Raw genomic sequence first — 115,343 nt, 5'->3', positions numbered from 1 at the left:
CGACTTCACCTACGAGGTCTCGCGGTCGCTCGCCGCCTGCGAGGGGACCATCCTCCTCGTCGACGCCGCCCAGGGCATCGAGGCCCAGACCCTCGCCAACCTCTACCTGGCGATGGAGAACGACCTCACGATCATCCCCGTACTGAACAAGATCGACCTTCCGGCCGCGCAGCCCGAGAAGTTCGCCGAGGAGCTCGCGAACCTCGTCGGGTGCGACCCCGACGACGTGCTGCGGGTCTCCGCGAAGACCGGGGTCGGCGTCGACGCGCTGCTCGACAAGGTCGTCCGGGAGATCCCGGCGCCGGTCGGTGTCAAGGACGCGCCCGCCCGCGCGATGATCTTCGACTCCGTCTATGACTCCTACCGCGGCGTCGTGACGTACGTCCGTGTCGTGGACGGGCAGCTCAGCAAGCGTGAGCGGATCCGGATGATGTCCACCGGGGCGACGCACGAGCTGCTGGAGATCGGGACCAACTCGCCCGAGATGCTCGGTGCCGACGGGCTCGGCGTCGGCGAGGTGGGCTACCTCATCACCGGCGTGAAGGACGTCCGTCAGTCCAAGGTCGGCGACACCATCACCCAGCAGACCAAGGGGGCCACCGAGGCGCTCGGCGGCTACAAGGACCCCAAGCCCATGGTCTTCTCCGGGCTCTACCCGCTGGACGGATCCGACTACCCCGAGCTGCGCGACGCCCTCGACAAGCTCCAGCTCAACGACGCCGCGCTGGTCTACGAGCCGGAGACCTCCGCCGCCCTCGGCTTCGGTTTCCGCGTCGGCTTCCTCGGCCTGCTCCACCTCGATGTGATCCGTGAGCGGCTGGAGCGCGAGTTCGGGCTCGACCTCATCGCCACCGCGCCGAACGTGGTCTACCGCGTGGTCATGGAGGACGGCGGCGAGCACACCGTCACCAACCCGAGCGAGTTCCCCGAGGGGAAGATCGGCGAGGTGTACGAGCCGGTCGTGCGCGCCACCATCCTGGCGCCCAGCGAGTTCATCGGCTCGATCATGGAGCTGTGCCAGACCCGGCGCGGTGTCCTGCTCGGCATGGACTACCTGTCCGAGGACCGGGTGGAGATCCGCTACACCCTGCCGCTCGCCGAGATCGTCTTCGACTTCTTCGACCAGCTGAAGTCCAAGACCCGTGGCTACGCCTCCCTCGACTACGAGCCCACCGGCGAGCAGACCTCCAGCCTCGTCAAGGTGGACATCCTGCTGCACGGCGACAAGGTGGACGCGTTCTCGGCGATCACGCACAAGGACGCGGCGTACGCGTACGGTGTGCGGCTCGTCGCCAAGCTGCGCGAGCTCATCCCGCGGCAGGCCTTCGAGGTGCCCATCCAGGCCGCCATCGGCTCCCGGGTCATCGCCCGCGAGACCATCCGCGCCATCCGCAAGGACGTCCTCGCCAAGTGCTACGGCGGTGACATCTCCCGTAAGCGGAAGCTGCTGGAGAAGCAGAAGGAGGGCAAGAAGCGGATGAAGATGGTGGGCTCTGTGGAGGTTCCGCAGGAGGCCTTCATCGCCGTGCTGAGCAGTGATGACAGCGGGGGATCGGCCAAGGGGAAGAAATAACCCGCGCCATCCCGGTTTCTGGGGCCCGTTGCGCTTGCGTGCGACGGGCCCCGCGCATTTCCTCTGTAGAAAGTGACAGTCCACCGCCTCTTACGCAGTGGCCGGTCGCGCTCTAATCTGATCCCTGCTCGATAGTTACTCGCGAGTTAAACAACAGCCGCACTTGAGCCAGCCGCACCGTCGCGGGCCCCGGAGGATGTCGTGAGCGACACACAGACCTTGATCGAGAACCGTCCGCCGTCCGTGGCGGCCCTCTTCCTGGAGCGCGTCGCCGCCACACCGGACGCCGAGGCATACCGGCATCCCGTGCCTCCCGCCTCGGGTCAGGGAGCGGACGACTGGAAGTCGCTGAGCTGGGCCCAGGCCGCCGACCGGGTCTTCGCGATCGCGGCCGGGCTCATCGAGCTGGGTGTGCAGCCCGAGCAGCGGGTGGCCCTCGCCTCCTCGACCCGGATCGAGTGGATCCTCGCCGACCTCGGCATCATGTGTGCCGGAGCGGCGACGACCACGGTCTATCCGCAGACCAACGCCGAGGAATCCGCCTACATCCTCGCCGACTCCGACAGCCGGGTGCTGATCGCCGAGGACGCGGCCCAGCTCGCCAAGGCCCGGGAGAGGCGCGCCGAGCTGCCCGGTCTCACCCATGTGGTGGTCATCGATCCGGCCGGTGCCGAGACCGGCGACTGGGTGCTCACGCTCACCGAGCTGGAGCAGCGGGGTGCCGCGTACCTGGAGAAGAACCCGGACCTGATCAAGGAGCGGGTCGGTGCGATCACCAAGGACCAGCTCGCCACCCTCATCTACACCTCCGGCACCACCGGCCGCCCCAAGGGTGTGCGCCTGCCGCACGACAACTGGTCGTACATGGCGAAGGCGATCGCCTCGACCGGCCTGGTCGGCAGCGAGGACGTGCAGTACCTGTGGCTGCCGCTCGCGCACGTCTTCGGCAAGGTGCTCACCTCGGGGCAGATCGAGGTGGGGCATGTCACAGCCGTCGACGGTCGCGTCGACAAGATCATCGAGAATCTGCCGATCGTGCAGCCGACGTACATGGCGGCCGTCCCGCGCATCTTCGAGAAGGTCTACAACGGGGTCGCCGCGAAGGCCCGGGCCGGCGGCGGGGCCAAGTACAAGATCTTCCAGTGGGCCGCCGGAGTCGCCCGCGAGTACGCCAAGACCGCGCAGGACAACTTCCGGCGCACGGGCACGGCGTCCGTTCCCTTCGGCCTCGGAGCCAAGCACAAGGTCGCCGACGCGCTCGTCTACGCCAAGATCCGCGAGGCCTTCGGCGGCAATCTGCGCGCGTGTGTGTCGGGCAGTGCGGCGCTCGCGCCGGAGATCGGGTACTTCTTCTCGGGCGCGGGGATCCACATCCTGGAGGGGTACGGACTCACCGAGTCGTCCGCCGCTTCGTTCGTGAACCCCGGCGAGGCGTACCGGACCGGCACGGTCGGCAAGCCGCTGCCCGGCACGGAGGTGCGCATCGCGGACGACGGCGAGATCCTGCTGCGCGGCCCCGGCATCATGGAGGGCTACCACGGGCTGCCCGAGAAGACCGCCGAGGTCCTGGAGGCGGACGGCTGGCTCCACACCGGTGACATCGGCGAGCTCTCGCCCGACGGCTACCTGCGGATCACCGACCGCAAGAAGGACCTCATCAAGACGTCCGGAGGCAAGTACATCGCGCCCGCCGAGGTCGAGGGACAGTTCAAGGCGGTGTGCCCGTACGTCTCCAACATCCTGGTGCACGGGGCCGACCGGAACTTCTGCACGGCCCTCATCGCGCTCGACGAGCTGGCGCTCCTCGAGTGGGCGAAGGAGAACGGGCTGGGCGGCAAGCCGTACGCGGAGGTCGTGGCCGCGCCGGCGACCGTCACGATGGTCGAGGGGTATGTCTCGCAGCTCAACGAGGGGTTGCAGAAGTGGCAGACGATCAAGAAGTTCCGGCTGCTCCCGCGTGATCTCGACGTGGAGCACGGGGAGATCACGCCGAGTCTGAAGCTGAAGCGGCCGGTGGTCGAGCGGGAGTACAAGCACCTGATCGACGAGATGTACGCCGGGACGCGCGAGGCGTAGGGGGTGGCGGGGGGCTGTTCGGCGGCTGCGGCTCTGTGGTCGCTGGTCGCGCCCACGCGGCGGAGCCGCACATCGATGCAGCCCCCTCAGGTCAGTTGTCGCGTCGCCCGCTGACCAGTTGGCGTAGTTCCCGGACCTGGGCGCGCAGTGTCGGCAGGTCCGGGGGGTTCTCTCCGGTCAGTTGTTCCTCCAGCTTGGCCAGCCGCATGCTCACCTCGCCCTCGTCCGCCTGTTGCTGGGCCAGCAGGCGTTCCAGTTGCTGGTTCTTGCGGTGCAGGTCCAGGAACACGCTGACCTTGGCCCGCAGGACCCAGGGGTCGAAGGGCTTGGTCAGGTAGTCGGCTGCGCCGGTGGCGTAGCCGCGGAAGGCGTAGCCGGAGTCGTCCTCCGCGCCGGTCAGGAAGATGATCGGGACGTCCTTGGTCTGGTCGAGCCGCTTGATGTTGGCGGCGGTCTCGAAGCCGTCCATGCCCGGCATACGGACGTCGAGCAGCACGAGGGCGAACTGCTGCCGCAGCAGTGCCTTCATCGCCTCCTCGCCCGAACGTGCGCGTACGAGCGGCTCGTTGAGGGACCCCAGGACGGCCTCCAGCGCGATCAGGTTGTCCTCCATGTCGTCGACCAGGAGGATGCTGGCGCGCTCGTCGGTCGTTGCCTCAGCGCTCATGGTGGCTGTGCCTCATTCAGTCGTCGGCGGGACCGCCGCCTCCTTGGAGGTGCCCGGTCCCGTTTCCCCGTTGGGGTTCGCCTCCGTACCCTCCGTGCCCTCCTTCGCCTCCGGGTCGAGGAGGGCACAGACGACGGTGAGCAGCTGGTCCACGTCCACCGGCTTGGGCACGTAGTCGTTGGCGCCCCGCGCGATGGATTTCTCGCGGTCCCCGGGCATCGCCTTGGCCGTCAGCGCGACGATGGGCAGGCCCGTCCAGCGCGGCGTGCGGCGGATCGCGGAGATGGTCTCGTAGCCGTCCATCTCCGGCATCATGATGTCCATCAGGACGAGTTCGACGTCCGGGTTGCGCTCCAGGGTCTCGATGCCCTCGCGGCCGTTCTCCGCGTAGAGGACGGGCATGCCGACGCGGCCCAGGACATGGGTGAGTGCGAAGACGTTGCGGATGTCGTCGTCGACGATCAGCACCCGCCGGCCGGGCAGGACCTGCCCCGCGCGTCCCGACTTCCACGCCTCCAGCTTGGTGGGCGCGGGCCAGGAGTCGTCCGTGTCGTGCGGGGTCGGGAAGGGGCCGGCGGACAGTTCGTCCGGCACCGGCAGCGGGCGGTCCTCGGGGACCGGGCCGGTCGCCGCGTGGCCGGGGCTGACGACAGGGACGTACAGCGTGAAGGTGGACCCCCTGCCGGGCTCGCTCTCGGCGATGATGCGGCCGCCCAGCAGCCCGGCGATCTCCCGGCTGATGGACAGACCGAGGCCCGTCCCGCCGTACTTGCGGTTCGTGGTGCCGTCGGCCTGCTGGAACGCCTCGAAGATCACCGGGAGTTTTTCCGCGGCGATGCCGATGCCGGTGTCGGAGACCGCGAACGCGATCACCTCGTCGCTGTCGCGGACATAGCGGTGCTCGGGGTCCTTGGCCCGGGTGACCCGCAACTCGACCCGGCCCGTCGCGGTGAACTTGATTGCGTTGGAGAGCAGATTGCGCAGGATCTGCTGGAGGCGCTGCTCGTCCGAGTACATCTCGCGCGGTACGTCCTCGCCGACCGACACCTCGAAGGCGAGCCCCCGGTCGAGGGTGAGCGGGCGGAACGTGGCGTGGACATAGTCGAGCAGCTTGATGAGGGGGAGCCGCTTGGGGCGTACGTCCATCCGGCCGGCCTCGATCTTCGACAGGTCCAGGATGTCGTTGATCAGCTGGAGCAGGTCCGAGCCCGAGCGGTGGATCGTCGTCGCGAACTGCACCTCCTGGTCGGAGAGATGGCCGTCCGGATTGTCCGAGAGCAGCCGCGCCAGGATGAGCAGGGAGTTCAGCGGAGTGCGCAGCTCGTGCGACATGTTCGCCAGGAACTCCGACTTGTACTGGGAGCTGGTGGCCAGCAGGGCCGCCTTCTCCTCCAGTTCGGCGTTCGAGTGCTGCAACTCCGCCTGCTGCTTCTGGAGTTCGTCGGAACGCTCCTGGAGCTGCATCGCCAGGCGCTGGGACTCTCCCAGCAGGGACTCCGTACGGGAGTTGGCGATGATGGTGTTGATCGCGACGCCGATCGTGTTCACGAACTGGTCGAAGAACGCCAGGTGGACGTCCGAGAAGCGGGAGAAGGAGGCCAGCTCGATCACACCGAGGAGCTTGTCCTCGAAGAGGATCGGGATGATGACGACGCTGCTCGGGGCGGCCTCACCGAGCCCGCTGTTGATCTTGATGTAGTCCGGCGGTGCCTCCTCCACCAGGATCCGCTTCTTCTCCCGCGCGGCCTGGCGCACCAGCCCGTGGACCGGCATGCCCCCGGTGTCCACCGTCGCGCCCTGCGCCGAGCCGTACCCGGCGATGAACGCGAGCCCCTTCGCGGGGACAGTGGTGCGCAGGGCGGCGCCGTCCTCGTCCGGGTCGGCCAGGAAGAACGCGCCGTACTGGGCGTTCACCAGCGGGGTCAGCTCGCGCAGGATCAGGTCGGCGACCTCCATCAGATCGCGGTGACCCTGCATCAGGGCCGCGAGACGGGCCAGGTTGGACTCCAGCCAGTCCTTCGCGCGGGTGGTCTCGCGGAGGTTGGCCACCATCAGGTTGATGTTGTCCTTCAGCTCGGCGACCTCGCCCTGCGTCTCCACGGTGATCGAGCGGGACATGTCGCCCTGGGCCACCGCGGAGGCCACCTCGGCGATCGCGCGGACCTGGGTGGTCAGGTTCAGGGCGAGCTCGTTCACGTTCGTCGTCAGGCGCTTCCAGGTGCCGTACACGCCCTCCACCCGTGCCTGGCCGCCCAGTTGGCCTTCGCTGCCCACCTCGCGGGCCACGCGGGTGACCTCGGAGGAGAAGGAGGACAGCGTGTCGACCATCGTGTTGATGGTGGTCTTCAGCTCCAGGATCTCGCCGCGCGCGTCCACGTCGATCTTCTTCGACAGGTCGCCCTGCGCCACGGCCGTCGCCACCTGGGCGATGTTGCGGACCTGTGAAGTGAGGTTGTCCGCCATGTAGTTGACGTTGTCCGTCAGGTCCCGCCAGACGCCGGAGACGCCCAGCACCTGGGCACGGCCGCCGAGCCGGCCGTCGGTGCCGACCTCGCGGGCCACGCGCGTCACCTCGTCGGCGAAGGCGCGCAGCTGCTCCACCATCGTGTTGACGGTGTCCTTCAGTTCGAGGATCTCGCCGCGGGCGTCGACGGTGATCTTCTTCGACAGGTCGCCGTTGGCCACGGCGGTGGTGACCTGGGCGATGTTCCGCACCTGGGAGGTCAGGTTGAGCGCCATGAAGTTGACGTTGTCGGTGAGGTCCTTCCAGACGCCCGAGACGCCCCGCACCTGCGCCTGACCGCCGAGGTTGCCCTCGGTGCCGACCTCGCGGGCCACGCGGGTGACCTCGTCGGCGAAGGCGGAGAGCTGGTCCACCATCGTGTTGATCGTGGACTTCAGCTCCAGGATCTCGCCCTTGGCCTCCACCGTGATCTTCTTGCCGAGGTCGCCCTGGGCGACGGCGGTGGACACCAGGGCGATGTTCCGCACCTGGGAAGTCAGGTTGTCGGCCATGAAGTTGACGTTGTCCGTGAGGTCCTTCCAGACCCCGCTGACCCCGCGCACCTGGGCGCGCCCGCCGAGGTTGCCCTCGGTGCCGACCTCGCGGGCGACGCGGGTGACCTCGTCGGCGAAGGCGGAGAGCTGGTCCACCATCGTGTTGATGGTCGACTTCAGCTCCAGGATCTCGCCCTGCGCGTCGACGGTGATCTTCTGGCTCAGGTCGCCGTTGGCCACGGCCGTGGTGACCTGGGCGATATTGCGGACCTGCGAGGTCAGGTTCGAGGCCATGAAATTGACGTTGTCGGTCAGGTCCTTCCAGACCCCGCTGACGCCCCGCACCTGCGCACGGCCGCCCAACTGGCCCTCGGTGCCGACCTCGCGGGCCACGCGGGTGACCTCGTCGGCGAAGGCCGAGAGCTGGTCGACCATCGTGTTCACGGTCAGCTTCAGTTCGAGCAGCTCACCGGTCGCCTCGACGGTGACCGTGCGGGTCAGGTCGCCGCGGGCCACCGCCGTGGTCACCAGGGCGATGTCCCGCACCTGGGCCGTGAGCCGGGACGCCATCGTGTTGACCGCCTCGGTCACGTCCCGCCAACTGCCCGACAGACCCTGCACCTTGGCGCGTCCGCCGAGCCGCCCCTCCGTGCCGACCTCGCGCGCGACCCGGGTCACCTCGCCCGTGAACAGCGACAGCTGGTCCACCATCTTGTTCACGGCCCGGCCCAGGCGCCGCAGATCGCCGCGTAACTGCCGGCTGCCGTCATGCAGATCGACCCGCTGGGTCAGATCGCCGCCGGCCACCGCGTCGAGCACCCGCGTCGCGTTCGCCGCCGGCGCCACCAGCGCGTCGAGCAACTGGTTCACGTCGTTGACCCGGGAGGTCCAGCCGCCCTGCCCCGGGCTCGCCGAGAGCCGTTCGTCGAGCCGGCCGTGCCGCACCAGCTCCCGTTTGACGCGCTGCACCTCCGAGTTGAAGTGCACGCTCCGGTCCATGATCTGGTTGAAGATCGCGGCGAGCTCGGCCACGAGCCCGTGGCTCGTTTCCGGCACCTTCGTGAAGTCGCCGTCGCGGGCGGCGGTCATGGCGGCGAGCAGGGGGCGCAGATCGGATGCTCGAATCTGACCGTCTTTCTGTTCGTCTTCGACCACATGCGTAGCACTGTTCTCACTCATGGCGGCCCACTTCGGTAACTCGGCGCTTATGGGCGTGCCCAGTCTGTCACTCTGTGGGCATCGACTGAGGCGTATTCGTCCGAACCGCTCGGGGAGCTGTCCATGGGGGCCATTCCGGTGCAACGGGAGATCGTTTCCCGTGCCTCTGATGTGCCTGAGCGCGACGACGCGCGTGCCTGTGACGTGCCCGCTTATGGCGATGCGTCGGGTTATGGCGAGGCGTTGGGGCGCGACGAGGTGTCCGCGTACGACGAGGCTCCCCCGTACGACGCGCCTGCATGCGAGGGAGCGCCCGCCCACGACGGTCCGTCCCCGTACGACGACCCGTCCCCGTACGACGCCCCGCCCGCGCCCGCCGATGTGCCCGCGCCCACCACCACGCCCCCACCGGCCGAAATCCATTCCACCCTCCCCGGCAGCCCGCTCGCGCCCGGGTCCGCCCGCGCCCTCGTGCGCGCCGCGCTCGCCCAGTGGGCCGAACGCCATCTGCCCGGCACCGAACACCTCACCGACCGCCTCACCGACGACGCCGTGGTGGCCGTCAGCGAGCTCGTCACCAACGCCGTCGTGCACGCGGGCACCGAGGTCGACCTCTTCTGCCGGCTGGAGGCGCGGACCGGCGCCCTCGTCATCGAGGTCGGCGACCACCACCCCTCCCGCGCACCGCGCGGCGCCGAGGCCGAAGCGCCCTACGAGACACCGGAGTACGGGCGCGGACTGCGGCTCGTCGCCGCGCTCGCCGAGTCCTGGGGCATCACCTACCGCACGGGCTCCAAGACCGTGTGGGCGCGGCTGCCCGCCCGGGGCACGGCGGCGGGCGACGCTATCGCGGCGTACACCGGGGAGCGCGCGCTGGAGCGCGGGCTGCACGTCGCCGGAGTCCTCGCCCCCGAGCCGCGCCGGGCCGAACGGGACCGGGAGTGGCTCGACCGCGGCGCCCTGTCCTTCCTCGCCGAAGCCTCCGACCTGCTCGCCGGGCAGCTCGACGAGAACCTGGTCGCAGCGCTCGCCGGACAGCTGATCGTGCCGCGCCTCGCCGACTGGTGCGCGGTGTGGCTGGAGGACGAGGTCATGGGGCGTTGGGGCTCGCCCCGCTCCGGCGAGGCCGACAACGGCGGAGGCTGGGGCGACGGCGGCGGGTTCGCCCCCGGGCCCCGGCTCGCCCGGGTCTGGCACTGCAGCGAGAACCGCATCGAGGAGCTGCGCCGGGTCCTGGAGAAGGACCCGCCGTGCCCGCCCGACGGACTGCGCTCCGGGCCGGTCCCCTTCCCCTGGCCCCGCGAGGCCCTCGGCCCGCTCGGCACGGAGGGCTCCGCCCTCGCCTACCGGCTCGTCGCCGGCGGCCGCCCGCTGGGCACCCTCGTCATCGGACGGGCCGGGCAACTGCGGTTTCCCGACGAGATCACCGGGCTCGTCGAGGACCTCGGACGCCGGGTGGCGCTGGCCATCGGCGCGGCCCGCCAGTACGCCCGGCAGGCCACCATCAGCGCCGTACTCCAGCGCGGGCTGCTGCCCGGGGCGGTCGCCGAGATACCGGGCGTGCGCAGCGCTCTGGTCTACGAGCCCTGCGACAAGGGCGGGCCCAGCGGCGATTTCTACGACCTGTTCCCGGGCGGCGACGGCCGCTGGTGCTTCGCGCTCGGCGACGTCCAGGGCAAGGGCCCCGAGGCCGCGGTCGTCATCGGCCTCGCCCGGCCCTGGCTGCGGCTGCTCGCCCGGGAGGACTATCGCGTCGCCGACGTCCTCGACCGCCTCAACCAGCTGCTCCTCGACGACGCGACGGAAGCCGCGGACGCCGCAGCCCGCGCGCTGGTGGCCGCGGGCGGGCGGCCGGTCGGGCCCGGCGACGGTCCGCAGAACCGCTTCCTCTCCCTCCTCTACGGCGAGCTGGCCCCGTTCGACGGCGGCGTGCGCTGCACCATCGCCTCCGCCGGACACCCGCTGCCGCTGGTGCTCGGCGCGGGCGGCGAGGTCTGTACGGTCGCGCGTCCGCAGACCCTGCTCGGAGTCGTCGAGGACGAGACGTACACCAGCGAGACCTTCGAGCTGCGGCCGGGCGACAGTCTTCTGTGCGTGACCGACGGGGTGACGGAGCGGCGCTCCGGCTCACGCCAGTTCGACGACGAGGACGGCCTCGCGCAGGCGCTCGCCGGATGCGCGGGGCTGAGCGCCCAGCTGATAGCGGAACGTATCCGGAGACTGGTGCACGAGTTCGGCGGGCGGCCGCCGGAGGACGATCTGGCGCTGATCGTGCTCCAGGCCGAGTAGGCGCAGTTCAGGAGCCGGGGCCGGCGCCGGGTTTTCGGGGGCTTCCCGCGGGTGCTGGACAATGGATGGCATGCCTTCCGCACTCCCCGACGGCGAGCCCGTCCCCGACGACGGCGCGCTCCCCGCGCACGCGCTCGCCGGGGCGGCCGAGCGCCCCCTCGGGTTCTATCTCCACGTCCCCTACTGCGCGACCCGCTGCGGCTACTGCGACTTCAACACGTACACGGCGACCGAGCTGCGCGGCACGGGCGGCGTCCTCGCCTCCCGCGACAACTACGCGGACACGCTGATCGACGAGATCCGGCTGGCCCGCAAGGTGCTCGGCGACGACCCCCGCGAGGTCCGCACGGTCTTCGTGGGCGGCGGTACGCCGACGCTGCTGGGCGCCGGTGATCTCGTACGGATGCTGGGGGCGATCCGGGACGAGTTCGGGCTGGCGGCGGACGCGGAGGTGACGACGGAGGCGAACCCGGAGTCGGTGGACCCGGCCTACCTGGCCACGCTCCGGCAGGGCGGCTTCAACCGCATCTCCTTCGGTATGCAGAGCGCGAAGCAGCATGTGCTGCGCGTGCTCGACCGCACCCACACACCGGGCCGCCCCGAGGCCTGCGTGGCGGAGGCCCGGGCGGCGGGCTTCGAGCATGTGAACCTGGATCTGATCTATGGCACCCCGGGGGAATCGGACGACGATTGGCGGGCGTCGCTGGAGGCGGCGATCGGAGCCGGACCCGACCATGTCTCGGCGTACGCGCTGATCGTCGAGGAGGGCACCCGGCTCGCCCGCCGGATCCGCCGCGGCGAGGTCCCGATGACGGACGACGACGTCCACGCGGACCGCTACCTGATCGCCGACGAGACGCTGTCGGCGGCGGGCTACGACTGGTACGAGGTCTCGAACTGGGCGACCTCCGAGGCCGGCCGCTGCCTGCACAACGAGCTGTACTGGCGGGGCGCGGACTGGTGGGGCGCGGGGCCGGGGGCGCACTCGCACGTGGGCGGGGTGCGGTGGTGGAACGTGAAGCACCCGGGGGCCTATGCGGCGGCACTGGCGGCGGGGCGGACGCCGGGCGCGGGCCGGGAGCTCCTGACGGAGGAGGACCGGAGGGTGGAGCGGATCCTGCTGGAGCTGCGGCTGCGGGAGGGGGCGCCGCTGTCGCTGCTGCGGGAGGAGGGGCTGGCGGCTTCGCGCCGGGCGCTCGGGGATGGGCTGCTTCAGGAAGGGCCGTACGAGGCGGGGCGTGCGGTGCTGACGCTGCGGGGGCGGTTGCTGGCGGATGCGGTGGTCAGGGATCTTGTGGACTGATCACTCCGGCGGGTGAATCGGTGCGGAACGCCGGTTCGCTCCCTAACCTGGTTCGTAGGCTGCCGCCGTAATTGCACGGTGGCGGAAACCGGAGGGCTGCGGAGATGACCGCTGTGGACGACCGACCGATGACCACCGGCATCGTGAAGATCTTCGAGGACCTTGAGGTCCCCGAGGGCGTCAAGGCCGAGCTGCTCCGTGGGGTAATCGTGATGACGGCCAGCCCTGACATCGTGCACAACATGATCGTCGCCGATGTACAGGACCAGATCCCGCGATCGCGCTGGTCTCGCCTTCAAACTCAGGACGTCGACATCCTGAATGAGGCGAGTGAACCGGTGCCGGACCTGGTGGTCGTAGCGCGAGACCTGCTGCCTGACTCGGGCCGTCTGCTGCCGTCCCAGCTGGTCACCATGGTTGTCGAAGGTGTCTCCAAGTCCAGCGCTTACCAGGACTACGTGGTCAAGAGGTCGATCTACGCGGCGGGCAGGATTCCCGTGTATCTCATTCTCGACCCGATCATGGCGCAGTGCGTCCTGTTGACCAGGCCCGAAGGCGAGGGCGAGGACGCCGACTACCTGACGCAGCAGATCACCAAGTTCGGTGACCCGGTGTCGCTTGAGATGCTGGGGGTCGAGCTGGACACGAGCGACTTCGGCACGCTTCCCGACGTCAGGCCTCACCGCTACCCGTAACGAAGTCGATCAGCTCCTCCACCCTCCCCAGCAACTCCGGCTGCAAGTCCTTGTAGGACCGCACCCGCCCCAGAATCCCCTGCCATGCCGCCCCCGTGTTCCCCGGCCAGCCCAGCGCCCGGCACACCCCCGTCTTCCAATCCTGACCGTGCGGGACCCTGGGCCACGCCTCGATGCCCAGCGAGACCGGCTTCACCGCCTCCCAGATGTCGATGTACGGGTGCCCGACGACCAGGGCGTGTTCGCTCGTCACCGACTCCGCGATCCGCCACTCCTTCGTGCCCGGGACGAGGTGGTCCACCAGGACACCCAGCCGCGCGTCCGGCCCCGGTGCGAAGTCCGCCACGATCGACGGGAGGTCGTCCACGCCCTCCAGGTACTCCACGACCACGCCCTCGATGCGCAGGTCGTCGCCCCACACCTTCTCGACCAGTTCGGCGTCGTGCCGGCCCTCGACGTAGATGCGCCCGGCGCGGGCCACGCGTGCGCGTGCGCCGGGGACGGCGACCGAACCGGATGCCGTACGGGTGGGACGTACCGGAGCCGCGGACGGCCGGACCAACGTCACCACACGGCCCTCCAGGAGGAACCCGCGTGGCTCCAGCGGGAACACCCTGTGCTTGCCGAAGCGGTCCTCCAGAGTCACCGTGCCCGCCTCGCAGCGGATCACCGCACCGCAGAACCCCGTCCCCGGCTCCTCCACCACCAGACCCGGCTGCGCCGGTACCTCCGGCACGGGCTCGGGCTTCTTCCACGGCGGGGTCAGGTCCGGCGAGTACGGGCGCATTCGGATGACGATAGGAGAACCCCCGCCGTCACGTCGTACGGATCACCGCGACACGCCGAAGCGCGCCGCCAGCTCGTCGCGCTGCGCCCGTACGAACGCCGCGTCCACCACCGCTCCGTGACCGGGCACGTACAGCGCGTCCTCGCCGCCCAGGTCCAGCAGACGGTCGAGAGCGGCCGGCCAGTGGGACGGCACGGCGTCGGGGCCCGCCTGCGGTTCGCCCGACTCCTCGACCAGGTCGCCGCAGAAGACGACCTCCGGGGAGCCGGGGACCAGGACCACCAGATCGTGGGCCGTGTGGCCGGGGCCCACGTTGGCCAGCAGGACCTGCCGCCCCCCGCCCAGGTCGAGGGTCCACTCGCCGCTGACGTGATGCCGGGGCGGAGTCAGCGCGTCGATCGCCTCGGCCGCCACCGCGGCGTCCAGCCCGTTGCGCACCGCGTCCGTGCGCAGCTCCTCGCGGCCACCGTGGGCGAACACCATGTCGATGCCCACCGCGCCGAACACTTCCGTGCCCGCGAACGCCGTCGCGCCGAGGACGTGGTCGAAGTGGGGGTGCGTGAGCGCGAGATGGGTCACACGGTGGTCGGCGAGCTCCTCGGCCTGCGCCCGCAGCCGCGCGCCCTCCGCGAGGCTCGACCCGGCGTCGATCATCAGTGCCGAGCCCCCGCCGACGACCAGTCCCGCCGTGCAGTCCCAGCCCGGCAGCCGGCACCGTCCGACCCCGGCCGCGATCCGCTCCCACCCCAGCTCTTCCCAAGTCACCGTCATACGGCGACGCTAGCGTTGACCGCCGGTCCGGGCACGACCTCGCAGGACGGGCCTTGCCCGGTGCGTACCCCCCGGCCGTACACTGGGCCGGGGAACTCTGGCACTCGGACGGACAGAGTGCCAGGCAAGGCGCCAAGGGGACGACTTCTGGAGGTGTGCGCGATGCTGAGTGAACGCAGGCTTCAGGTGCTGCGCGCCATCGTCCAGGACTACGTCGGCACCGAGGAGCCGGTGGGCTCCAAGGCGCTCACCGAGCGGCACAGCCTCGGCGTCTCCCCGGCCACCGTCCGCAACGACATGGCCGCCCTGGAGGACGAGGGGTACATCGCCCAGCCGCACACCAGCGCCGGGCGCATCCCCACCGACAAGGGCTACCGGCTGTTCGTCGACAAGCTCGCGGGCGTCAAGCCGATGACCGCGCCCGAGCGGCGCGCCATCCAGAACTTCCTCGACGGCGCCGTCGACCTCGACGACGTCGTGGCCCGGACCGTACGGCTGCTCGCCCAGCTCACCCGGCAGGTAGCCGTCGTGCAGTACCCGTCGCTGACCCGCTCGACCGTGCGGCACGTGGAGCTCCTCTCGCTCGCCCCCGCGCGCGTGATGCTCGTGCTGATCACGGACACGGGCCGGGTCGAGCAGCGGATGGTCGACTGCCCGGCGCCCTTCGGCGAGGCCTCGCTCGCGGATCTGCGGGCGCGGCTGAACAGCAGAGTCGCCGGCCGCCGGTTCACGGACGTCCCCAGGCTGGTGGAGGACCTCCCGGAGGGCTTCGACGTCGAGGACCGAGGTACCGTCGCGACGGTGCTCTCCACCCTCCTGGAGACACTCGTCGAGGAGAACGAGGAGCGGCTGATGATCGGCGGCACCGCCAATCTGACGCGCTTCGGACATGACTTTCCCCTCACGATCCGGCCCGTCCTCGAGGCGCTGGAGGAGCAGGTCGTGCTTCTCAAGTTGCTTGGCGAGGCGGGAGATTCGGGCGTGACCGTGCGGATCGGGCACGAGAACGCCTATGAGGGACTCAACTCCACGTCCGTGGTCTCGGTCGGCTACGGTTCGGGCGGCGAAACTGTCGCCAAGCTCGGCGTGGTCGGACCGACCCGCATGGATTACCCGGGAACGATGGGAGCGGTACGCGCAGTGGCACGGTACGTCGGACAGATCCTGGCGGAGTCGTAGGTGGCCACGGACTACTACGCCGTTCTCGGCGTGCGCCGCGACGCGTCGCAGGAAGAGATCAAGAAGGCCTTCCGGCGGCTCGCCCGCGAGCTGCACCCGGACGTCAACCCTGATCCGAAGACCCAGGAGCGGTTCAAGGAGATCAACGCCGCCTACGAGGTGCTGTCGGACCCGCAGAAGAAGCAGGTCTACGACCTCGGCGGCGACCCGCTCTCCCAGGCGGGCGGCGCGGGCGCGGGCGGCTTCGGCGCCGGCGGCTTCGGGAACTTCTCGGACATCATGGACGCGTTCTTCGGTACGGCGTCCCAGCGGGGCCCGCGCTCACGCACGCGGCGCGGCCAGGACGCGATGATCCGGCTGGAGATCGAACTCGACGAGGCGGCCTTCGGCACGACGAAGGACATCCAGGTCGACACGGCGATCGTCTGCACCACCTGCAACGGCGAGGGGGCCGCGCCGGGCACCTCCGCCCAGACATGTGACATGTGCCGTGGGCGCGGTGAGGTGTCGCAGGTCACGCGGTCCTTCCTGGGCCAGGTCATGACCTCGCGCCCCTGCCCGCAGTGCCAGGGCTTCGGCACCGTGGTCCCGTCCCCCTGCCCGGAGTGCGCGGGCGACGGCCGGGTGCGGTCGCGCCGCACCCTCACGGTCAAGATCCCGGCCGGTGTCGACAACGGCACCCGCATCCAGCTTGCGGGCGAGGGCGAGGTCGGGCCCGGCGGTGGTCCCGCCGGTGACCTCTACGTCGAGATCCACGAGCTGCCGCACCAGGTCTTCCAGCGGCGCGGCGACGATCTGCACTGCACGGTCACCATCCCGATGACCGCGGCGGCCCTCGGCACCAAGGTGCCGCTGGAGACCCTCGACGGCCTGGAGGAGGTCGACATCCGTCCGGGCACGCAGTCCGGCCAGTCGATCCCGCTGCACGGCCGTGGTGTCACGCATCTGCGGGGCGGCGGACGCGGTGATCTGATCGTCCATGTCGAGGTCACGACCCCGACGAAGCTGGATCCGGAGCAGGAGCACCTGCTCCGGGAGCTGGCCAAGCTGCGGGGTGAGGAGCGGCCGCAGGGGCAGTTCCAGCCGGGGCAGCAAGGACTGTTCTCCCGTCTGAAGGACGCTTTCAACGGTCGGTGACGCACAGGGCGCCCGGTGCTGCAGCGGGCCTTGCCGGGGGCTGCCGCCCCCGGACCCCCTGGCCGATTCGGACTTGTTCGGTGGACGTGACAACATGCCGTCATGTCCTCCGCTCTGACCGATCTCTGTCGCCTTCCGATCGTGCAGGCCCCCATGGCGGGCGGCGTTTCCGTGCCGCAGCTCGCCGCTGCCGTGTCCGAGGCCGGCGGGCTCGGGTTCCTCGCCGCCGGGTACAAGACCGCCGACGGCATGTACCAGGAGATCAAGCAGCTGCGCGGGCTGACCGGCCGGCCCTTCGGCGTGAACCTGTTCATGCCGCAGCCCGAGCATGCGGACCCGGCCGCCGTCGACGTCTACGCCCATCAGCTGTCCGGCGAGGCCGCCTGGTACGAGACCGAACTCGGCGACCCCGACAGCGGCCGCGACGACGGCTACGACGCCAAGCTCGCGGTGCTGCTCGACAACCCCGTGCCGGCGGTGTCCTTCCACTTCGGCGTCCCCGGCCGCGACGCCCTGGACAGCCTCCGCCGTGCCGGGACCTTCACCCTGGTCACCGCGACCACCGCCGAGGAGGCCGCCGCCGTGCAGCGGGCGGGCGCCGACGCGGTGATCGCGCAGGGCGTGGAGGCGGGCGGCCATCAGGGCACCCACCGCGACATCCCGGAGACGGACGGCTGCGGCATCGGACTGCTGTCGCTGATCGCCCAGGTCCGCGAGACCGTGGACCTCCCGGTCGTCGCCGCCGGCGGCATCATGCGCGGCAGTCAGATCGCCGCCGCGCTCGCCGCGGGCGCGAACGCCGCCCAGCTCGGTACGGCGTTCCTCGCCACGCCCGAGTCCGGCGCGAACGCCGTGCACAAGCAGGCCCTGACCAACCCGCTGTTCGGCCGTACGGAGCTGACCCGCGCCTTCTCCGGACGCCCAGCCCGCGGCCTGGTCAACCGCTTCATGCGTGAGCACGGCCCCTACGCGCCCGCCGCCTATCCGGAGGTCCACCACCTCACCTCGCCGCTGCGCAAGGCTGCCGCCAAGGCGGGCGACGCCCAGGGCATGGCGCTGTGGGCGGGACAGGGCCACCGTATGGCCCGCGCGCTGCCCGCGGGGCAGCTGGTGGCGACGCTGGCCGCCGAACTCGACGCCGCGCGGACAGCGTTGTCGGCGTTCCCGGAGGGGGGCGAGAGGGGATGACCGCTCCGGTGTTCGTGGTCGAGCACGTCCGCGCGGATTCCGGCGGACAGTACGTCCTCGACGGCCCCGAGGGCCGGCACGCCGTCTCGGTGAAGCGGCTGCGGCCCGGGGAGGCCGTCGTCCTCACGGACGGCGCCGGACGGTGGGCCGAGTGCGAGGTGGTCGCCGCCGAGGGCAAGGACCGGCTGGTCGTCCGGATGAGCGAGGTGTCCGAGGAACCCGAGGCGCAGCCCCGTATCACGGTCGTCCAGGCCCTGCCCAAGGGTGACCGCGGTGAGCTGGCCGTCGAGACCATGACGGAGACCGGCGTCGACGCGATCGTGCCGTGGGCGGCCGCCCGCTGCATCACCCAGTGGCGGGGCGAGCGCGGGCTGAAGGCGCTCGCCAAGTGGCGCGCCACCGCCCGCGAGGCCGGCAAGCAGTCCCGCCGGGTGCGCTTTCCCGAGGTCGCGGACGCGGCGACGAGCAGGCAGGTTGCCGCACTTCTCGCCAAAGCCGACTTCGCCGCCGTACTGCACGAGGACCGGGAGTACGGGAGCGAGCCGCTCGCGACGGCCGAACTGCCGTCCTCGGGTGAGATCGTGCTGGTGGTGGGGCCCGAAGGCGGTGTCTCCCCCGAGGAGTTGGAGCTCTTCGGGCAGGCCGGCGCCGGGGCGTACCGGCTCGGTCCCACCGTGCTGCGCACGTCGACGGCCGGCACGGCGGCGACGGCCCTGCTGCTCGGCCGTACCGGCCGCTGGTCCTGAACGCCGGTCCCGGACGCGGGTCCTGAACACTGGGGGTGCACCGTGGAGCTCGCACAGGTACGTCTGCTCGTCACCGACTTCTCCGCCAGCTACCGCTTCTACTCCGAAGTCCTCGGTCTCAAGCCCCAGTCGGGGGCGAAGGACGGCCCGTACGAGAAGTTCAGTCCCGCCACCGGATCGGCGGGCATCGCCCTGCAGGACCGCGCGATGATGGCGGGGGTGCTGGGCGAACTGGGGGCCGAGGCCAGAGGGCACCGCTCCCTGGTGGTGCTGCGCGTCGACGACCTGGACGCCTACTGCGCGGGCATCACCTCCCGAGGCGCCACCCTGCTGCACGGCCCGGCCCCCATGACGGACCGTCTGCGTGTCGCCCACCTCAAGGACCCGGAGGGCAATCTGGTGGAGCTTCAGGAGTGGCTGCTGCTGCGCGGCTGACGGCGGGCGCACGCGGGCGCGGGTGGCCGTATGCGCCCTTCCGCCGCGGGCGGGTCAGTGGCAGGCTGCCTTCCATGGGGGCGATGAGGCGGATCGGGCGCCGGCCGCGCGGACGGCGGGTGGCGGGCGTGGCCGTGCTCGCGGCGATCGCCGTGGGCGGAGCGGTCGCCTGTGATCCGAACGGGCTGAGTTCCGCGAGCGTGGCGTTCACCACCGACCAGACGGCGACGAAGAAGCTGGAGCGGGAGGGGCTGAGCGTCCGCTGGCTGACCTGCACGGCCTCGTTCGACTCGAACGGGTCGTCGGCGCCCTCGGCGACCGAGAACACCGTCGCCAAGGTCGACTGCCAGGGCAAGACCGACGACGGCAAGGACATCTCCGTCACCGGCAAGGTCACCCGCGCGGTCAACGGCGCGTGCGTGCGCGGTGATCTGACCGCCAAGGTCGGCGGCGACGTCGTGTTCCATGTGAACGGGCTCGGCAACTGCGACGCCAGGAACACCCCGCCCGTCAACAACCCCGGGCAGCCCGGGCCCACCGTCACGGTCACCGTCACCAAGACCATCTGGTGCCAGGGCGATCCGCAGTGCTGGCCGGTCGAGGGCAAGTGATCGGTTTCCCTGTGCGCGGACGCGGCGGCTGCATAGGGTGATCACGTGACACAGTCGCCAACGCCTTCCTACCTCCGGTTTCCGCATCTGCACGGTGAGTTGGTCGCCTTCACCGCCGAGGACGATGTGTGGCTCGCGCCCCTCGACGGCGGCCGCGCCTGGCGGGCGAGCGCCGACAACATGCCGGTCACCCATCCCCGTATCTCGCCCGACGGGACGACCGTCGCCTGGACCTCCACCCGGGACGGCGCCCCCGAGGTGCACATCGCCCCGGTCGACGGCGGGCCCGCCAAGCGCCTGACGTACTGGGGCAGCTGGAAGACCCAGGTGCGCGGCTGGACCCCGGACGGACAGGTCCTCGCGGTCAGCACACAGGGCCAGGCGAGTCTGCGCCGCACCTGGGCACGGGCCGTCCCGCTCGACGGAGGACCCGCCACCACCCTGCCGTACGGGCCGGTCGGCGATGTCGCCCACGGGCCGTGCCCGGTGCTGCTGTCGGCGCCCATGGGCCGCGAGGCCGCCTGGTGGAAGCGGTACCGGGGCGGTACGGCGGGCAAGCTGTGGATCGACCCGGACGGCCGGGGCGAGTTCGTACGGCTGCACGCCGACCTCGACGGCAACATCGAGTACCCCGTCTGGGCCGGGGACCGGATCGCCTTCCTGTCCGACCACGAGGGCGTAGGGGCGCTGTACTCCTCCCTCGCCGACGGCTCCGACCTGCGGCGGCACACTCCGATCGAAGGCTTTTACGCCCGGCACGCGGCCGGCGACGGCACCCGGGTCGTCTACGCCTCCGCCGGTGAACTGTGGCTCCTCGACGGCCTCGACGGCGCCGAGCCGCGCCGGCTCGACATCCGGCTCGGCGGGCAGCGCACCGACCGGCAGCCGTTCCCGGTGAACGCCTCCCGCTGGTTCGGGTCCGCCGCCCCCGACCACACCGCCCGCGGTAGCGCGGTCGCCGTCCGCGGTGCCGTCCACTGGGTCACCCACCGCTCCGGCCCGGCCCGCGCGCTCGCCGCGGAACCCGGCGTACGGGCCCGGCTGCCGCGCACGTTCCGCGCCGAGGGCGAGGAATGGGTGGTGTGGGTGACGGACGCGGAGGGCGAGGACGCCCTGGAGTTCGCGCCCGCTACCGGCCTCGCACCCGGCGCCACCCCGCGCCGGCTCGCCGCCGGACAGCTCGGCCGCGTCCTCGGCCTCGCCATGGCACCCGACGGCAGCCGGGCCGCCGTCGCCGCGCACGACGGACGCGTCCTGCTCGTCGAACGCGAGACCGGCGAGGTCCGCGAGGTCGACCGCAGCGAGGACGGCGACGTCACCGGGCTGGTCTTCTCGCCCGACTCGGCCTGGCTGGCCTGGTCGCACCCCGGCACCCAGCCGCTGCGCCAGCTCCGCCTAGCCAACACCACCGACCTCTCGGTCACCGAGGCGACCCCGCTGCGCTTCAAGGACTACGCCCCGGCGTTCACCCTCGACGGCAAGCACCTCGCCTTCCTGTCGACCCGCTCCTTCGACCCGGTCTACGACGAGCACGTCTTCGACCTGGCCTTCGTGGAGGGCGTCCGCCCGCATCTCATCACCCTGGCCGCGACCACCCCGTCCCCCTTCGGACCGCAGCGGCACGGCCGTCCCTTCGAGGCGCCGGACAAGGACGAGACCCCCGACAGCGAGGGCACCCCGACCACCCGCATCGACCTCGACGGACTCGCCGACCGCATCGTGCCCTTCCCGGTCGAGGCCGCCCGCTACTCCAACCTGCGCGCCGCCAAGGACGGCGTGCTGTGGCTGCGCCACCCCGTGCGCGGTGTGCTCGGCGCCTCCCGGGCCACCCCGGACGACCCGGACCCCCACACCGAGCTGGAGCGCTACGACCTGGCCCAGCAGCGCATCGAGCATCTCGCCGCCGACGCCGACCACTTCGCCGTCAGCGGCGACGGCAAACGCGTCCTGCTGTGGACCGACGGCCGGCTCAAGGTCGTCCCCAGCGACCGGCGCGCCTCGAACGACGAGGACAGCGACACCAACATCACCGTCGACCTCGGCCGGGTACGCCAGACCGTCGACCCGGCCGCCGAGTGGCGGCAGATGTACGACGAGACCGGCCGCATCATGCGGGACCACTTCTGGCGGCCCGACCTCGGCGGGATCGACTGGGACGGCGTCCTCGACCGCTACCGGCCCCTGCTGGAGCGGGTCGCCACCCACGACGACCTGGTCGACCTGCTCTGGGAGGTCCAGGGCGAACTCGGCACCTCGCACGCCTATGTCGTCCCGCGTGGCACAGGTGGCGACGGGGCCCGGCAGGGGCTGCTCGGCGCGGACATCTCCCGGCACGCGGACGGCAGTTGGCGCATCGACCGCATCCTGCCCACCGAGACCTCCGACCCGGACGCCCGCTCCCCGCTGGCCGCACCCGGAGTCGCGGTGCGCGCGGGCGACGCGATCGTCGCGGTCGCCGGGACGCCGGTCGACCCGGTGACCGGGCCCGGCCCGCTGCTGGTCGGCACGGCGGGCAAGCCGGTCGAGCTGACCGTCTCCCCGTCCGGCGGCGGCGACCTGCGGCACGCGGTGGTCGTCCCCATCGCCGACGAGGAACCCCTGCGCTACCACGCCTGGGTCACCGACCGGCGCGCCTACGTCCACGAGCTGTCCGGCGGCCGGCTCGGCTACCTCCATGTGCCGGACATGCAGGCGCCCGGCTGGGCGCAGATCCACCGTGACCTCAGGATCGAGGTGGCCCGGGAGGGACTGGTCGTCGACGTCCGCGAGAACCGCGGCGGGCACACCTCCCAGCTGGTCGTGGAGAAGCTGGCCCGGCGGATCGTCGGCTGGGACCTGCCGCGCGGTATGCGGCCCGTCAGCTACCCGCTGGACGCGCCCCGCGGGCCCGTCGTCGCCGTCGCGAACGAGTTCTCCGGGTCCGACGGCGACATCGTCAACGCGGCGATCAAGGCGCTGGGGATCGGGCCCGTGGTCGGCACGCGCACCTGGGGCGGAGTGATCGGGATCGACAGCCGCTACCGGCTGGTCGACGGCACGCTGATCACCCAGCCCAAGTACGCGTTCTGGCTGGAGGGTTACGGGTTCGACGTGGAGAACCACGGGGTGGACCCGGACGTGGAGGTGGTGCAGGCTCCGCAGGACCACGCGGCGGGGCGGGACGTTCAGCTGGACGAGGCGGTGCGGCTGGCGCTGGCCGCGCTGGAGGAGACGCCTGCCAAGGTGCCCCCGACGCTGCCGTGACCCGGGGTCGGTGCCCGAGCCGGGGGGAGGGGGACGCCCATCGCCCCGGCGGCACGACTGCCCGCAGTGGGGCGACTACGATGCCCCCGTACGCGATCAACCACCCGGAGGGAACCTCATGGCAGGGGAGCCGCAGGACGACTGCCTGTTCTGCAAGATCGCCGAGGGGCACGTCCCGGCGACGATCATCCGCGAGACGGACACCACGGTCGCGTTCCGGGACATCAACCCCCAGGCGCCCACCCACGTCCTGGTGATCCCCAAGGCGCACTACAGGGACGCGGCAGCGCTCGCCGCCGCCGACCCCGCCCTCGCCGCGGACATCCTGCGCGAGACGAAGGCGGTCGCCGACGAGGACAAGCTGGAGAGCTACCGCATCGTCTTCAACACCGGCACCGGCGCCGGCCAGACCGTCTTCCACGCCCACGCCCATGTCCTGGGCGGCCGTGGCATGCAGTGGCCGCCCGGGTAACCAGCCGTGTCCGTACGTGAAGTGGTGGTCCTCGGCACCGCCAGCCAGGTCCCGACCCGGCACCGCAACCACAACGGCTACCTGCTGCGCTGGGACGGCGAGGGCATCCTCTTCGATCCCGGCGAGGGCACCCAGCGCCAGATGCTGCGCGCCGGGGTCGCCGCCCACGATCTGAACCGGATCTGTGTCACGCACTTCCACGGGGACCACTCGCTCGGCCTTGCCGGAGTCATTCAGCGCATCAATCTGGACCGGGTGCCGCACGAGATCACCGCGCACTACCCGAAGTCCGGCCGGCGCTTCTTCGAACGGCTCCGGTACGCCACCGCCTACCGCGAGACGGTCGAGCTCACCGAGGTCCCGGTGGACACGGACGGCGTCCTCGCGACCACGCCCGCCTACACCCTTCACGCACGCAAGCTCTCCCACCCGGTGGAGTCCTACGGCTACCGGCTCGTCGAGCCCGACGGCCGCCGTATGCTGCCCGACCGGCTCGCCGCGCACGGCATCAAGGGCCCGGACGTGGGACGGATACAACGGGACGGCGCCCTGGGCGGCGTCACCCTCGACGACGTCAGCGAGGTGCGGCGCGGCCAGCGGTTCGCGTTCGTGATGGACACCCGGCTGTGCGACGGGGTGTACGCGCTCGCCGAGGGCTGCGACCTGCTCGTCATCGAGTCCACCTTCCTCCACGACGAGGAGGAACTCGCCGTCGAGCACGGCCATCTGACGGCCACCCAGGCGGCGCGGGTCGCCCGGGACGCGGGTGTACGGCACCTCGTGCTCACCCACTTCAGCCAGCGCTACGCCGAGCCGGACGAGTTCGAGCGGCAGGCGCGGGCGGCCGGTTTCGAGGGGGAGCTGACCGTGGCGCACGACCTGCTGAGAGTGCCGCTCCCGAAACGCCGGTGAAACCGCCGTACGATGCTGCGATGCCCCTCCCGAAAGCAGAACTGCACCTCCACATCGAAGGCACCCTGGAGCCCGAACTCGCCTTCGCACTGGCGGCCCGCAACGGCGTCGAGCTTTCCTACGCGGACACCGAGGAGCTTCGCGAGGCGTATCGGTTCGAGGATCTCCAGTCCTTCCTGAACCTGTACTACGAGCTGATGGCGGTCCTGCGCACCGAGCGGGACTTCGAGGACCTCGCGAACGCCTATCTCGCGCGCGCCGCCGCGCAGGGTGTGCGGCACGCGGAGATCTTCTTCGACCCGCAGGCCCATGTCGCGCGCGGTGTCGGCATCGGGACCGTCGTCGACGGGCTGTGGCGGGCGCTGGGCCGGAGCGAGGAGAACCACGGCGTCTCCACCCGGCTGATCATGTGCTTCCTGCGTGACCGGTCCGCCGAGTCCGCCATGGAGACGCTCGACGCGGCCCGTCCCCACCTCGACCGCATCGCCGGGGTCGGCCTGGACTCGGCCGAGGTCGGCCATCCGCCGGTGAAGTTCCGCGAGGTGTACGGGGCCGCGGCCGCGCTCGGGCTGCGCCGGGTGGCGCACGCCGGTGAGGAGGGCCCGCCGGAGTACATCACCGAGGCACTGGACGTGCTCGGTGCCGAGCGGATCGACCACGGCCTGCGCTGCATGGAGGACCCGGCACTGGTGGACCGGCTGGTCCGCGACCGCGTCCCGCTCACCCTGTGCCCGCTGTCCAACGTGCGGCTCAGGACGGTCGACGTCCTCGCCGACCACCCCCTGCCCGCCATGCTGGACGCGGGCCTGCTCTGCACGGTCAACTCCGACGACCCGGCGTACTTCGGCGGCTACGTCGGTGACAACTTCGACGCGGTGCGCTCTGCGCTCGGCCTGGACGAGGACCGTCTGCGCGAACTGGCCCGCAACTCCTTCCTGGCGTCCTTCCTGGAGGACGACGAGGAGCGCAGGGCGCGGTATCTCGCGGAGGTGGAGGCGTACGAGTTTCCGTAGCCGACAGGGAGGAGCCGCCCATGACCGCCGACCTGACCATCACCGACGTACGGCTGACGCCGATCCTGGTCGCCGATCCGCCCCTGCTGAACACGCAGGGTGTGCACCAGCCGTACACACCACGGCTGATCGTGGAGGTGGTGACCGCCGGCGGGATCACCGGCGTCGGTGAGACCTACGGCGACACCAGGTACCTGGAACTGGCCCGCCCCTTCGCCGACCGGCTGATCGGCCGCCGGGCGAGCGAGCTCAACGGCCTGGCCCTCCTCGCCCACGAGATGGCCGTCGACGGCTCCCAGGTCCCCGGCCGGGTCGACGCCGGCGGACTGCGCGGCGTCCGGACCGCCGACAAGCTGCGGCTGTCCGTCGTGTCCGCCTTCGAGGTCGCCTGCCTCGACGCCCTCGGCAGAGCACTCGGCCTGCCCGTGCACGCGCTGCTCGGCGGGAAGGTGCGGGACGCGGTCGAGTACAGCGCGTACCTCTTCTACAAGTGGGCCGGCCACCCCGAGGGTGTGCCGGGCGAGAAGGACGACTCGGGTGCCGCCCTCGATCCGGCCGGAGTCGTCGAGCAGGCCCGGAGGTTCACGGAGCGGTACGGCTTCACCTCCTTCAAGCTCAAGGGCGGAGTCTTCCCGCCGGACGAGGAGATCGCCGCCGTACGGGCCCTCGCCGAAGCCTTCCCCGGACATCCCCTGCGCCTCGACCCCAACGGAGCCTGGTCCGTGGAGACCTCGCTGAGGGTGGCGCGGGAGCTGGGCGACGTCCTCGAATACCTGGAGGACCCGGTGCTCGGCACGCCCGCCATGGCCGAGGTCGCCGCACGGACCGAGGTACCGCTCGCCACCAATATGTGCGTGACGACCTTCGCCGAGATCAAGGAGGCGTTCACCAAGGACGCCGTCCAGGTCGTCCTCGGCGACCACCACTACTGGGGCGGCCTGCGCATCACCCAGCAACTCGCCGCGATCTGCAGGGCGTTCGGCGTCGGGGTGTCGATGCACTCCAACACCCACCTGGGGATCTCCCTCGCCGCGATGACCCATGTCGCCGCCACCGTCCCCGGTCTGCACCACGCCTGCGACTCCCACTACCCCTGGCAGTCGGAGGACGTCCTGACCGAACGCCTCGCCTTCGAAGGCGGCAGGATCACCGTCCCGGACGGGCCCGGCCTCGGCGTGGAACTCGACCGGGACAGGCTGCGCCTGCTGCACCGGCGATGGCTGGACGACGACGGCGCGCTGCGCGAACGGGACGACGCGGCGGCGATGCGCGCCGCCGACCCGGAATGGATCACTCCGAGGATGCCTCGCTGGTAAGCGGTGTGCCGTGGTGATGTCAGTGATCTGGTGCACACTGGCCAGATCCGCACCATCCGCAGGGAGCTCACCGTGACCGCGTCCACCGGAGAGGACCGAGGCAGCCGGCCCCGGGTCGACCCCCTCGCCGCCCTGCGCGCGCCGGACGACCCTCCGTGGGACGTGTACCTCACGGGCACCGTCTTCCTGGACATCATCTTCACCGGGCTCGACTCCGCCCCGGTGCGCGGGACCGAGTCCTGGGCGCGCGGAATGGGGTCGAGCCCCGGCGGCGTCGCCAACATGGCGACCGCGCTGGCCCGCCTCGGCCTGAAGACCTCGCTGGCGGCGGCCTTCGGCGACGACCACTACGGCGAGTACTGCTGGGACGCCCTCGAACAGGGCGAGGGCATCGACCTCTCCACCTCGCGCACCGTGCCCGGCTGGCACTCCCCGGTCACCGTCTCCATGGCGTACGAGGGGGAGCGCACGATGGTCTCCCATGGTCACGAGCCTCCCCCGGAGGAGCCCGCGCCCGACTGCCCGCCCCCCGCGCGCGCCGCCGTCGCCTCGCTCACACCCGGCAAACGGGCCCCGTGGATCGCCCAGGCCGCGGGCCGCGGCACCCGCATCTTCGCCGACGTCGGCTGGGACGAGACCGGCGCCTGGGACCTCGCCGGCCTCCCCGATCTCGGACACTGCGAGGCGTTCCTCCCGAACGCGGAGGAGGCGATGCGCTACACCGGCGCCGCCTGCCCCCGGGACGCGGCACGAGCCCTCACCGCACATGTGCCGCTCGCGGTCGTCACGCTCGGCGCGGAGGGCGCCTGCGCGGTGGACGGGCGGACCGGGGAGACCGCCGAGGTCCCGGCCATCGCCGTGGAGGCCCTGGACCCGACGGGCGCCGGGGACGTCTTCGTGGCCGGCTTCGTCACCGGCACGCTGGCGGGCTGGCCACTGGCCGACCGTCTCGCCCTCGCGGGCCTGACCGCCGCGCTGTCCGTCCAGGAGTTCGGCGGATCCCTCTCGGCGCCCGGCTGGTCCGAGATCGCGGCCTGGTGGCGGACGGTGCAGTCGGTCGAGGGCCAGGACCCGGAGGCCCTCAGCCGGTACGCGTTCCTGGAGGGCATGCTGCCGGACAAGCAGGCCAGACCGTGGCCGCTGCGCAGGGCGGTACCGACGATCGGGTTCGGCAGACTGGCCTGACCGGGGCCGCCCGCAAAGGACCGACGCCAAGGACCGACGCAAAGGGCCGCCGAACGGGCCGCCGAAAAGCCCTACGGCGTTGTCAGTCCCCCGGCGTACCCTTGAAACCGCCAGGCCGCCCCTGTGGCGGGCGAGTCGTATCGAGGAGGACGAGCAAGGCCTACAGAGCCGGCCCATGACTCAGACACCCACAGCTCACACCCCCGCGCAGGGGCAGGCACGCGCACAGTTCACCGTCCCCGCCCAGCACCCCATGGTGACCGTCCTGGGTTCTGGCGACTCCCTTCTGCGTGTGATCGAGAAGGCCTTCCCGGCGGCCGACATCCACGTCCGGGGCAATGAGATCAGCGCGGTCGGCGATGCCGGGGAAGTCGCCCTCATCCAGCGCCTGTTCGACGAGATGATGCTGGTGCTCCGCACCGGGCAGCCGATGACGGAGGACGCAGTGGAACGCTCGATCGCCATGCTCAGGGCGAGCGAGAACGGGGAGAGCGACGGCCAGGAGACCCCGGCCGAGGTCCTCACACAGAACATCCTGTCCTCGCGCGGCCGGACCATCCGCCCCAAGACCCTCAACCAGAAGCGGTATGTCGACGCGATCGACAAGCACACGGTCGTCTTCGGCATCGGCCCCGCCGGCACCGGCAAGACCTACCTCGCCATGGCCAAGGCGGTACAGGCACTGCAGTCCAAGCAGGTCAACCGCATCATCCTGACCCGCCCGGCCGTGGAGGCGGGGGAGCGGCTCGGATTCCTCCCGGGCACCCTCTACGAGAAGATCGACCCGTATCTGCGCCCGCTGTACGACGCGCTGCACGACATGCTGGACCCGGACTCGATTCCGCGGCTGATGGCGGCGGGGACGATTGAGGTGGCTCCGCTGGCTTATATGAGGGGCCGTGCGCAGCCGCGGTTCACGAACGTCCTGACCCCGGACGGCTGGCGCCCCATCGGCGATCTTCAGGTCGGTGACCTGGTCATCGGCTCGAATGGTGAGCCGACCCCGGTCCTCGGCGTCTACCCGCAGGGCGAGAAGGACATCTACCGCGTCACAGCCCAGGACGGTTCCTGGACCCTGTGCTGCGGCGAACACCTGTGGACGGTCAGGACGCGTGATGACAAGCGCCGCAACAAGCCGTGGCGGGTCCTGGAGACGCAGGAGATGATCGGCAACCTGCGGGCGGCGCACGCTCGTCGGTATGAGCTGCCGATGCTCACGGCGCCGGTGCGGCTCCCGGAGCGGGAGATCCCGATGGATCCCTACGCGCTGGGGCTGCTGCTGGGTGACGGCTGCCTGACCGGCTCCCCCACACCCACCTTCGCCACGGAGGATCCGGAGCTGGCAGAAGCTTTGGAAGCCGCGCTGCCGGGAGTCGCACTCGGGCATCGGGGCGGACCGGACTACGTCCTCAACCGGATCACGTCGCCCGGAGACGTCGTCACGTTGGAGAACCCGGTCACCCGGGTTCTGCGCGAGCTGGACCTGTTGCGCACCCGCTCGCACACGAAGTTCATCCCGGACGACTATCTGTACAACTCCGACGACGTTCGGCTGGCTGTCCTCCAGGGGCTCCTCGACTCGGACGGTGGCCCGGTCACGCAGAAGGACCGCACCTGCCGCATCCAGTACACGACGACCTCGATCCTGCTCCGTGACGACGTGGTCGCTCTCGTACAGTCGCTGGGCGGTGTCGCGTACACGCGTCGCAGGGGCGCCGAGGGCCGGAAGCCGGGTCTGGCGAACGGCCGGGAGGTCGTGTACCGGCACGATGCCCACGTCATTGACATCCGTCTCCCCGAAGGCATCGAGCCCTTCCGTCTCGCCCGCAAGGCCGAGAAGTACCGCGCGGCCGGTGGTGGCGGACGCCCGATGCGCTTCATCGACAGCATCGAGCCCGCGGGCAGGGAAGAAACCGTCTGCATCCAGGTGGCCGCCGAGGACTCGCTGTACGTCACCCAGGACTACCTGCTGACGCACAACACCCTCAACGACGCCTTCATCATCCTGGACGAGGCCCAGAACACCAGCCCCGAGCAGATGAAGATGTTCCTCACCCGTCTCGGCTTCGATTCGAAGGTCGTGATCACGGGTGATGTGACGCAGGTCGACCTGCCCACCGGCACCAAGTCGGGTCTGCGTCAGGTCCAGGAGATCCTGGAGGGGCTGGAGGACGTCCACTTCTCCCGGCTCACGTCCCACGATGTCGTACGGCACAAGCTCGTCGGCCGTATCGTCGACGCGTACGAGAAGTACGACAGCAAGCACGGCACCGAGAACGGCACCCACAAGGGCGGCCGGGGCAGGCAGTCCGGGCACAAGGGGAAGTAGAGAAGACGCACGACCATGTCGATCGACGTCAACAACGAGTCCGGAACCGAGGTCGACGAGCAGGCGATCCTCGACATCGCCCGCTACGCACTCGCGCGGATGCGCATCCACCCGCTCTCCGAGCTCTCGGTGATCGTCGTGGACGCCGACGCCATGGAGCAGCTGCACATCCAGTGGATGGACCTGCCGGGGCCCACGGACGTCATGTCCTTCCCGATGGACGAACTGCGTCCGCCGACGAAGGACGACGACGAGCCCCCGCAGGGCCTCCTCGGCGACATCGTGCTCTGCCCCGAGGTCGCCGCCAAGCAGGGGACGGAAGCGCCCACCCAGCACTCCATGGACGAGGAGCTCCAACTGCTCACCGTCCACGGAGTGCTGCACCTTCTCGGGTACGACCACGAGGAGCCCGACGAGAAGGCCGAGATGTTCGGCCTCCAGGCCGCCATCGTGGACGGCTGGCGTGCGGAGAAGGGTCTGACCGGCCCGTCTCCGGCCCCGACCGTGTCATGAGCCCGACCCTTGTCGCCGGCGCGATCGCCCTGGTCGTCGTCGCCTGGCTCGCCGCCTGCGCGGAGGCGGGCCTCGCGCGCGTCTCCAGCTTCCGCGCCGAGGAGGCCGTGAAGTCGGGCCGCCGCGGCAGCGCCAAGCTGGCACAGGTCGCCGCCGACCCGACCCGCTATCTGAACGTGGCGCTGCTGGTCCGCGTGGCCTGCGAGATGGCGGCCGCGGCGATGGTGACCTACGCCAGCCTCCAGGAGTTCGACGGCACCACCGAGGCCCTGCTGGTCGCGATCGGCGTCATGGTCCTCGTGTCGTACGTCGCGGTCGGCGTCTCCCCGCGCACCATCGGCCGTCAGCATCCGCTGAACACGGCGACGGCGGCCGCGTACGTCCTGCTGCCGCTCGCGCGGATCATGGGCCCGATCCCGCCCCTGCTGATCCTCATCGGCAATGCGCTCACCCCCGGCAAGGGGTTCCGCCGCGGCCCGTTCGCCTCCGAGGCGGAGCTGCGCGCGCTGGTCGACCTCGCGGAGAAGGAGTCCCTGATCGAGGACGAGGAGCGCCGGATGGTGCACTCGGTCTTCGAGCTGGGCGACACGCTCGTACGGGAGGTGATGGTCCCGCGCACCGACCTGATCGTGATCGAGCGCTACAAGACGATCCGTCAGGCCCTCACCCTCGCCCTGCGCTCCGGCTTCTCGCGCATCCCCGTGACGGGCGAGAGCGAGGACGACATCGTCGGGATCGTCTATCTGAAGGACCTGGTCCGCAAGACGCACATCAGCCGGGACGCCGAGACCGAGCTGGTGTCCACGGCGATGCGGCCCGCAGCCTTTGTGCCCGACACCAAGAACGCCGGTGACCTGCTGCGCGAGATGCAGCAGGAACGCAACCACGTCGCCGTGGTCATCGACGAGTACGGCGGCACGGCCGGCATCGTGACCATCGAGGACATCCTGGAGGAGATCGTCGGCGAGATCACCGACGAGTACGACCGTGAACTCCCGCCCGTGGAGAACCTCGGCGACGACCGCTACCGGGTCACCGCCCGCCTCGACATCACGGACCTGGGCGAGCTGTACGGCCTGGAGGAGTACGACGACGAGGACGTCGAGACCGTCGGCGGCCTGCTCGCCAAGGCGCTGGGCCGGGTGCCCATCGCCGGGGCGTCGTCGGTCGTGGAGCTGCCCGACAGCCGTGAGCTCAGGCTGACCGCGGAGGCGGCGGCAGGACGCCGGAACAAGATCGTGACCGTGCTGGTGGAGCCGGTGGACCTGGTGGATCCGCCGGAGCGCGAGGAGGCGAAACCGGAGTGACCCCCGAGGAACTGCGCTCCTTCTGCCTGTCCTTCAACGCCGCCGTGGAGGAGTTCCCCTTCCGGCCGGAGATCTCCGTCTTCAAGGTCCGGGGCAAGCTCTTCGCCCTGACGACACTGGACGCGCGGCCCCTGACGGTCAATCTGAAGTCCGACCCCGAGGACGCGGTACGCCTCCGCAGCGAATACGACGGCCTCATCGTCCCCGGCTACCACATGAACAAGCGCCACTGGAACACGGTCACCGTCGACGGTGAACTCCCCGACCACCTGGTCAGGGAGCTCATCGAGGACTCGTACGACCTCGTGGTGGCCGGCCTGCCGAGAGCGGAGAGGCTGCGGCTGGACCGCGCGTAAATCCCCCTGGCAGGCGTGCGGGTGCATGTGCGGGCGGCGGGGCTACGTATGCTCAGGGCATGACCGACAGCAGCGCGCTCGACCCCGAGGACCGCAAGATCGTCACCCTGGCCCGCTCGGCCCGGGCCCGCAACGCAGTGCCGGAGGGGGCGGCCGTGCGGGACGAGACCGGACGGACGTATGTCGCGGGGACCGTTGCCCTGCCGTCGCTGAAGCTCAGTGCGGTGCAGACTGCGGTGGCGATGGCGGTGGCGTCGGGGGCGAAGTCCCTGGAGGCGGCGGCGGTCGTCACCGAGTCCGAGTCGGCGGCCGTGGAGGATCTGGCGGCGGTACGGGATCTGGGTGGGCCGGGGACGCCGGTGCTGGTGGCCGGGCCCGACGGAAGTGTTCGGCTGACTGTCTCCGCAGGCTGAGGTCCCCGGGGGCTCCGCACCGGACCCGCAGACCCCCAGACCCCCAAACCCCCAGACCTCCGCGCGCCATCGACTTCTCACGCCGTCCGGGATCGGCTCAGAGCGCGTCCGGGCCGCGTTCGCCCGTGCGGACCCGTACGACCGTCTCGACCGGCAGGGCCCAGACCTTGCCGTCGCCGATCTTGCCCGTCTGCGCGGCCTTCACGATCGTGTCGATGACGGCGTCCGAGGCCGCGTCCTCGACGACGACCTCGATCCGGACCTTGGGCACCAGGTCGACCTGGTACTCGGCGCCGCGGTACACCTCGGTGTGGCCGCGCTGGCGGCCGTAGCCGCTGGCCTCCGTCACGGTCAGGCCGTGCACGCCGAGCTCCTGGAGGGCCGTCTTGACCTCGTCGAGACGAAACGGCTTGACGATCGCGGTGATGAGCTTCATCCCTGGGCTGACCTTCTGGGCGGAGGGGAGGACGGATGCGGAGCCCGGGGCGCCATGGCCCAGGACCCCGTGATGGTAAGCCGTTCCGGGGTGCACCGTAAGGGGCAAAGCGCCCTGTACCTGCGCCGGTACGGCGGGGCTCCGTGGATCAGGGAGAATGGGCGCCATGAGCGTTCGCAGTCAGCCATCCGAGCCGTCCGAGGCGACACCCCACCGCGCCGGCTTCGCCTGCTTCGTGGGCCGCCCCAACGCGGGCAAGTCCACCCTCACGAACGCTCTGGTGGGGCAGAAGGTGGCGATCACCGCGAACCAGCCGCAGACGACGCGGCACACGGTACGGGGGATCGTGCACCGGTCCGACGCCCAGCTGATCCTGGTGGACACCCCCGGGCTGCACAAGCCGCGCACGCTGCTCGGCGAGCGCCTCAACGACGTCGTCCGTACGACCTGGGCCGAGGTCGACGTGATCGGCTTCTGTCTGCCCGCGAACGAGAAGCTCGGTCCCGGTGACCGCTTCATCGCGAAGGAACTGGCGTCGATCAAGAAGACGCCGAAGATCGCGATCGTCACCAAGACCGACCTCGTGGACGGCAAGCGGCTCGCCGAGCAGCTCATCGCGATCGACCAGCTCGGCAAGGAGCTGGGGTTCGAGTGGGCGGAGATCGTGCCGGTGTCCGCAGTGGGGGACAAGCAGGTCGACCTGCTGGCCGACCTGATCATCCCGCTGCTGCCGGAGGGCCCGGCCCTGTACCCGGACGGTGAGCTCACCGACGAGCCCGAGCAGGTCATGGTGGCCGAGCTGATCCGCGAGGCCGCGCTCGAAGGGGTGCGGGACGAGCTTCCGCACTCCATCGCGGTCGTCGTCGAGGAGATGCTTCCGCGTGAGGACCGGCCCGCGGACCGGCCGCTCCTCGACATCCACGCCTTCGTCTACATCGAGCGGCCCAGCCAGAAGGGCATCATCATCGGGCCCAAGGGCAAGCGGCTGAAGGAGGTCGGGATCAAGTCCCGCAAGCAGATCGAGGCGCTGCTCGGCACTCCCGTGTTCCTGGACCTCCATGTGAAGGTGGCGAAGGACTGGCAGCGGGATCCTCGACAGCTGCGGAAGCTGGGATTCTGAGTCGCCCACCCATGATTCAGTCCACCCCGCGAATCCTCACCACCAGCATCGCCCCCGCCAGCCCCACCCCCGCCGCCGCCAGATACAGCACCCGATAACCGCCGAGGTACGTCACGATCGGGGCCGCCAGGGCGGGGGCCGCGACCTGGGGAAGGGCGTTGGCCACGTTGATGACGCCCAGGTCCTTTCCGCGGTCCCTCGCCTTCGGCAGTACGTCGGTCATCAGTGCGAAGTCCACCGAGGTGAACACGCCGAAGCCGATCCCCAGCACGGCCGCCGCGACGATCGCGCCCGGCCAGGTCTGCCAGCCGGCCAGGGCCGCCGTCGCCACCGCCATCAGGACGCCCGACCAGATCACGAACGGTTTGCGGCGGCCCACCCGGTCCGACCACACGCCCCCGACGACGACCGTGGCGAGCAGCGTCACGCCGTTCACGGCGGTGAGGATCAGGACGCCTTCGTCGGGGTCGTCGTGGTGGAGGCGGTCCCGCAGGTAGTACAGCAGGTACAGCAGCACCAGCGCGTTGCTCAGGTTGATCAGGAACCGGGTCAGCCAGGCCCAGCCCAGGTCGGGATACCGGCGCGGGCTCAGCCAGAAGCCCGCGGCGAAGCTGCGCCAGGACCACGGCGGCCGGTCGCCGACGGCGAGGCGCAGGTCCTCGTGGCGCAGGACGTACGGCAGCACGCCCACCATCGTGAACACCGCGCACGCCGCATAGCCCGCGCGGATGCCCCCGGCGGCCGTCGCCAGGCCCGTCCCGCCGACCACGCCCAGAATCTGGGCCGCTCCCAGCCAGCCGCCCACGGCGCCCCGCTGGAGCCGGGGCACGCGGTCGGGCACCGCCGCCGTGACCGCCGCGAAAGCCGCGTTCAGCGTCAGCTGGACCAGGCACCAGCCCGCCGCCATCGTCCACACCCCGCCCGCGCCCGAGAGCAGCAGCAGCGACAGCGCGCCGCCCGCCGAACCTGCCACGATCCACGGAGTACGGCGGCCGATCCGGGCCGTCGTACGGTCCGACAGCGCGCCGAAGAACGGGTTGGCGACCAGCGACACCACCGCGCCCGCACCGGTCACCCATGCCAGCAGCGTCAGCTTCGACATGCCGGTGCCGGGCGCGAAGTCCTCGGCCTGCGAGGCGAGAAGGATCTGCAGGGGCCCGTACCAGCCGACCCAGATCGCCCCGTTGGCGAGACAGAGGGCCGCCGTCCAGCCCCGGGTGACCCGGTCGACAGGTTCGGCAAGTGCGAGAGCCGGGGCCGGGGCCGGGGCGGGGGTGTCGGAGGACGGCCCGGCCGTCGTCATCTCTGCGCCCGCAGCACGTCCCGGAACCAGCCGTAGGAGGCCTTCGGCGTCCGCTCCAGCGTCCGGTAGTCCACGTGGACGAGCCCGAACCGGCGCTCGTACCCTTCCGCCCACTCGAAGTTGTCCAGCAGCGACCAGACGAAGTAGCCGCGGACGTCCACGCCCGCCGTCATCGCCGCGTGCAGCGCCCGGATGTGGCCGTCGAGGTAGGCGATCCGGTCCTGGTCGTCGATCCCCTCGTACGAGCAGCCGTTCTCGGTGATGACGATCGGCGGGAGGCGGTCGCCGAAGCGGTCGCGGAACCCGGTGAGCAGTTCGGTCAGACCCTCGGGAACCACCGGCCAGCCGAAGTCGGTGACCGGACGGCCCTCGATCTCCCGCACGGAGAAGGGGAGTTCGGCGGGCAGCGTCAGTCCGCCGAACTCGATCTCCGCGCCCTGCGCGGCACCGACCCTGCTCGGCGCGTAGTAGTTGAGGCCGTACCAGTCCAGCGGCTCCCCGATGATCTTCAGGTCTTCCCCGATGTCGCCGGGCATCAACTCGCCGATTCCCGCGGGGTATTCACCGAGCAGCACCGGGTCCGCGAACAGCCGGTTCAGCAGCAGGTCGTAGAAGTCCGCCGCCACCACGTCCGCGGGCTCCTGGGACGCCGGCCAGGTCGGCCCGTGCGAGTTGGCGATCCCGATGTCTGCGGCCCCGGCCGCGCGCAGGACCCGTACGGCCAGGCCGTGGGCGAGCAGCTGGTGGTGGGCGGCGGGGATCGCGTCGAAGAGCAGCTTCTTGCCGGGGGCGTGGGCGCCCAGCGCATGGCCCAGCAGGGTGTGCTCGGCCGGCTCGTTGAGGGTGATCCACTTCTTCACCCGGTCGCCGAGCCGCCCGGCGACGACCGACACATACTCCGCGAACCGCGACGCCGTGTCCCGCTCCAGCCAGTCGAGCGTGGCCGGCAGATCCCAGTGGAAGAGCGTCGGCACCGGCCGTACGCCCGCCGCGCACAGCTCGTCCACCAGACGGTCGTAGAAGTCGAGCCCGCCGGGAGAGTTCACCCGCGGCCAGGAGATGGAGAAGCGGTACGCGTCCACACCCAGGCCGGTCAGGAGCGCCACGTCCTCGCGGTAGCGGTGGTAGTGGTCGCAGGCCACCGCCGCCGTCGAGCCGTCCTTCACCCGCCCCGGCTCGGCCGTGAAGGTGTCCCACACGGACGGCTCGCGCTCGCCGGCTGCCCCTTCGATCTGGTGGGCCGAGGTCGACACGCCCCACAGGAAGCCCGCCGGGAACTGAGGTATCGGGTTCGTCGCCATGCGCCGGATCATCCGTACCAGCGGTAACAGAAGTCAACGGGCAGGCGTGAACAACCAGTTACGCGCCTTCCTTGAGCACCCTCGAGATCAGCTTGCGCTGCTCCTGTGTGAGCCGGGGATCGGACGCGTACACCGTCTTCCCGTCCACGGTGATCTGGTAACTGAAGCCGTCCGGCACACCGATCGGCGGTGTGCCCCGGCCGGCGGCGACCGCCTGCTCGGCCAGGGCATGCCATTCCTGGGCATCGGGCCGTCCCGAGGTGTCCACCTCGGCATGGCGCTCGATCCCCGCGAATCCGCCCGTGCGCCTCACCTGAATACGCATGGGTCCTGTCTAGTACGGAGTCAGAGGATCCGCACCCCGACCTGCTCCCACGCCTTCTGCACGGCCTGGAGCTCCTCGCCGCCGTCGCCGAAGCGCTCGCGCGCGGCCTTGACGGTCAGCTTGGCGAAGTCGGTGAAGAAGGCCCGCTCCTTGAGCTTGCCGCCGGTCAGGACGTCGTACCAGATCTGGCCCGCCTTCTCCCAGGCGTAGCCGCCGAGCGCGGTGGCGACCAGGTAGAACGCGTGGTTGGGGATGCCGGAGTTGATATGGACGCCGCCGTTGTCGCGGCCGGTGCGGACGTAGTCGTCCATCGTCGCGGGCTGCGGGTCCTTGCCGAGGATGTCGTCGTCGTAGGCGGTGCCGGGCTCCTTCATCGAGCGCAGGGCCTTGCCGGTGACGCTCGGGGCCAGCAGGCCCGCGCCGATCAGCCAGTCGGCCTCGGCGGCGGTCTGGCCGAGCGTGTACTGCTTGATGAGCGAGCCGAAGACGTCCGACATCGACTCGTTCAGGGCGCCGGGCTGGCCGTAGTAGGTGAGGTTGGCCGTGTGCTGGGTGACGCCGTGGGTGAGCTCGTGGCCGATGACGTCGATCGGGAGGGTGAAGTCGAGGAAGATCTCGCCGTCACCGTCGCCGAACACCATCTGCTCGCCGTTCCAGAAGGCGTTGTTGTAGTGCTCGTCGTAGTGGACGGTCGCGTCCAGGGGCAGGCCGTCGCCGTCGATGGAGTGGCGCTGGTAGGCCTTGAGGTAGAGGTCGAAGGTGGCGCCGAGGCCGGAGTAGGCGCGGTTGACCGTGGCGTCCTGCCCGGGGTCCTCGCCCTCCCCGCGGACCTTGCTGCCCGGCAGGCCGGTGTCCTGCCCGGCGTCGTAGATGGTGCGCAGCGGCTGGTCCGACGGCGCCTTCGCGGCCGGTACGGCGGCCATGCCGAACTCGGCGGTCACCCGGCGGCGGCCGCGTTCCCGGGCGTCGCGCATCAGGGTGCGCCGGGCGGGGCCGGAGAGGGCGGGGTCCTCGTTCTGGGCGACCTTGTCGAGGACATGGGGCGGCACGATGGTGCAGAAGACGGGCTCGAAGCCCCCGTTCGTCGTCATGCCCGGCACCCTTGCACTGAGTTATGCCGCTGTCACTACCCGCAACCATGATTGGTGAAATATGCGGATAGGGAGCCTCACGCTCCGTCGTGAAGTGGTATGGAGCACTTTTTGTCCGCTTCACTCCATTTGATTCGAGCAGTCCCGCATACTGATACGGGCCCCCGCATCCGGTGCGGCTCGGCTAACATGCGGAGCATCATGCGTTTCGGGCTGCTCCTCCTTAGCTGCCGCGGCGAGGGCCTGTAAGTCGAGGCCGACCCCCTCCCCGCGGAGTTCGGCGTTGCGCCGTCGGCCGTCCTTCCGGACCCGCCTTCCAGGAGCCCCGCATCATGGCCAACCGCCAGCAGCCCAGTTCCATGCCGATCCACAAGTACGGTCAGTACGAGCAGGTCGGCATCCCCGACCGCACCTGGCCCGAGAACCGGATCACCGTCGCCCCCCGCTGGCTCTCCACCGACCTGCGCGACGGCAACCAGGCCCTGATCGACCCGATGTCGCCCGAGCGCAAGCGCCGGATGTTCGACCAGCTGGTCAAGATGGGCTACAAGGAGATCGAGGTCGGCTTCCCCGCCTCCGGGCAGACCGACTTCGACTTCGTGCGCTCCATCGTCGAGGAGCCCGGTGCCATCCCCGACGACGTCACCATCTCCGTACTGACCCAGGCCCGCGAGGACCTGATCGAGCGGACCGTCGAGTCCGTGAAGGGCGCCAGGCGCGCCAATGTGCACCTGTACAACGCCACCGCGCCGGTCTTCCGCCGGGTCGTCTTCCGCGGTTCCAAGGACGACATCAAGCAGATCGCCGTCGACGGCACGCGCCTGGTCATGGAGTACGCCGAGAAGCTGCTGGACCCGGAGACGGAGTTCGGCTACCAGTACAGCCCCGAGATCTTCACCGACACCGAGCTGGACTTCGCGCTGGAGGTCTGCGAGGCGGTCATGGACGTCTGGCAGCCCGGCCCGGGCCGCGAGATCATCCTCAACCTGCCCGCCACCGTGGAGCGTTCGACGCCGTCCACGCACGCCGACCGCTTCGAGTGGATGGGCCGCAACCTCTCCCGCCGCGAGCACGTCTGCCTGTCGATCCACCCGCACAACGACCGCGGCACGGCCGTCGCCGCCGCCGAGCTGGCGCTGATGGCCGGCGCCGACCGCGTCGAGGGCTGTCTGTTCGGGCAGGGCGAGCGCACCGGCAACGTCGACCTGGTCACCCTGGGCATGAACCTGTTCTCCCAGGGCGTCGACCCGCAGATCGACTTCTCCGACATCGACGAGATCCGTCGTACGTGGGAGTACTGCAACCAGATGGAGGTCCACCCGCGCCACCCGTACGTGGGCGACCTGGTCTACACGTCCTTCTCCGGCTCCCACCAGGACGCCATCAAGAAGGGCTTCGACGCCATGGAGGCCGAGGCGAAGGCCAAGGGCGTCACCGTCGACGACATCGAGTGGGCGGTCCCCTACCTGCCGATCGACCCGAAGGACGTCGGCCGCTCCTACGAGGCGGTCATCCGCGTCAACTCGCAGTCCGGCAAGGGCGGTATCGCCTATGTCCTGAAGAACGACCACGCACTGGACCTGCCGCGCCGGATGCAGATCGAGTTCTCCCGGATCATCCAGGCGAAGACGGACGCCGAGGGCGGCGAGGTCACCGGCGCCGACATCTGGGCGGTCTTCCAGGACGAGTACCTGCCCAACCCCGAGAACCCCTGGGGTCGTATTCAGGTCAAGAACGGTCAGTCGACGACCGACACCGACGGCGTGGACACCCTGAAGGTCGAGGCCAGCGTCGACGGCGTCGACACCGTGCTGACCGGCACCGGCAACGGCCCGATCTCCGCCTTCTTCGACGCCCTGCAGGGCGTGGGAGTCGACGCCCGTCTGCTGGACTACCAGGAGCACACGATGAGCGAGGGTGCCTCCGCGCAGGCCGCTTCCTACATCGAGTGCGCGATCGACGACAAGGTTCTGTGGGGAATCGGCATCGACGCGAACACCACGCGTGCGTCGCTGAAGGCGGTCGTCTCGGCCGTCAACCGCGCGACTCGCTGACTGCCCTGACCGGGGTTTTGTCCGGAATTCCGGGGCCCCGTCCGCCGCACTGCGGCGGACGGGGCCCTGTCGTTTACCGGCCAATCCGTGTGCAGGTCACGGAAAGGTCTCGTCCCGGGTGCTGACGACGCCCGGTCCCTGTGGCTAACATCACGCCAGCGCGGCGATGGTGCCGCGTCGTTTTCGGAGGTGCGACGTGCTGCCAGGACGGGGACGAGACAACCGTGCCGCCAGGCTCTCGCGCATGCTGGGCACCCGCATCGCGTGGACGCCGGTCGGCGACGGCGAGTTCTTCTGCCCCGGCTGCGGAGGCGACCGCAACTACCAGCGGCTGACCGGACGCCGCCGCTTCACGCTGCTCGGCGTGCCCGTGCTGCCACGCGGCGAGACCGGGCCGGTCGTCGAGTGCGCGGCCTGCCGCCGCCACTTCGGCACCGACGTCCTCGACCACCCGACCACCACCCGCTTCTCCGCGATGCTCCGCGACGCCGTCCACACCGTCGCCCTCGCGGTCCTCGCCACGGGCGGCAGCTGCGCCCGTACGTCCCTGGAGGCCGCCGCGGCCACCGTCCGCACCGCCGGCTTCGACGACTGCTCCGAGGAGCAGCTGGAGAACCTCGTCGAGGCGCTGGCCGCCGACACCGGCCGGGTCTACGACCGCCCCTGCGGAGCCGGGCTCGCCATAGAGCTCCACGAGGCGCTGGACCCGCTGGCCCCGCATCTCGCACCCGCCGGCCGTGAGTCGATCCTCCTCCAGGGCGCCCGCATCGCCCTGGCCGACGGCCCCTACACACCCGCCGAACGCGACGTCCTGGCCACCGTGGGCGCCGCGCTGACCATCTGCTCCGACGATGTGACCCGGCTGCTGGCGGCGGCGCGGACACCGTCCTGATACTCCCCCGGGAGTAGTCCCCCCGCGCGGCCACCCCGCGCAGTACCCCTGAACTCGCCCCCACGCCCGACGAATCGGCCCCCGCACGCCGGGAGTCTGGAGACGACCCAGACACCCGGACCGGAGGGAGGCCCGTCACATGGGGGCCGTAAGGACAAACACACGGCGACGGGCCGTGCCCTGGCTCGTGCTGGGGCTGTGGATCGCGGTGCTGGCGCTCGCGTCGCCGTTCGCCTCGAAGCTCGGCGACGTCCAGCGCGACCGGGCCGTCGACTATCTTCCGGCGAGCGCCGACTCCACCCAGGTCGCGAAGATCCAGGACCGGCTGCCCGGCGGCGAGGCCACCCAGATGGTCGTCGTCTACCACCGCGACAGCGGCCTCACCGCGGCGGACAAGACCACCGCCGCCGCACAGATCGAGCGGATCGCGGGCACGCACCAGCTCACCGGCGAACCCCGGGGCGTCCCGTCCCGGGACGGGACCACGCTGATGTACCCGGTCGCCAGCACCGAACCGGGCACGGACGAGAAGGCCCGCGACGAACTCGTGGGCGACGTACGGGACATCGCCGAGAGCGGCGAGGGGCTCAGCGTCGTCGTGGGCGGTGAGGGACCGCTCGCCACCGACGCGAGCGAGGTCTACAACGCCCTCGACGGACCGCTGCTCTACACCACCGCCGCGGTCGTCGCGCTGCTGCTGATCCTCATCTACCGCAGCCCGTTCCTGTGGCTCGTGCCGCTCGCCGTAGCGGGCATGGCCGACTATCTGTCGATGGGCGTCGCCTACGGGCTGAACCAGTGGTTCGGGACCTCCGTCTCCGGCCAGAGCTCCGGCATCATGACGATCCTGGTGTTCGGCGCGGGCACCGACTACGCGCTGCTGCTCGTCTCCCGCTACCGCGAGGAGCTGCGGCGCGTCGAGCGGCCCTACGACGCCATGGCGGCCGCGCTGCGCGGCTGCGGGCCCGCCGTGCTCGCCTCCTCCGGCACCGTCGCCGCCGGACTGCTGTGCCTGCTCGCCGCCGACCTCAACTCCAGCCGGGGCATGGGACCGCTCGGCACGGTGGGCGTGCTGTGCGCGCTGCTCGCGATGCTGACCCTGCTGCCCGCGATCCTCGTCCTGCTGGGCCGCCGTGTCTTCTGGCCGCTCGTGCCCCGCTACGGCAGCACGCCCAAGGCCCGCCGGTCGCTGTTCGCGGCGATGGGCAGCTCCGCCGGGCGCCGGCCGCTGACCGTGCTCGCGGGCGGCGCCGTCCTGCTCGGCGCGCTCGCCCTGGGCGCCCTGAACATGCCCGGCAACCTCAAACAGGAGGACTCCTTCACCACCAAGCCCGACGCGGTCGCCGCCATGGAGACCCTCGCCGCGGCCTATCCCGAGCGCGGCACCCAGCCGATCACCGTCATCACGCCCACCGACCGTGCCGACAGCACCCTCGCCGCCGTACGCGACACCGGGGGCGTCGACAGCGCCGAGCGCGGCCGCAGCGGCGAAGGCTGGACGGAGATCTCCGTCCTCGCCGCCTCCGCGCCCCAGTCCGCCGGGGAGACCGCCACCATCGAGGCCCTGCGCGATGGGCTCGACGGCTCCTATGTCGGCGGCCCCAGCGCCGAACAGATCGACCTGGAGGACACCAACGCCCGCGACCGGCTGATCGTCGTGCCGCTGGTCCTCGTCTCCGTCCTGCTGATCCTGGTCGCCCTGCTGCGGTCACTCGTCGCACCGCTGATCCTGGTGGGCGCCGTCGTCGCCGTGTGGGGCGCGGCCCTCGGCATCGGCGGACTCGTCTTCGGGCCGCTCTTCGGCTTCGAGGGCATCGATCCCGGGCTCGGCCTGCTGTCCTTCGTGTTCCTCGTCGCCCTGGGCGTCGACTACGGCATCTTCCTGATGCACCGCATGCGCGAGGAGTCCCTGAACGGCACCGAACCCGTGGCCGCCGCGCTCACCGCGCTGCGCACCACGGGCGGGGTCATCGCCTCCGCCGGGCTGGTCCTCGCGGCCACATTCGCGGTGCTCACCAGCATGCCGCTGGTGCCGCTCGTCGAGCTGGGCTTCGTCATCGCGGTGGGCGTGCTGCTCGACACGTTCCTGGTGCGCACCTACCTGGTCACCAGCGCCAGCGTCGCGCTGCGCCGCAAGCTGTGGTGGCCGGGCCCGTTGTCGCGGGAGCCCGAGCGGCCGGTTCCGCCGAAGGAACCGGAGCGCGTGGCCGCCTCCGCCCACTGACCGACCGGCGCCCCTCCACTCCCGGAGGGGCGCCCCGTAGCGGAGGATGAAGACGTGCAGACAACCACGACAGCGGAACGGACCGGCTGGGGCGAGCGGATCATGACCGTGATCAACCGCGATCCCCGGACCGCCCCGCACGGCACCCGCAACGACGCCGTGCTCGCTCTCGTTCTGGCCGCGGCGGCCCTCTGCATGGGCCTGTTCACCGACGAGGGCCGCCGCCCGGACGCGCTCGGCTGGACGCTGCTGCTCGCGGCCCACATCCCGATCGTGTGGCGCCGCCGCCGCCCGCTGCTGGTGCTCGCCGCGGTGGGGGCACTGATCGTCCCCTACCACGCACTCGACAACAACCACATCGCGCCCACGCCGGTCGCCTACGTCGCGCTCTACACGGTCGCCGTCACCGGCCGGCCGCTGCGCACGGTCCTGACCGGCGCCACCGCCCTCGGCATCACCCTGAGCGTGATGCTCACCGTCAACGCCCACCAGGCCGTCGAACTGCTGCGGATCTCCGGCTGGATCATCGCGGTGCTGTTCCTCGGCATCGACGTCCGCTACTACCGGCAGTACGTGGCCGGCATCGTCGACCGCGCCGAGCGCGCCGAACGCACCCGCGAGGAGGAGGCGCGGCGCCGCGTCGCCGAGGAACGTCTGCGCATCGCCCGCGACCTGCACGATCTGCTCGCGCACAGCATCACGCTCATCGCCGTGCAGACCTCCGTCGCCGCACACGTCCTGGCGGCCGACCCCGAGCGGCTGGACCGCGAGACGGTCGCCAAGGCCCTCGACGACATCGCCGAGACCTGCCGGACGGCACGCGGTGAAGTGCGGACGACGCTGGAGGTGCTGCGCGAGCACGGCTCGCCGGACACCCGCGGCCCGCTGCCCGGCCTCGACGGAGTGCCCGACCTGATGGAGTCCGCGCGGCTCGCGGGCGCCCGCACCGAGCAGAGCCTGCGGACACGGCAGGTGTCGCCCGCCGTGGGCGCCTCCGCGTACCGCATCGTCCAGGAGGCGCTGACCAACGTGGTGCGGCACGCCGGGCCCGACCCCCGCGTCCGCGTCGAGTTGTACGAGAAGGACGACGCCCTGCACCTGTCGGTGGCCGACGACGGAACCGGGCCCGCACCCGGCGGCACCCCGGGCTTCGGACTCGTCGGCATGCGGGAGCGGGCCCGCAGCGTCGGTGGCACACTCGACGCCGGACCGCGGGAGAAGGGCGGCTTCGAGGTGACCGCGGTACTCCCGCTCAGGACCGCCGCCACGCCCGCCATGGAAGGGACCGGATGACCATCCGCGTACTGCTCGCCGACGACCAGACCCTGGTACGGGAGGCGTTCGCGATGCTCGTCGAGTCCGCGCGGGACATGGCGGTCGTCGGGCAGGCGCCCACCGGCCGCGAGGCGGTGCGGCTGGCCCGCAGCGAGCGCGCCGACCTCGTCGTCATGGACATCCGCATGCCCGACCTGGACGGGATCGAGGCGACCCGGCTGATCGCGGCGGACGAGGACCTGGCCGGAGTGCGGGTGCTCGTGCTGACCACGTACGACACCGACGAGCACATCGTGGAGGCGCTGCGCGCCGGCGCGTCCGGTTTTCTGGTGAAGGACACCCGCCCGGCGGAACTCCTCGACGCCATCCGCACGGTGGCAGCGGGGGAGGCTCTGCTGTCGCCCGGGCCGACGGCCCGGCTGATCGCGCGATTCCTGCGCGGCCCGTCGGCGCAGCCGGCTGTGCCGGGCGGGCCCGGGGGACTCTCGGAGCGTGAGCGCGAGGTGCTCACGCTCGTCGCGCGCGGGCTCAACAACACCGAGATCGCGGAGGCGCTGGGACTGAGCCCGCTGACCGCGAAGACCCACGTCAGCCGGATCATGGGGAAGCTGGGGGCGCGGGACCGGGCCCAACTGGTCGTCGTGGCGTACGAGTCGGGGATGGTGACACCGGGGACGTGCAACGGAGAGTGAGGGCCGGCAGTAGCTAGTGCCGTATCAGGCAACGTTTGCCCTGTTGTGATGTGGCGCGCCGTCCCGGTGCTGTGCCGGGCGGCTCGCGGCCGTCACCCTGTCCGGGTGGCAGAACGAGTACGTGTACGCGAGATCGATGATGACGAGGGCAGACGGCTGCTTCGGATCATCCGCCGGGGCACCGGGTCGGTGGTGACCTGGCGGCGGGCCCAGATGGTCCTGCTGTCCGCGCAGGGCATGCCGGTGGCGAAGATCGCCGAGGTGACGTTTACCAGCGATGACCGGGTCCGCGATGTGATCCACAACTTCAACACCGATGGCTTCGACTCCTTGTATCCGAAGTACAAGGGCGGCCGGCCGAAGACCTTCACGCTGCCCGAGCGGCGGGAAATCAAGAAGATCGCGAAATCCATGCCGACCGAACACGACCTGCCGTTTTCGACCTGGAGCCTGACCAAGCTGGCCGACTTCCTGGTCGCCGAGGGGGTGGTCGACGACATCAGCCACGAGGGCCTGCGCATCCTGCTCCGCGAGGAAGGCGTCTCCTTTCAACGCCTGAAGACCTGGAAGACCTCCCGCGACCCCGAATACGCGGCCAAGAAAGCCCGCGTAGAACACCTCTACGCGATCGCCGACGGCGAGGTCATACCCGAGGAGGGTGAGCCCGAAGTCGTCTTCTGCATGGACGAGTTCGGACCGCTCAACCTGATGCCCCACCCGGGCCGGCAGTGGGCCGAACGCGGGGGCAAGCACAAGGACCCCGACCGCGAACCACGCCGCAGGCGGCGGGCGACCTACAACCGCTACGGCGGAGTACGCCATCTGTTCGCCGCCCTGGACCTGGCCAAGGACACGCTCTACGGCCACATCAAACCGATCAAGAAGCGCACGCAGTTCCTGGAGTTCTGCCGCTACCTGCGAACCCTCTACCCGCCCCAGGTCCGTATCGCGATCGTCTGTGACAACTTCTCCCCGCACCTGACCACGAAGAAGTGCCAGCGAGTCGGCACCTGGGCGGCAGCGAACAACGTCGAGATCGCCTACACGCCGACCAACAGCTCCTGGCTGAACCGCATCGAGGCCCAGTTCACCGCCCTGCGCTACTTCACCCTCGACGGCACCGACCACGCCAGCCACAAGGAGCAGGGCAGCATGATCCGCCGCTACATCATCTGGCGAAACCGCCACGCCGACGACCGGCGCCTGCGCGCAGTCGTGGACAGAGCCAACGTCGCCTGACACCGCATGAAGGTAGAGAAGATGACCACACAGACCGACCGTGTCGACCACGAACTGATCCGGGCAGCGGCACACGTCGCGGCCACACGCTGCCGGGGCGACAACCACACCATGGCGGCTGCGGCCCGCGCCCGAGACGGCCGGATCGTCACCGCGGTGAACGCCTATCACTTCACCGGAGGCCCCTGCGCGGAGCTGGTGCTCATCGGCGCTGCTGCCGCCCATGGCGCCTATGACCTGGACATCATCGTCGCCGTGGGTGACCGCGACCGAGGCGTCGTGCCCCCATGTGGCCGCTGCCGCCAGGTCCTTCTTGACTACTTCCCAGCCCTCAAGGTCATCGTCGGGACAAACGATGGCCTCCGAACGGTGCCCGTCACCGACCTGCTTCCCGAAAGCTACATCTGGGCGGACCACCAGCTCGACGCTGAGGAGAGCGCACCACTCAGCACGAGCTGACGCCCCAGGCGGATACAGGGCAAACGTTGCCTGATACGGCACTAGAGCAGGCCCGCCCCGGCCAGGAACTCTTCCACCCGCTGCACCTCGTCCGCCGACAGCGGCACCTGCGGCTCCGCCGTCGCCGGACAGTCGATGATCCCGCGCAGCTTAAGCGCCGCCTTGAACGCGCCCAGCGCCGACGCATTGCGGCCCATCCGGCCCGTATCCCCGACGCCCACCATGCCGAACAGGGCGCACAGCCGTTCCTGTTCGGCCCGGGCCCCCTCCCCGTCACCCGCCCGGCACAGGCCGTGGAGGCGGACGTAGCCGTGCGGGTCGACATTGGCGAGGCCGGGCACCGCGCCGTCCGCGCCCAGCGCGAGGGCCACGTCGACGACCAGCTCGGAGCCGGTCAGGACGCTGAAGCCGGTGATGCCGGGGCGGGTGCGGGCGCCGGTCACCACGGCCCGGAAGCCCGCCAGGTCGCCGCTGGAGTCCTTGAGGCCGGCGAGGACGCCATCGGCGGCCAGCCCCAGGATCAGGTCCGGGGCGACCTTCGTGTGCACGGCGACCGGGATGTCGTAGGCGACGACCGGGACCGGGCTGCGCGCCGCGACCAGACGGTAGTGGCGGGCGATCTCGGCGGGGTGGGTGCGGGCGTAGAACGGCGCCGTCACCACCACCGCGTCGGCGCCCGCCGCCGTGACCGACGCGACGTGGTCCAGCACCCGGGGCGTCGTCATGTCGATCGCCCCGGCCAGGACGGGAAGCGAGCCGCCCACATGGCCCACCACCGACTCCACCACCAGCCGCCGCTGCCGGTCCGCCAGATACGCCGCCTCCGAGGACGAGCCGAGCACGAACAGACCGCTCACCCCGGCTCCCACCAGATGGTCGACCAGCCTCAGCAGCGAGGGGACGTCCACCTCGCGCTCCGGTGTCAGGGGCGTGCACACGGGCGGGACGACGCCGGTCAGCGGGGCGGGGAAGGTCATGACGGCCATGGTGACATCGGCAGCGTCTTTTCGTAGGACGCGTCCCGGCCGGGGCCGTGCGCGTGGCCGGTTCGGTTGCCCGGCGGCCGGGGGCCGGGCTGGAATGGGGGCGTGGCGGACGACGAGCGGTGGGACGAACGGTGGGACGAGCGGGACCCGGGTGTCCTGCGCCTGCCTTCCGGGCGGCTGGTCCGGGGCCGCGGCCTGCGACACCCTCTCGCGCCGGGGACGCGGCAACCCTCGTACGGCCTCTACCTCCTCCGCCGGCGGCCGCCCGAGGTTCCCTGGGAGTCCCGCTGGCTGCGCTGGCCAGATTTCCGGCTGCCGGCGGACCACGTGGCCGCCCGCACCCTGCTGGCCGAGGCCTGGGAGCGGGCGGCGGACGAGCGCGTCGAGATCGCCTGCGACGGCGGCCGCGGCCGCACCGGGACCGCCCTGGCCTGCCTGGCGGTCCTGGACGGCATACCGCCCGGAGAGGCCGTCGCCTACGTACGCGCCCGCTACGACCGGCACGCGGCGGAGACCCCGTGGCAGCGGCGGTATGTGCGGAGGTTCAGGTGAGCGCTGCCGCCAGGAGTGCCGCCGTCTCGGCGATGAGCGCCGGCCTTCTGCGGGCGGTTCGCGTGGCCGCCTGCGTCCTGTTGGCCGGGGCCTGGGAGCGGGCGGTGGACGGGCGCGTCGAGTTCGCCTGCGGCGGCGGCCGTGGCCGCGCTGGGACCGCCCTGCCGGGGCAGCGGCGGTACGTACGGCGCTTCACGTGAGCGCTGCCGCCAGGAGTGCCGCCGTCTCGGCGATGAGCGCGTGGTCGTACGGGGCGTCCTCGTCCGGGAACGTCGTCTGGACGGCGAGCACCAGCGGGGTGCCGTCCTCCGTCCAGGCGATGCCGACGTCGTTGTTCGTGCCGTAGAAGCCCCCGCCGGTCTTGTCGGCGATCGTCCACGTCCTGGGCAGTCCGGCGCGGAAGCGGTTGTCGCTGGTCGTGTTGTTCAGCAGCCAGTGCGTGAGCAGTGCGCGGTCCCGCCGGTTCAGCGCGTCGCCGAGGACCAGCCGGGCGTACGTCCGGCCGATCGCGCGCGGGCTCGTCGTGTCCGTGATCCGCCACGGCTCCGCCGAGTTGAGCTCCGTCTCCCAGCGGTCGAGCCGGGTCACCGGATCGCCGAGGGAACGGGCGAAGCGGGTGATCGCGGGGGGGCCGCCCAGCTCGCGCAGGAGGAGGTTGCCCGCGGTGTTGTCGCTGTAGCGGATGGCCGCGTCGGCGAGTTCGGCGATCGTCATGCCCTCGGCGAGGTGTTCCTCGGTCCGCTTGGAGTTCTCCACCAGGTCGTCCGCCGTGTAGTGGACGCGGCGGGCGAGCGTCTCACCGTGCCGGTCCAGGTCGCGCAGGACGGCCGCGGCGGCCAGTGTCTTGAACAGGGAGCAGACGGGGAAGCGCTCGTCGGCGCGGTGGGCGACGGTGCGCCTGGTGGCGAGGTTGTGGGCGAACACGCCGAGACGGGCGCCGTGCTGGGCTTCGAGGGCGCGCAGGCGCGCGGTGACGGGGTCGCTGTTGCCGTTGCTCTTGCTCTTACTCTCGCTCTCGGTCTTGCTGTTGCCGCCGTCGTCGGAGGCGTGTGCCGGTGTGCTCGTGAGCAGTCCGGCCGCGGTGGCGGTACCGGCCGCAAGGAGGGTGCGTCGGGTCATCGGGGAGGTGCCGGAGCCTAAGATCTTTCTCTCCTTCGCTCGACTGACGATGTCTTCTGATGTCTTCTGCCGTCTTCCGAAATCTTCCGATCTCTTCAGTGATCGACGCCGGACGTCATCCCTTGGTTGCGAGGCCGTAGACCTTCGGCGGACAGCGGTACGCGCCCGCGCCGGGCACAGTGACGGCATGCAGAACACAACGGGGATCAACAGGGCACGGTTTCTGACCGGGGCCGCGGCCCTGGGAGCCGCGGCGGTGTTACCGACGGCGGGCTGCGCCGGAGCGAGTGCAGGCGGACCCGGGGGCGGACGCGGCCTGGCCCACCGGGGCGTCGTCTACACCGTCGGCGCGGGCGAGACCCCGGGCACCGCGTTCAGCCGGGCCCGGATGCGCGCCGACATCCGCGCCGTCCGCGACGATCTCCACGCCGACACCGTCGACGTCACCGGCGACGGCGTCGAACGCCTCACGGCCACCGCCGCCGAGGCCGCCGAACGGCGTCGACTTCAGCGTGGGCTGCGAGTTCTGGCTGTTCGTGCCCGGGATCGTGCCGGGGGACACGATCCCGGAACGCGTGGAGAACCTGCTGGAGGGCAAGGTCGACCGGGAGAAAATGCAGCGCCGCCTGGACCGCTTCACCGCGAAGGCGGCGGCGGTCGGCCGCTCCGTCTTCCACGGCCGGCTCGGCTACGCCGCCGCGCAGGACGGCAAGGTCGACTGGAACCTGTTCGACGTCGTCGGCATCGACTACTACTCGTACCACCGCCAACCCAGTGCCTACATCCGCGAGTTGCGCCGCTATCTGCGCTGGGGCAAGCCGCTGGCCATCACGGAGTTCGGCACCTGCACCTTCGTCGATGCCCCCGAGGAGGGCGGCATGGGCTGGTACGCCGTCGACCACGAGAAGGACCCGCCGGAGATCAAGGGAGACCTGGTCCGCAGCGAGCGCACCCAGGCCGCCCATCTGACGGACCTGCTGGACGTCTTCGAGTCGATGGGCCTGTACGCGGCGATGGCCTTCGAGTTCGTCACCCCGGACTCGCCGCACCGCCCGGACGACCCGCGCCACGACCTCGACATGGCGAGCTACAGCATCACCAAAACCCTCAAGGACCGCCCGGACGACCCGCGTTCGGACTGGCACTGGGAACCGAAGGAGGCGCTCCACGCGCTGGCGCGCCGCTACGCCGAGGGATGCCGGACCGGGCATCCACGCTACGCACGCCGACTCGGATAGTCTCGAAGCTCCCTGATGACCTGACAACGTTGCCCGAGCCCGGGGGCTGAGAGACGACGGAGGCGAGCAGTGTCGGCCAGTGCAGTGGTGATCGGCGCCGGAGTCTCAGGGCTCACCACGGCGGTGTGCCTGGCGGAGTCCGGAATGAAGGTCCGGGTGGACACCGACCGGCCCCCCGAGGCGACGACCTCGGCGGCTGCGGGCGCGATGTGGGATCCGTACCTGGCTGAGCCAAGCCACCTGGTCGAGCGATGGAGCCGGGTGACCCTGTCGGTGCTTACCGAGCTGAGCACCGACGCCGACACGGGAATCCGGGTGGTGGAAGGGACTCAGGAATCCAGAGTTCCCTGCGACATGCCGACGTGGGGCAGCCTGGTGGGCGCGCGCATGTGCCCGCCGGACGACCTGCGTCCCGGGTTCGTGGCCGGGTGGCGATACCGTGCGCCTCTCATCGACATGCCCCGATACCTCCGCTACCTCGTCCGACGGCTCGTACAGGCGGGCGGACACATTCGTCATCACCGTTACAGCACGCTCGAGGACGCGATGTGCGAAGCGCCGTTCGTCGTCAATTGCTCCGGCGCCGCGGCCCGGTTCCTGGCGGCCGACGCTTCGGTCCAGGCGGTGCGCGGCCAGCTCGTCGTGATGGAGAATCCCGGAATCCGGTCGTTCTTCTGCGACGACACCCCTGGGGCCGAGGAACTCACCTACATCTATCCGCACTCCGACGTGGTGGTCCTGGGCGGGACATCGGACCGGGACACCTGGGAACTCCGGCCCGACGAGGCCGCCGCCCGGGAGATCATCCGGCGCTGCGTCGCCGTCGAGCCGTCGCTCGCCGGAGCCCAGGTGATCGGCCAGCGGGTGGGGCTGCGGCCGGTACGCAGACGGGTCCGGCTCACGGAGGAGCGGTATGAGGGCACGCTGCTGCTGCACAACTACGGTCATGGCGGTGCTGGACTGACGCTGTCCTGGGGGTGCGCCCGCGACATTGCGGAGCGGGTCCGCACGGCGGTCGGACCTACTCCCTGACCTGCCACTGCCGGCGCTCCGCGATGTCGGCCTCGGCACCTCTGCGAAAGAGGTACAGCCAGGTTCGGGCCGCGAGCGTGACGGTCAGGACGATGGTCCAGGGCCAGCTCGTGGTCTGTGCCACCACCAGCGCCGCACCGACCGTCGGCGAGGCCGCCGTGAGCAGCATCAGGGCCTGTTCGCTGAGACTCCGTCGGAATCGGTGGGCGATGGAGAACTCGGACCGCTCGTACCAGGCGATGGCGGCGCTGAGTACGACGGCCAGGACCATGGTGGTCCAGGGATCCCCGCTGGCCTGCGCGTAGGTGACGGGGAGCGAGATCAGGAAGGGGAGCACACCGCCGTACTCGGACAGCACGTTCCCCCACTTCATGATCCTTCCGAACGAGTTCGAGCGGATCCGGGCCAGTTCGCCGGAGGCGCTCGCGTAGACGATGAGGGAGAGCACGGTGCTGAACGTCGCCCAGATGAGGAGCAGACGCACGTCGTCGGGGAACCGCGTCGATGTGAAGGCGAAACCCAGCAGGAATGTGATGGCGGCGAGAATGGAGCCGGAGAACGCTATTCCGGCTGCGGCTTCCCCGGATTGGAGGGCCGCAGGGTCGTCCTGCTCGAATCGGGCGATTTCAAAAGCGGGCTCACCACCCAAGGTGACCAGAGCCGTCACCGCGTGATCGGAAGGCGCCAGGGACTCCGCAAGCTGGGCCTGAGCGCTGACGTGTACGAGATGCCGCGCGTCTGGATCTATGTATTCCACGCGTGACTTGTACTGGTAGTGGATGTGGAGAGCGCGGTCCGTGGCGCCGGTGCGCATGATCCGGGTTCCTATGAAGCCGCACGCCAGCAAGAGGCGTGTCACCGCCAGTTCATCTGTCCTCGCGACGGCGGATATGAGCGGCAGCTCGTTCGCCTTACGGGGAAGTTCCTTCACCATCTCGGTCAGTAGCTGCGAGGCAACACGCTGCCGACGGATTCCCGCCCGGACTGCGATCACCGAAAGACGCGCATGTCCCGGTGAGGGCATTTCCGCGGCGATGCAACCTACTAACTCGCCTTCGGATTCGGCCACCCGAACCAGATCGCGTTCAATGGCATCGGCAAGGAGTGGTGACGATGGAACGACCGTCGTTTCGCACGACTCAGCCAACAGAGAGCGGAGCAGGGGCAGATCAGCAGCGCAGGCCGCCCGGGTGGACCATGCAGCCATGTCCGTCCGTTTCGTTCAGCTCGTCGGTGGGTGGATCCTACAGATCAACTTCGCGATGCGGTACCGGGAAGCGTGGGGTGGGGTGCCTTCGGCCCGAGCGAGTATGCCGCCGAGAATTACAGCCGCTTGCACGACGAAGACGCGGAGATCATCTCAATTCTCGGCACGAACCGGTTTCAGCAGCGCTGGTCCATGGGTGCGATGGTCGTCGCCGAGTCGCGCCGCCGAGTCCATCGAGGAGTTCGGGCACGGAGTGTCCTGCCTCATGAACGCCCTGGAGCGGGGTGCTCCCTTGCCCCCTGCTTGACATCCGCGCGCCAGAGGTCCGACAAGCTGTGGAGGGGTACGCCGACGACGTCGACCTCGTTCCCAACGGTGAACCAGGGCAGCTCTACGAAAGCGGCCCGCACGGCCCGGAGCCCGGTCGCCGTAGGCGAGAATGGGTTCCATGAGCCTGTTCCGCGATGACGGCATCGTGCTGCGCACCCAGAAGCTGGGTGAGGCGGACCGGATCATCACGCTGCTCACGCGCGGTCACGGACGGGTACGCGCCGTGGCGCGCGGGGTGCGGCGGACCAAGTCCAAGTTCGGGGCCCGGCTGGAGCCCTTCTCCCACGTCGACGTGCAGTTCTTCGCGCGGGGCAGTGAGCTCGTCGGGCGCGGCCTGCCGCTGTGCACGCAGAGCGAGACCATCGCTCCGTACGGCGGCGGCATCGTGAGCGACTACGCCCGCTACACCGCCGGCACCGCCATGCTGGAGACCGCCGAGCGCTTCACCGATCACGAGGGGGAACCGGCGGTGCAGCAGTATCTGCTCCTCGTCGGCGCCCTGCGCACCCTCGCCCGCGGCGAGCACGCCCCGCACCTTGTCCTCGACGCCTTCCTGCTGCGCTCTCTCGCCGTCAACGGGTACGCCCCCAGCTTCAGCGACTGCGCGAAATGCGGACTCCCGGGGCCGAACCGGTTCTTCTCGGTCGCCTCCGGAGGGTCCGTCTGCGCGGACTGCCGGGTGCCGGGCAGCGTCGTACCCTCGCCACAGGCCCTGGAACTCCTCGGCGCGCTGCTTACGGGAGACTGGGAGACCGCGGACGCGTGCGAACCGCGGTATGTGCGGGAGGGCAGCGGGCTGGTGTCCGCGTATCTGCACTGGCATCTGGAGCGCGGGCTGCGTTCGCTGCGTTACGTAGAGAAGTAAGCCGTAGAGAAGTAAGCCGTAGAGAAGTAAGCCGTAAAGAAGTGAGCAGTAGAGGAGACGAGAAGCACATGGTGGTACGCGGGATCCTGGGGCGCCAGCGCCGCGAGTACAAGACGCCGGAGCCGCATCCGTCCGGCGCCCGCGCGCCGAAGCTCCCCGGCGAGCTGGTCCCCAACCATGTGGCCATCGTCATGGACGGAAACGGACGCTGGGCGAAAGAGCGCGGGCTGCCGCGCACCGAGGGGCACAAGGTCGGCGCCGAGCGGGTCCTCGACGTGCTTCAGGGCGCGATCGAGATGGGCGTCGGCGCGATCTCCCTGTACGCCTTCTCCACCGAGAACTGGAAGCGCTCGCCCGACGAGGTCCGCTTCCTGATGAACTTCAACCGGGACTTCATCCGCAAGACCCGCGACCAGCTCGACGAGCTCGGCATCCGGGTGCGCTGGGTCGGGCGGATGCCCAAGCTGTGGCGGTCGGTGGCCAAGGAGCTCCAGATCGCGCAGGAGCAGACCAAGGGCAACGACAGGCTGACCCTGTACTTCTGCATGAACTACGGCGGCCGTGCCGAGATCGCCGACGCGGCGCGGGCGCTGGCGGAGGACGTCCGGGCGGGGCGGCTCGACCCGGCGAAGGTCAACGAGAAGACCTTCGCGAAGTATCTCTACTACCCCGACATGCCCGATGTGGACCTGTTCCTGCGGCCCAGCGGTGAGCAGCGGACCTCCAACTACCTGCTCTGGCAGAGTGCCTACGCAGAGATGGTCTTCCAGGACGTGCTGTGGCCGGACTTCGACCGGCGGGACCTGTGGCGGGCCTGCGTGGAGTTCGCCTCACGGGACCGGCGGTTCGGCGGGGCGATCCCGAACGAGGAGCTGCTCGCCATGGAGGGCAGGCAGGACCCGGACAGCCCGTCCGGCGTCTGAGAACCACGACTCACCCGCACGAGAGTGGGCTCACCCGCACGGGAGTCGGCTCACCCCGCGGAGCAGTCCGCGCACGTGCCGAAGATCTCCACCGTGTGCGCCACGTTCACAAATCCGTGTTCCGCCGCGACGGCCTCCGCCCACTTCTCCACGGCCGGTCCCTCGACCTCCACCGCCTTGCCGCAGACACGGCAGACGAGATGGTGGTGGTGCTCGCCGGTGGAGCAGCGGCGGTAGACGGACTCGCCGTCCGACGTACGCAGGACGTCGACCTCGCCGGCGTCGGCGAGGGACTGGAGCGTGCGGTAGACCGTGGTGAGGCCGACGGAGTCGCCCTTGTGCTTGAGCATGTCGTGGAGTTCCTGCGCGCTGCGGAACTCGTCGACCTCGTCGAGAGCCGCCGCCACGGCGGCCCGCTGCCGGGTGGAGCGGCCCTTCACGGGCGGTCCAGCGGTCGTCACCGGTTGCCTCCTCTTGATGGCTCGTTCGCCTACGGGGCGCTCACTCGCGGCTCACATCTGCGCCTGCCGGGCCATTGTGCCAGTCCGGTCCGGAGGCGGTCAGACGCCGACCGTGCCGTCGGGTGTCCGGCCGGCCGGAATCGCGCACTCTGCGGGGTCCCCGCCCGGCTGTGCGGCGGCGAGCGCCCGTGCGCGTCGCCGGGCCAGCGGGGCGGCCAGCGCGGTGAGCGCGATGAAGACGGCGATCGTCAGCAGCACGATCGTCGCACCGGGCGGCACGTACTGGTAGTACGAGGTGATCGTGCCGCCGATCGTCACGCTCACCCCGATCGCGACGGCGATCGCGAACGTCGCCGCGAAGCTGCGCGTGAGCTGCTGCGCGGCGGCCACCGGGACCACCATCAGGGCGCTGACCAGCAGCAGGCCCACGACCCGCATGGCGACGGTCACGGTGACCGCCGCCGTGACGGCCGTCAGCAGGTTCAGCGCACGCACCGGCAGACCGGTGACCCGTGCGAACTCCTCGTCCTGGCTGACCGCGAAGAGCTGGCGGCGCAGGCCGAGGGTGACCAGCATCACGAAGGCCGCGAGCAGGCAGATCGCGGTCACGTCGGACGGTGAGACGGTCGTGAGGGAGCCGAAGAGATACGACGTGAGGTTGGCGTTCGAGCCGCCGGGCGCGAGGTTGATGAACATCACGCCGCCGGCCATACCGCCGTAGAAGAGCATGGCGAGGGCGATGTCGCCGCGGGTCCTGCCGTACCAGCGGATGAGTTCCATCAGGACCGCGCCGAGGATCGAGACGGCCGTCGCCATCCAGACCGGCGAGGCGGACAGCAGGAAGCCGAGGCCGACGCCGGTCATGGCGACATGGCCGATGCCGTCGCCCATCAGGGCCTGACGGCGCTGGACGAGGTAGATACCGACGGCGGGGGCCGTGATGCCGACCAGAACGGCGGCGAGCAGCGCCCGCTGCATGAAGGCGTAGTCGAGGAAGGTCATCAGCTCAGCAGTCCCGTGCGGAGGGGTTCGGCGCCCGCGGGTGCATGCGGGTGGACATGGTCGTGACCGGGCAGCGCGTGCTGGCCGACTGCCCGCGGGGGCGGGCCGTCGTGCACCACACAGCCGTCGCGCAGGACGACGGCCCGGTCGATCAGGGGCTCCAGGGGGCCCAGTTCGTGCAGGACGAGCAGGACCGTCGCACCGGCCGCGACCTGCTCCCGCAGGGTCCCGGCCAGCACTTCCTGGCTGGCGAGGTCGACGCCCGCCATCGGCTCGTCCATGATCAGCAGTTCGGGGTCGGCGGCGAGCGCACGGGCGATCAGGACGCGCTGGTGCTGTCCGCCGGAGAGGGCGTCGACGGAGTCCTTGGCCCGGTCGGCCATGCCGACGAGCTCCAGGGCCCGGCGTACGGCCGCGTGGTCCGCCTTGCGCAGCAGGCCGAAGCGCGCGCGGGAGAGGCGGCCGGAGGTGACGACCTCCGTGACGGTCGCGGGCACACCGCCCGCGGCGGTCGTGCGCTGCGGTACGTAGCCCACGCGCCGCCAGTCGCGGAAGCGGCCGCGCGGGGTGCCGAACAGCTCGATCCCGCCGGCGCTGACCGGCACCTGGCCGATGAGACTGCGCACCGCCGTCGACTTGCCCGAGCCGTTCGCGCCGAGCAGCGCGACGACCTCACCGCGGTGCACGGTGAGGTCGATGCCGCGCAGGACGGGGCGCGCGCCCAGCTCGGCGCGTACGCCGCGCATCGATATGACGGGCTCGCCCATGAGGTCCTCCGTAGTGGTCACTTGGTTCCCAGGGCGGTCTGCAGCGCCTTGAGGTTGGCCTCCATGACCGAGAAGTAGTCCTTGCCCCGGGACGTGGAGGTGATGCCCTCGATCGGGTCGAGGACGTCCGTCTTCAGGTGCGCGTCCTGGGCGACGGTCTTTGCGGTCTTGTCGCTGACGAGCGTTTCGTAGAACACCGTGGTGACGCCGTCGGCCCGCGCCATCGTCGCAAGGTCCCGCACGCGTGCGGCGCTGGGCTCCGACTCGGGGTCGAGGCCGTTGATGGCCTCCTCGGTCAGGCCGTAGCGCTCGGCGAGGTAGCCGAAGGCGGCATGGGTGGTGACGAAGACCTTGGACCTGCTGTCCTTGAGGCCCTCCTCGTACCGGGTGTCGAGCTCGCTGAGCTTCCTCACCAGCTCCGCGGTGTTCTTCCGGTAGTCGGCGGCGTGGTCCGGGTCCGCCTTCTCGAAGGCCGTGCCGACACCCTCGGCGACCTCGGCGTACTTCACGGGGTCGAGCCAGAGGTGGGGGTCCTTGCCGCCCTCCTCCTCGCTGTGCCCGTGGTCGTCGTGCTCGGCCGCGTGGCCGCCGGCCTCGTTGCCGTGCTCCTCCAGCGTGGTCAGCGAGGCGGCGTCGATCTTCGTCTTCACTCCGGACTGGGCGACGGCCTCGTCGACGGTGGGCTGGAGGTTCTTCAGGTACAGGACCGCGTCGGACTGCTCCAGCTGGATCTGCTGCTTGGCGCTGATCTCCAGGTCGTGCGGTTCCTGGCCGGGTTCGGTGAGACTGGTGACGTGGGCGTGGCTCCCGCCGATCTGCTCGGCGAGGAAGGCCATCGGGTAGAACGACGCGACGACGTCGAACTTGGCCGTGTTGCCGGCCGCGGAGCTCTCGGCGCAGGCGGAGAGGGTGGCGCCGCCGAGGACGGTGGCCGCCGCGACGGCGGTCGCGGGTATGAGTCGTCGTACGTTCATGACAGTCATTTTCAACGAAGATGGAAACCGTTGTCAACAAGCTGGGTGTGAGAGCTCTACCGGTAACCGATTTGGTTGAGGGGGAGCCCCCGCCGGTACCCTGAAGCATTCGCTCTGAAGCGTCTCGCTTCGTCGCCCGTCGTCGTAATGAAGAGAGCACCGTGGCCGCCGACAAGATCGACACCATCGTCAGCCTGAGCAAGCGCCGTGGCTTCGTATTCCCCTGCAGTGAGATCTACGGCGGCCAGCGCGCCGCCTGGGACTACGGGCCGCTGGGTGTCGAGCTCAAGGAGAACCTCAAGCGTCAGTGGTGGCGCTACATGGTGACGTCGCGCGAGGACGTCGTCGGTATCGACTCGTCCGTGATCCTGGCCCCCGAGGTGTGGGTCGCCTCCGGCCACGTCGCCACCTTCACGGACCCCCTCACCGAGTGCACCTCCTGCCACAAGCGGTTCCGTGCGGACCACTTGGAGGAGGCCTACGAGGCCAAGCACAACCGCCTCCCGGAGAACGGCCTGGCTGACGTGAACTGCCCCAACTGCGGCAACAAGGGCCAGTTCACCGAGCCCAAGCAGTTCTCGGGTCTGCTGTCCACCCACCTCGGCCCGACGCAGGACAGCGGCTCCATCGCCTATCTGCGCCCGGAGACCGCCCAGGGCATCTTCACCAACTTCGCCCAGGTGCAGACGACCTCGCGCCGCAAGCCGCCGTTCGGCATCGCCCAGATGGGCAAGTCGTTCCGCAATGAGATCACGCCCGGCAACTTCATCTTCCGCACCCGCGAGTTCGAGCAGATGGAGATGGAGTTCTTCGTCAAGCCGGGCGAGGACGAGAAGTGGCACGAGTACTGGATGGAGCAGCGCTGGAACTGGTACACCGGCCTGGGCCTGCGTGAGGAGAACATGCGCTGGTACGAGCACCCGAAGGAGAAGCTCTCCCACTACTCCAAGCGCACCGCCGACATCGAGTACCGCTTCCAGTTCGGCGGCAACGAGTGGGGCGAGCTGGAGGGTGTCGCCAACCGCACCGACTTCGACCTCGGCGCGCACTCCAAGGCCTCCGGCCAGGACCTCTCCTACTTCGACCAGGAGGCCGGCGAGCGCTGGACGCCGTTCGTCATCGAGCCCGCGGCCGGTGTCGGCCGCGCGATGCTGGCCTTCCTCCTCGACGCCTACATCGAGGACGAGGCTCCCAACGCCAAGGGCAAGATGGAGAAGCGCACGGTGCTGCGCCTCGACCACCGCCTCGCCCCGGTGAAGGCCGCGGTCCTGCCGCTCTCCCGCAACCCGGAGCTGTCCCCGAAGGCGAAGGGCCTCGCGGCCACGCTGCGGCAGCACTGGAACATCGAGTTCGACGACGCGGGCGCCATCGGCCGCCGCTACCGCCGTCAGGACGAGATCGGTACGCCGTACTGCGTGACCGTGGACTTCGACACGCTCGACGACAACGCGGTCACGGTCCGTGAGCGTGACTCGATGAAGCAGGAGCGGGTGTCGCTGGACCAGATCGAGGGCTACCTCGCGGGCCGCCTCATCGGCTGCTGAGGCCCGCCCGGGCTTCCCGGCTTCCGGAAACCCCGGTTCGTCACGCTCGTAACAGACGTGACGAAACCGGGGTTTCGTCCATCGCCACCGGTCACGCCGTGACGCGTTCGCATGCCTTCCGGGGATTGGTCCCGTACGGCGCCACGGGATTGGCCCTGTGTGCGCGATCACCGGAGCGGCACGGTGGGTCCATGAGCATCGCGTTCCTTCTCACCACCCTCGTCGTGGTCGCCACCCCCGGCACCGGGGTCGTCTACACCCTCGCGGCCGGGTTGTCCCGCGGGCGCCGGGCGAGTGTCGTCGCCGCCGTCGGCTGCACGCTCGGGATCGTGCCGCACATGCTGGCCACGGTCACGGGTGTCGCCGCGCTGCTGCACACGAGTGCGACGGCGTTCCAGGTCCTCAAGTACGCCGGTGTCGCCTATCTGCTGTACATGGCGTGGGCGACGGTCCGCGACAAGGAGGCGATCACGGTCGACCGGGAGACCACGCCCCTCTCCGCGGGGCGGGTGATCGTCCGGGGTGTTCTGATCAACATCCTCAACCCGAAGCTGACGATCTTCTTCTTCGCGTTCCTGCCGCAGTTCGTGAGTCCCGGGGAGCCGCACTCGGTGGTGCGGATGCTGGGGCTGAGCGGCGTCTTCATGCTGGTGACCTTTGCCGTCTTCGCCGCGTACGGCGTGCTCGCCGCCTCCGTCCGCCGTCATGTCGTCTCACGGCCGCGCGTGCTGACCTGGCTGCGGCGGACCTTCGCGGGCTCGTTCGTGGCACTGGGGGCGAAGCTCGCGCTGACGGCACGGTAGCGGAGGTGAGCGGACGTCCGGCCGGGGCGTCTTCTACGCTCCCGCCACACATCTCCAGAAGTCCCGCATCACCGGTGTCGGTGCCGGGTTCGGCATGGCCACCTGGGTCAGCAGGACGGCGACCGTGCCTGTGGGCGGGATGAGGTGGGCCGTGGTGCCCGTGCCGCCGACCCAGCCGTAGCGGCCGGGGACGTTCCAGGGATCGGCCGGGGTGACATCGACCTGGGCGCCGTAGCCCCAGCCCTGGCCCTCCAGGAAGAGGGTGCCGAGCTCCCGCTGCCCCGCCGTGAGGTGATTGGTCGTCATACGGCTGACCGACGTGGGGCTCAGGACGCGGTGGCCGCCGGCCGTGCCGCCGTTCAGCAGCATACGGGCGAAGGCCAGCCAGTCGTCGGCCGTGGAGACGAGGCCCCCGCCGCCCGACGGGAACGCCGGGACCCTGCTCCAGTCGCCGTCCGGGGTGTCCGCCAGTTCCAGGGCACCCGATGTACCGGCGCGGTAGTAGCTCGTGAAGCGGTGCCGTTTCGCCGCCGGGACCTCGAAGCCGGTGTCCGTCATGCCCAGCGGCTCGAAGACCCGCTCCGCCAGGAACTCCGGGAGGGAACGGCCCGACGCCCGGGCGACCAGGATGCCCTGGAGATCGGAGGAGGTGGCGTACAGCCATGCCTCGCCCGGCTGGTACAGCAGCGGAACCCGGGCGAGCGCGGCCAGCCAGGTGTCCGGGTCGGGGTACTCCTGCGGGGCGCGGCTGTCCTTCTGGACCTCGAACAGCGCCTGGACCGCCGGGAGCGAGAAGTCGGACGGGAAGCCCCAGCCCGGGCGGGAACTGAGCAGATCCTCCACGGTGATCGGCCGGACGGCGGGCACCACGTCGTCGACGGGACTCGACGGCGTACGCACCACCGTCGGCTTCGCCAGTTCCGGCAGCCACTCCTCCACCGGGGAGTCCAGACCGAACCGTCCCTCCTCCATCAGCATCAGCACCGCCGCCGCCGTGATGGGCTTGGTGATCGAGGCGATACGGAAGACCGAGTCCCGGGCCATCGGGGCGGTGCCCTCGGCGTCCACGCAGCCGACGGCCGCCACCTCGACGTCGTCGCCGCGGGCCACGAGCCCCACGGCTCCCGGCACCGATCCACCCGCCACATGCCGTTGCAGGGTGTCGTACAGCTCGCTCATCGCTCGGCCTTCCGGTGCGGGGTCGTCGTCTCCCATACGACCCTCCACGGCGCGGAAAGTCATCGCGAGGAGGACTGGTCCCCGGCCGGGTCCACCGTCGCCTGGTGGGCCTCGGCCAGGTGCTCCTCGGCCTTCAGCCAGGGCAGGAACTGCGCCGACCTGCGCCAGCCGCACGTGTCACATCTGATCGTGCGCTGCACTCCCGTGCGCTGCACCCGGACGACGTGCTCGCGCCCGTGCTGGTCCCAGCGGCTCACCTTGCTCGTGTTGATCTGCAGCATGACGCCTCCAGCGGCCACCTGCTCAGAAGAACCTGTCTCGTTGCGCGTCCAGTTGCGCATTCAGTCTGCGTATCTCGTTGCGCAGCAAGGAGTGTGCAGCAAGACCAACATCAACAGGGGACATTCGGCGGCGCCTTGTCCAAGCTGTGAGCGGTTCAACCGATCGTCCGCGGCAGCCGCAGACTCAGCAGCCCGGTCAGGACCACGCCCGCCAGCTGCACCAGAAGCGTCGTCACCAGGGCGTCGCGCATGCCCAGGCCCTGGATCAGGGAGAGGAAGAGCGTGCCGAGGGTGGCCACACCGAGCGCCAGCGCCGCCTGCTGGGCGGTGATCATGACACCGCTGCCGACGCCGGCGCGGGCGGGCGGCACCTCGGAGAGGATGACGCGGAAGATCACGGGAAGCTGGAGCGCCTGCCCCGCGCCGGCGACCGCCGCGCCCGGAAGCAGTTCGACGAGGCCGAGGTCCGGCCAGGATCGCCGGGCGGCCAGCGCCATCAGGGCCAGGCCCACTCCCTGGACCGCCGCGCCGGCCGTCACCACGCGGGTGCCGTACCGGGCGACCAGCCGCGGGCCGGCCAGCGAGACGAGGAAGAAGGCGACGGCCATGGGGGCGAGCGCCAGCCCCGCAGGAACGGGCCCGAGGCCCGCCCCCCGCTGGAGCGCCACCGCGATCACGAACATGAACCCGCTGAAACCGATGGAGAACGGGACGATCATCACCAGACCGCGCCGGAGCGACACCAGCGCGAACAGGCTCGGCGGCACCAGCGGCGTACGGCCCCGGCGGTCCGCCCGGCGCTCCACCGCGTAGAACGCCGCCGCCGCGAACGGGAAGGCCGCCAGCGACAGCCAGGTCCACAGCGGCCAGCCCGCCGCCCTGCCCTCGGTCAGCGGGGCCAGCAGCGCGAGCAGGGACACGGCGAGCAGCACGGTCCCCGGCCCGTCGACCGGCTCCGGGCGCTGGGAGCGGGTCTCCGGCACGGCACGGGCGGCCAGCACCAGTCCGGCGATCACCACCGGCACGTTCACCAGGAACACCGAGCGCCAGCCGGTGCCCGCGATGTCCGCGGCGACCAGGACGCCGCCGAGGATCTGGCCGGCCACCATCGACAGGCCGGCGGTCGCGCCGTACAGGCCCATCGCCCTGGCCCGGCGCGGTCCCGCGGTGGCCGACTGGATGGTGGCGAGCACCTGCGGGAGCATCGCCGCGGACGCCGCGCCCTGCGCGACGCGGGCCGCGACCAGCGTCCAGGCGGTGGGAGCGAGCCCGCATGCCAGCGAGGTCAGCCCGAACGCCGCCATGCCGCCCAGGAAGAGCCGCCGCCGGCCGAACAGGTCGCCCAGGCGGCCGCCGAGGACGAGGAGGACGGCGTAAGCGAGGCCGTATCCGGCGACGACGAGTTCGAGGACCGACTCGTCCGCCGAGAGATCCTGGCCGATGGTGGGCAGGGCGACGTTGACGATGAAGAAGTCGATGAGAGGGAGTGCCGCGCCCAGCAGCACCGTGAAGAGCCCGAGGCCGCCGAGCTCGGGTGGCGCCACGGCGCTGCGGACGGGACGTGAGGTCGATGTTTCGGTCACGCGAACGAGCCTGCTCCCACGCCCAGACTGGTACCAGAGTCTTCTTATCCTGGTACGAGAACTACCTGGCAACAGGGTCCGCGGCACGGCAGGCTGGAGGCATGGCGACCATGGCCCAGGAGGCGGCAAGGCCTGTCGGAACAGGCGTGGCGGCGATCCGGCGGCACGAACTCGCCGCGTTCCTCCGTCACCGCCGCGAGCACATCACCCCCGAGCAGGTGGGCCTGCCCCGGGGCCGCCGGCGCCGTACGCCGGGCCTGCGCCGCGAGGAGGTCGCCCATCTCTCCGCGGTCGGCGTCACCTGGTACACCTGGCTCGAACAGGCCCGGGACATCCACGTCTCCGTCCAGGTCCTGGACGCCCTCGCCCGCACCCTGCTGCTCGACCCCAGCGAACGCGCCCACCTCTTCCGGCTGGCCGACGCGGTGGACCCCACCCCGGCCACCACCTGCCCGTCGGTCACCCCCGCGCTGCGGGCCCTGCTGGAGCAGGTCGCGCCGTTCCCGGCCTGTGTGCAGAACAGCCGGTACGACATCCTGGCCCACAACAGCACCTACGGGCTGCTGTTCTGCGACCTGGACGCGGTACCGCCCGAGGACCGCAACTGCATGATCCTCTGCTACACGAACGAGGAGTGGGGCTCGTCGATCGTGCATCTGCAGGAGACCCGGCGCCTGATGGCCGCCCGCTTCCGCGCCTCGATGGCCGGCCATCTCGCCGAGCCCGCCTGGAAGATGCTCCTCAAGCGCCTGCGCGCGGAGTCCCCCGAGTTCCGCGAGGCCTGGGACCGCCACGAGGTCGTGTCCCACCGCACCAAGCGCAAGGAGTTCCGCAACCGCTACGTCGGCCGCCTCACCGTGGACCACACGGACCTGTGGCTGGGCCCCCAGACGGGTCCGAGGATGGTGACCTACGTGCCGGCGGACGAGGAGTCGAGGGAGCGCCTGGAGAAGCTGCATAAGGTGGCCAGGGCGAGGTGAGAAAGCGAGGGGCGCGGGGAACGGCGCGCCAGTCCCTGCAACCCGCACCCGCGCCGAACTACGAACCGACCCCTGCCGCCTCCCGCACCTCCACCGCCTCCAGCCGCGCAGCAGTCCGCTCGGCAGTACCGCGCGCCCACCGCCCACTGGTCACAACCCCCACCACCAGCACCAGCACGCCACACCCCACCAGCACCCACCAGCCGGGCCGCGCCGCCGAGACGAAAACCTCCGCATACGCCGACGAGCCGACGCCGGCCGCAAGCACCGCCCCCACCACCGCGACCCCGAGCGTCTGCCCCAGCTGACGGCTGGTGGACGCGACGGCCGCAGCAACCCCCGCCTGCGCCCGCGGCATCCCGGACACCGCCGTATTGGTGATCGGTGCGTTGACGAACCCGAACCCCACCCCGAACAGCACGTACCCGATGACGAGCGTGACGTCGGACGTCTCCGCGTCGAACGCGGCGAACAACGCACTGCTCGCCGTCATCGCGACCCCCGCGATCAGCAACGGCAGCCGCGGCCCCCGCACACCCACCAGCCGCCCCGACAGCGGCGCGCACACAAACGTCGGCACAGCCATCGGCAGCATCCACAGCCCGGCGTGCAGCGCATCCAGCCCCCGCACGTTCTGCAGATACAGCGTCGACAGGAACAGGAACCCGCCCAGCGAGGCGAACGCACTGATCGCGATCACCGTCGCCCCGCTGAACGGCGCCGACCGGAAGAACTGCAGGTCGATGAGGGGTTCGGCGCGCCGGGGCTCGTACCACACCAGGCCCGTCAGCGCGACGATCGCCAGCACCACGAAGGGAAGGACCACGGCGAGGCCGGACCCGGGCGCCTCGATGATCGCGTACGTCAGCGAGCCGAACAGCGCGATCACCAGCAGCTGCCCGACCGGATCGGCCCGGCGGGCCTTGGGCGCGCGGGACTCGGGGACATAGCGGAGGGTCAGCAGGAGGGCGGCGAGCCCCACCGGCAGGTTGATCCAGAAGATCGAGCGCCAGCCGACCGACTCCACCAGCAGGCCGCCCACCAGTGGTCCGGCGGCCATGGATATCCCGACCACCGCACCCCAGACACCGATCGCCCGCGCCCGCTCGCGGGGGTTCGTGAAGGTGTTGGTGATGATCGACATGGCGACCGGGTTCAGCATCGAACCTCCGACCGCCTGGATCATGCGGAAGGCGACCAGTGCGTCCAGGTCGGCGGCGACCGAGCAGAGCACCGAGCCGATGGTGAAGACGACGAGCCCGGTCATGAAGACCCGCTTGCGGCCGACCCGGTCGGCCGTGGAGCCCGCGAGCATCAGCAGCGAGGCGAGCACCAGCGTGTACGCGTCGATCGTCCACTGCATGCCCGAGGTGCTCGCGTGCAGCTCCCGCTGCATCGAGGGCAGGGCGACGTTCAGCACGGTGATGTCGAGGCTCACGATCAGCAGGCTCATACAGCAGATCGCAAGGACGAGCAGGCGTCGACGAGGGCTGAGCTCGGACATGCGCTTCAGCGTACGCCCGTTTCGATAGTGCGTCTAACTAATGACCACAGCAGCCACCGCCGTACGGGACAATGGGGGAATGCCCACGCCCGTCCCGCCCCTGTCGATCGGCCCGCACACCGTCCAGCCGCCCGTCGTGCTCGCGCCCATGGCCGGTATCACCAACGCGCCCTTCCGCACCCTGTGCCGGTCCTTCGCCGAAGGCGGATCAAAGGATGGAGCCGGCGCGGGCAAGGGCCTGTTCGTGAGCGAGATGATCACGACCCGGGCCCTGGTCGAGCGCAACGACAAGACCATGCAGCTGATCCACTTCGACGCGACCGAGAAGCCGCGCTCGATCCAGCTGTACGGCGTCGACCCGGCGACCGTCGGCAAGGCCGTCCGCATGATCGCGGAGGAGGACCTCGCCGACCACATCGACCTGAACTTCGGCTGCCCGGTGCCGAAGGTCACGCGCAAGGGCGGCGGGTCCGCGCTGCCGTACAAGCGCAACCTGCTGCGGGCGATCCTGCGCGAGGCCGTGAGCGGCGCGGGCGACCTGCCCGTCACCATGAAGATGCGCAAGGGCATCGACGACGACCACATCACCTACCTCGATGCCGGGCGTATCGCCGTCGAGGAGGGCGTGACGGCCATCGCCCTGCACGGCCGCACCGCCGCCCAGCACTACGGCGGCACCGCCGACTGGGACGCCATCGCCCGGCTGAAGGAGCATGTGCCCGAGATCCCCGTGCTCGGCAACGGCGACATCTGGTCGGCCGAGGACGCGGTGCGGATGGTGCGGGAGACGGGGTGCGACGGAGTGGTCGTGGGCCGTGGCTGCCTCGGCCGGCCCTGGCTGTTCTCGGACCTGGTGGCGGCCTTCGAGGGGCGTACGCAGGACATCGCGCGCCCGGCGCTTCGTGAGGTCGCCGACGTCATGGTCCGCCACGCCACCCTGCTCGGCGCGTGGATCGGCGACGAGTCCCGCGGCGTGATCGACTTCCGCAAGCACGTGGCCTGGTATCTGAAGGGCTTCGCCGTCGGCTCCGAGATGCGCAAGCGGCTCGCGATCACGTCCTCGCTGGAGGAACTGCGGGCCGGCCTCGACGAGCTCGACCTCGACCAGCCCTGGCCCGTCGGCGCCGACGGGCCCCGCGGCCGTACGTCCGGCAACAACCGGGTGGTGCTGCCGGACGGCTGGCTGAAGGACCCGTACGACTGCGCGGGCATCGGCGAGGACGCGGAGCTGGACACGTCCGGAGGCTGATCAGCCCTCGGAGGGGTGCGGGGTCGACCCGTACGCCGTCAGGAAGCGGTCCCGGAAGGAACTCATCTTCCAGACCGGGGCGTTGCGGGCCGGCTTCAGACCGTCCGTCCAGTTCCAGGCGGCGATCTTGTCGAGGACCTTCGGGTCCTTCGCGACGATGGAGACGGGCACGTCACGGCTGGCGTGGTTGCCGCTGACCCGGGCTATGGGCTGGTGGTCGCCGAGGAAGACGAGGACCGTGTTGTCGTTGCCGTAGCGCTCCAGCCACTGGGTGAGGCTGGTGACCGAGTACTGGATGGACGTGCCGTACTCCTGCTTGGAGCGGGTGGAGTCGGCGATGATGTCGGCGGGCTTGTTGCCGGCCTTCTCGATCGGGCCGAAGACCGATCCGTCGCCGAGCTCGTCCCAGCCGACCGACGTGGGGATCGGCGCCCACGGCTGGTGGCTGGAGGTCAGGATGATCTCCGACATCAGCGGCTTGTCGCGCTTCCTGCCGTGCTCCAGCCGCTGGAAGGCCTCCAGCGCGTACTGGTCCGGCATCGTCGACCAGCTGAACTTCGGGCCCTTGTAGCCCATCTGGAAGGCGTTGTAGACCTTGTCGAGGCCGTAGAACTCCGCCTCCGGCCAGCCCTTCTGCACACCCGGCATGATCCCGACCGTGTCCCAGTCACCGGTCTTCTGGAACGCCTTCGTGAGGCTGAGGTGGTTGCCGGCCATGACCGTGCGGTAGCGCTGCTGGTTGTCGATCCACAGGCCGGACAGCGTGGTGGAGTGGCCGAGCCAGCTGCTGCCGCCGTACGTCGCCGACGTCAGCCAGCCGCTCTTCGCGTGGAAGCCCGCCTTGGCCAGCGCCGCGGTCCGTTCCTCCAGCGTCCTGTCCACACCGGGGGCGATGACCGGGTCCTCGATCGCGCTGCGGCCGTAGCTCTCGATGAACGTGAAGATCACGTCCTTGCCGCGCAGATCGGGCACGAGCTGGTCGCCGGGCGTGTTGCCGAAGGCGTCGGCCTTGGCCTCCTTCGCGAACGCCGCCTCGTCGCGCAGGGTGTCCCTCACCCGCCGTGCCTGGATCTCCAGGGCGGTGGCGGCACGGTCGGAGGCGAACGGCACGCCGGCGATCTGCACGCCGAGCATGGAGCAGGTGATCCAGACGGTGCCGGCGACGAGGGTGGCCTTGGTGGCCTTCCGGGTGTCGCGGGCCAGCAGATTGCTGAGCCGGACCGTCGCCAGCGCCATCACCGCCATCAGCAGCAGGACCAGGACGACGGCGCCGACGGTCGCCGCGATCGCCGTCGTCCTCCCCAGCGAGTCCTCGACGTACGCCTGGCTGTCGTCCAGCAACTCCCAGTCGAGAACGGCGTTGAAGCCCCGGCCCAGATATTCGGTGAACCCCATGTCGAGAACGTTCAGCACGGTCAGCGCGCCCAGGCCGGCCCCGGACACCGCCGCCAGGACGATACGCGCCCGGCGCGGCAGAGCGAGCAGCACGGCGGCCCCGACGACCGCCTCCGCGGGCAGCCGCGTGAACCGGTTGACGTGCAGCGCGGAGAGGGTGTTCGGCAGGAGCAGCGCACCGAGGACGAGGACCACGGCGAGCAGGGTGGTCGTCCAGTACAGCCCGCGCGCAACACGCGGATGGCGACTCCGCCAGCGGCCCCAGTAGGCGATGCGGGCCCAGAGGACGGCGAGAACGGTTGTCCTGCGGACGGGGTGCGAGGGTTCGCCTTCGGCGGGCGCGGTGTTGTCTTCGGCGGTGGCTTTGCTTTTGGCGGGCGCGGTGTTGTCTTTGGCGGGCGCGGCGGGTGCCGCCGTCGCGGCGTCGGGCGCCGCCGGTTCGTGTGGGACGGGTGTCGCTGTGTCTTCGGCGGACGCGGCGGTGTCTTTGGGGGCGGCTGTGGTTTCGGCCCGGGCGGCCGGTGCCGGTGTCGTGGCTTGGGGCGTGGTCGGCGATGCGTCGGCGGTTTGGGGGGTGGTCGGTTCGGCTTCGGCGGGTGTCGATGTGTCTTTGCCGGGCGCGGTGTTGTCTTTGGCGGCGGCTTTGTGTTCGGCGGCCGCCGCTGGTGTCGCCGTTGCTGCATCGGGCGTTGTCTGGGATGGGTCGTCGGTTTGGGGGGTGGTCGGTTCGGCTTCGGCGGGTGCTGCGTTGCCTTCGCCGGGTGCTGCCTTGTCCTCGGCGGTGGCTCTGTGTTCGGCGGGCGCGGCCTTTCCATCGCCCCGTGCCGCCCTTCCTCCGCCCGGCGTCGCCTTGTCTTGGGTCGCGGCTGTGTTCTCGGTCGGCGTCGCTGGTGCCGGCGTCGTGGCGTCGGGCGGCGCCGAGGATGCCTTCTCCGCTTCGGGAGCAGGCGGCTTGCCGTCGGCGGGCGTGTCCGGCGCGGCCTCTTCGGCCGGGGCCGTGGGCGCCTCCTGGGGCGCCGGAACCGTCGGGCTCTCCGCGGCAGACACCGGGGCCGCTTCCCCCGCGGACTTGTCCGAGCTCGGCGCCGCCCCCGGCGCCGTCGGCGGCACGGCGTCGGCCGTGTCGGGGGAGCGGCGAAAGCGCGTGAAGACAGGCACCCGAAGGTCCTTCCGTACGAAGCCCGGTGAATCGCGGCGGACCCGGTGCGGGAGGATCGGGACCGCCGCAGTTCCGTACGGCCGGTGCGCGAGCGCTGTTCAGCCGCCTCGGCCAGCGCTCGGCAAACACCGGGCAAACGCCTCGCCAATCACGTCGGCGATCACCTCTCGCCGGCCATCCCCTACGCGCCCCCCACCGCCGTGAGCAGCGCCAGTGGAGCCGCCGCCGACCGGGACTCCCGTACGCACGCGTGCGGGTAGGGCACCGGCTCCGCGTGGCTGTCGCGGCCGTAGCCCGCGAGGACCTCGGGGAGGCGATAGCCGGTCGCGGTCGCCGCGTCGACCAGGGCGTGGGCGACCGTGCGGGCCTCGTCGTGCAGGCCGTAGCGGGCCAGGCCCAGGGTGATCAGCGCGTTGTCGTGCGGCCAGACCGAACCGCGGTGGTACGACAGCGGGTGGTACGCCGGCTGTCCCGCCGCCAGCGTGCGCACACCCCAGCCGGAGAAGAAGTCGGGCTCCAGCAGACGCCGGCCGACCAGCTCGCCGTACTCCTTGTCCAGCAGCCCCGACCACAGCAGATGCCCGGCGTCGGAGGCCAGCGCGTCCACCTGGTGGCCCCGGCCGTCGAGCGCGAGTGCCGGGAAGGACCGCTCCGGCATCCAGAAGTCGCGCTGGAAGCGGTCGCGGAGGTCGGCGGCGGCCTGTTCCAGCAGGGCCGCGTAGACCTCGTCGTCCCAGATCGTGCGGGCGAGCTGCGCGGTGCGGCGCAGCGCGTCGTATGCGTACCCCTGCGCCCCGGCCGCCAGCACCGCGCCGCTCGCCTTGGTGCCGTCCGCGGAGCAGATCGCGCCGGGGGAGTCCTTCCAGTTCTGGTTGGCGAGGCCGCCCTGGTCGGCGCGGTAGACCAGATAGCCGCGCGAGGTGAGCCCTCCGTGGTCGAGCATCCAGCCGATCGCCGCCCGGGCGTGGGGTTCCAGACGCCGGGCGAGCTCCGTGTCCCCGGTCTGCTCGACATACGCCCCGAGCAGCACCAGGAACAGCGGGGTGGCGTCGACCGAGCCGTAGTACCGCCCGAACGGCACCTGACCGAAGTGCGCCAGCTCGCCGTGCCGTACCTCGTGGACGATCTTGCCGGGCTGGGCGACCGAGTCGGTGCCGACATCCGTGGCCTGGGCGGCGGCGAGCGCCGGGAGGGTGGCCGCGGCGAGCTGTGGGCGGTAGGGCAGGGCGAACAGCGAGGTGAGCAGGGCGTCGCGGCCCAGCAGGGTCAGGAACCAGGGCGCTCCGGCGGCCGGGACGCGCAGCTCCTCGCCGTCCGGGCCGGTCGCCGGCACCTGGAGCGAGGAGAGGTCGGCCAGGCCGCGCGCACAGGCCGCGGCCAGTTCGGGCCATCCGGTGGGGAAGGCCACACCCTCCACGAACTCGCCCTCCAGGGCGAGGAGCTGTTCGTTCACGGCGGCGGGGGAGCGGGGCACGCGCCGGGCCCGCCGGTCGCCGTGCGGCCGTGCCATGACCCGCAGGGTCAGCTCCGCCGTACCGTGCGGTTCCAGGTCCAGGGTCCAGACGAGCCGGCGGGCGCCCGTGCCCGTCTCCTCGATGCCGTCCGGGGCGGGCTCGGCGGTCACGGTCGTACAGGACCGCCATTCGCCGCGCCGGTAGCTGAACTCCACGCCGTCGTCGAGCTTCTGGCGGGAGCGGGTGGCGCCGGTCTTGGCGTAGGTACGGAAGTCGGAGCGCAGCTCGAACTGGTCGGTGAAGTCGGCGTCCGCGGTCAGGGCGAGGCGGACCGTCGTCGGCACCGGGCGGTTGCTGGTCACGCGCAGCGACTCCACGAACGCGCCGTCGGCGACGGCCTGTTCACGGAAGAGCGTGTACGCGGGCGGCTCCTGCCGGCCGCCGCGCGGGACGAGGACACAGCGTGCCGTGTCCCCGTCCGCGACCGGCGTGAGCGCCTCCGGCACCGCACCGTCGACCGTCAGCTGCCAGCGGCTGAGGTGCCGGGCGTCGCTCACGAATAATCCGTCCGGGAGGCCGCCGCCCCGTACGCCGCTGATGTCGCCGCCGTCACCCACGGCGGCGAACGTCCCGCCGTGCACGAGCAGATGATGCCGGTTCGTCATCCCCGGTCCCCTCCCTTGACGCTCTTGAGTGCTTTGTCGTGCGGACTGTTGACGTCGGTCTGGCTGGTGACACCTGGTGCGCCGGCCGCGCGGGGCTCGTGCAGCAGGTCGAGTGCGAGCGCGGCGGTCCAGCCGAAGCGGGTCGCCCCGCAGGCCTCGCCGGTGTACGGGTCGACGTACTCCGCGAAGTCCGAGGCGTCGGCGGAGTGCAGGACGGCCTCCCGCAGCGCCTCGGCCCGGGCCTGCTCGCCGTGCAGTCTGAGCCCCCGCTCCAGCAGCCAGTTCGTGTTGAACCAGGCCGGCCCCCGCCAGTAGCGGTGCGGGTCGAAGGCCTCGCCGCGCAGGTCGTAGCTGGGGACGAGACGGGTCGTGGTGCCGAGCCCGAAGTGCGGTGAGCACGCGGTGCGGACGAGAGCGGCGGCGAGCTCACGGGGAAGGGCGGGCAGGAGCAGCGGGATCAGGCCACAGACGCTGCGCTCGGGGATCAGCCGCCCGCCGCGCACGTCCCGGCAGAGGAACATGCCCGCCGCCGGGTCCCAGAGCCGGTCCACGAGCGCGGCCGTCAGGCGTTCCGCGCGCGCGTGCCGGGCGGTGCCGGTCGCGCCCAGCTCGTGCGCGATCCGCGCCAGTGCATGCTCGGAGGCGATGAGCAGCGCGTTGAAGGACGGGTCCTCCACCGCGAACCCGCCCGCCCCGTCGGCGTATCCGCGGTCCCGGTAGTCCGTGGCCAGCCGCACGTACCGCCCGTAGTCGAGATCCGTCGGCCGGTCCTCCGGGGCGCCGTGGTCGAGGTCGGCGCGCCGGAAGGAGCGGGCCGGGGCGGGGGTGATGCGGGCGAGCGGGGCGTCCCAGCAGGGGCTGTTGTCCATGCCCTGTTCCCAGGGGTGCACCACGGACGCGAGCCCGCCTCCGCCCAGGTCCCGCCGGTGCAGCAGATACCGGTGCCAGGCGGCGAGCCGCGGATACACGCCGGCCAGGAAGCCGCGCGCCCGGGACAGCCCCGGGTCGGCGCAGTGCACCAGCCAGGCGGCCAGGGCGTGCACCGGTGGCTGCACGATGCCCGAGGTCTGTACGGTGCGCGGGGCCCCCGCGGCGCGCCCGGCGGTCGAGGAGCGCCAGAAGTCGGGGCTCGGGAAGTAGGCGTCGAGCGGGACGGAGGGGTTGAAGACGATGTGCGGGATGCGCCCGTCGCCCCACTGGGCGTCCAGCAGCGTCTCCAGTTCGGTCTGTGCCCGTAACGGCGACAGATGGCGCAGGCCGATCGCGATGAACCCCGAGTCCCAGGACCACTGGTGCGGATACAGACCGCGCGAGGGCACCGTCGATGTGCCGGTCCAGTTGTCCTCCAGCACGCGGGCGGCCCTGGCGTGCAGAGCATCCGCCGAAAACGCCGCAGACGCTGCAGACGCCGCACACGCCGAAGACGGCGGATCGTATGCAATGGCGCGCGCCGTGGGGCGTGCGGTGACCTGGGCAGTGCGATCCACTCGGGGCTCCCCGACGACATCCGGCCGACCTGGTTCGGCTACGACCACCAATGGGTTACGTCTATTTAACACGCAAAACCCAATATGTAATGCAGACTTGAGAAACACAAGGGGGTGCGCATGACTGGACGGAACCAGGCCGGCGCCGGCGATCTCCTCGAACTGGTCCGCCGTGGACGCGCCACCACCCGCGGCGCACTCCAGCAGGCCACGGGACTCTCCCGCGCCACGGTCGGCCAGCGCCTCGACCGCCTCTTCCGCGCGGGCTGGCTGCGCGAGGGCGCCGGGGGTCCCGTGGACTCCCCGCTGGGCGGCCGCCCTTCGATCACCCTGGAGTTCGACGACGCCCACGCGGTCGTCCTCGCCGCCGATCTGGACACCCGGCACGCGCGTGCGGCCGTGCTGTCCCTGACCGGCGAGATCCTCGCCGAGCACGGCGGCACACTGGTCGTCGAGGACGGCCCCGACGCCGTACTGGGCGAACTCGGCCGCTGGCTCGCCGAACTGCTGGAGAAGGCGGGACACACGGCGGCGGAGGTATGCGGCATCGGACTCGCGGTGCCGGGGCCCGTGGACAGCGAGACGGGCCGGGTCGTCCAGCCGCCGATCATGCCGGGCTGGGACGGCTATGACATCAGGGGCCGCCTGGCCCGGGCCTTCACCGAGCACACGGGAGCGGCCGCGGTACCGGTGCTCGTGGACAACGACGCAAACCTCATGGCGTACGGCGAACAGCGCACCGCACACCCCGACTGCGGGGCGTTCGTCCTGGTGAAGGTGTCGACGGGCATCGGCGCCGGAGTCGTGGTGGACGGCTCCGTCTACCGCGGCATCGACGGCGGCGCCGGGGACATCGGCCACATCCGCGTCCCGGCGGGTGCCGAGGCGCTGTGCCGGTGCGGGTCCTACGGCTGTCTGGCCGCGGTCGCCAGCGGTGGCGCCGTGGCGCGGCGGCTGGCGCAGGCCGGGGTGCCGGCGGCCTCGGGATCGGATGTAAGGGACCTGCTGGCGGCGGGACATCCGGAGGCGGCCGCGCTCGCGCGGGAGGCCGGACGGCAGGTCGGTGACGTGCTGGCGACCGTGGTGACGCTGCTCAACCCCGGGGTGCTGATGATCGCCGGGGATTTGGCCGGAACGCCCTTCCTCACGGGGGTGCGGGAGCTGCTGTACCAGCGGGCGCTGCCGCGCTCCACCGCTCATCTGGACGTCGTGACCTCGCGGCTCGGGGAGCGGGCCGGACTGGTGGGGGCGGGGGCGCTGGTCGTCGAGCACCTGTACGCGCCGGACCGGATCGAGGAACGGTTGCTCGCGCTGGGGGTGTGACGGGGCGTGTGACCGGCGGGTTTGTGACAGGCGCGTTTCTGTCCCGGGACACGTCCGCATGGTGAAATCCCGTCGCCTGTGGCAGCGTGATTCTCGCCACCCTTGATAAGGGTTGCGCTCAGATGAGCGGATCATGAGCGACTGCACTTCCTCAAGGGGTGGCACTGAGTGCCACCCCTTGATCGTTCATCGATCGAACTCAGGCGTGCCGAAAGCCGCTCATCTGAGCGATCGGAGGAGCCCGTGGGGGGTGAGGCGTTCAAGAAGTGAAAACATAAGCGGTCGGTCGCTTGCCAAGCCTTGACTTTCGATCCGCTGGCGGACGAACGGTTACGGGCGCATGACACGCAAGTGGACGTACCCAGGCGCCTTCGATCTGGGTATGTTCCTGGCCGTCAGGGCAGCCACCGCGTCCTCGAGGAGTCGAGACCCGTGTCGGAAAACAAAGATCCCCATGTAGCTGAGCACGGCACCAGCGTTGAGGGCGTGAAGTTCGTTTACGACTTCACCGAGGGCAACAAGGACCTCAAGGACCTCCTCGGCGGCAAGGGCGCCAACCTCGCCGAGATGACCAACCTCGGCCTTCCGGTGCCCCCCGGCTTCACGATCACCACCGAGGCCTGCAAGGTCTACCTCGACAGCGGTGAAGAGCCGGTGGCACTCCGTGACGAGGTCAGCGCTCACCTCGAAGCGCTCGAAGCCACGATGGGCAAGAAGCTCGGCCAGGCCGGGGACCCGCTGCTGGTCTCCGTCCGCTCCGGGGCGAAGTTCTCCATGCCCGGCATGATGGACACGGTCCTCAACATCGGTCTCTCGGACAAGTCGGTCCAGGGCCTCGCCAAGCAGGCCGGCGACGACCGGTTCGCCTGGGACTCCTACCGCCGTCTCATCCAGATGTTCGGCAAGACGGTCCTCGGCGTCGACGGCGACCTCTTCGAGGAGGCGCTGGAGGCGGCCAAGGAGGCCAAGAAGGTCACGGTCGACACCGAGCTGGAGGCGGCCGACCTCAAGAAGCTCGTCGCCAAGTTCAAGAAGATCGTCAAGGCCGAGGCCGGCCGTGACTTCCCGCAGGACCCGCGCGAGCAGATGGACCTCGCCATCAAGGCGGTCTTCGACTCCTGGAACGGCGACCGGGCCAAGCTCTACCGCCGCCAGGAGCGCATCCCGCACGACCTGGGCACCGCGGTCAACGTCTGCTCCATGGTGTTCGGCAACCTGGGCCCCGACTCCGGCACCGGTGTGGCCTTCACCCGTGACCCCGCCTCCGGGCACCAGGGCGTGTACGGCGACTACCTCCAGAACGCCCAGGGCGAGGACGTGGTGGCCGGTATCCGCAACACGGTTCCGCTGGCCGAGCTGGAGACGATCGACAAGAAGTCGTACGACCAGCTGATGCAGATCATGGAGACCCTGGAGAACCACTACAAGGATCTCTGCGACATCGAGTTCACCATCGAGCGCGGCCAGTTGTGGATGCTGCAGACGCGGGTCGGCAAGCGCACGGCGGGCGCGGCCTTCCGTATCGCGACGCAGCTGGTGGACCAGGGCCTCATCGACGAGGCCGAGGCGCTCCAGCGGGTGACGGGCGCCCAGCTCGCGCAGCTGATGTTCCCGCGCTTCGACGAGCAGGCGAAGGTCGAGCAGGTCGGCCGGGGCATCGCGGCCTCGCCGGGTGCGGCGGTCGGCAAGGCGGTCTTCGACTCGTACACCGCCGTGAAGTGGTCGCGTTCGGGCGAGAAGGTCATCCTGGTCCGCCGCGAGACCAACCCCGACGACCTGGACGGCATGATCGCCGCAGAGGGCATCCTGACCTCGCGCGGCGGCAAGACCTCCCACGCGGCCGTCGTGGCCCGCGGCATGGGCAAGACCTGTGTGTGCGGCGCGGAGGAGCTGGAGGTCGACACCAAGCGGCGCCGGATGACCGTGCCCGGCGGGCACATCGTGGAGGAGGGCGACCTCATCTCCATCGACGGGTCCAGCGGCAAGGTGTACCTGGGCGAGGTCCCGGTGGTCCCGTCCCCGGTCGTGGAGTACTTCGAGGGCCGGATGCACGCGGGTGCGGACGACGCCGACGAACTCGTCGAGGCCGTCCACCGGATCATGGCGTTCGCCGACCGCAAGCGGCGGCTGCGGGTCCGCGCCAACGCGGACAACGCGGAAGACGCGCTGCGCGCCCGTCGCTTCGGCGCGCAGGGCATCGGTCTGTGCCGCACGGAGCACATGTTCCTGGGTGACCGGCGCGAGCTGGTGGAGCGGCTGATCCTGGCCGACACCGAGGCCGAGCGCGAGGAGTCGCTGAAGGAACTCCTCCCCCTCCAGAAGAAGGACTTCGTCGAACTGTTCGAGGCGATGGACGGCCTGCCGGTCACCATCCGCCTGCTCGACCCGCCGCTGCACGAGTTCCTTCCCGACATCACCGAGTTGTCGGTGCGGGTCGCTCTCGCGGAGTCCCGCCAGGAGCCGCACGAGAACGAGCTGCGTCTGCTCCAGGCCGTGCACCGGCTGCACGAGGCGAACCCGATGCTGGGTCTGCGCGGTGTGCGCCTCGGTCTGGTCATCCCCGGTCTGTTCACCATGCAGGTACGGGCGATCGCCGAGGCCGCGGCCGAGCGCAAGTCCGCGAAGGGCGACCCGCGGGCCGAGATCATGATCCCGCTCGTCGGCACGGTCCAGGAGCTGGAGATCGTCCGCGAGGAGGCCGACCAGGTCATCGCCGACGTACAGGCGGCGACGGGCACGGAGCTGAAGCTGTCGATCGGCACGATGATCGAGCTGCCGCGCGCCGCGCTGACCGCCGGTCAGATCGCGGAGGCGGCGGAGTTCTTCTCCTTCGGCACGAACGACCTCACCCAGACGGTGTGGGGCTTCAGCCGGGACGACGTGGAGGCGAGCTTCTTCACGGCGTACCTGGAGAAGGGCATCTTCGGGGTGTCGCCGTTCGAGACGATCGACAGGGACGGCGTGGGCTCGCTGGTCGAGCTGGCGGCGAGGGCCGGCCGCGCGACCCGGCCCGACCTGAAGCTCGGCGTCTGCGGCGAGCACGGCGGTGACCCGGAGTCGGTCCACTTCTTCCACGCGGTGGGTCTGGACTACGTCTCCTGCTCGCCCTTCCGCATCCCGGTGGCGCGGCTGGAGGCGGGCCGCGCCGCGAGCCAGTCGCAGGGCAGCGACCACCGCTGACCCCTTTCAAGACCCCGGAGCCGCCGTCGGTCCCCGACCCTCACCGATCGGCAGCGGCTCCGGGCATGGAGGGGGCGGCACCGCCCGCTGCGCCTTCAGACCCCGGAGCCGCCGACGGTCCCCGACCAACCGATCGACGGCGGCTCCGGCTTCCAGAAAGGGCGGCACCCTTGTGCGGGGGTGCCGCCCTCTTCTTTTGCGCCTGCGGGGCCAGTCACGCGTCGCACGCAACCCCGTCGTTGTCGCTACGCCCGGAACGGCCCCGTCACCTCGTAGGTGATCCCGCCCGACGAGCTTCCGCTGGTCCCCCGCTGGCTGGAGAAGTACAGGCGGGTGCCGTCGGGGGAGAAGGCCGGGCCGGTGATTTCCGAGGACGACTGGCCGTCGATGCGCAGGAAGACGGCGACCACGTCGTCGGGGGTGATGAGGCAGATCTCCATGTTGCCGCCGTCCTCGGCGACGAACAGGTCGCCGGAGGACGCGCCGGTGATGTTGTCGACTCCGGTGAGCGGGGCCGTGCCGTTGACGAGGGAGTCGTCGTAGGCGAGTTCGTAGGTGCTGTTGGTGAGGTTGACCTGCCAGACGCGGTTGTCGCCCTTCGTGGTGAACCAGACCGTGTCGTCGGCGTAGTGGCAGCCCTCGCCGCCGTTGAAGGACTTCGAGCCGGAGACCTGGGTGCGGGTGGACGTGGGGGAGCCGTCCGGGTCCGGCACGGTCCCCCAGGTGAAGGAGCCGGACGTGCCGCTGCCGGCCTTCAGCACCTGGAGGGTCCCGGAGGACAGGTCGCCCCAGGTCGTCGGCACGAAGCGGTAGAAGCGGCCGTTGCTCTCGTCCTCGGTCAGGTAGATCACCTGGCGCACCGGGTCGGCCGCGGCGGCCTCGTGCTTGAAGCGGCCCATCGCCGGCCGCTGCACCGCCGTGTTCACGCCCCACGGGTCGGTCTCGTAGACGTAGCCGAGCGACACCTCCTCGCAGGACAGCCAGGTGTTCCACGGCGTGCTGCCGCCCGCGCAGTTCTGCCGGGTGCCGGACAGGATGCGGTACGCGCCGGTGATCGTGCCCGTCGAGGAGAACTTGACCGCGCTCGCGCCCCCGGAGGGGTTGATCTCCGAGTTGGAGACGTAGATCCAGCCCGTGCCGTCGGCGTAACACGCGCCGCCGTCGGGGGCGTTGTGCCAGGTGTACGAGGTTCCGCCGACCGTCTGGCCGGAACGGGCGATCACCCGGCTGGTGAAGCCGCTGGGGAGTCTGATGCCGTTGGCGTCGGGGGAGCCGAGCGCTCCGTAGGGTCCGGGTCCGGGCTGGGCGGGTGCGGCGTATGCGGCGCCTCGCCACAGTGTTCCGCCGAAGACTGCCGAGGCGCCGCCGACGGCGGCCGCACGCAGGAGGTGACGACGTTCCACGCTCACTCCAAGAGTGTGTCGTGACCGGTGCCCGCCACCGGCCGGCGGCGGGGTCGCACGGTCAGGACCCTAGGGGCTCGGGGTTGACGTGCCGTGGCCTGATTGTGAAGTCGGCGTACGGTGCACATGACGACTGACCTGCGCCTTACGCCGGTAGCGGCGGCGCGTCGCGCCGGCGCACGCCCGGCGTGCCCACCCTCTGCCCGCCCGGCGGGGGGTCCGCGGCCCTTGACCCCCACCCGGCCCGTCCCCCCGCCCCCCCCGCCGCCCCCCCCCCCCCCACGCCCGGCTTGCCCACCGTCTGCCCGCCCGTCGGTGGTTCCGCGGACGGCAGCCGGATCACCGCGTCGAGGCCGCCCGTGGCCGCCGCATGCAGGCTCGCCTCGCCGCCGCTCCCGTGGGCGAGCCGCTGGACGAGGGCGAGGCCGAGGCCCGTGCCGCCCTTGGGGGCGCCGGGGGCCCGCCAGAAGCGATCGAAGGCGCGGGCGCGCTGGTCCGCCGTCATACCGGGGCCCTCGTCGGTGACATGGAGGTCGACCCAGCAGGGGCGGGCGTCGCGCAGGGCGCGGCGGGCCGGGACGTGGAGCCGCAGCTCGATGGTGACCGTGCTGTCGGACGGTGATGCCCGCAGGGCGTTGGAGAGCAGGTTGTCCAGGATCTGTTCGACGGCCCCTGGGAGCGCCAGCACGGGACCCACGCTGCCGGCGAACAGGACGAGCGAGACGCCCTGCTGCCGGAACAGCGGCGACCAGGTGCGGTGCCGTTCCGCGCAGACCTCGCCGACGTCGACCGGACCCGGTGTGGCCGCGTTCTCCTCCAGTCTGGCCATCGCCAGCAGTCCCTCGACCATGCGGGAGAGCCGGTCCGTCTCGGTCACGGCGGCGGTGAGGCTGGCCCGGCCGGGGTCGCTGACATTGGGCTCCAGGTTCTCCAGCCGCAGCCGCAGTGCCGCGAGGGGCGTCTTGAGCTGGTGCGAGGCCTCGCCCGCGAAGGCGTGCTGGGAGTCGAGGAGTTGGGCGAGGCGGGCCGACGTACGGTTGAACGCGGCGGCCAGGCTGCGTACTTCGGGCGGCCCCTTGGTCACCGTGACCGTCACCGGATCGGCGCGTCCGCCCTCCGCGAGCTCATGGGTGGCGCGCTCCAGTTCGCGGATGGGGCGGCCGGTCCAGCGGGCGATGCCGAAGCCGACCAGGGCGATCGCCTTGAGGACCCCGAGCCCGCCGGCGCCGAGCAGCAGCCACACCCGGTGGACGCGTTCGTGCACCGTCCGCGTGGGGACGGTGAGCCAGACGGCACCCTGGGCCTCACCGCCCCGCAGGACGGGCGCGGCGACCGACAGATACTCGACCCCGCCGATGGTGGAGGTGCGGACGTCCACCGTGGAGGTGCCCCGGAGCGCGGCCACGATCCCGGGACGGCCGGCCAGTGCGCGGGTGGCTTCGGCGGACAGCGGGTGCGAGGTGGCGAGCGGTGCGCCGGTGGCGTCGACGACCACCACCTTCCCGCCGATGCGTTCGGCGCAGTGGGCCACCCGCCCGGGCAGGTCCAGCTCGGCCCGGCCCGCGGCCAGGGACAGCGCGGTGTATGCCGAGACCGACTCGGCCTCGTCCTTCGCCGAGTTGACCACCCGCTCCCGTTCGCCGCGCGAGTAGACGAAGCCCAGCGGGATCTCCAGCCCGAGCAGCACCAGGGCGGCGAGGGAGAGATAGCTGAGCAGCAGCCGACGGGTCATGGCCGGTCGTCGGGCCCGGTGTGCACCGCAAGCCGGAAACCGACCCCGCGCAGGGTCTGGATCCACGCCGGATGGCCCAGCTTGCGCCGCAGCGCGGCCACATGGACGTCGAGGGTCTTGGTCGGGCCCTCGTAGTGCGGGTCCCACACCCGGTCGAGGATCTGCTGCCGGGAGCAGACCGCGCCCGGGTCCTCGCTGAGCAGCGCGAGCAGTTCGAACTCCTTGGGGGTGAGGGCGACGGGGACCTCACCGACCCACACCTGCCGGGTGCGGCGGTCGACGACGAGCGGTCCCGGTTCGGGCGCCGGTCCGCCGTCGTACGACGGCCCCTGCGCGGGTTCGTACGACAGCGCGGGCACGGGTTCGTACGACAGCGCCGGTGCCTCGTACGCGGCCGTCACCGTCGCCTCCGCGGAAGCGTGGGTGAGCTGGGTCCGCCGGGTCACCGCCCGCACCCGGGCCACCAGCTCCCGTACGCTGAATGGTTTCGCCAGATAGTCGTCCGCGCCGAGCTCCAGCCCCAGCACCCGGTCGGCCTCCTCACCGCGCGCGCTGAGGATCACGATGGGGACGTCGGACGTCTGCCGGATGCCCCGGCAGACGTCGATGCCGTCCATGTCGGGCAGCCCGAGGTCCAGCAGGACGGCGTCGCCGTACGGAGCTCTCAGCCCCTCGGCTCCCGTGGTCACGTGATCCACCGTCAGCCCGAAGTGCCCCAGCCCCTCGGCGAGCGGTTCGGCGATCGTCTCGTCGTCCTCGATGAGCAGCACTCGAAGGCTCATAGGTCCTGTCTCTCCGCGAATCCGGACAACACGGCATATGGCAATGCGACAACTGGAATGCCATGCCGTGCAGTTGACAAGCTACAAGGAGTGTAAACCGTGCGTCGCGTAAATGCGGCCCAGTGTGACCAGCCGCTCAGAAAGCGATTGCACGGGAGTGGCCGAGAATGGTTGGGGACAAAGAATGTCCACACGCTGGCCGCGCGCTGGTGTTCGCTTAACCTTCGCCTGGTCTTCCCCGCTCTACGGTGGCTGCCACTGGCCCAACTCCCATTCGAGGAGGCTTCGTTGAAGGCGTTGCTGGACCGTGCCCGCTCGTTCGAGCGTCGCGTGGATATCGAGAGCGGCGAATACCGGAAACTCGCCGAGGGGCAAAATCCCGACGTGCTCTTCATTACGTGTTCCGACTCGCGGGTGATACCCGCCCTCATCATGGACGCCCGGCCCGGAGAGATATTCGAGCTGCGGAACGCAGGCAATATCGTGCCGCCGTACGGGCAGCTCGGCGCCGGCGGTGAGGCCGCCACCGTCGAATACGCACTCGGGGTGCTCGGAGTTCAGGATGTCGTCGTGTGCGGTCACTCACACTGCGGCGCCATGGATGCGCTGAAGTCCGGCGACGACCTGACCGCGCTGCCCGGCGTGGACGCCTGGCTCCGGCTCGCCCGCCCGGAGCTGGCCCCGGTGCTCACCGGCGCGTCCGACGACCGGTCGCTGGTCGACGTGGTTCAGCGCAATGTCGTCAACCAGCTCGCCGGGCTGCGGAGTTACCCGATGGTGCGGCAGCGGCTGGACGACGGCCTGCTGCGGCTGCACGGCTGGTACTACGAGGTCCACACGGGCCGGGTGTACGAGCTCGACGCCGACGGCGCCTTCCGGGTGCACGCCGGATGAGCGGGGCACATGCGCGCGGCCGGTCAGGGGCCGCCAGGACCGCGGGCGCGAAGACGAAGGCAGGCACCAAGGCGAAGGCAGGCACCAAGGCAAGCGGGACCGCGGGCGGGAAGGCCGACCTGGGCACCGAGATCGCCGCCTCCTTCGTCGTCTTCCTCGTCGCCCTGCCCCTGTGCATCGGTGTCGCCGTCGCCTCCGGCGTGCCCGCCGAGCTCGGGATCATCTCCGGGGTGATCGGCGGGCTGGTCGTGGGCGCGATCCGGGGCAGCACTCTCCAGGTCAGCGGGCCCGCCGCGGGACTGGCCGCGCTTGTCGCGGAGACCGTCGCCGAGCATGGCGTCGCCGTTCTCGGCGTGATCGTCCTGTTCTCCGGGATCCTCCAGATCGTCCTCGGCGTCGTACGGCTCGGACGGATGTTCCAGGCGATCTCCCTCGCCGTCGTCCAGGGCATGCTGGCCGGCATCGGGCTGCCGCTGATGTTCAGCCAGGCCTATCCGGCCGCCGACGCCAAGGCACCCGGCACCCCGATCGAGAACATGGCCGGGATCCCCGGGCTGTTCACCCGCATCCTGATCGACCGGCAGACAATGATCGCCGCGCTCCTCGGCGTGGCCACGGTCGTGCTGAGCTTCGTGTGGAAGAAGGTGCCGGGCCCGGCCGGGAAGATCCCGGCCGCACTGGTCGCCGTCGCCGTCGGGATCGGCGTCGCCGCGCTGCCCGGCGTGGATGTGAAGACCCTCCAGGTCGGCGATCTCCTCGCCTCCGTGCAGGTGCCGGGCGCCGAGCAGTTCGCGGGTCTCGCCGACGCGGCGATCATCACCTCCGTCATCACCTTCACCGTCATCGCCTCCGCGGAGAGCCTGTTCACGGCCGCCGCCGTGGACCGTATGCACAGCGGTCCGCGCACCCGCTACAACACTGAACTGATCGCCCAGGGCGCCGGAAACACCATCGCCGGCATCCTCGGGGCCCTGCCGATCACCGCCGTGGTCGCCCGCAGCTCGGCGAACGTGCAGGCAGGCGCGAAGACCCGGCTCTCCCGGACCCTGCACGGCCTGTGGCTGCTCGCGTTCGCGATGCTCCTGCCGCAGGTCCTCGCGCTGATCCCGATCTCCGTGCTGGCCGGTGTCCTGGTGCACAGCGGCTGGAAGCTGTTCGCGCCCGCGGAGTTCCCGAAGATGTGGCGCCAGGACCGCGGTGAGTTCGTGGTGATGACCCTGACCACCCTCGTCATCGTGGCCACCGCGCTGCTGGAAGGCGTGCTGGTCGGACTCGCCGCCGGGATCGTGCTGGCCGCGCTGCGCATGTCGCAGACGGTGATAAAGCAGCACCTCGAGGAGGACACCGCCAAGGTCGTCATGGCCGGAAACGCCACCTTCCTGCGGCTGCCGAAGGTGATCGAGGCGCTGGAGACCGCCGCCGCGTCGGGCAAGCCGCGGATCCGACTGGACCTGACCGGCGTGACGCATCTGGACCACGCCTGCCGCAACCAGATCGAGGAGTTCACCGCCCAGCAGCGGGGGAACGGTCTGCGCGTGGAGCTGCTGATGCCGGGTCCGGCGAAGCATGAGGCGGTCCCGGAGGCTACGGCCAAGACGGACGTCACGGCCACCGCGGAGATGTCCGTCCCGGGGCCCGGAGCCGAGTGGTTCTACCTGGACACCCGGCCCCTGCCCGGCGACTACGCGGAGCGCCCGCCCCTCGTAGGCTGAGCCCACGCAAGCCCACGCAAGCCCACGCCGTCCGCGGAGGGAGGCCGGCCATGTCCGGCTGGAGCGCGAAGGACATCCCGGATCAGCGTGGGCGTGTCGCCGTCGTCACCGGCGCCAACAGCGGCATCGGGTACGTCACGGCGCGGGAGCTGGCGCGCGGGGGCGCCCGGGTGGTGCTCGCCTGCCGGAGCGAGGCGCGCGGCACCCGGGCCGTCGAGCGGATCACCACCGAGGCGCCGGGCGCGCAGACGGAGCTCGGCCGGCTGGACCTGGCGGACCTGCGGTCGGTGCGGGAGTTCGCCGACCGGTTCCCGTACGAGCGGCTCGACCTGCTGGTCGGCAACGCCGGGGTGATGGCGCTGCCGTACGGGACGACCGCGGACGGGTTCGTGACGCAGTTCGGCGTCAACCACCTCGGGCACTTCGCGCTCACCGGGCTGCTGCTGCCCCGGCTGCTCGCCACGCCCGGCGCCCGGGTGGTGACCGTGTCCAGCCCGATGCACGCGATGGCCACCATCGATCTCGCCGACCTCAACGGCAGGCGTCGCTACCGGCGTTGGACCGCCTACGCCCGCTCCAAGACCGCCAACCTGCTCTTCACCCACGAGCTGGCGCGCAGGCTGGCGGCACACGGCTCCGACGTGGTCGCGGCCGCGGCGCACCCCGGGTACGCCGCCACGAACCTGCAGTTTGCCGGGCCGCGGATGGCGGGCCGCAGGGTCACCGAGCGGATCATGGGGATCGGCAACCGGCTCTTCGCCCAGTCCGCCGAGGCCGGCGCGCTGCCCACCCTCTTCGCGGCGACCGCTCGCCCGGCGTACGCCCCGACTCCTTCACCGGCCCGTCCTTCGCGATGTGGCGCGGGGCGCCGGCCCCGTCCTGGCGGGCGCCCTGGACGCTCGACGACAGGGCGGGGCAACGGCTGTGGACCGCCTCCGAGGAGCTGACGGGCGTGCCGTACGACGCGTTGAAGGCGTGACCGCCGGCGCGGACGCCGGCGGCCTGTCACGGGACCATACGCCCGTACGTCGCTACGCGGCCCGGACCTCGTACGTCGCGATGCGCACCGTCTCGTCGTCCAGGCACTGCCCGGACAGCAGGTCGAAGCGCTGCTTGAGCAGGGGCGAGGCGACGAACGGACGGCCCTGGTGGGTGCCGATCAGGCCGCGGGAGAGCACCGCCGCGCCGCCGAACGGGTCGCGGTTGTCGACGGCGTACAGCCGGCCGCCCCGGTCGCGGAACAGGGCGACCTGGCGTCCGTCCGGCAGCAGCGCCGCCACGCCGCGGCCCGGCAGAAGATGGCTCAGGTCGCAGACCGTGAACCAGGCGTCCTCGGCGCCCTTGCCGTCGTCCAGCCGGAGTTGAATCTTCAGGTCGGTCGTCTCGGGTGCCAGGGTCATCGCTGGGCGCTTCCTTCCAGGACGTCTTCCGCGTTTTCCAGGGGCCGCATGCCGATGCTCAGCAGCGGGAGGTCGGGCTTGATCTGGTCGCGCTCGGGGACGAAGCCGACGACCGGGTCGGGGGTGTCGGGCGCGTTCACGAAGGAGACGAACCGGGCCAGCTTCTCCGGGTTGTTGATGGTCTCCGCCCACTCGTCGCGGTAGGTGGACACATGGGCCGCCATCAGCGACTCCAGCTCCTCGCAGATGCCCAGCGAGTCCTCCACCACCACGTCCCGTACGTGGTCCAGGCCGCCCGGGATGCGCTCCAGCCAGGTCGAGGTGCGCTCCAGACGGTCGGCGGTGCGGATGTAGAACATCAGGAACCGGTCGATCAGACGGACGAGTTCGGCGTCGGACAGGTCCTGGGCCAGCAGGTCCGCGTGGCGCGGGGTGGCGCCGCCGTTGCCGCCGACGTACAGGTTCCAGCCGTTGGAGGTGGCGATGACGCCGAAGTCCTTCGACTGGGCCTCGGCGCACTCGCGGGCGCAGCCCGACACCGCCGACTTCAGCTTGTGCGGGGACCTGAGGCCCCGGTAGCGCAGCTCCAGGTCGATCGCCATGCGGACGGAGTCCTGGACGCCGTAGCGGCACCAGGTCTGGCCGACGCAGGACTTCACCGTGCGCAGCGCCTTGCCGTACGCGTGGCCCGACTCGAAGCCGGCGTCGACCAGCCGGGCCCAGATCAGCGGGAGCTGCTCCACCCGGGCGCCGAACAGGTCGATCCGCTGCCCGCCGGTGATCTTCGTGTAGAGGCCGAAGTCACGGGCGATCTCGCCGATCACGATCAGGCCCTCGGGGGTGATCTCACCGCCGGGGATGCGCGGCACGACCGAGTACGAGCCGTTCTTCTGGAGGTTGGCGAGGAAGTGGTCGTTGCTGTCCTGGAGGGCCGCCTGCTCGCCGTCCAGGACGTAGACGCTCGCGCCGATCGTCGGGGCGAGGGAGGCGATGATCGAGCCGACCGCCGGCTTGCAGATCTCGCAGCCGTCGCCGCCCCGGGCGTCCTCGCGGCCGTAGCGGTCCAGGAGGTCCTGGAAGGTGTTGATGCGCAGGGCGAGGACGATCTCGTACAGCTCCTCGCGGGTCTGCGAGAAGCAGCCGCACAGGCCCTTGTCGACCACGACGCCGCTCGCCTCCAGCTCGGCCGTGACGAGCTGGCCGAGGACCTTCACGCAGCTGCCGCAGCCGGTACCGGCCTTGGTGCACTTCTTGACCTCGGGCACCGTGGCGCACTGGTGGTCGGTGACGGCGCCGCGGATCGAGCCCTTGGTGACGTTGTGGCAGGAGCAGACGACCGCCTCGTCGGGCAGGGCCGACGGGCCGAGCTGGGCGCCGCCGCCGGAGCCGGCGGGCAGCACCAGGGACTCCGGCGAGATGGGCGGGACCGAACCGGTCAGGGCGCGCAGCGTGCCGTACGCGTCCGCGTCGCCGACCAGGATGCCGCCGAGCAGGGTGCCGTCACGGCCGATGACCAGCTTCTTGTACAGGCCCGAGCGCGAGTCGGAGTAGACGACGTCGAGGCAGTCGTCGGTGGTGCCGTGCGCGTCGCCGAAGGACGCCACGTCCACGCCGAGCAGCTTCAGCTTGGTGGACAGGTCGGCGCCGGTGAACGACAACTGGTCCGTCTCGTCCGCGGCGATCGTCGCGGCCGCGGTCTCGGCCTGCTCGTAGCCGGGGGCCACCAGGCCGTACACCCGGCCGTCGGAGGCCAGCGCGCACTCGCCGATCGCGAACACATGCGGGTCGGCCACGGTGCGGCACTGCTCGTCGACGGTGATGCCGCCGCGCTCGCCGACCGTGAGGCCGCAGTCGCGGGCCAGCTGGTCGCGGGGGCGGACACCGGCGCTGAACACGACCAGGTCGGTGGCGAGTTCGGAGCCGTCGGACAGCTTCATGCCGGTGACGGCGCCCGAGGCGTCGGTCACGATCTCCTGCGTGCCCACGCCGGTGTGGACGGTCAGGCCCATGTCCTCGATGGTGCGCAGGAGCGCGGCGCCGCCGCCCTCGTCGACCTGGACGGGCATCAGACGCGGCGCGAACTCCACGATGTGGCTGGTGAGTCCGAGGCCCTTCAGCGCACCCGCGGCCTCCAGACCGAGCAGACCGCCGCCGACCACCGCGCCGGTCGTCGCCTTCGTCCTCGCGTACTCCTCGATCGCGAGGAGGTCCTCGATCGTGCGGTAGACGAAGCAGCCCTCGGCGTCCTTGTTGGGGACCGGCGGCACGAAGGGGTAGGAGCCGGTGGCGAGGACGAGGGTGTCGTACTCGAAGACCTGGCCGGACTTCGCCGTGACCGTCCGCGCCTCACGGTCGACGGTCTCGGCGGGGTCGCCGACGTACAGCTCGATGCCGTGCGCGGCGATGAACTCCATGTCGGTCATGGAGAGCTCCTCGGGCGTCTTTCCCGAGAAGTACGAGGTGAGTTGGACGCGGTCGTACGCCGGACGCGGCTCCTCGCACAGCACGACCACGCGGTGCGTGGCGGTCAGGCCGCGCTCGGCGAGCGCTTCGAGGAAGCGCTGGCCGACCATGCCGTGGCCGACGAGCACGATCGTGGGGGGCGTGGACATCAGGAGCCTCCATCGTTGGTGAGCAGGTGGAGCAGAGGACCGCCGCCGGAGGGGAGCGGCTCTGCTCCCTCCCAGGCGCGCGCCAGGGCGCCGACGGTGCCGAGTTCGCCGACGAGGACCCCGCCGACCAGGCGGTCGTCGCGGACGACGACCTTGCGGTAGGTGCCTCGGGTGGCGTCGGCGAGCTGCACGACGTCGTCGCCGGGGCGCGGCTCCGTCTCACCGAACGCGGCGAGGTCGAAGGCGCTGTTCCCGGCGAGAGTCAGCCGGGTGAGGGAACGGGTGCCGGTGTAGCGGGCGTCGGCGTTCCCGGTGCTGCCCGCCAGCAGCTCGGCCAGGACGTCGGCCTGTTCGAGCGCGGGGGCGGCGAGTCCGTAGACCGTGCCGTCGTACTGGGCACAGTCGCCCAGGGCGCGGATGTGCGGGTCGGAGGTGCGGAGCTGGTCGTCCACGAGGACGCCCTTGTGGACCGTGAGCCCCGCCTCCTTGGCGAGACCGACGCGGGGGTGGACGCCGCAGGCCAGGACCACGAGGTCGGCGTCGAGGGCGTACCCGTCGGCCATCTCCACGGAGCGGACCGCGCCGCCGACGCAGCGCACGTCGCGCACCCGGCACTCGGTGTGGACCTCGACGCCGAGCTCCACGAGGTGCCGCTTGACGAGCTTCGACGCGCTCGGGTCGAGCTGGCGCTCCATCAGCCGCTCGGACTGCTGGGCGAGGACGACCTGGGCGCCGCGCACGGCGAGCGCGCGGGCCGCGGACACGCCGAGGAGCCCGCCGCCGATCACGACCGCCCGCACGCCCGGCCTGACCGCCTTGGACAGGCCCAGGCAGTCGTCCATCGTGCGGAACGCGTGCACGCCCTCGGGCAGTTCGTGGTCGGGCGTGAACAGGCCGCGCAGCGCGGGGAGCACGGGGTTGGAGCCGGTGGCGAGGACGAGGGTGTCGTATGCGATCACCGTGCCGTCCGCGAGGTGTACGGCCCGCGCCTCGCGGTCGATGCCGGTGACCCGGCCGCGGGTCAGCTCCGTGGGCGCCGGAAGGGCGATCACGTCGGGGCTGTAGCGTCCGGCCAGCACCTCGGCGAGCAGCACCCGGTTGTACGGCCGGTGCTCCTCCTCGCCGATCACCAGCGTGGGCGTGCCGAGCTCACCGAGCCGCCGGGCGAGACGTACGCCCGCGAGGCCGGCGCCGATCACCACCACACGCGTATTCGAGGTCATGCCAGGAGCGTGCGGTGTGGGTGTTACCCGACCGCATCACCTCTGTTTCCCACGAGGAACGCTGCCCTCAGCGGTGGCCGGGGGCGGGTGTGAGGGTTCGGAAGGCGCGGCGGGGAGCGCTGTGAGGCGCACCGTGGCCGCCCGGCTGCGGGCGAGCGCGCCGCTGGGGTGACGGGGTCCCCGCCGCTCGGGCGAAGCCGAGAGCGGGGGGAGGAGGAGGGCGGGCCAGAAGGCCCCCCCGTCAGCGTCGGGCCGCGCGACCCGCTCCCCGGCAGCAGACCCGCCCGCGCACCGGCCCCCTCCGCCGAGCGCAGCTCACCGGCTTCCCGTCAGATGCGCGAACACCACCACGTTCCCTCGGTACCCCGTCGCCCGCGAATACCCCCCACCACACGTGATCACCCGCAGCTCCGGCCGCCGAGCCGCCCCGTACACCTTCTCGTCGGGGAAGTCCTCCGCCTCGTACACCTCCACCGCGTCCACCGTGAACACCGCGACCCTCCCGTCCCGCCGGTCCACCTCGACGACGCTGCCCTTCTTCAGGGCGCCCAGGTCGTAGAAGACCGCGGGCCCCTCGGCGTTGTCGACATGCCCGGCCACGATCGCCGTACCCGTCTCCCCGGGTGTCGTGCCGGCCTCGTACCAGCCGGCCAGGTTCTTCCGCCCCGCGGGCGGGACCTCCAGGCTGCCCGCGGAGGTGAGACCGAGGCCCCTGAGCGGAGCGGACACGCGGATCGCCGGTATACGGATCCGGTCGGGCGGCGAGGGCGGCAGCGCAGGCGCGGCGGCCGCCCCGGCCGGCCCCCCGTCCCGCCCGGAACCCGCCTGCGCAGCGGACGGCTGCGGCGGCGCATGCACCCCCATGCCGCTGCGCAGCAGCCACGCGCCGCAGCACAGGGCCACCACGGACACGGCCGCTATGACGACGTTGCCGAACCTGCGGACGGTGTCGAAGGTGCGCACGGGAGCCTCCAGGGTGAGCCCAGCTCCCCCTCCGGGCCGCGAGGGGCGTCGGACCCGAAGGGGGAGGGGACATGCGGTACCGGCAGACGGACAGCGGAGGGTGTCCGTCAGATCCCGTCGCCTCTCGCCCGGCGATGCAGGAGCCAGGTACCGCCCGCGGCGGCGACGGCCAGAGCCGCCACACCGGCCGCGGTCTGCACGGGATCGGGGCCAAGAGCGCCGCCGGTCCCCGTCTTCACACTGCCCCGGGGCCGCACCTGCTCCCCGGCGGCCGTCAGCGTGACCACCAGATCCCCCGACACCCGCCGGCCGCCCTCGGCGCAGGTCGCGATGATCTCGTACGTCCCCGGCTGCGCACTGGGGGGCACCCGGAACTGCCCGATCGCGTCGCCCTTGTGCGAGCTGGGCGCGAGCGTGAAGGAGCCGGCGCCGACCGCGCTGGCGTCGCCCGCGGCGATGCCGCCGTCGCCGCACGCCGTGGTGTTCGCCGTGACGTGTCCGCCCGGTACGACGGAGGAGGGGATCAGCTCCAGGCTGCCGCTACCACGGGCGGACGCCGGCGCGGCGGCGAGACCCACGGCGACGACGGCGAGCGCGATGCCGGCCGGCAGACGGGCGGTACGTCGCATCGGTGCTCCTCCGGGCTCGTCGGTCGCGTCCCTGCCCTTCCGAGGTAAGTGGCACCGAGTCGCCCCCGCTCCTTGACGAGCCGTCAGAAATGCGGTGAACGGGTGTCGCCCGAAGGGAGCCGGGAGCCGCCCGGGCGGGCATTTCGGCAGGTCACTGCGGTGCTACTGGAGTACTTGGGAAGAGAACCCGAACGGGTCGGGGTGCACGGGTGAACGGGTGACCCGCGCCACGCGCGGCCCCGGCGTGCAGCCGAAGCAGCCGCCGATGCCGAGACCATCGCCCGTGTCATGGGGCAACCGGTACGCCGCATCGTCGGCCGACCGCCCCGGAAGAACCACGGTCGCCCCGGGCCGCAAGCCCGGGGCGACCGTGTCACGCACCCGCAGGGATCAGCTCACATCGACCGCGCTCCACGCCGCCGCCACCGCGTCGTGCTCCGCGCTGCCGGCGCCGTACAGGTCCTTCGCCGCGTTCAGGGTCGCCGTCCGTGCGCCCGCGTACTTCGTCGACGACGTCATGTAGACCGTCAGGGCCCGGTACCAGATCGCGCCGAGCTTGTCCCGTCCGATGCCGGTGACCGTCGAGCCGTTGCAGGTCGGCGAGTTGTAACTGACCCCGCCCACCGTCTTTGCGCCGCTGCCCTCCGCCAGGAGGTACGCGAAGTGGTTCGCCACGCCGGACGAGTAGTGGACGTCGAGATTCCCGACCGAACTGCTCCAGCAGTCCGCCGAGTCGCCGTCCTTGCTCGGCTTGTCCATGGAGCGCAGGGCGTCCCGGCCGAAGCCGGAGCGGACGATCTTCTCGCCGATCAGGTAGTCACCGGCGTCCGACGGGTTGTTCGCGTACCACTCCACCAGGCTCCCGAAGATGTCCGAGGTCGCCTCGTTGAGACCGCCGGGCTCGCCGGAGTACGTCAGCGCCGCCGTCTTCGAGGTGACGCCGTGCGACATCTCGTGGCCGGCCACGTCCAGGGACACCAGCGGCCCGAACGTGGTCCCGTCGCCGTCCCCGTACGTCATGCAGAAGCAACTGTCGTCCCAGAAGGCGTTGTTGTAGTTGCTGCCGTAGTGCACCCGGTTGTACGAGCCCTTGCCGTCGCCCGCGATGCCGCTGCGCCCGTGGACGTTCTTGTAGTAGTCCCAGGTTGTGTCGGTGCCGTACTGCGCGTCCACCGCGGCCGAGGCGCGGTCGGACGCCGTGCCCGTGCCCCAGTGGTTGTCGGCGTCCGTGAACACCGTCGACGGCGCGCGCCGCAAGCAGATGCCGAGGAAACACAGGTCGGTCTTGTTCGCCGCGTCACCGGTGTACGTGTTCCCGCGGGTGGCGTCCTTGAGCTGGTACGTCGATCCCGACAGCGTGGTCTCCAGCGCGACCGTCCCGCTGTAGAGCGACGTCCCGTCGCCGGTCGCGGTCTCGATGCTGTCCCAGGCGTCGATCTGCGCACCGGTGCGGGCGTCGGTCAGCACCGTACGGGCGACCGGGTTGCCGAGCGAGTCCTGGGCCACCGCGTCGGTCCGCCAGGCCAGCTTCGGGGCGCCGTGCAGGGCGTCCACGACCAGCTGCGGCTTGGCCGTCACCTTCTTCAGGGTCTCGCCGAGGTTGGCGGCGCGCAGCGCGTTCACCGCGAGGTCGGCGGCCCTGGGCGCGGACAGCGCGGGGGTCACGCTCTTGAGGGATATGGACCGCTTCGTCGCGCGCGAGGCGCTGCGGTACGAGCCGTCGGCGGCCAGATGGACCACGAAGTCGCCGCCCAGCACGGGGAGTTCGCGGTAGGTGCGGTCGTAGCGGACGTGCTGGGTGCCGTCCTCGTCGACGACGACGTCGCGTACGGTCGTGTCCTGAGCGGAGCCGAGACCCAGGCTCGCGGCGTGGTCCATGAGCGCTGCCGCGGCGTTCTCGATCGCGTTGCTCCGGGTGGGTCTGTCCGCGGCTTCGGCGGGCGGGGAGAGCGCGGCGGCCAGCAGGGCGGCGGTGGTGGCGGCCGCCGAGGCCGCTGCGCGTCGGGAACCTCTGATGTACCGTGTCCGGCTCATCGGTCTCCTAGGGAAGGCGCCTTGGGGCGCGTGGGGGCGGCGCTGACTGACTGAGATTTAAGAGGGCATGACAAGTCGTGTCCATGGTGCGGATGTGCCGGTGTGTGAGGGGAGAGAATCGTTTCTGTGAGACTCCCGTTCTTCGTCTACGGCACCCTCCGCCCCGGCGAGCACAACCACGACGCGTTCCTGCGCGGCCGCACCCGCTCCGAGGAACCGGCACGCCTCGACGGCGCGGTGCTGTACGACGGCCCGGGATATCCCTACGCCGTGCCGGAGCCGGCCGGCGTGGTGACCGGGGAGGTGGTGAGCGCGCGGCCCGAGAGGTACGGCGAACTCCTGCGCGACCTCGACCACTTGGAGGACTACGCTTCGGGCGACCCCGGCAACCTCTACGAGCGGGTGGAACGGGAAGTGACCCGCACGGACGGCACGGTCCTGCGGGCCTGGGTGTATCTGGCCGCCCCCGCCGTCGCCGCGCGGCTGCGCGTGCACGGCAGGCTCATCGAGAGCGGGGACTGGCGGGCGCGCTGTCGGCCGCCCGGCTCACCCCGGGCGACCGGCCGGTGAACGTATGTGCCGTCCCGACGTCCTTCTGGACGATCACTCCTGGACTGCCTCCACGCGCACCGCGCACGCCTTGAACTCCGGCATCCGGGAGGTCGGGTCGAGCGCCGGGTTGGTGAGGGTGTTGGCGCGGCCCTCGCCCGGCCAGTGGAAGGGCATGAAGACGGTGTCCGGGCGGATGCCGCTGGTGATCCGGGCCGGTGCCACGGCCCGGCCCCGGCGGGAGACGACCGCCACCGGATCGCCCTCGGCCGCCCCGAGCCGCTCCGCCAGCCGCGGATGCAGCTCCACGAACGGGCCCGGCGCGGCGGCGTTCAGCTCGTCCACGCGCCGGGTCTGGGCGCCGGACTGGTACTGCGCCACGACCCGCCCGGTCGTCAGCAGTACGGGGTACTCGTCGTCCGGCTCCTCGGCGGCCGCCCGGTGCGACACGGCCACGAACCGGGCCCGCCCGTCCTCGGTGGCGAACCGGTCGAGGAAGAGCCGGGGCGTGCCGGGGTGGGCGGCGCCGGCGGCGTCCCGCACCGGGTCGTCCGCGGGCGCGTCCAGTGACGCGTCCTCGCCGTCCTCCGGAGCCTCCGGACACGGCCAGAACACCCCGTTCTCCTCGGCCAGCCTGGGGTAGGTGATCCCGGAGTAGTCCGCGGGCCCGCCCGCGCTCGCCCGGCGCAGCTCCTCGAAGACCTCCTCGGGGTCCGTCGGGAAGCCCTTCTCCACGCCGAGGCGGCCGGCCAGCCCGTTCAGCACCTCCAGGTCGCTGCGCACCCCGGCCGGCGGGGTGATCGCGCGCTTGCGCAACAGCACCCGGCCCTCCAGGTTGGTCGTCGTCCCGGTCTCCTCGGCCCACTGGGTGACCGGCAGGACGACGTCCGCGAGCGCCGCCGTCTCCGAGAGCACCACATCGGCGACGGCCAGGAAGTCCAGCGACCGCAGCCGTTCCTCGATGTGCGCGGCGCGCGGCGCCGACACCACCGGGTTGGAGCCCATCAGCAGCAGGGAACGGATGTCCGTGCCCAGCGCGTCGAGCAGCTCGTACGCGCTGCGTCCCGGCCCGGGAAGGCTGTCCGGGTCCACGCCCCACACCTCGGCCACATGCCGGCGTGCCGCCGGGTCGGTGAGCTTGCGGTAGCCGGGCAGCTGGTCGGCCTTCTGGCCGTGCTCCCGCCCGCCCTGCCCGTTGCCCTGCCCGGTCAGACAGCCGTACCCGGACAGGGGACGCCCCGCCCGGCCCGTCGCCAGGCACAGGTTGATCCACGCGCCCACCGTGTCCGTACCCTTGGACTGCTGCTCGGGTCCGCGTGCGGTGAGCACCATCGCGGCCTCCGGCTCGCAGAACAGCCGTACGGCCTCCCGCAGTTGGGGAACGGACACCCCCGTGATCCGTTCCACGTGCTCCGGCCAGTGCGCCATCGCCGCCGCCCGGGCGTCCTCCCAGCCGGCGGTGCGCTCCTGGACATATGCCTCGTCCACCCGCCCCTCGGCCACGACCAGGTGCAGCAGGCCCAGCGCCAGCGCCAGGTCCGTCCCCGGCCGGGGCGCGAGGTGCAGATCGGCCTGGTCGGCGGTCTTCGTGCGGCGCGGGTCCACGACGATCAGCGTGCCGCCGTTCTCGCGCAGCTCGCTGAAGAACCGGAGCGACGGTGGCATGGTCTCGGCGAGATTGGAGCCGACGAGGATCACACACCCCGTCTTCGGGATGTCCTCCAGCGGGAACGGCAGCCCGCGGTCGAGGCCGAACGCCTTCATGCCCGCGGCCGCCGCCGACGACATGCAGAAGCGGCCGTTGTAGTCGATCTGCGAGGTGCCGAGCACCACCCGCGCGAACTTGCCGAGCGTGTACGCCTTCTCGTTGGTCAGACCGCCCCCGCCGAACACCCCGCAGGCGTCCGGGCCGTGCTCCGCGCGCGTGCGGGAGAGCCCCTCGGCGATCCGGTCCAGTGCCTCGTCCCAGGAGGCGGGCACGAGTGTGCCCTCGGAGCGCACCAACGGGGAGGTCAGCCGCACCCGGGACGAGAGCACCGCCGGCGCCGTACGGCCCTTGCCGCACAGCGCGCCCCGGTTCACCGGGAAATCCGCGCGCTCACTCACCTCGACGGTCCCGTCCGGTGCGGGCGTCAGGTTCATGCCGCACTGCAGGGCGCAGTACGGGCAGTGCGTGGGCGTCGCGGAGTTCTGCATGTCACCCAGCGTGCTTCCGCCTTGTTACGGGCGGGACGGCGCCCTGTTACACGGCCGGGACGGCGACCTCCCCGCGGCCGTCCGGCCGGCGTGAGGCGCGGCGCGTTCCCCGAAAGGCGGCATGTTCCTCGACAGAGCGCCCCCCGCTTCAGCGGGCGTCGGCAAGAGCCCTGCTCACCCCTGGTTCCTTCCGCCCGAGGAACCGCGGGTCGGGCTCGAACACCGCGTCCAGGGCCGCCTTGCCCGCCGCGACGATCTCCCGGGCGCCCCCGTAGTACCAGGTGACGTCGTGCTTGGCGTCGACCCCGACGCCGTACGACTCGACACCCGCCGCCCGGCACAGCGCGACCGCCCGCCGGATGTGGAAGCCCTGGCTGATCAGGACCGCCCTGTCGACACCGAAGATCTTCTTGGCGCGGACACAGGAGTCCCAGGTGTCGAAGCCCGCGTAGTCGCTGACGATCCGCGCGTCCGGCACCCCGTGCTTCGTCAGATAGGTGCGCATCGCGTCCGGCTCGTCGTAGTCCTTCCTGCTGTTGTCACCGGTGACGAGGACGACCTCGATCCGGTCCTCGCGGTACAGCTTCGCCGCCGCATCCAGCCGGTGCGCCAGATACGGGGACGGCTCGCCCGCCCACAGCCCGGCGCCGAAGACGACGGCGACATCGGTACGCGGCGCGTCCTCGGCGGTCCCCAGCCGGTCGCCCGTCGTCACCCACATCCAGGTCACCGGAAGCAGCGCGAGCACCCACCCGGCCATCACGACCTGCACCAGCCGCCGCTGCCCCGCACGCGTGCGCGGAAAGCGCGGTCTGCGAAGCCTCGGACGGCGCAACGGACGGCGCATCGGACGGTCCCTCCCCGGTCGGCCCTTCGACAGTCAGAGACGTCCTGTCAGGCACTCCGGTTCGTCGCCCGCACTGTGACCAGGTTCACTCGCGAGGGCGTATCCCCAGGTCACCCGGCCTCACACACCCCCGGCACCCCACCGTGAACCCCCGGAAAACACCTGTCATTCCCAGGCAACGGGGCGGCAACGTCCCTTCGTCACCATCGGTACATGACGGCGTCGAACCATCCCCGCGACGAGTCCACGACCCTCCCCCGGGTGACCCCGACCGGGGGCCCGCCCCAGGGAGCCCACCTCGACAGTACGGCGCACCTCATGAACCGGATCAGCAGCCAGCTCGCCAGCCAGCTCAGCCTCGTCTCGCTCGACGGCAGACGGCGCCCTGCCCCGCCCGCGCTCGTCCTCGTGGCGCACGGCAGCCGCGACCCGCGCGCCCTGAGCACGGTCCGAACGCTCCTCGACCGCGTCCGCGAGCTGCGCCCCGGCCTTCCCGTGCACCTCGGTCACATCGAGCTGAACGAGCCCCTGCTGCCCGACACGCTCGCCGCCCTCCGCAGCGAGGAGGCGGTCCTCGTGCCCCTGCTGCTCAGCCGCGGCTACCACATCAAGCAGGACATCCCCGAGATGGCAGCCGCCGCACCGGTACGCACGCGCATGGCCGCCCCGCTGGGCCCGCACCCGCTCCTCGTGGAGACGCTCCACGCCCGTCTGGTCGAGGCCGGCTGGCGAACCCGTATGGACGAGGCCACCCGCCGCGCGAGCGGAGTCGTGCTCGCCGCCGCGGGCTCCCGCGACCCCGACTCCGCCGTCGACACCGGCCGCACGGCCCGGCTCCTCGCCGAACGCCTCGGCGTCCCGGTGGTCCCCGCCTACGCCACCACCGCCGAGCCCACGGTCCCCACCGCCCTGCGCGCCCTCGCCGCCCGCGGCCGCCACCGCATCGCCGTGGCGTCCTGCTTCACGGCCCCCGGCCGGTTCGCCACGGAATGCGCCCAGGCGGCCCCCTGGTTGGCCTCGGCCCCCCTGGGGACCCACCCCGCGATGGCCCGCCTGATCCTGCACCGCTACGACCAGGCCCTGGCAACGCCGTCCACCGTGACGGCCCCCGCACTGGCCTCGGCCTGAGACGGGGGCTGACCGCAACAGCCCCATGGGGGCACGGGGCTGTGACAAAGTGCGGCTCCGCCTCGTGGGCGCGACAAGCCCCCACGCACCCGCACACGCACCACAACAACACCCGGCAGACGCCTGGGCGCCCCGCAACACCCCAATTGTCACTACCGACCCGTACTGTCGACACATGGAAGGCAACCGCACCGCACAACACCCGCACGAGAACCACGTCCCACCCCCCGGCTACGACCCGACGTCAGTCGCCCGCTGGGCCGCAGAGCCGGACAAACGCCCCGGCCGCACCGCCTTCCAACGCGACCGCGCCCGCATCCTGCACTCCGCCGCGCTCAGAAGGCTCGCCGGCAAGACCCAGGTCGTCACCCCCGGCGAGCGCAGCGCCACCGCCTGGGACGCCAGCCCCCGCACCCGCCTCACCCATTCCCTGGAGTGCGCGCAGGTCGGCCGCGAACTCGGCGCGGCCCTCGGCTGCGACCCGGACCTCGTGGAAGCCGCCTGCCTCTCCCACGACCTCGGCCACCCGCCCTTCGGTCACAACGGCGAACAGGCGCTCAACGAGTTCGCCGAGAACTGCGGCGGCTTCGAGGGCAACGCCCAGTCCTTGCGCCTTCTGACGAGGATCGAACCGAAGCGCTTCACCGGCGACGGCTCCGTCGGCCTCAACCTCACCCGCGCCGCCCTCGACGCCGCCACCAAGTACCCGTGGCCCCGCGGCGCCCACCCCACCGACCCCAAGTCCCCGAAGTTCGGTGTCTACGACGACGACCGTCCCGTCTTCGACTGGGTCCGGGCGGAGGCCCCCGGCACCCGCACCACCTTCGAGGCCCAGGTCATGGACTGGTCCGACGACGTGGCCTACTCGGTGCACGACGTCGAGGACGGCCTGCACGCCGGCCACATCGACCCCGACCGCCTGCGCCGGGAGCCCGAACGCCAGTCGGTCTTCGCGGTCGCCGTCGGCCGGTACGTGCCCGCGGACACCGACCCCGCCGAACTCGCCGAGGCCCTCGACCGTCTCCAGGCCCAGGAGTGGTGGCCGCACGGCTACGACGGCTCGGCCGTCGCCCAGGCCCGCCTCAAGGACGCCACCAGCCAGCTCATCGGCCGCTTCTGCCTCGCCGCCGAGGGGGCCACGCGCGAGGCGTACGGCGGAGGCCGCCTCACCCGGTACGGCGCCGAACTCGTCGTACCGAACGACACCCGGATGGAGTGCGCGGTCCTCAAGGCGGTCGCCGACCGGTATGTCATGCAGCGCGCGGAACAGGAGCGGCTCCGCGCCGACCAGCGGATCGTGGTGGCCGAATTGGCGGAGGCGCTCACCGCGCGTGCCCCAAAGGGCCTGGACCCCCAGTTCCGCGCCCTGTTCGACCAGGCGGCGGACGACCGCGCCCGCAAGCGGGTGATCGTCGACCAGATCGCCTCCCTCACCGACGCGTCGGCGCGCTCGCTGCACGCGAGACTGACGGGGCGCATGTGACACCTACGTGACCCTCCGTGGCCTGATCGGGCCACTCCCTCTTCCCCCATCACACTCCGTGCGGGACGCTCGCATGTGGCGGCACCCTTAAGAGGAGGCATCAAGTGGTCGACGCGGACCAGACATTCGTCATCGTCGGAGGCGGCCTCGCCGGCGCGAAGGCGGCCGAGACGCTCCGAGCGGAGGGCTTCACCGGCCGCGTGATACTGATCTGCGACGAACGTGACCACCCGTACGAGCGGCCTCCCCTCTCCAAGGGCTATCTGCTCGGCAAGGAGGAACGCGACAGCGTCTTCGTCCACGAGCCCGCGTGGTACGCCCGCAACGACATCGAGCTGCACCTCGGCCAGACCGTCGACGCCGTCGACCGTACGGCGAAGACGGTCCGCTTCGGTGAGGACGGCACGCTCGTCCACTACGACAAGCTGCTCCTCGCGACCGGCGCCGAGCCGCGCCGCCTGGACATCCCGGGCACGGACCTGGCGGGCGTCCACCATCTGCGCCGCCTCGCCCACGCCGAACGCCTCAAGGGTGTCCTCACCGCACTCGGCCGGGACAACGGCCACCTCGTGATCGCGGGCGCCGGCTGGATCGGACTGGAGGTCGCGGCGGCCGCCCGGGAGTACGGCGCGGAGGTCACCGTGGTCCACCGGGGACAGACCCCGCTGCACTCGGTCCTCGGCCCCGAGCTCGGCCAGCTCTTCACCGACCTGCACAAGGAGCACGGTGTCCGCTTCCACTTCGGCGCGAGGCTCACCGAGATCACCGGCCAGGACGGCATGGTGCTCGCCGCCCGCACCGACGACGGGGAGGAACACCCCGCCCATGCGGTCCTGGCGGCCATCGGGGCGGCCCCCCGCACCAGCCTGGCCGAGGCGGCGGGCCTGGAGATCGCCGACCGCGCACTCGGCGGCGGCATCGTCGTCGACGAACGGTTGCGCACCTCCGACCCCGCCATCTACGCGGCCGGTGACATCGTCTCCTTCCCGCACGCCCTGTTCGGCACGCGGCTGCGCGTGGAGCACTGGGCCAACGCACTGAACGGCGGCCCGGCGGCCGCGCGCGCGATGCTCGGGCAGGAGGTGACATACGACCGCCTGCCCTACTTCTTCACCGACCAGTACGACCTCGGGATGGAGTACTCCGGCTGGGCGCCCCCGGGGTCGTACGACGCGGTGGTGATCCGGGGCGACGCCGGAAAGCGGGAGTTCATCGCGTTCTGGGTGAAGGACCGCAGGGTGCTCGCCGGGATGAATGTGAACGTATGGGACGTCACAGAGCCGATTCAGCGGCTGATCCGCTCGAAGGCTCGGGTGAACACGGAGGCGCTGGCGGACCCGCACATTCCGCTGGACAGCCTCGTCTCCTAGCCGAACGGGACTGTCCGACCGCCCCCGTGCCCCAATTCCCGGGGGACAACCCCCGGACCCCGGCCGAGGGTCGGTCGGCGCGCCCCAGGAGTGTCAGTTCGGCCCCGTAGAATCACCGCGTGGCAGGACGGATCAACGACGAGGACGTGAAGGCGGTACGGGACGCGGTCCCGATCGACGCCGTCGTGTCCGAGTACCTCCAGCTGCGAGGCGCGGGCGGCGGAAACCTCAAGGGCCTGTGCCCCTTCCACGACGAGAAGTCGCCGTCCTTCCAGGTCAGCCCGAGCAAGGGACTCTTCCACTGCTTCGGCTGCCAGGAGGGCGGCGACACCATCACGTTCGTGATGAAGGTCGACCATCTCTCCTTCTCCGAGGCGGTCGAGCGCCTCGCCGCCCAGGCCGGCATCACCCTGCGGTACGAGGAGGGCGGCTACAACCCAGCCCACCAGCGCGGCGAACGCATCCGCCTGGTCGAGGCCCACAAGACCGCCGCCGACTGGTACGCGGAGCAGCTGGCCACCGGCCCCGAGGCCGACACCGGCCGTGCGTTCCTCGCCGAGCGCGGCTTCGACCAGGCGGCCGCCGAGCACTTCTCCGTCGGCTACAGCCCCCAGGGCTGGGACCACCTCACCCGCTACCTCCGCGGCAAGGGCTTCACCGACAAGGAACTCCTCCTCTCCGGTCTTTCCCAGGAGGGCCGCCGCGGCCCCATCGACCGCTTCCGCGGCCGTCTGATGTGGCCGATCCGCGACATCGGCGGCGACGTGGTGGGCTTCGGTGCCCGCAAGCTGTACGAGGCGGACAACGGCCCCAAGTACCTCAACACCCCCGAAACCGCGATCTACCGGAAGTCCCAGGTCCTCTACGGCATCGACCTGGCGAAGAAGGACATCGCCAAGTCCAGCCGAGCGGTCGTGGTCGAGGGCTACACGGATGTCATGGCCTGCCATCTCGCGGGCGTCACGACCGCGATCGCGACCTGCGGCACGGCGTTCGGCGGCGACCACATCAAGATCCTCCGCAGGCTGCTGATGGACAACGGCAGCGCCCGCGTGATCTTCACCTTCGACGGCGACGCGGCCGGCCAGAAGGCCGCCCTGCGCGCCTTCGAGGACGACCAGAAGTTCGCCGCCGAGACGTACATCGCGATCGCCCCGGACAACATGGACCCCTGCGAACTGCGCCTCGCCAAGGGGGACGAGGCGGTCGCGGACCTGGTCGAACCACGCACTCCGCTGTTCGAGTTCGCCCTGCGCCAGATCGTCGTCCGCTACGACCTGGACACCCCGGCGGGCCGCGCCGCCGCGCTCGACGAGGCCGCCCCGATCGTCGCCCGCATCAAGAACACCGGTGCACAGCACGAGGTCGCCGTGCAGCTCGCCGGCATGCTCGGCATCCTCGACACCCAGTTCGTGGTCAAGAGGGTGGCCCAGCTGGCCCGTTGGGCACGGGAGCGGGGCGGCAGGAGCGGCCCGGCGCCGGCGCGCGGCGGCCGGCAGTACGACGCCGCCCCCCGCCCCACGGCCTCCGGCCCCGCCCTGACCCTCCGCAACCCCGTGTACGCCACCGAGCGCGAACTGCTCAAACTCGCCCTCCAGCAGCCGGAGCTGGTCTCCCCGGCGTTCGACGCGTACGGCGTCGACGAGTTCACCGCGGCGCCCTACGCCGCCGTACGCCAGGCGATCCTGGACGCCGGCGGCGCGGAGTACGGCACGCAGGACCCGCAGGAATACCTCGTCCGCGTCCGTGAGGCGGCCCCCGACGACACCGTCCGCGCGATGGTCACGGAGCTCGCGGTCGAGGCGATCATGCGCAAGACGGTCGACGAGAACTACGCGGGCGACCAGCTCGTCACGGTCCGCCGCCGCGCCGTGGAACGCCGCATCCGCGACATCCAGTCCACCCTCACCCGCCTCGGCACGACCGGCGACCCGGCCCAACTGGCCGCCGTACAGAACGAGTTGTGGATCCTTCAACAGTACGACCAGGCCCTGCGGGAGCAGGGGGCGGCGGCACTGTAGTCAGCCGCGCGCCGTCACTTCCCGGGCCCGCGCCGATTGAGCGGCGCAGGACGGGGAACCCGACAGGGTGAGCATGGGCTGTTCGCGCATCCGTCCGCGGGCCGGCACGTTGTGGGTCAGCTGAGGCCGGTCGCGGCTGCCCAGCGGCGCAGCCGCAGGAACTCGGCGGGGCTGTGGCAGCGGACCGTGACATGGGTTTCGTACGGGGAGCGGCACTCGCTGATCGTCCCAGTTCAGGTGCCTCACGGGCATCCGCGTTTCCCTCGGCGGTAACCACGCGGTCACGGACCGGACTCAAAAAGTCACCGCACGCCCCTCGTGGCGGGGATGTGTCGTACTCCACACTGGGTCCGGTGCCTGAGTCCTCGGAGCGCGGCCGATCCGTCCCCCACGGGTCCCACACCCCCGCGGTTCCGCTCATCGCGTACGGGACGGACAGCGGCGTGGCCGCCGACTCCGCCCCCCTAGCAGCGCTGCCGCACACCTCAGCAGCGATCATCCTGGAGGTCGCCCCCGTGCAGACCCAGACCCTCGCCCAGACCGACAGCAGTACGGACGGCACGGAACCGGACGCGGTGACCGACGTACTCGTCGCCGTCCCCCCGCAGAACCGTGTCGCGCACCACCCCCCGGCGGAGCCGGACGGCCCGGCCGGACCGGACGACCCGCCTACCCTGGCCGAGCCCGTCGAGGTCGCCGAGCCGGCCCGCGGCCGCGCCGACACCAGCGGCCCGTCCTCGGACCTGTTCCGCCAGTACCTGCGGGAGATCGGCCGTATCCCGCTGCTCACCGCGGCCGAGGAGGTCGAGCTCGCCCGCCGTGTGGAGGCCGGCCTGTTCGCCGAGGAGAAGCTCGGCAACACCCTCGACCCGGACAGCCAGTTGGCCCTCGACCTGGACCGTCTGGTCGTCATGGGCCGGATGGCCAAGCGCCGCCTCATCGAGGCGAACCTCCGGCTGGTCGTGTCCGTGGCCAAGCGGTACGTCGGCCGCGGGCTGACCATGCTCGACCTCGTGCAGGAGGGCAACCTCGGGCTCATCCGGGCCGTCGAGAAGTTCGACTACGCCCGCGGCTACAAGTTCTCCACCTATGCCACCTGGTGGATCCGCCAGGCCATGTCCCGCGCCCTCGCCGACCAGGCCCGCACCATCCGGGTCCCGGTCCACGTGGTCGAGTTGATCAACCGGGTCGTCCGCGTCCAGCGCCGTATGCTCCAGGAACGCGGCTACGAACCGACCCCGGAAGAGGTCGCCGCCCACCTCGACCTGCCGGCCGAGCGCGTCAGCGAGGTGCTGCGCCTCGCCCAGGAGCCGGTCTCCCTGCACGCCCCGGTCGGCGAGGAGGACGACGTCGCCCTCGGTGACCTGATCGAGGACGGCGACGCCGCCTCGCCCGTGGAGTCGGCGGCGTTCCTGCTGCTCAGGGAACACCTGGAGGCGGTGCTGTCGACGCTGGGGGAGCGGGAGCGGAAGGTCGTACAACTCCGCTACGGCCTGGTCGACGGCCGCCCGCGCACCCTGGAGGAGATCGGCCGCATCTTCGGAGTCACCCGGGAACGGATCAGGCAGATCGAGTCCAAAACCCTCAACAAACTCCGCGACCACGCATTCGCGGACCAGCTGAGGGGCTACTTGGACTGAGCGCAGGGTGCCGCTGCCACCGACGCAGCTGCGGGCAGTCGTGCCGCTGGGGCGATGGGGGTCCCCCCGCTCGAGCGAAGCCGAGAGCGGGGGAGGGTGGGCGCAGCGGCACCCCGACGCCGGGCAACTCGCTCAGTCCACCTCAGCCACCGCCTCAGCGAACTGCGCCTTGTACAACCGCGCATACGCCCCGTCCGCCGCCAGCAGCTCCGCATGCGCGCCCTGCTCGACGATCGCCCCGTTCTCCATGACGAGGATCGTGTCCGCGTCCCGGATGGTGGACAGCCGGTGCGCGATCACGAACGACGTCCGCCCGTGCGCCAGCTTCGCCATCGCCTTCTGGATCAGCACCTCGGTCCGGGTGTCCACCGAACTCGTGGCCTCGTCGAGGACGAGGATGGTCGGGTCGGACAGGAACGCCCGCGCGATGGTGATCAGCTGTTTCTCACCGGCGCTGACGCCCGTGCCCTCGTCGTCGATCACGGTGTCGTAGCCGTCGGGGAGGGTGCGGACGAACCGGTCCGCGTGGGCGGCGCGCGCCGCCTCCTCGATCTCGCCGCGGGTGACCTCCCGCGACGCCCCGTAGGCGATGTTCTCCGCGATCGTGCCGCCGAACAGCCAGGTGTCCTGGAGCACCATGCCGATTCCGGCGCGCAGTTCGTCGCGGGACATCTTCGCGATGTCCACCCCGTCGAGGGTGATGCGCCCGCCGGAGACGTCGTAGAACCGCATGAGCAGGTTCACGAGGGTCGTCTTGCCGGCGCCGGTCGGGCCGACGATCGCGACCGTGTGCCCGGGTTCCACCGCCAGGGAGAGGTCCTCGATGAGCTGTGTGTCGGGTTCGTACCGGAACGACACGTGCTCCAGCGCGACCCGCCCGCGCAGTTCCTCCGGCCGCAGGCCCGGCACGGGGTCCTTCGCCTGCTCCTCCGCGTCGAGGAGTTCGAAGATCCGCTCGGCCGAGGCGACCCCGGACTGCACCAGGTTCGCCATCGACGCGACCTGCGTCAGCGGCATCGAGAACTGCCGCGAGTACTGGATGAACGCCTGCACATCGCCGATCGACAGCGCGCCGGACGCGACCCGCAGCCCGCCGACGACCGCCACCAGCACATAGTTGATGTTCGACACGAACATCATCAGCGGCTGCATGACCCCGCTGTTGAACTGCGCCTTGAACCCGGCCTCGTACAGCGCGTCGTTCTGCTCGGCGAACTGCGCGGCCGACTCCTCCTGCCGCCCGAACACCTTCACCAGCGTGTGCCCGGTGTACATCTCCTCGATGTGGGCGTTGAGTTTGCCGGTCGTACGCCACTGCTGCACGAAGTGCGGCTGCGACCGCTTGCCCACGCGCGTCGCGACGAACGCGGACACCGGCACCGTGACGAGCGCGACCAGCGCCAGCAGCCAGGACACCCAGAACATCATCGCGAGCACACCGATGATGGTGAGCAGCGAGTTGATGAGCTGGCCCATCGACTGCTGGAGCGTCTGGCCGATGTTGTCGATGTCGTTGGTCGCCCGGCTGAGCACCTCACCGCGCTGCCGCTTGTCGAAGTACGACAGCGGCAGCCGCGACAGCTTCGCCTGTACGTCCCTGCGCATCCGGTACATCGTCTGGTTGACGGCCCGGTTCACCAGGCGCGTCGCCGCCGCCATCAGCAGACCGGCGGCCACGAACGTGGCGAACGCGATCATGAGCACGCTGCCGACCTGGCCGAAGTCGATTCCCTCGCCCGGGGTGAAGTCCGTGCTCCGGAGCATGTCGGCGACCGCGCCGTCGCCCCGCTCCCGCATGGACTGAAGGACCTGCTCCTTCGAGGCCCCGGCCGGCATCTCGCGTCCGACGATGCCCGCGAAGACCAGGTCGGTGGCCTTGCCGAGGATCTTCGGCCCGATCACGCTGAGGCCCACGCTGATGACCACGCAGAACAGCAGCGTGAAGATGGTGCCGCGTTCCGGCTTGAACCGGGCGATCAGGCGTTTGCCCGAGCCCTTGAAGTCCATCGAGCGCTGATCGGGGCCGCCCCCGGCCATCATCCGCCCCATCGGCCCGGCCATCAGGCAGCCTCCGCTTCCGTCAGCTGGGAGAGCACGATCTCCCGGTAGGTCTCGTTGTCCGACATGAGCTCGTGGTGCCGGCCCGTGCCGACGACCCGGCCCTCGTCGAGGACGACGATCCGGTCGGCGTCGCGGATGGTCGCCACCCGCTGGGCGACGATCACCACGGTCGCCTCGGCGGTCTCCCGGGCGAGCGCGGAACGCAGGGCCGCGTCGGTGGCGTAGTCGAGGGCGGAGAAGGAGTCGTCGAAGAGGTAGATCTCCGGGCGCTGCACGAGCGTGCGGGCGATGGCCAGGCGCTGACGCTGGCCTCCGGAGACATTGGTCCCGCCCTGTGCGACGGGCGAGTCGAGCCCGTTGTCCAGCCGCTCCACGAAGTCCCTCGCCTGCGCCACCTCCAGCGCGTGCCACAGCTCCTCGTCGGTGGCGTCGGGATTGCCGTAGCGCAGGTTCGTGGCGACCGTGCCCGCGAACAGATATGGCTTCTGCGGCACCAGCCCGACCGTCCTGGCCAGCAGTTTCGGCTCGATGGTGGACACGTCCACCCCGTCGACCAGAACCTCGCCGTCGGTCGCGTCGAACAGTCTCGGCACCAGGCCCAGCAGGGTTGACTTGCCGCTGCCGGTCGAGCCGATGACGGCCGTGGTCTCACCCGGCCGGGCCACCAGGTCGATCGCCTTGAGCACGGGCTCCTCGGCACCCGGGTAGCGGAACCCGGCCCCGCGGATCTCCAGATGGCCGTGCCGGCGCAGCTCCCGCACCGGACTGGCCGGCGGAACCACGCTGGACGAGGTGTCCAGGACGTCCTGGATGCGCTCGGCGCACACCTCCGCGCGCGGCACCATCATGAACATGAAGGTGGCCATCATCACGGCCATCACGATCTGCATGAGGTAGGCGAGGAACGCGGTCAGGTCACCGATCTGCATGCCGCCGCTGTCGATGCGGTGCGCGCCGAACCACACCACGGCGATCGACGACAGATTCACCACCGTCATGACGATCGGGAACATCAGCGCCAGCAGGTTTCCGGTGCCGAGCGCCACCTCGGTCAGGTCCCCGTTGGCCTTCCGGAACCGGTCCTTCTCGTAGTCGTCCCGGACGAAGGCGCGGATCACGCGGTTGCCGGTGATCTGCTCGCGCAGCACCCGGTTGACCGTGTCGAGACGTTCCTGCATGGCCCGGAACAGCGGGCGCAGCCGGCGCACGATCAGCGTCACCGAGATGCCGAGCACCGGCACCACGGCGACCAGCACCGCGGACAGCGGCACATCCAGGCCCAGGGCCAGGATGATGCCGCCCACACACATGATCGGCGCGGACACCACCAGGGTGAACGTCATCAGGGCCAGCATCTGGACCTGCTGGACGTCGTTGGTGGTGCGGGTGATCAGCGAGGGCGCGCCGAAATGGCCGACCTCGCGCGCCGAGAAGGACTGCACCCGGCCGAAGACGGCGGCCCGGACGTCCCGGCCCACCGCCGCCGCGGTCCGCGCGCCGTAGTACACGGCACCGATGTTGCACACGACCTGCGCCAGCGAGATGCCGATCATCAGGGCGCCGAACGAGAGGATGTAGCCGGTGTCGCCCTTCACGACACCCTGGTCGATGATCTGCGCGTTGAGCGTGGGCAGGTAGAGGGTGGCGCAGGTCTGCAGGAACTGCAGCAGCACCAGCAGTGCGATGGGTTTCTTGTAGGGCCTGAGGTAGGTCCGCAGAAGTCGTATGAGCACGCTACGTCTCTCGGAGTCGCCGGTAGGGGCGGGGATGGTTGCCCCTGGCCCCTATCGTCGGACACTCCACCCGTGTTACCTCAACTGATTTTGCCGAGAGCACAGCGCCTTACGGCCTACGGGTGACGCCTACGGGTGAGGACCTACGGGTGAGGACCGCGCCCGGAACGGCGTCCGCAGGGACGGGCCCACGGCCGCGACGATGGGCCCGTCCCTGGGGACGCGGTCCCTCCTTACGACGGCGGCGCTGCGGATGCGGCCGGTCGGGACGGTGGTCGGGTGGATGCGGCCCGTCTTTGGGACGGTGGTCGGTCGGGCGGTTGCGGCCCCTCCTTACGAGCCGGCGCTGCGGATGCGGCCCGCCTTCGGGACTGTGGCTCGGCGGATGCGGCTCGTCCTCGCGGACGCGGTCTCGCGGATGCGGCTCGCCCGTCCTCGCGGCCGCAGCCCTCCTCGCGGCCGCAGCCCGTCCTCGCCACGGCACCCGTCCTCGCCACGGCGGCCCCGCCTCTGCGCGGCCTACGGACGGAACGCCCCGGGATGGGTCTGCTCCCGCACCGACACGAACTGCTGCCGCACCGCCTGCCCCACGGCCAGTTCCTCACCGGGCTCCAGCACCTGCGCGACCGCGCCCTGCCAGGCCGGCGGAGTGCGCGGGTCGAGGGTGCCCTGCGACACACCGAGCGCCCAGGCGGCCTGCCGGGCGGCGCCGATCGCCGCGTAGTCGGCGGGCTGCGGCACCACGACCTGCGCGCCGAACAGCGCGGGCGCCGCGGACTGTACGGCGGGCAGCTCGGCGGCCGCCCCGAGCAGGAAGATCCGCCGCACCTCGACACCCCGGCCGCGCAGCACGTCGAGCGCGTCCGCGAGCCCGCACAGCATGCCCTCGAACGCGGCCCTCGCCAGATGCTCCGGCCTCATCGACTCCCGCCGCAGACCCGCCAGGGTCCCCGCGGTGTGCGGCAGACTCGGCGTCCGCTCACCCTCCAGATAGGGGAGCAGGACAAGACCGTGCGAGCCCGGCGTCGACTTCATCGCCAGGTCGGACAGGCTCTCCAGATCGGGCAGCCCGAGCAGCTCGGCGGTCCCGCGCAGGGTCCGTACGGCGTTCAGCGTGGTGACGACCGGCAGATGCATACCGGTCGCGTCCGCCAGGGAGGTGATCATCCCGGTCGGGTCGACGAGCGCCTCGGGGTGTACGGCCATCACGGACCCGGAGGCCCCCAGCGACACGACCGCGTCGCCGAAGCCGAGCCCGAGCCCGAAGGCCGCGGCCATCGTCTCACCGGTGCCCGCGGAGATCAGCAGCCCCTCCGGGGTCGTACCGGCGGCGTCGGAGGGACCGATCACTTGGGGCAGCATGGCCTGGTGACCGAGCGCCAGCTCGACGAGGTCGGGCCGGTAGCCGCCGGTCGCTGCCGACCAGTACCCCGTCCCGGAGGCCCCGCCCCGGTCCGTCGTCCTCCTGACCGGACGGCCGAGCAGCTGCCACACCAGCCAGTCGTGCGCCTGCAGCAGGACGGTGGTGCGCGCGGCGGCCTCGGGTTCGTTCTTCGCGAGCCAGCGCAGCTTGGTCACGGGATGCCCGGCCTGCGGCACACAGCCCACCGCCTGCGCCCAGGCCCCGCGCCCGCCGAGCGCGTCGATCAGATCGGCGGCCGCGACCTGCGCCCGCCGGTCCCCGCCGACCATCGCCGGCCGCACCGTGTTGCCCTGCGAGTCCAGCGGCACGACCGCGTTCTGCTGTGCGGAGACGCCGATGGCCTGCACGCCTTCGAGGAGCCCGCCGACGGCGGCTTCACCGAGGGACAGCAGCCAGGCCTGCGGATCGACGTCGGAGGGCCGACCGCCGCCCTCGGCGCCCTCGGTCGGATGCGGTGCGTACCCGTGCCGGAGCACGGCTCCGGTGTCCCCGTCGCAGACGACGATACGAGTGAAATCGGGCGAACTGTCCAACCCGGCGACTATCCCCATGCTCAAAATTCTGCCGCACGAACAGGGGTGAACGCGCCCGCTCCGCGCGCCGTGGCGGGACGGCGTGAAAGAGGGCGCACAGGAGGGCGTGAAGGCTAGGTGTCGCTGGTGCCCCAGTCGTCCGAGCGGCTGCCGTTCGTGTTGCGCTCGCGGAGCGTGCGCACACGCTGGGCGACCGAGTCGGGCACATGATCGCCGACCCTGTCGCTCACGGCGTGGTACGCCTTGCCCGCGAACTGGCGGCTCTGCTGCGCGGCCGTCTCCGCGGTGTTGCGGACGGCGGGGTTCTGCGCGACCTGACGAGCGGACTTCATCAGCTGCTCGTAGCGCTCGCGTCCGGCCTTCGTGCCCAGCACGTAACCGAGTGCGAGTCCGGCGACGAACGTGAGCCGGTAGCGCATGGCGGCCACCCTTCCCTTTGCATAGGTCCTCGGTGCGGCATCGGTGCCAGGGGGAACCGATTGGCGGAGCACCCCCCTGCTTGCGCTAATGTATGTGTCGCAGCGAGCGCCCGCCCCCTGGCGAATACCCAGGTAGGTACGTTCGATGCAACGAGGCATTCCTCCGTAGCTCAATTGGCAGAGCAGCCGGCTGTTAACCGGCAGGTTACTGGTTCGAGTCCAGTCGGGGGAGCTCGGTCCTCCGTAGCTCAATTGGCAGAGCAGCCGGCTGTTAACCGGCAGGTTACTGGTTCGAGTCCAGTCGGGGGAGCACGCTGAACGAGGACCCCGCCGGGGTCCTTTTTCATGTCAGCGGGAACCATGGAGCCGCAGGTGGGGTCCTCCAGGGCAGGCGAAGTCGACCATCCGAAGCAGGAGATCGTATGAGCGGCTATGCTGCGGCAGACGGCGCGCACACATGTACGCGACACGCCGCTATGGGGCGGTAGCTCAGCCGGTTAGAGCAGCGGACTCATAATCCGTCGGCCGTGGGTTCGAGTCCCACCCGCCCCACCAGTAACGTCCCTGACCTGCGGAAACGTCTCTTCGGTGCCTCTGAGTCACCTACTCGGCCCCAACGGGGAGAATGCGCTGCTCACAAGTACTGTCTGAGGTGTCACGGCGGGTGTCCTGACGCCCTTGTCAAGGCTCTGACCTGCGGCGATCCAGAACAAGCTCCACTGCTGGAGGTTACGCGGTGCAGCCGAAAAGCGAGATCCAGGGGACGCGCAGGGGACGCGAGGAAATGGAGCGGCCGCAGGAAGCCGGGCGGCCTGACCGTCGGCGCCGTCGCTGTCCACCTCGCCCCAGCCTGCCGGGCACCACTGTCCGGCCTCTCTTCGGCTTTGATGTCGGGGAGGTCATCAGAGGCCTCGATGTCCGCCTTGTCGGGTATCAGATTCTCTGAGAGCATGAGGTCATGAAGACGATGACCGCTACCGAAGCATCACGGAACTTCGCCTCCGTGCTGGACAGCGCGGAACGCGGCGAAACCATCGTGATCACCCGCGGGGGCAAACGCCTGGCCGTGCTCGGCCCGGCGCCCAAAGCCACCGGCCGGGCGCTGAAGGATGCTCTCCTGCCCTACGTCGACACCCTCGACGGCGCCTTCGAGGGCGATGTGATGGCCACCCGTGATCTGCTGACCCTGGACGAACCGTGGAACGACTGATCCTGGACACCGGCGTATTGATCGCTGTCGAGCGCCGGAAAGTCGTCCTCGACCATGTTCTCGCGGACGATGACGACCCGGTGATCGCCGCCGTCACGGCCGCGGAGTTGCTCCAGGGGGTCGAACTGGCCGACGACACCAACCGGCTCGCCCGCCAGTCATTCGTCGACGCCGTCCTCGCCACGGTTCCGGTCGAGGAGTACACCGTGGACATCGCGCGGGCTCATGCGCGACTGCTCGCCCACGTCCGCAGGGCCGGCCAGCCCAGAGGAGCCCACGATCTGATCATCGCGGCAACCGCCCTGACCACCGCACGCACAGTAGTCACCTACGACGGGCGAGCGCGCTTCGACGACCTTCCTGGTGTTCGTGTACGTCGGTTGTGACGGGCCCGGGCGATGGGCTGTTGGTGAGTGCGCCTGCCTCAGCCGTTGGCTGCCCACCGAGTGACGGGAGTTGTGGCGTGGTACGTGGTTTCCGCTGTCATTTCCGTGACTCAGTGGTGCGCGCTGAGGCCAGCAGCCCCACTAACGCCGGGCACATCCACCTCCGTCATATAGGCGAAAGCGGCGGTGTGGGTGAGACCACGGTCCACAGGATGCCCGCTACGGCGCTGACGCCGACGCATCAAGGGGCGGGCTGACCGACGGGTCGATCGGGTAGCCGACGACGTTCACCGGGCAGCGTCGGCTGCCGGGGAGCCACATCCAGGTCGTGTCCATGGAGCCCTGGTGTGCGGACGATCATGTCAGTTGCTTTGGCTGGATGCGGTCGCGCCCGACCTGGCCCGCCGCTTCGGCCTCCGTCCGCATCACCCCATGAGTGAGACAGCGTGAATGCACTCTGCTCGTGCAGCAGTTGGTGGTCGAGACCCGGCGCAGGCTCCCGACGTACTTGGCTCTGAGGGCGGCGGCCACCCGGCGTTCACCGTCCCCTCGCTCGGGCCCGCCCGTCATCGCTGATGCGCCGTAAGTCTCCCTGCTGGATGGGGTGCTCAGTCTTCGCACGCGGCCACACGTGTGGACTGCCGGGTTGCTCGGGTCTTCAAGAGCTGCCGATCCGCGGTTGAATGCCGGTGTGGCACGGAAAGTGGTGGGATTCGGCGAGGACGATCTGAAGGCGCTGGCCGGGGCTCGGTCCTTCGGGCGGGGGCTGGGGTATCTGGACGCGGTGAGTGGTCTGGACGTGGGGGAGGGCTCGGTCACCGCCGTGGTGCACGGTACGGATGTCTACGAGGTGGAACTCACCCTCGACGGGGGTGACGGGATCTCGGGATGGTGTGATTGCCCGTACGGGCAGGAGGGCAACTTCTGCAAGCACTGTGTGGCGGTCGGGTTGGCCGTGTTGCGGCGGGCGAAGACGATTCCGCAGCAGCGGGCCGCGGCGCGGGCACGGTCTTCCGGCTTGGAAGCGTGGCTTTCAGGGCTGTCACGCGACCAGCTCCTGGTGCTGGTGCGGGAGCAGGTCGCCGAGGACCGGGAACTGCGCCGACGTTTGGAGCTGCGGGCAGCCGCTGCTCGCACTGACCTCGGTACGGTCCGGGATCGGATCATCGCGCTGATCGATCCGCGGCCGTTCGCCCGGTACGGGTACATCGAGTACGCGGATGCCTCCGGGTATGGACGACAGGTCGCCGAGGCGGCGAGTGCCCTGCGCGCCCTGACCGCCGACGGGGAGGCCGCGCAGGCGGTCGCTCTGGCCGAGGAGGCACTCCGGGTGCTGGGAGAGACGTACGGGGAGATCGACGACTCGGACGGCCTGGTCGGGGAGGCCGCCGCCGCAGTGGCGGAGGTCCATCTGGAGGCCTGCGGGGTTGCACGCCCCGATCCGGAGCGGCTGGCGGAGTGGCTGGTAGGACGTCTGCTTGCCGACGACAGCGATGTGACGGACCTGGATCCGCTCGACTATGCCGACGTGCTGGGGCCGAGCGGACTGGCCCGCATTCGGCAGCTGGCGGCTGAGGCACTCAGGCACAGGCCGTCCGGCTGGGCGGAGAGGTATCTGATGGAGCGTCTGATCAAGGCAGAGGGTGACGTCGACGCGTTGGTCGCTCTGCATGCGCAGGACCTCGGCCCGACCGGTGCAACCCATCTGCTCATCGCCGAGGAGCTGGAATCGGCGGGACGTGCGGACGAGGCGCTTGTCTGGGCGGAGCGCGGGCTCCGGGCCTGCGCCGCCGAGACGTACATCGACGGCCGTCTGGTCGACTACGTGTGCGCGCGGTACGCGCAGACGGGGCAGGCGGCCGACGCGGTCGCGGTGCGCCGGGACCGGTTCCGTCTCGAGCGATCCCTAGCCGCCTACCGGCAGTTGCGCTTCGTCGCCGGGGCGGCGGACTGCTGGGAGGCCGAGCGTGCGGCGGCGCTGGCCATCTTGGAGGAGGACGCCCGTCGTGAGCGCGGCGCCCGGTACGGCGGGCCCGTGCTGATCGAAGCGTTGCTCGACGACGGCGACCTGGACGCCGCCTGGCGGGAGGCCGCCGGTCGCGCCGACGACCGGCAGTGGGCGCAGCTCGCCGATCAGTCGCGCGGGACGCGCCCGGCCGAGGCGCTCGGCGTGTACCTGCGGCTGATCGAGCGGTCGAAGGAGCCGACGGGTGACCGCGCCTACGAGCACCTGGCGCGGCTGCTCCAGGCTGCCCGTGACTGCCATCGCGCGCTGGGGACTGAGGACGCGTTCACCCTCTTTCTCACCGACCTGCGGATGGAACTGAAACGCAGGCGGAAGCTGATGAGCATCCTTGACCGGCACGGGCTGTGAAAGGGCTTCGGCAGAGGCGAGTTCCCCTCACGGCTGGGCTCTGCTGACCGCCAAGGGACACGCAGGGGACGGAAGGACCCGGAAGGACCCGGAAGGATCAGGGAGCTCGGCGCAGAGTCGGGACTGTGAAGGGTATCTGACGCGTAAATAGGTCCAGGTCAGGGGCTGTTTGGGCAGGGCTGGGTGCCCGGTGGTCGTCGAGGCCGCCGGGCACTTGGTCTGTGAGCGGTCAGGCTGCGCCTTCGATCGGGTTGAGGGTGAC

General features: G+C 70.9%; 89 protein-coding genes, 3 tRNA genes and 3 pseudogenes (1 of these 95 running past the window's edge). 57 read left to right on the top strand and 38 right to left on the bottom strand.

Annotated elements, in window-relative coordinates; all coding sequences use genetic code 11:
• Together lepA and F7R91_RS15635 are read left to right on the top strand one after the other, a co-directional pair.
• Positions 1-1,573, top strand: the 3' portion of a protein-coding gene (lepA, locus tag F7R91_RS15640) for a translation elongation factor 4 (RefSeq protein WP_150949096.1). Its footprint begins 296 nt before the window's first position; only the last 1,573 of its 1,869 coding nucleotides appear in the window; its start codon lies off the left edge, out of view; the stop codon is at positions 1,571-1,573.
• A 201-nt stretch (positions 1,574-1,774) separates the two neighbouring features.
• Positions 1,775-3,649, top strand: a complete 1,875-nt coding sequence (locus tag F7R91_RS15635) for an AMP-dependent synthetase/ligase (RefSeq protein WP_150949093.1) — start codon at positions 1,775-1,777, stop codon at positions 3,647-3,649.
• A gap of 91 nt (positions 3,650-3,740) precedes the next feature.
• Here F7R91_RS15635 and F7R91_RS15630 read toward each other — a convergent pair whose 3' ends face one another.
• Together F7R91_RS15630 and F7R91_RS15625 are read right to left on the bottom strand one after the other, a co-directional pair.
• Positions 3,741-4,316: a response regulator gene (locus F7R91_RS15630; protein ID WP_150949090.1), complete on the bottom strand. Its 576-nt coding sequence runs from the start codon at positions 4,314-4,316 to the stop codon at positions 3,741-3,743.
• Between the two features lie 12 nt (positions 4,317-4,328).
• Positions 4,329-8,492, bottom strand: coding sequence for a HAMP domain-containing protein (locus F7R91_RS15625; RefSeq protein ID WP_191971504.1), 4,164 nt, complete (start codon positions 8,490-8,492; stop codon positions 4,329-4,331).
• Between the two features lie 102 nt (positions 8,493-8,594).
• Here F7R91_RS15625 and F7R91_RS15620 point away from each other — a divergent pair, with 102 nt between their 5' ends.
• The 3 genes from F7R91_RS15620 (at position 8,595) to F7R91_RS15610 (ending at position 12,758) form a co-directional block, all read left to right on the top strand.
• The gene (locus F7R91_RS15620; protein ID WP_225320663.1) at positions 8,595-10,760 is read left to right on the top strand and encodes a SpoIIE family protein phosphatase; all 2,166 of its coding nucleotides are present in this window, start codon (positions 8,595-8,597) and stop codon (positions 10,758-10,760) included.
• Between the two features lie 70 nt (positions 10,761-10,830).
• Positions 10,831-12,063, top strand: coding sequence for a radical SAM family heme chaperone HemW (gene hemW / locus F7R91_RS15615; RefSeq protein ID WP_150949087.1), 1,233 nt, complete (start codon positions 10,831-10,833; stop codon positions 12,061-12,063).
• Positions 12,064-12,167: 104 nt separating this feature from the next.
• Positions 12,168-12,758, top strand: a complete 591-nt coding sequence (locus F7R91_RS15610; RefSeq protein WP_150949083.1) for a Uma2 family endonuclease — start codon at positions 12,168-12,170, stop codon at positions 12,756-12,758.
• On the opposite strand, the gene F7R91_RS15605 is transcribed toward F7R91_RS15610, so the two are convergent.
• Both F7R91_RS15605 and F7R91_RS15600 read right to left on the bottom strand, forming a co-directional pair.
• Positions 12,736-13,545: a DUF3097 domain-containing protein gene (locus tag F7R91_RS15605; RefSeq protein ID WP_150949080.1), complete on the bottom strand. Its 810-nt coding sequence runs from the start codon at positions 13,543-13,545 to the stop codon at positions 12,736-12,738. The genes F7R91_RS15610 and F7R91_RS15605 overlap by 23 nt on opposite strands.
• 42 nt (positions 13,546-13,587) lie before the next feature.
• Positions 13,588-14,316 carry an MBL fold metallo-hydrolase gene (locus tag F7R91_RS15600; RefSeq protein WP_150949077.1) on the bottom strand — a complete coding sequence of 243 codons (729 nt, stop codon included), beginning with the start codon at positions 14,314-14,316 and terminating at the stop codon, positions 13,588-13,590.
• A 162-nt stretch (positions 14,317-14,478) separates the two neighbouring features.
• On the opposite strand from F7R91_RS15600, the gene hrcA reads away from it, so the two are divergent.
• The 17 genes from hrcA to F7R91_RS15515 all read left to right on the top strand — a co-directional run bounded on the left by hrcA (position 14,479) and on the right by F7R91_RS15515 (position 32,671).
• Complete coding sequence (gene hrcA / locus F7R91_RS15595; protein WP_150949074.1) at positions 14,479-15,495, top strand: heat-inducible transcriptional repressor HrcA; 1,017 nt, start codon at positions 14,479-14,481, stop codon at positions 15,493-15,495.
• A complete protein-coding gene (gene dnaJ / locus F7R91_RS15590) occupies positions 15,496-16,632 on the top strand; it encodes a molecular chaperone DnaJ (RefSeq protein ID WP_150949071.1) in 1,137 nt (378 codons plus the stop codon).
• 102 nt (positions 16,633-16,734) lie between these two features.
• Positions 16,735-17,820: a nitronate monooxygenase gene (locus tag F7R91_RS15585; protein WP_150949068.1), complete on the top strand. Its 1,086-nt coding sequence runs from the start codon at positions 16,735-16,737 to the stop codon at positions 17,818-17,820.
• Positions 17,817-18,566 carry a 16S rRNA (uracil(1498)-N(3))-methyltransferase gene (locus tag F7R91_RS15580; protein ID WP_150949065.1) on the top strand — a complete coding sequence of 250 codons (750 nt, stop codon included), beginning with the start codon at positions 17,817-17,819 and terminating at the stop codon, positions 18,564-18,566. The genes F7R91_RS15585 and F7R91_RS15580 overlap by 4 nt, the downstream gene beginning before the upstream one ends.
• 42 nt (positions 18,567-18,608) lie before the next feature.
• Positions 18,609-19,001 (top strand): VOC family protein, encoded by a 393-nt coding sequence (locus F7R91_RS15575; RefSeq protein WP_150949062.1) that lies wholly within the window; start codon positions 18,609-18,611, stop codon positions 18,999-19,001.
• Between the two features lie 74 nt (positions 19,002-19,075).
• Positions 19,076-19,612, top strand: coding sequence for a hypothetical protein (locus F7R91_RS15570; RefSeq protein ID WP_150949058.1), 537 nt, complete (start codon positions 19,076-19,078; stop codon positions 19,610-19,612).
• Between the two features lie 45 nt (positions 19,613-19,657).
• Positions 19,658-22,855: a S41 family peptidase gene (locus F7R91_RS15565; RefSeq protein WP_150949055.1), complete on the top strand. Its 3,198-nt coding sequence runs from the start codon at positions 19,658-19,660 to the stop codon at positions 22,853-22,855.
• Positions 22,856-22,973: 118 nt separating this feature from the next.
• On the top strand, positions 22,974-23,327 hold the full coding sequence (locus tag F7R91_RS15560) for an HIT domain-containing protein (RefSeq protein ID WP_150949050.1): 354 nt from the start codon (positions 22,974-22,976) through the stop codon (positions 23,325-23,327).
• A 6-nt stretch (positions 23,328-23,333) separates the two neighbouring features.
• On the top strand, positions 23,334-24,239 hold the full coding sequence (locus F7R91_RS15555; protein ID WP_150949047.1) for a ribonuclease Z: 906 nt from the start codon (positions 23,334-23,336) through the stop codon (positions 24,237-24,239).
• Positions 24,240-24,259: 20 nt separating this feature from the next.
• Positions 24,260-25,252, top strand: coding sequence for an adenosine deaminase (locus F7R91_RS15550; RefSeq protein ID WP_191971503.1), 993 nt, complete (start codon positions 24,260-24,262; stop codon positions 25,250-25,252).
• A gap of 20 nt (positions 25,253-25,272) precedes the next feature.
• Positions 25,273-26,568, top strand: coding sequence for a glucarate dehydratase family protein (locus F7R91_RS15545; RefSeq protein ID WP_150949041.1), 1,296 nt, complete (start codon positions 25,273-25,275; stop codon positions 26,566-26,568).
• A gap of 72 nt (positions 26,569-26,640) precedes the next feature.
• The gene (locus tag F7R91_RS15540; RefSeq protein ID WP_191971502.1) at positions 26,641-27,753 is read left to right on the top strand and encodes a carbohydrate kinase family protein; all 1,113 of its coding nucleotides are present in this window, start codon (positions 26,641-26,643) and stop codon (positions 27,751-27,753) included.
• A 175-nt stretch (positions 27,754-27,928) separates the two neighbouring features.
• Positions 27,929-30,082 (top strand): PhoH family protein, encoded by a 2,154-nt coding sequence (locus F7R91_RS15535; RefSeq protein WP_150949035.1) that lies wholly within the window; start codon positions 27,929-27,931, stop codon positions 30,080-30,082.
• Positions 30,083-30,097: 15 nt separating this feature from the next.
• Complete coding sequence (gene ybeY / locus F7R91_RS15530; RefSeq protein WP_150949032.1) at positions 30,098-30,595, top strand: rRNA maturation RNase YbeY; 498 nt, start codon at positions 30,098-30,100, stop codon at positions 30,593-30,595.
• Complete coding sequence (locus tag F7R91_RS15525; RefSeq protein WP_150949030.1) at positions 30,592-31,902, top strand: hemolysin family protein; 1,311 nt, start codon at positions 30,592-30,594, stop codon at positions 31,900-31,902. The genes ybeY and F7R91_RS15525 overlap by 4 nt, the downstream gene beginning before the upstream one ends.
• A complete protein-coding gene (locus F7R91_RS15520; RefSeq protein WP_150949027.1) occupies positions 31,899-32,258 on the top strand; it encodes an MmcQ/YjbR family DNA-binding protein in 360 nt (119 codons plus the stop codon). The genes F7R91_RS15525 and F7R91_RS15520 overlap by 4 nt, the downstream gene beginning before the upstream one ends.
• A gap of 59 nt (positions 32,259-32,317) precedes the next feature.
• Positions 32,318-32,671, top strand: a complete 354-nt coding sequence (locus F7R91_RS15515; protein WP_150949024.1) for a cytidine/deoxycytidylate deaminase family protein — start codon at positions 32,318-32,320, stop codon at positions 32,669-32,671.
• A 97-nt stretch (positions 32,672-32,768) separates the two neighbouring features.
• Here F7R91_RS15515 and F7R91_RS15510 read toward each other — a convergent pair whose 3' ends face one another.
• Positions 32,769-33,107, bottom strand: a complete 339-nt coding sequence (locus F7R91_RS15510) for a P-II family nitrogen regulator (RefSeq protein WP_150949021.1) — start codon at positions 33,105-33,107, stop codon at positions 32,769-32,771.
• A 157-nt stretch (positions 33,108-33,264) separates the two neighbouring features.
• On the opposite strand from F7R91_RS15510, the gene era reads away from it, so the two are divergent.
• Positions 33,265-34,227 (top strand): GTPase Era, encoded by a 963-nt coding sequence (era, locus tag F7R91_RS15505; protein ID WP_150949018.1) that lies wholly within the window; start codon positions 33,265-33,267, stop codon positions 34,225-34,227.
• A gap of 16 nt (positions 34,228-34,243) precedes the next feature.
• Here era and F7R91_RS15500 read toward each other — a convergent pair whose 3' ends face one another.
• The 4 genes from F7R91_RS15500 to F7R91_RS15485 are packed head-to-tail and all read right to left on the bottom strand — an operon-like array spanning position 34,244 to position 38,247.
• Positions 34,244-35,530, bottom strand: a complete 1,287-nt coding sequence (locus tag F7R91_RS15500) for an MFS transporter (RefSeq protein ID WP_150949015.1) — start codon at positions 35,528-35,530, stop codon at positions 34,244-34,246.
• Positions 35,527-36,843, bottom strand: coding sequence for a GH1 family beta-glucosidase (locus tag F7R91_RS15495; RefSeq protein ID WP_408056034.1), 1,317 nt, complete (start codon positions 36,841-36,843; stop codon positions 35,527-35,529). The genes F7R91_RS15500 and F7R91_RS15495 overlap by 4 nt, the downstream gene beginning before the upstream one ends.
• Before the next feature lie 46 nt (positions 36,844-36,889).
• On the bottom strand, positions 36,890-37,156 hold the full coding sequence (locus F7R91_RS15490; protein ID WP_150949008.1) for a protealysin inhibitor emfourin: 267 nt from the start codon (positions 37,154-37,156) through the stop codon (positions 36,890-36,892).
• Positions 37,157-37,176: 20 nt separating this feature from the next.
• Entirely contained in the window at positions 37,177-38,247 is a 1,071-nt protein-coding gene (locus tag F7R91_RS15485) for a M4 family metallopeptidase (RefSeq protein ID WP_150949005.1), read from the bottom strand.
• A gap of 332 nt (positions 38,248-38,579) precedes the next feature.
• On the opposite strand from F7R91_RS15485, the gene leuA reads away from it, so the two are divergent.
• From leuA to F7R91_RS15445, 7 genes are all read left to right on the top strand, one after another.
• Positions 38,580-40,301, top strand: a complete 1,722-nt coding sequence (gene leuA, locus F7R91_RS15475; RefSeq protein ID WP_150949002.1) for a 2-isopropylmalate synthase — start codon at positions 38,580-38,582, stop codon at positions 40,299-40,301.
• Positions 40,302-40,497: 196 nt separating this feature from the next.
• Positions 40,498-41,193 (top strand): tellurite resistance TerB family protein, encoded by a 696-nt coding sequence (locus F7R91_RS15470; RefSeq protein WP_150948999.1) that lies wholly within the window; start codon positions 40,498-40,500, stop codon positions 41,191-41,193.
• 139 nt (positions 41,194-41,332) lie between these two features.
• On the top strand, positions 41,333-43,417 hold the full coding sequence (locus F7R91_RS15465) for an MMPL family transporter (RefSeq protein ID WP_150948997.1): 2,085 nt from the start codon (positions 41,333-41,335) through the stop codon (positions 43,415-43,417).
• A 54-nt stretch (positions 43,418-43,471) separates the two neighbouring features.
• Complete coding sequence (locus F7R91_RS15460) at positions 43,472-44,710, top strand: sensor histidine kinase (RefSeq protein ID WP_150948994.1); 1,239 nt, start codon at positions 43,472-43,474, stop codon at positions 44,708-44,710.
• Complete coding sequence (locus F7R91_RS15455; protein ID WP_150948991.1) at positions 44,707-45,384, top strand: response regulator transcription factor; 678 nt, start codon at positions 44,707-44,709, stop codon at positions 45,382-45,384. The genes F7R91_RS15460 and F7R91_RS15455 overlap by 4 nt, the downstream gene beginning before the upstream one ends.
• A gap of 105 nt (positions 45,385-45,489) precedes the next feature.
• Complete coding sequence (locus tag F7R91_RS15450) at positions 45,490-46,623, top strand: IS630 family transposase (protein ID WP_191971501.1); 1,134 nt, start codon at positions 45,490-45,492, stop codon at positions 46,621-46,623.
• A 21-nt stretch (positions 46,624-46,644) separates the two neighbouring features.
• Entirely contained in the window at positions 46,645-47,082 is a 438-nt protein-coding gene (locus F7R91_RS15445; protein ID WP_150948985.1) for a cytidine/deoxycytidylate deaminase family protein, read from the top strand.
• A gap of 41 nt (positions 47,083-47,123) precedes the next feature.
• On the opposite strand, the gene F7R91_RS15440 is transcribed toward F7R91_RS15445, so the two are convergent.
• Complete coding sequence (locus tag F7R91_RS15440; protein ID WP_150948982.1) at positions 47,124-48,059, bottom strand: dihydrodipicolinate synthase family protein; 936 nt, start codon at positions 48,057-48,059, stop codon at positions 47,124-47,126.
• Between the two features lie 111 nt (positions 48,060-48,170).
• Here F7R91_RS15440 and F7R91_RS15435 point away from each other — a divergent pair, with 111 nt between their 5' ends.
• Both F7R91_RS15435 and F7R91_RS42735 read left to right on the top strand, forming a co-directional pair.
• A complete protein-coding gene (locus tag F7R91_RS15435) occupies positions 48,171-48,620 on the top strand; it encodes a protein-tyrosine phosphatase family protein (RefSeq protein ID WP_150948978.1) in 450 nt (149 codons plus the stop codon).
• A 47-nt stretch (positions 48,621-48,667) separates the two neighbouring features.
• Positions 48,668-48,820: pseudogene (locus F7R91_RS42735) on the top strand (protein phosphatase); the annotation flags it as partial.
• Here F7R91_RS42735 and bla read toward each other — a convergent pair.
• Positions 48,813-49,739, bottom strand: a complete 927-nt coding sequence (gene bla, locus F7R91_RS15425) for a class A beta-lactamase (protein ID WP_150948975.1) — start codon at positions 49,737-49,739, stop codon at positions 48,813-48,815. The pseudogene F7R91_RS42735 and the gene bla overlap by 8 nt on opposite strands.
• 187 nt (positions 49,740-49,926) lie before the next feature.
• Here bla and F7R91_RS15420 point away from each other — a divergent pair.
• Together F7R91_RS15420 and F7R91_RS15415 are read left to right on the top strand one after the other, a co-directional pair.
• Positions 49,927-50,977: pseudogene (locus F7R91_RS15420) on the top strand (abortive phage infection protein).
• A 69-nt stretch (positions 50,978-51,046) separates the two neighbouring features.
• Entirely contained in the window at positions 51,047-52,009 is a 963-nt protein-coding gene (locus F7R91_RS15415) for an FAD-dependent oxidoreductase (protein ID WP_150948972.1), read from the top strand.
• Here F7R91_RS15415 and F7R91_RS15410 read toward each other — a convergent pair.
• Positions 51,999-53,216 carry a GNAT family N-acetyltransferase gene (locus tag F7R91_RS15410; protein ID WP_150948969.1) on the bottom strand — a complete coding sequence of 406 codons (1,218 nt, stop codon included), beginning with the start codon at positions 53,214-53,216 and terminating at the stop codon, positions 51,999-52,001. The genes F7R91_RS15415 and F7R91_RS15410 overlap by 11 nt on opposite strands.
• 448 nt (positions 53,217-53,664) lie before the next feature.
• Here F7R91_RS15410 and recO point away from each other — a divergent pair, with 448 nt between their 5' ends.
• Positions 53,665-54,411, top strand: a complete 747-nt coding sequence (recO, locus tag F7R91_RS15405; RefSeq protein ID WP_150948966.1) for a DNA repair protein RecO — start codon at positions 53,665-53,667, stop codon at positions 54,409-54,411.
• A gap of 68 nt (positions 54,412-54,479) precedes the next feature.
• A complete protein-coding gene (locus F7R91_RS15400) occupies positions 54,480-55,334 on the top strand; it encodes an isoprenyl transferase (RefSeq protein WP_150948963.1) in 855 nt (284 codons plus the stop codon).
• Between the two features lie 50 nt (positions 55,335-55,384).
• Here F7R91_RS15400 and F7R91_RS15395 read toward each other — a convergent pair whose 3' ends face one another.
• The 4 genes from F7R91_RS15395 to F7R91_RS15380 form a co-directional block, all read right to left on the bottom strand.
• A complete protein-coding gene (locus tag F7R91_RS15395; RefSeq protein WP_150948961.1) occupies positions 55,385-55,795 on the bottom strand; it encodes a Fur family transcriptional regulator in 411 nt (136 codons plus the stop codon).
• A 99-nt stretch (positions 55,796-55,894) separates the two neighbouring features.
• Complete coding sequence (locus F7R91_RS15390) at positions 55,895-56,797, bottom strand: metal ABC transporter permease (RefSeq protein WP_150948959.1); 903 nt, start codon at positions 56,795-56,797, stop codon at positions 55,895-55,897.
• Positions 56,797-57,564: a metal ABC transporter ATP-binding protein gene (locus F7R91_RS15385; RefSeq protein WP_150948956.1), complete on the bottom strand. Its 768-nt coding sequence runs from the start codon at positions 57,562-57,564 to the stop codon at positions 56,797-56,799. The genes F7R91_RS15390 and F7R91_RS15385 overlap by 1 nt, the downstream gene beginning before the upstream one ends.
• 17 nt (positions 57,565-57,581) lie before the next feature.
• Entirely contained in the window at positions 57,582-58,538 is a 957-nt protein-coding gene (locus tag F7R91_RS15380; RefSeq protein ID WP_150948953.1) for a metal ABC transporter substrate-binding protein, read from the bottom strand.
• 161 nt (positions 58,539-58,699) lie between these two features.
• On the opposite strand from F7R91_RS15380, the gene F7R91_RS15375 reads away from it, so the two are divergent.
• Both F7R91_RS15375 and F7R91_RS15370 read left to right on the top strand, forming a co-directional pair.
• A complete protein-coding gene (locus tag F7R91_RS15375; RefSeq protein ID WP_150948949.1) occupies positions 58,700-60,082 on the top strand; it encodes a glycine--tRNA ligase in 1,383 nt (460 codons plus the stop codon).
• A gap of 191 nt (positions 60,083-60,273) precedes the next feature.
• On the top strand, positions 60,274-60,885 hold the full coding sequence (locus tag F7R91_RS15370; protein WP_150948947.1) for a LysE family translocator: 612 nt from the start codon (positions 60,274-60,276) through the stop codon (positions 60,883-60,885).
• A gap of 33 nt (positions 60,886-60,918) precedes the next feature.
• On the opposite strand, the gene F7R91_RS15365 is transcribed toward F7R91_RS15370, so the two are convergent.
• From F7R91_RS15365 to F7R91_RS15355, 3 genes are all read right to left on the bottom strand, one after another.
• Positions 60,919-62,064 (bottom strand): serine hydrolase domain-containing protein, encoded by a 1,146-nt coding sequence (locus F7R91_RS15365; RefSeq protein ID WP_150949400.1) that lies wholly within the window; start codon positions 62,062-62,064, stop codon positions 60,919-60,921.
• A gap of 59 nt (positions 62,065-62,123) precedes the next feature.
• Positions 62,124-62,345, bottom strand: coding sequence for a hypothetical protein (locus F7R91_RS15360; RefSeq protein ID WP_150948944.1), 222 nt, complete (start codon positions 62,343-62,345; stop codon positions 62,124-62,126).
• 155 nt (positions 62,346-62,500) lie between these two features.
• The gene (locus F7R91_RS15355) at positions 62,501-63,928 is read right to left on the bottom strand and encodes an MFS transporter (protein WP_150948941.1); all 1,428 of its coding nucleotides are present in this window, start codon (positions 63,926-63,928) and stop codon (positions 62,501-62,503) included.
• Between the two features lie 101 nt (positions 63,929-64,029).
• On the opposite strand from F7R91_RS15355, the gene F7R91_RS15350 reads away from it, so the two are divergent.
• A complete protein-coding gene (locus F7R91_RS15350) occupies positions 64,030-64,908 on the top strand; it encodes a helix-turn-helix transcriptional regulator (protein ID WP_150948939.1) in 879 nt (292 codons plus the stop codon).
• Between the two features lie 58 nt (positions 64,909-64,966).
• On the opposite strand, the gene F7R91_RS15345 is transcribed toward F7R91_RS15350, so the two are convergent.
• Entirely contained in the window at positions 64,967-66,412 is a 1,446-nt protein-coding gene (locus F7R91_RS15345) for an MFS transporter (protein WP_150948935.1), read from the bottom strand.
• A 79-nt stretch (positions 66,413-66,491) separates the two neighbouring features.
• Between F7R91_RS15345 and dusB the strand changes: the two genes are divergently transcribed.
• Entirely contained in the window at positions 66,492-67,661 is a 1,170-nt protein-coding gene (dusB, locus tag F7R91_RS15340; protein ID WP_150948932.1) for a tRNA dihydrouridine synthase DusB, read from the top strand.
• On the opposite strand, the gene F7R91_RS15335 is transcribed toward dusB, so the two are convergent.
• The 3 genes from F7R91_RS15335 to F7R91_RS15325 all read right to left on the bottom strand — a co-directional run bounded on the left by F7R91_RS15335 (position 67,662) and on the right by F7R91_RS15325 (position 73,821).
• Positions 67,662-69,329, bottom strand: coding sequence for an alkaline phosphatase family protein (locus F7R91_RS15335; RefSeq protein WP_225320671.1), 1,668 nt, complete (start codon positions 69,327-69,329; stop codon positions 67,662-67,664).
• 1,067 nt (positions 69,330-70,396) lie between these two features.
• The gene (locus F7R91_RS15330) at positions 70,397-72,334 is read right to left on the bottom strand and encodes an amylo-alpha-1,6-glucosidase (protein WP_150948929.1); all 1,938 of its coding nucleotides are present in this window, start codon (positions 72,332-72,334) and stop codon (positions 70,397-70,399) included.
• Positions 72,331-73,821, bottom strand: a complete 1,491-nt coding sequence (locus tag F7R91_RS15325) for an MGH1-like glycoside hydrolase domain-containing protein (RefSeq protein WP_225320661.1) — start codon at positions 73,819-73,821, stop codon at positions 72,331-72,333. The genes F7R91_RS15330 and F7R91_RS15325 overlap by 4 nt, the downstream gene beginning before the upstream one ends.
• Before the next feature lie 120 nt (positions 73,822-73,941).
• Between F7R91_RS15325 and F7R91_RS15320 the strand changes: the two genes are divergently transcribed.
• Together F7R91_RS15320 and ppdK are read left to right on the top strand one after the other, a co-directional pair.
• Positions 73,942-75,144: an ROK family protein gene (locus tag F7R91_RS15320; RefSeq protein WP_150948927.1), complete on the top strand. Its 1,203-nt coding sequence runs from the start codon at positions 73,942-73,944 to the stop codon at positions 75,142-75,144.
• 432 nt (positions 75,145-75,576) lie between these two features.
• On the top strand, positions 75,577-78,324 hold the full coding sequence (gene ppdK / locus F7R91_RS15315) for a pyruvate, phosphate dikinase (RefSeq protein ID WP_408056033.1): 2,748 nt from the start codon (positions 75,577-75,579) through the stop codon (positions 78,322-78,324).
• A 245-nt stretch (positions 78,325-78,569) separates the two neighbouring features.
• Here the strand turns inward: ppdK and F7R91_RS15310 are convergent, their stop codons facing one another.
• From F7R91_RS15310 to F7R91_RS15300, 3 genes are all read right to left on the bottom strand, one after another.
• Positions 78,570-79,727, bottom strand: coding sequence for an alkaline phosphatase PhoX (locus tag F7R91_RS15310; protein WP_150949397.1), 1,158 nt, complete (start codon positions 79,725-79,727; stop codon positions 78,570-78,572).
• Positions 79,728-79,872: 145 nt separating this feature from the next.
• On the bottom strand, positions 79,873-81,459 hold the full coding sequence (locus tag F7R91_RS15305) for a sensor histidine kinase (RefSeq protein WP_150948921.1): 1,587 nt from the start codon (positions 81,457-81,459) through the stop codon (positions 79,873-79,875).
• Entirely contained in the window at positions 81,456-82,241 is a 786-nt protein-coding gene (locus F7R91_RS15300) for a response regulator transcription factor (RefSeq protein WP_150948919.1), read from the bottom strand. Before F7R91_RS15300 ends, F7R91_RS15305 begins: the two co-directional genes overlap by 4 nt.
• A gap of 288 nt (positions 82,242-82,529) precedes the next feature.
• Here F7R91_RS15300 and F7R91_RS15295 point away from each other — a divergent pair, with 288 nt between their 5' ends.
• From F7R91_RS15295 to F7R91_RS15285, 3 genes and pseudogenes are all read left to right on the top strand, one after another.
• On the top strand, positions 82,530-83,135 hold the full coding sequence (locus F7R91_RS15295) for a carbonic anhydrase (RefSeq protein WP_150948916.1): 606 nt from the start codon (positions 82,530-82,532) through the stop codon (positions 83,133-83,135).
• Positions 83,132-84,847 carry a SulP family inorganic anion transporter gene (locus F7R91_RS15290; protein WP_150948914.1) on the top strand — a complete coding sequence of 572 codons (1,716 nt, stop codon included), beginning with the start codon at positions 83,132-83,134 and terminating at the stop codon, positions 84,845-84,847. The genes F7R91_RS15295 and F7R91_RS15290 overlap by 4 nt, the downstream gene beginning before the upstream one ends.
• 50 nt (positions 84,848-84,897) lie before the next feature.
• Positions 84,898-85,826, top strand: a pseudogene (locus F7R91_RS15285) (oxidoreductase).
• A 52-nt stretch (positions 85,827-85,878) separates the two neighbouring features.
• Here the strand turns inward: F7R91_RS15285 and nirD are convergent.
• The 6 genes from nirD to F7R91_RS15255 form a co-directional block, all read right to left on the bottom strand.
• A complete protein-coding gene (gene nirD, locus F7R91_RS15280; RefSeq protein WP_150948912.1) occupies positions 85,879-86,247 on the bottom strand; it encodes a nitrite reductase small subunit NirD in 369 nt (122 codons plus the stop codon).
• On the bottom strand, positions 86,244-88,859 hold the full coding sequence (gene nirB, locus F7R91_RS15275) for a nitrite reductase large subunit NirB (protein ID WP_150948910.1): 2,616 nt from the start codon (positions 88,857-88,859) through the stop codon (positions 86,244-86,246). Before nirB ends, nirD begins: the two co-directional genes overlap by 4 nt.
• Positions 88,859-90,082 (bottom strand): NAD(P)/FAD-dependent oxidoreductase, encoded by a 1,224-nt coding sequence (locus F7R91_RS15270; protein ID WP_150948907.1) that lies wholly within the window; start codon positions 90,080-90,082, stop codon positions 88,859-88,861. Before F7R91_RS15270 ends, nirB begins: the two co-directional genes overlap by 1 nt.
• Positions 90,083-90,397: 315 nt before the next feature.
• Positions 90,398-91,045, bottom strand: coding sequence for a class F sortase (locus F7R91_RS15265; RefSeq protein WP_150948903.1), 648 nt, complete (start codon positions 91,043-91,045; stop codon positions 90,398-90,400).
• 107 nt (positions 91,046-91,152) lie between these two features.
• Complete coding sequence (locus tag F7R91_RS15260) at positions 91,153-91,674, bottom strand: hypothetical protein (RefSeq protein ID WP_150948902.1); 522 nt, start codon at positions 91,672-91,674, stop codon at positions 91,153-91,155.
• Positions 91,675-92,064: 390 nt separating this feature from the next.
• The gene (locus F7R91_RS15255) at positions 92,065-93,708 is read right to left on the bottom strand and encodes a M4 family metallopeptidase (RefSeq protein WP_150948899.1); all 1,644 of its coding nucleotides are present in this window, start codon (positions 93,706-93,708) and stop codon (positions 92,065-92,067) included.
• 126 nt (positions 93,709-93,834) lie between these two features.
• Between F7R91_RS15255 and F7R91_RS15250 the strand changes: the two genes are divergently transcribed.
• Positions 93,835-94,278, top strand: a complete 444-nt coding sequence (locus tag F7R91_RS15250) for a gamma-glutamylcyclotransferase family protein (protein ID WP_150948897.1) — start codon at positions 93,835-93,837, stop codon at positions 94,276-94,278.
• Between the two features lie 33 nt (positions 94,279-94,311).
• On the opposite strand, the gene F7R91_RS15245 is transcribed toward F7R91_RS15250, so the two are convergent.
• Positions 94,312-96,453 (bottom strand): molybdopterin oxidoreductase family protein, encoded by a 2,142-nt coding sequence (locus F7R91_RS15245; RefSeq protein WP_150948894.1) that lies wholly within the window; start codon positions 96,451-96,453, stop codon positions 94,312-94,314.
• Between the two features lie 148 nt (positions 96,454-96,601).
• Complete coding sequence (locus F7R91_RS15240) at positions 96,602-97,288, bottom strand: SanA/YdcF family protein (protein ID WP_150949394.1); 687 nt, start codon at positions 97,286-97,288, stop codon at positions 96,602-96,604.
• 225 nt (positions 97,289-97,513) lie between these two features.
• Between F7R91_RS15240 and F7R91_RS15235 the strand changes: the two genes are divergently transcribed.
• The 5 genes from F7R91_RS15235 to F7R91_RS15210 all read left to right on the top strand — a co-directional run bounded on the left by F7R91_RS15235 (position 97,514) and on the right by F7R91_RS15210 (position 104,942).
• Positions 97,514-98,428, top strand: a complete 915-nt coding sequence (locus tag F7R91_RS15235) for a sirohydrochlorin chelatase (protein WP_150948891.1) — start codon at positions 97,514-97,516, stop codon at positions 98,426-98,428.
• A gap of 175 nt (positions 98,429-98,603) precedes the next feature.
• The gene (locus F7R91_RS15230) at positions 98,604-99,911 is read left to right on the top strand and encodes a deoxyguanosinetriphosphate triphosphohydrolase (protein WP_150948888.1); all 1,308 of its coding nucleotides are present in this window, start codon (positions 98,604-98,606) and stop codon (positions 99,909-99,911) included.
• Between the two features lie 104 nt (positions 99,912-100,015).
• The gene (locus tag F7R91_RS15225) at positions 100,016-101,281 is read left to right on the top strand and encodes an NAD(P)/FAD-dependent oxidoreductase (RefSeq protein ID WP_150948885.1); all 1,266 of its coding nucleotides are present in this window, start codon (positions 100,016-100,018) and stop codon (positions 101,279-101,281) included.
• 119 nt (positions 101,282-101,400) lie between these two features.
• Positions 101,401-103,302 (top strand): DNA primase, encoded by a 1,902-nt coding sequence (gene dnaG, locus F7R91_RS15220; protein ID WP_150948881.1) that lies wholly within the window; start codon positions 101,401-101,403, stop codon positions 103,300-103,302.
• A gap of 353 nt (positions 103,303-103,655) precedes the next feature.
• Positions 103,656-104,942, top strand: coding sequence for an RNA polymerase sigma factor (locus F7R91_RS15210; protein WP_150948878.1), 1,287 nt, complete (start codon positions 103,656-103,658; stop codon positions 104,940-104,942).
• A 132-nt stretch (positions 104,943-105,074) separates the two neighbouring features.
• Here F7R91_RS15210 and F7R91_RS15205 read toward each other — a convergent pair whose 3' ends face one another.
• The 4 genes from F7R91_RS15205 to F7R91_RS15190 form a co-directional block, all read right to left on the bottom strand.
• A complete protein-coding gene (locus F7R91_RS15205; protein WP_150948875.1) occupies positions 105,075-107,003 on the bottom strand; it encodes an ABC transporter ATP-binding protein in 1,929 nt (642 codons plus the stop codon).
• Positions 107,003-108,736 (bottom strand): ABC transporter ATP-binding protein, encoded by a 1,734-nt coding sequence (locus F7R91_RS15200; protein ID WP_150948873.1) that lies wholly within the window; start codon positions 108,734-108,736, stop codon positions 107,003-107,005. The genes F7R91_RS15205 and F7R91_RS15200 overlap by 1 nt, the downstream gene beginning before the upstream one ends.
• A gap of 519 nt (positions 108,737-109,255) precedes the next feature.
• Entirely contained in the window at positions 109,256-110,710 is a 1,455-nt protein-coding gene (locus F7R91_RS15195; protein ID WP_150948870.1) for a xylulokinase, read from the bottom strand.
• Positions 110,711-110,805: 95 nt separating this feature from the next.
• Positions 110,806-111,111 (bottom strand): YtxH domain-containing protein, encoded by a 306-nt coding sequence (locus F7R91_RS15190; protein WP_150948867.1) that lies wholly within the window; start codon positions 111,109-111,111, stop codon positions 110,806-110,808.
• Between the two features lie 159 nt (positions 111,112-111,270).
• Between F7R91_RS15190 and F7R91_RS15185 the strand changes: the two genes are divergently transcribed.
• From F7R91_RS15185 to F7R91_RS15160, 6 genes are all read left to right on the top strand, one after another.
• Positions 111,271-111,343, top strand: a tRNA-Asn gene (locus F7R91_RS15185).
• A 5-nt stretch (positions 111,344-111,348) separates the two neighbouring features.
• Positions 111,349-111,421 (top strand) — tRNA-Asn (locus F7R91_RS15180).
• A 168-nt stretch (positions 111,422-111,589) separates the two neighbouring features.
• A tRNA-Ile gene (locus F7R91_RS15175) sits at positions 111,590-111,666 on the top strand.
• A gap of 403 nt (positions 111,667-112,069) precedes the next feature.
• Positions 112,070-112,321, top strand: coding sequence for a type II toxin-antitoxin system Phd/YefM family antitoxin (locus tag F7R91_RS15170; protein WP_150948864.1), 252 nt, complete (start codon positions 112,070-112,072; stop codon positions 112,319-112,321).
• Positions 112,309-112,707 (top strand): PIN domain-containing protein, encoded by a 399-nt coding sequence (locus tag F7R91_RS15165; RefSeq protein ID WP_150948862.1) that lies wholly within the window; start codon positions 112,309-112,311, stop codon positions 112,705-112,707. Before F7R91_RS15170 ends, F7R91_RS15165 begins: the two co-directional genes overlap by 13 nt.
• Before the next feature lie 691 nt (positions 112,708-113,398).
• The gene (locus tag F7R91_RS15160; RefSeq protein WP_225320660.1) at positions 113,399-115,081 is read left to right on the top strand and encodes an SWIM zinc finger family protein; all 1,683 of its coding nucleotides are present in this window, start codon (positions 113,399-113,401) and stop codon (positions 115,079-115,081) included.
• Positions 115,082-115,343 lie beyond the last annotated feature (262 nt).

The sequence above is a fragment of the Streptomyces luteolifulvus genome, assembly GCF_008806595.1.
Classification (GTDB): Bacteria; Actinomycetota; Actinomycetes; order Streptomycetales; family Streptomycetaceae; genus Streptomyces; species Streptomyces luteolifulvus.
The sequence above is the reverse complement of the archived record's forward strand: the minus strand, read 5'-3'. Positions and strand labels throughout refer to the sequence as shown.

Excerpts from the sequence above, each read along its gene's own strand:
- F7R91_RS15630 (WP_150949090.1), bottom strand. The coding sequence starts at position 4,316 with ATGAGCGCTGAGGCAACGACCGACGAGCGCGCCAGCATCCTCCTGGTC.
- F7R91_RS15625 (WP_191971504.1), bottom strand. The coding sequence starts at position 8,492 with ATGAGTGAGAACAGTGCTACGCATGTGGTCGAAGACGAACAGAAAGAC.
- F7R91_RS15620 (WP_225320663.1), top strand. The coding sequence starts at position 8,595 with ATGGGGGCCATTCCGGTGCAACGGGAGATCGTTTCCCGTGCCTCTGAT.
- hemW (WP_150949087.1), top strand. The coding sequence starts at position 10,831 with ATGCCTTCCGCACTCCCCGACGGCGAGCCCGTCCCCGACGACGGCGCG.
- F7R91_RS15610 (WP_150949083.1), top strand. The coding sequence starts at position 12,168 with ATGACCGCTGTGGACGACCGACCGATGACCACCGGCATCGTGAAGATC.
- F7R91_RS15605 (WP_150949080.1), bottom strand. The coding sequence starts at position 13,545 with ATGCGCCCGTACTCGCCGGACCTGACCCCGCCGTGGAAGAAGCCCGAG.
- F7R91_RS15600 (WP_150949077.1), bottom strand. The coding sequence starts at position 14,316 with ATGACGGTGACTTGGGAAGAGCTGGGGTGGGAGCGGATCGCGGCCGGG.
- hrcA (WP_150949074.1), top strand. The coding sequence starts at position 14,479 with ATGCTGAGTGAACGCAGGCTTCAGGTGCTGCGCGCCATCGTCCAGGAC.
- F7R91_RS15585 (WP_150949068.1), top strand. The coding sequence starts at position 16,735 with ATGTCCTCCGCTCTGACCGATCTCTGTCGCCTTCCGATCGTGCAGGCC.
- F7R91_RS15580 (WP_150949065.1), top strand. The coding sequence starts at position 17,817 with ATGACCGCTCCGGTGTTCGTGGTCGAGCACGTCCGCGCGGATTCCGGC.
- F7R91_RS15570 (WP_150949058.1), top strand. The coding sequence starts at position 19,076 with ATGGGGGCGATGAGGCGGATCGGGCGCCGGCCGCGCGGACGGCGGGTG.
- F7R91_RS15560 (WP_150949050.1), top strand. The coding sequence starts at position 22,974 with ATGGCAGGGGAGCCGCAGGACGACTGCCTGTTCTGCAAGATCGCCGAG.
- F7R91_RS15550 (WP_191971503.1), top strand. The coding sequence starts at position 24,260 with ATGCCCCTCCCGAAAGCAGAACTGCACCTCCACATCGAAGGCACCCTG.
- F7R91_RS15545 (WP_150949041.1), top strand. The coding sequence starts at position 25,273 with ATGACCGCCGACCTGACCATCACCGACGTACGGCTGACGCCGATCCTG.
- F7R91_RS15535 (WP_150949035.1), top strand. The coding sequence starts at position 27,929 with ATGACTCAGACACCCACAGCTCACACCCCCGCGCAGGGGCAGGCACGC.
- ybeY (WP_150949032.1), top strand. The coding sequence starts at position 30,098 with ATGTCGATCGACGTCAACAACGAGTCCGGAACCGAGGTCGACGAGCAG.
- F7R91_RS15525 (WP_150949030.1), top strand. The coding sequence starts at position 30,592 with ATGAGCCCGACCCTTGTCGCCGGCGCGATCGCCCTGGTCGTCGTCGCC.
- F7R91_RS15515 (WP_150949024.1), top strand. The coding sequence starts at position 32,318 with ATGACCGACAGCAGCGCGCTCGACCCCGAGGACCGCAAGATCGTCACC.
- F7R91_RS15510 (WP_150949021.1), bottom strand. The coding sequence starts at position 33,107 with ATGAAGCTCATCACCGCGATCGTCAAGCCGTTTCGTCTCGACGAGGTC.
- era (WP_150949018.1), top strand. The coding sequence starts at position 33,265 with ATGGGCGCCATGAGCGTTCGCAGTCAGCCATCCGAGCCGTCCGAGGCG.
- F7R91_RS15500 (WP_150949015.1), bottom strand. The coding sequence starts at position 35,530 with ATGACGACGGCCGGGCCGTCCTCCGACACCCCCGCCCCGGCCCCGGCC.
- F7R91_RS15495 (WP_408056034.1), bottom strand. The coding sequence starts at position 36,843 with ATGATCCGGCGCATGGCGACGAACCCGATACCTCAGTTCCCGGCGGGC.
- F7R91_RS15490 (WP_150949008.1), bottom strand. The coding sequence starts at position 37,156 with ATGCGTATTCAGGTGAGGCGCACGGGCGGATTCGCGGGGATCGAGCGC.
- F7R91_RS15485 (WP_150949005.1), bottom strand. The coding sequence starts at position 38,247 with ATGACGACGAACGGGGGCTTCGAGCCCGTCTTCTGCACCATCGTGCCG.
- leuA (WP_150949002.1), top strand. The coding sequence starts at position 38,580 with ATGGCCAACCGCCAGCAGCCCAGTTCCATGCCGATCCACAAGTACGGT.
- F7R91_RS15465 (WP_150948997.1), top strand. The coding sequence starts at position 41,333 with ATGGGGGCCGTAAGGACAAACACACGGCGACGGGCCGTGCCCTGGCTC.
- F7R91_RS15455 (WP_150948991.1), top strand. The coding sequence starts at position 44,707 with ATGACCATCCGCGTACTGCTCGCCGACGACCAGACCCTGGTACGGGAG.
- F7R91_RS15445 (WP_150948985.1), top strand. The coding sequence starts at position 46,645 with ATGACCACACAGACCGACCGTGTCGACCACGAACTGATCCGGGCAGCG.
- F7R91_RS15440 (WP_150948982.1), bottom strand. The coding sequence starts at position 48,059 with ATGACCTTCCCCGCCCCGCTGACCGGCGTCGTCCCGCCCGTGTGCACG.
- bla (WP_150948975.1), bottom strand. The coding sequence starts at position 49,739 with ATGACCCGACGCACCCTCCTTGCGGCCGGTACCGCCACCGCGGCCGGA.
- F7R91_RS15410 (WP_150948969.1), bottom strand. The coding sequence starts at position 53,216 with ATGGCTGCATGGTCCACCCGGGCGGCCTGCGCTGCTGATCTGCCCCTG.
- recO (WP_150948966.1), top strand. The coding sequence starts at position 53,665 with ATGAGCCTGTTCCGCGATGACGGCATCGTGCTGCGCACCCAGAAGCTG.
- F7R91_RS15400 (WP_150948963.1), top strand. The coding sequence starts at position 54,480 with ATGGTGGTACGCGGGATCCTGGGGCGCCAGCGCCGCGAGTACAAGACG.
- F7R91_RS15390 (WP_150948959.1), bottom strand. The coding sequence starts at position 56,797 with ATGACCTTCCTCGACTACGCCTTCATGCAGCGGGCGCTGCTCGCCGCC.
- F7R91_RS15385 (WP_150948956.1), bottom strand. The coding sequence starts at position 57,564 with ATGGGCGAGCCCGTCATATCGATGCGCGGCGTACGCGCCGAGCTGGGC.
- F7R91_RS15380 (WP_150948953.1), bottom strand. The coding sequence starts at position 58,538 with ATGAACGTACGACGACTCATACCCGCGACCGCCGTCGCGGCGGCCACC.
- F7R91_RS15370 (WP_150948947.1), top strand. The coding sequence starts at position 60,274 with ATGAGCATCGCGTTCCTTCTCACCACCCTCGTCGTGGTCGCCACCCCC.
- F7R91_RS15365 (WP_150949400.1), bottom strand. The coding sequence starts at position 62,064 with ATGAGCGAGCTGTACGACACCCTGCAACGGCATGTGGCGGGTGGATCG.
- F7R91_RS15360 (WP_150948944.1), bottom strand. The coding sequence starts at position 62,345 with ATGCTGCAGATCAACACGAGCAAGGTGAGCCGCTGGGACCAGCACGGG.
- F7R91_RS15350 (WP_150948939.1), top strand. The coding sequence starts at position 64,030 with ATGGCGACCATGGCCCAGGAGGCGGCAAGGCCTGTCGGAACAGGCGTG.
- F7R91_RS15345 (WP_150948935.1), bottom strand. The coding sequence starts at position 66,412 with ATGTCCGAGCTCAGCCCTCGTCGACGCCTGCTCGTCCTTGCGATCTGC.
- dusB (WP_150948932.1), top strand. The coding sequence starts at position 66,492 with ATGCCCACGCCCGTCCCGCCCCTGTCGATCGGCCCGCACACCGTCCAG.
- F7R91_RS15330 (WP_150948929.1), bottom strand. The coding sequence starts at position 72,334 with ATGACGAACCGGCATCATCTGCTCGTGCACGGCGGGACGTTCGCCGCC.
- F7R91_RS15320 (WP_150948927.1), top strand. The coding sequence starts at position 73,942 with ATGACTGGACGGAACCAGGCCGGCGCCGGCGATCTCCTCGAACTGGTC.
- F7R91_RS15305 (WP_150948921.1), bottom strand. The coding sequence starts at position 81,459 with ATGACCCGTCGGCTGCTGCTCAGCTATCTCTCCCTCGCCGCCCTGGTG.
- F7R91_RS15300 (WP_150948919.1), bottom strand. The coding sequence starts at position 82,241 with ATGAGCCTTCGAGTGCTGCTCATCGAGGACGACGAGACGATCGCCGAA.
- F7R91_RS15290 (WP_150948914.1), top strand. The coding sequence starts at position 83,132 with ATGAGCGGGGCACATGCGCGCGGCCGGTCAGGGGCCGCCAGGACCGCG.
- nirD (WP_150948912.1), bottom strand. The coding sequence starts at position 86,247 with ATGACCCTGGCACCCGAGACGACCGACCTGAAGATTCAACTCCGGCTG.
- nirB (WP_150948910.1), bottom strand. The coding sequence starts at position 88,859 with ATGTCCACGCCCCCCACGATCGTGCTCGTCGGCCACGGCATGGTCGGC.
- F7R91_RS15270 (WP_150948907.1), bottom strand. The coding sequence starts at position 90,082 with ATGACCTCGAATACGCGTGTGGTGGTGATCGGCGCCGGCCTCGCGGGC.
- F7R91_RS15260 (WP_150948902.1), bottom strand. The coding sequence starts at position 91,674 with ATGCGACGTACCGCCCGTCTGCCGGCCGGCATCGCGCTCGCCGTCGTC.
- F7R91_RS15255 (WP_150948899.1), bottom strand. The coding sequence starts at position 93,708 with ATGAGCCGGACACGGTACATCAGAGGTTCCCGACGCGCAGCGGCCTCG.
- F7R91_RS15245 (WP_150948894.1), bottom strand. The coding sequence starts at position 96,453 with ATGCAGAACTCCGCGACGCCCACGCACTGCCCGTACTGCGCCCTGCAG.
- F7R91_RS15235 (WP_150948891.1), top strand. The coding sequence starts at position 97,514 with ATGACGGCGTCGAACCATCCCCGCGACGAGTCCACGACCCTCCCCCGG.
- F7R91_RS15230 (WP_150948888.1), top strand. The coding sequence starts at position 98,604 with ATGGAAGGCAACCGCACCGCACAACACCCGCACGAGAACCACGTCCCA.
- F7R91_RS15205 (WP_150948875.1), bottom strand. The coding sequence starts at position 107,003 with ATGGCCGGGCCGATGGGGCGGATGATGGCCGGGGGCGGCCCCGATCAG.
- F7R91_RS15195 (WP_150948870.1), bottom strand. The coding sequence starts at position 110,710 with ATGGGGATAGTCGCCGGGTTGGACAGTTCGCCCGATTTCACTCGTATC.
- F7R91_RS15190 (WP_150948867.1), bottom strand. The coding sequence starts at position 111,111 with ATGCGCTACCGGCTCACGTTCGTCGCCGGACTCGCACTCGGTTACGTG.
- F7R91_RS15170 (WP_150948864.1), top strand. The coding sequence starts at position 112,070 with ATGAAGACGATGACCGCTACCGAAGCATCACGGAACTTCGCCTCCGTG.